The organism is Thioalkalivibrio sp. ALE11, from assembly GCF_000381205.1.
Lineage (GTDB): Bacteria > Pseudomonadota > Gammaproteobacteria > Ectothiorhodospirales > Ectothiorhodospiraceae > Thioalkalivibrio.
This window is the reverse complement of sequence record NZ_KB906165.1, coordinates 1-111,707: the sequence shown is the minus strand read 5'-3', so window position 1 is coordinate 111,707 and position 111,707 is coordinate 1. Positions and strand designations below refer to the sequence as shown.

The window sequence follows — 111,707 nt, the reverse complement described above, 5'->3', positions numbered from 1 at the left end:
ATCAGGTTCCACTGAGCCACGCCCGGCTGGCGGCCGAAGGCATAACGCCCCCCCTGGTCGGTGTGGTTGCAGATGTAATCGGGGTCGTAGGCGTCCATGAACGCAAACGGGCCGTAGTCGATGGTGAGCCCGGTCAGGCTCATGTTGTCGGTGTTCATCACCCCGTGGCTGAAGCCCACTGCCTGCCAGTCGGCCATCAGCTCGGCGGTGCGGGCGGTCACGGTCTCCAGCATCGCGCGCACCGGGTCCTCGGCCTCGCGGTGCTCGGGGAAGTCATGGTCCAGCGCGTAGTCGATCAGCTGGCGCAGCCGCTCCGGATAGCCGGCATAATGGAAGTATTCGAAATGCCCGAAACGCAGGAAACTGGGGGCCGCGCGCAACACCACCGCGCCACTCTCGATGCGCTCGCGGAACACCCGCAGCGAGGACCCGTAGAGGGCCACCGCCCGCGTGGTGGGGATGCCCAGCGCCGCCATGTGCTCGGAAACCAGGTATTCGCGGATCGACGAGCGCAGCACCGCGCGCCCGTCGGCATGACGCGAGAAAGCCGTCGGCCCGGAGCCCTTGCTCTGCAGTTCCCAGTGCTCGCCGGCGGGCGTGCGCACCTCGCCCAGCAACTTGGCCCGGCCATCGCCCAGCTGCGGCACGTAGACCCCGAACTGGTGACCCGCATACACGCTGGCGACCTGCGGCGTGCCCGCCACCGGCTCGCCGCGGGTGATCATGCCGAGCCACGGCTCGGCGGCGAGATCCTCGGGCGTCAGACCCAGACGCTCGCGCATCGCCGGGCTGCTGGCGAGCAGCCGGGCCCCGGGGAACGGGGCGGGCTCCGGGCGGTGATGGAAGGCATCCGGCAGCGCGGCGAAACGGTTGATCCATTCCAGCCCGGCACCCGACGGCGGTGTCTCCGGAGGACGTTCGCGGTTCGGCTCGGCGGCGGACATGGGGCGGCACCTCGGCAGCGGGAACATTGCGGGTTATCATGCGCCACATGTCGAGGGTACGTCCCATGGGCCCACTCGGCCCGGGACTACCGCCCGCCCGCAACCGAGGAGAACCGCCGTGTCCCAGGATGATGAAAACCGCAACCCCGAGACCGACAACGAGGATCCGGGTCGCCTGCGTACCCGTGAACGCCTGATGTGGCTGGGCCTGATGGCGTTCTTCGTCATCATCCTGGCGATCTACATCGCGCGCGCCGAAGGCCTGGAGCACGACGTCACCGAGGCCAACCGCGAGCTGCTGGAGGCCCAGATGCAGCTGGCCGAATACACCCGCGAGGAGGTGCCGCGCCCGGTGGAGATCGGCCTGCGCAATGCCGACATCCAGCAGCTGCAGCGCCTGGGGATGACCAACCCGGAGCGCCGGCTGTCCGAGGATCTGGTCGAGAATCCGCAACTGGTTCCCGAGGTGCTGCGCGACGGTGACACCGCCGAGTTCCGCGAAGACGGGATCTACGTACTCAACGCGCGCTGGGTGCTCGCCCATTTCGAGAGCGGCGACCGCTTCGGCCAGCTGCTACTGGAATACGAGGTGGTGCACGGCAACGTGATGTGGGACGTGGTCGACGGCTACGTCGAGGACTGATCCCCGGCTGCTGCCAGACGCGCGCGCGCGGCCGCGACCTGGCGCCGGACCTGTTCCGGCGCCGTCCCGCCGGTCACCCGGCGGGCGGCCACCGAACCCTCGGCGGTCAGCACCCCGTGGACATCCTCGCCCACCGCGGCACTCAGCTGCTGCAGTTCCTCCAGTGACAGCTGTGCCAGGTCCACACCCCGCTCCTGCGCCAGGCGCACCGCACGGCCCACCACCTCGTGGGCGTCGCGGAAGGCCACGCCCCGCTCCACCAGGTAGTCGGCGAGATCGGTGGCGGTGGCGAAACCGCGGGTAGTGGCCGCCAGGGTGTTCGCACGACGCACGGCCAGGTTGGGGACCATGTCGGCGAACGCCCGAAGGGAGCCCAGCAGGGTGTCCACGGTATCGAACAGCGGCTCCTTGTCCTCCTGGTTGTCCTTGTTGTAGGCCAGCGGCTGGCTCTTCATCAGGGTCAGGAGGCTGGTCAGATGGCCATACACCCGGCCGGTCTTGCCGCGCACCAGCTCGGGCACGTCCGGGTTCTTCTTCTGCGGCATGATGGAGGATCCGGTGCAGTAGCGATCCGGCAGCTCGATGAAGTCGAACTGGGCGCTGGTCCACAGCACCAGCTCCTCGGCCTGACGCGACAGATGCATCATCAGGGTCGAGGCCGCCGCGCTGAATTCGATCGCAAAATCGCGATCAGACACCGCATCCAGCGAGTTGCGCGTGACCCCGTCGAATCCGAGCTGTTCCGCCACGTATTCACGGTCCAGGGGGTACGGGGTACCCGCCAGGGCAGCGGCGCCCAGCGGCAGGATGTTCACCCGACGCCGGCAGTCGCGCAGCCGTTCGGCATCGCGCTCGAGCATCTCGTACCACGCCAGCATGTGGTGGCCGAAGGTCACCGGCTGGGCTGTCTGCAGATGGGTGAACCCGGGCATGATGGTGTCGGCCTCGCGCTCGGCCAGATCCACCAGGCCGCTCTGGTAGGAACGAATCAGTTCGAGGATCTCGTCGATCGCGGCGCGCAGCCACAGGCGAATGTCGGTGGCGATCTGGTCGTTGCGCGAGCGGCCGGTGTGCAGCTTCTTGCCGACATCGCCGATGCGCTCGATCAGGCGCGCCTCGATGTTCATGTGGACATCCTCGCGGCCCACCTGCCAGTCGAACTCGCCGGCGGCGATCTCCTCGCGGATGGCGTCCAGCCCGTCGACGATCCGGCGCGCCTCGTCCTCGCTCAGGACCCCCACCCTGGCCAGCATGTGCGCGTGGGCCTGCGAGCCCCGGATGTCCTCGCGGTAGAGGCGGCGGTCGAAGTCCACCGAGGCGGTAAATCGCTCCACGAAGGCATCGGTGGGCTCGGAGAAGCGGCCACCCCAGAGCTTGGCTTCGGCGGCCGGCTTGTCCTGCGGGGAATCCTGCGTCATGGTGCACTCTGAACGGGGTTTTGAACGACAGGGAAGTATACAGGGAGAGCGACTGCCATGCGCCCGGAACCGGGTTCGTCCAGCGGGAACACGCCGGCGCTCGAGGCCCGCGCGGAACGCGTCTCGCCACTGCCGGATTTCTGTGGCGCGGAGACCCTGCTGCGGGTGCTCATGCTGGCGGTGCTGCTGGCGCTGGCGATCACCCTGCTGCGACCGGGGACCGGCGACTGGGCGGGCACCCTGGCGCTGTATGCCCTGTTCATCTTCTGGGTCGCGCTCACCAGTCTGCTGATCCTGTGTCTGCTGCAGCGTCTGCTGCGGCGTGGCCCGCTGACCCTGCAGATCGTGCTGCCGCCGCTGGTCCCCATCGTCAATACCGCGCTGGTGCAGCGCGCCGCCGAGTCGGTGCAGCTGGCAGATCCCGAGCTGCGTCTGCCGGTGCTGGGCATCGCGGTGATCCTGAGCCTGGTCGCGATGCACTACCTGTATCTGCAGGCGGCCTGGCAGCGCGAGACCCGGGCCGTGGCGCAGGCGCGGGAACAGGCCATGCGGGCACGCCTGCGGCCGCATTTCCTCTACAACAGCATGAACACGATCGCCGGGCTGTGCCGGACGGATCCCTCGCGCGCGGAGCAGGTCACCCTGGACCTCGCGGATCTGTTTCGTGCCGCGTTCAATGGCGCCGACCGCCATTCGCTCCGCGAGGAGCTGGCCGTGGTCGAGGGCTATCTGCGGGTGGAGCAGACACGCCTGGGCGGGCAGTTCCGGATCGACCGGGAGTGGCCCGAGCAGGACCCGGCGCTGGAACAGCAGATCCCGTCCCTGGTGCTGCTGCCGCTGGTGGAGAACGCGATCCAGCACGGGATCGCTCCGGCCCGCGGACAGGGCCATCTGGGAATCCGGATCCACCCGGAACGGGATACGCTGACCGTCGAGATCCGCAACAGCCTGCCGGAGGTGGCTGCTCCGGCCGGTACCGGAACCGCCAGCGACGCGGTCCGGCTGCGCCTGCGCCACGCCTTCGGCGATCGCGCATCGCTTCAGGCGCAACGCGACGAAGACGAATTCCGGGTCCGGCTGCAGATACCCCGCACGCCGCAGGATCGACGAGGGAGACGCTGATCCATGGAATTGCTGATTGCGGATGACGAACCGGTCGCGCGCGAGCGGCTGCGCGACCTTGTGACCGAACTGGGCCACCGGGTGGTGGCGGAAGCCGCGGACGCCGGCCAGGTACGCACGGCTCTGCAGACCCACCGGCCGGGAGCGCTGCTGCTGGACATCGAGATGCCCGGCGAGCGCGGGATCGAGCTGGCGGGCGAACTCGCGCGGAGCCATCCCGAATTGGTCGTGATCCTGGTCACCGCACACGAGGCTTTCGGCCTGCAGGCCTTCGAAGCGGGGGTGCGCGACTACGTGCTCAAGCCCGTACGCCGGGAGCGACTGGAGCAGGCTCTGGAACGGGCCCGGCAGTCAACGGCCGGATCCGCACAACCGGACGATCCGCCGGCCATACGCCTGCGCATCGGCCGGCGCGAAGAGTCGGTGCAGCTGGATGCGATCGACTGTTTCGTCACCGAGGATGGCTGCGTAGTCGCACGCGGGCGGGACCTCGAGGGCTTCGTCGAGGCTCGGCTGCAGGATCTGGAGCAGGCCCTGGGGGACGAGGTGCTGCGCGTGCACCGCGGGGCCCTGGCGGTGGCCCGGAACGTCGCGGGCCTGGAGACCCGCAACGCCGGGGACCATCGTCTGCGGTTTCGTGACGGGCGCGAACCGGTACCGGTGAGCCGGCGGCAGCTGGCCCGGGTGCGCGAGTTTCTGCGGCGGCACACCCGGGTGTGATCCGGGCGGGCCTGATCCGCGCGGGTCCGGTCCGGCGGGACGTGGCTCGGGTCAGCTGCCCTCGCGTGCGGCGTTGATGCGCATGCGCACCTGACTGCGGTAGAGCTCCTCGTTGGGAATGCCCACCAGCGGGCGCCCGACCGGATTGCCCCCGGCGTCGAACGCCACCAGGGTGGGGGTCACGCGGGCCCCGTACCGGTTCCCCAGCTCGGAGCCACGCATGGTATTGCCATCGAAATCGCGGACTTCTTCGCCGTTCATCTCCACCATGAGGATATTGACGTCGGAATGGGCCTCGTCACGGCTCATCGGACCCAGATGGGCCTCCTTCGCGAGCTCGCAGTAGGGGCAATTCTCGGCGGTGAACATCACCACGGTGGGCTTGCGCTCGCCGTTGTCCTTGAGCGCCTGCAGGTCGGTCACCCGTTCCAGCTCCGCCTGAGCCGGACCGGCGAACAGCATGGCCGCGGCCAGGCCGAAGGCCGCGAGAATCCGGTTGCGTGTCATCATGAACTTGTCCATCGGTTTTTTCGGCTGCGGGTTGCGAGCCGTTATACTACGTCGTTTTTATGGACCCGGAACCAACGGCCGGGTTCCCCGAACGGGACACTGCATGAAACCGCTACGCATCGCCACCCGCAAGAGTCCGCTGGCCATGTGGCAGGCCGAACACGTCGCCGAGCGCCTGCGCGCGGCACACCCCGACCGGCCGGTCGAACTGGTGGGCATGACCACTCAGGGCGACCGCGTACTCGACTCGCCGCTGGCGAAAATCGGCGGCAAGGGTCTGTTCGTGAAGGAGCTGGAGAACGCGCTGCTGGAAGATCGCGCGGATATCGCGGTGCATTCGGTCAAGGATGTCCCGATGGAGCTTCCGGAAGGCCTGGCCCTGCCCGTTATCCTCGATCGCGAGGACCCGCTGGATGCGTTCGTGTCGAATCACTACGGGCACGTGGACGAGCTTCCGCAGGGCGCGCGGGTCGGCTCCTCCAGCCTGCGTCGCCAGTGCCAGCTGCGTGCCCGCCGGCCCGATCTGGAGGTCCATGACCTGCGCGGCAACGTGAACACGCGGCTGGGCAAGCTGGATGCCGGCGAATACGACGCGATCCTGCTGGCCGCGGCGGGACTCAAGCGCCTCGGCTTCGACGCGCGCATTCGCAACTGCCTGGAACCCGAGGTCAGCCTGCCCGCCGTCGGTCAGGGGGCCATCGCGATCGAATGCCGCGACGGGGATGACGAGGTGGAAGGACGGATCGCCAGCCTGAATGATCCGGATACCAGCGATCGCGTACGCGCGGAACGCGCGTTCAACCGCCGGCTCGAGGGGGGTTGTCAGGTACCGCTGGCCGCCCATGCGATCCTCGAGTCCGACGGTGGCCTGTGGCTGCGCGGGCTGGTGGGCGCGGTCGATGGCAGCCAGCTGCTGCAGCGCGAGGTACGCGGGCCCCGTGCCGAGGCCGAGGCACTGGGCATCCGCCTGGCGGACGAGCTGCTGGAACTGGGCGCCGGGGAACTCCTGCGCGCCGCAATGAACGATCACTGAGGACCGCATCATGGCCGATGCCGAAACCGCCGCCCGGAGCCGGGCCCCGACCCTCGCCGACCGGGGCATTCTGGTGACCCGGCCCGCCGCTCAGGCGGAACCGTTCTGTGAGGCGCTGGAGGGTGAAGGGGCCCGGGTGATCCGCTTCCCCGTGCTGGAGATCCTCGCACCCAGCGATCCCACCAATCTGCGCGCAGTGCTGGACGAGCTGGATCAGTTCGATATTGCGGTGTTCATCAGCCCCAACGCCGTTCAGCGCGTGATGAACCTGGCGCTGGCGGATCGTGAGTGGCCCGCCGGGACCGCCATCGCCGCGATCGGCAACCGGACGGCCCAGGAGTTGCGCAGTTTCGGCCACGCGCCCGACATCGCCCCGCCCCGCCGCTTTGACAGCGAGGCGCTGCTGGCGGAACCGGCCATGCAGGAGGTGGGCGGCAAGCGGGTGGTGATCTTCCGCGGGGACGGCGGGCGCGAGCTGCTGGGAGATACCCTGCGCAAACGCGGCGCCACGGTGACCTTCGCCGAGGCCTACCGGCGCGGGCGCCCGGAGGGGGACACCGGGGATCTGATGTATGCGTTCTCGCGCGGGCAGATCGACATCATCACCATCACCTCGGGCGAGGGCCTGCGCAATCTCTACGAGATGGTTGGCAAGCTGGGGCGCATGTGGCTGCGCAAGACCCCCCTGGTAGTGGGCAGCGAGCGCATCGCCGAAATCGCGCAGGAGCTCGGCTTCAAGGCCGCGGTGGAGACGGCCGAGGATCCCACCGACGCATCCATGCTGGCGGCCGCACGCCGTCTCGCAGCGCGCCTGGACGGCGGCGACGGCTGAGAAAGGGTCTGGCCCGCGCCCACGAAACCGGCAGGCGCCGGTTCGCAGGCGAACAGGGTCCCGTGCCCCCGGTCAGGAGCCACCCGCCGGCTCGAAACTGTCGTAGTACAGCTGTTCCGGGGGCAGGCCCGCTGCACGGAAGGCCTCGCGGGCCGCATGGACCATGGGTGGTGGCCCCGCCATGTAGACATCGAAGCCGGACAGATCCGGATATTCGGCCAGCACCGCCTCGTGGGGCAGTCCCGCCCGCGCGGCGAAGCCCGCCGCCTCGTCCTGCGGATGATCGGACAGCACCGGGGTAAAACGGAAGTGCTCCGGTTCCGCCGCCGCCATCGCCTGCAGCCACTCGGGGGCGTAGATACCCGCCGCCTCCCGCGCGCCCCAGAACAGGTGGTGCCGCCGGTCCAGCCCCTCGTTCGCCAGGTGGTCCAGCATCCCCTTCAGCGGACCGAAACCGGTCCCTCCGCCCACGAACAGGCGCGGGCGCGGGGATTCCTCATCCACGAAGAACTGCCCCAGGGGACCTTCGATACGCAGCAGGGCCTTGGGCTGCATCTCTTCGAACACATGGGCCGAGAAGCGTCCGCCCTCGACGTACTTCACGTGCAGAATCAGCTGTTCGTCGTCGTGCGGAGCGTTGGCCAGGGAATAGCTGCGGCGTTCGCCCCCTTTCAGCAGGACATCGAGGTACTGTCCGGCGAGGAACTGCAGGCGTTCCCGGGCGGGCAGCTGGATCCGGAGTTCCATCACGTCATCGGCCAGGCGGTTGAGGGCTGCCACGCGGCACGGCAGTGTCTTGACCTCGATGTCACGGGCCGCGCCGATCTCGCGCACCTCGATCTCCAGATCGTCCACCGGGACCGCCTGGCAGAACAACGCCAGGCCGTCGGCCAGCTCGGCCTCGGTAATGCCGGGCGGCAGTTTCGGTCCGTGATCCACCTCGCCCGAGAGCACCCGACCCTTGCACGAGCCGCAGGCGCCGTTGCGGCAGCCGTAGGGGAACGCGAATCCCTGGCGCAAGCCGGCCTCGAGGACGGTTTCATCGTCCTCGACTTCGAACTGGTGGCCGCTGGGCTGGATGGTGACGTCAAAGGCCATGGGGCATTCTCCATGCGGAAAAGGCGTTCATTGTGGGCAGAGAACCGGGGAACGCAAGCAACCGCAAGGACCGCCCGGCCCCCCGATTTGGAGGGTGCATGACGGGTGGGTTCTGGGGCAGACTTTGCGAGACCACAATGGGCAAAGGGGAGAAAGCCATGCAAAAGAAGCAATACCTGAGCGTGCTGGCCGCAACGGGCCTGCTGGCACTGAGTGGCTGTGCCGCGAACGAGACCCGGGATTCGGGCGGGGAGGCGCAGGCGGCGCCGGCGGTCAGTGATCCGGCCGTCACCATCGTGATGCCCGAGCGCTTCGCCTACAGCGATGATGCGGTGGTGACGCAGGCCATCCGCAATGAATGCGAGCTGGAAGAACGCTTTCCGGAGTTCGTGCGGGAGTTCGGTGCACGGCATGACATTCGCTTCGAGGAGCGCGGTGACGCGAATCCGGCGGACGGCGGCCAGGTCCTGATGGTGGAGATCACCCAGGCGCGCAACGACGGGAATGCCTGGTCCGGACACCGTGCCTTCAGCGAAGCCGAAGGGACCCTGTACGAGGACGGTGAAGCCGTCGCGGACTTCACTTCTCGTCGCATCTCCGGTGGCGGCGCCTTCGGCGGATTCAAGGGTACCTGTTCGGTAATGGGACGCACGATCCGCGCGATGGGCTCGGACATCGCGGCATGGTCGCGGGTACCGGAAGACGGCGCCCATCTGGGCGACTGAGTCCCGCAACCGGGGGGCGGGCCCGAATATCCCCGGGCTTGCCCCCCTTCCTGCGCCCCCCTTCCGGCGGAGGCATCGACCGTTGGCCGACGGGCAGCCCGGTAGGCGGGTTCAGAGCCCGAGTTCGTCCCAGATGGCGTCCACCCGTTCCTTCACGGCCGGATCCATGCTGATGGGTCGGCCCCATTCGCGGTCGGTCTCGCCGGGCCATTTGGATGTCGCATCCATCCCCATCTTGGATCCCAGACCGGATACCGGCGAGGCAAAATCCAGATAATCGATGGGTGTATTCTCGACCAGCGTGGTATCGCGGACCGGATCCATGCGGGTGGTGATCGCCCAGATCACGTCCTTCCAGTCGCGGGTGTTCACGTCTTCGTCGACCACGATGACGAACTTGGTGTACATGAACTGCCGCAGGAAACTCCAGACGCCCATCATCACACGCTTGGCATGGCCTGGATACTGCTTGCGCATGGAGACCACCGCCAGGCGGTAGGAGCAGCCTTCGGGCGGGAGGTAGAAATCGACGATCTCCGGAAACTGCTTCTGCAGGATGGGAACAAAGACCTCGTTGAGCGCGACCCCGAGGATCGCCGGCTCGTCGGGCGGGCGACCAGTGTAGGTCGAGTGATAGATCGGCCGTTCGCGGTGGGTAATCCGGTCGATGGTGAAGACCGGGAATTCGTCGACCTCGTTGTAGTATCCGGTGTGATCGCCGAAGGGACCTTCCGGCGCAGTATCGCCCGGATGGATATGCCCCTCGAGGACGAACTCCGCAGAAGCCGGGACCTGCAGATCGGATCCGATGCAGGTGGCCAGTTCGGTCCGGCGCCCGCGCAGCAGGCCGGCAAAGGCATACTCCGACAGGGTATCCGGCACCGGGGTGACCGCGCCCAGGATCGTTGCCGGGTCCGCACCCAGGGCGACGGCTACCGGAAACGGCTCGCCCGGGTGGGCCCGGCACCATTCCTGATAATCCAGCGCGCCACCCCGGTGTGACAGCCAGCGCATGATCACGCGATTGCGTCCGATGACCTGCTGGCGATAGATGCCCAGGTTCTGTCGGGTCTTCTCCGGGCCGCGGGTCACGACCAGGCCCCAGGTGATCAGGGGCCCGGCATCGCCCGGCCAGCAGGTCTGCACCGGCAGTCGGTTCAGGTCGACGTCGTCACCCTCGAGCACGTGTCGCTGGCAGTCCGGACTGCGCACCTTCTTCGGCGCCATGTCGAGGACCTTGCGGAACACCGGGAGCTGCTCCCAGGCCGCCTTCAGACCCCTGGGCGGATCCGGCTGCTTGAGAAAGGCGAGCAGGCGGCCGACCTCGCGCAACGCCTCCACCGAATCCTCGCCCATGCCGAGGGCTACCCGTTCCGGCGTACCGAACAGATTGGCCAGCACCGGGACGTCGGAACCGGTCGGGTTCTCGAACAGCAGGGCGGGACCGCCGGCGCGCAGTACGCGGTCGCTGATCTCGGTCATCTCCAGATCGGGGCTGACCTCGCGCTGGATGCGGCGGAGCTCTCCCCGCTGTTCCAGGCCGTCGATGAAATCGCGCAGATCCTTGTACTGCATGGGTCCTCCCGTGACGGGTGGTGGTACCGGTGGCGGCGGGTCCGTCGGGGTCAGTCGTCGGTGAATTCCGCCCATACCGGGGCATGGTCGGAGGGGCGTTCCCAGGCGCGGGGTTCGCGGTCGATACCGGCTCCCGCCAGCCGGCTGGCGAGGGCCGCCGACGCGAGGATCAGATCAATGCGCAGCCCGCGATTGCGGCGGAAGGACGCGGCACGGTAGTCGAACCAGGAGAATTCACCTTCGGGCTGATCGAACGCGCGGAACGTATCCTGCAGCCCCAGGGCCTGCAGGGACTGTAACGCTTCGCGTTCGGGTGCCGAACACAGGACCTTGCCCTCCCAGGCCTCCGGGTCGTGGACGTCGCGGTCGTCCGGCGCGATATTGAAATCCCCTAGGACCACGAGCCTCTCGTGGTGCCTGGCCTCTTCTTCCAGCCAGTTGCGGACCCGCGACAGCCAGTCGAGCTTGTAGGCGTATTTTTCCGAATCCACGGCCTCGCCATTGACGACATACAGGTTCACCACCCGCACGCCGGCGATGGTCGCGGCGAGGATGCGGCGCTGGGCGTCGTCGAGCCCGGGCGGATCGGTCACCACGTCGGTGGCCTCGGTTCGCGACAGGATGGCGACCCCGTTATAGGTTTTCTGGCCGGAATGGACCACCTGATAGCCGGCCTCGTGGATGGCGGCCACGGGGAAGGCTTCGTCGGTCAGTTTGGTCTCCTGCAGGGCGAGGATGTCGGTGTGCGACGTGCCGAGCCATGACAGGACCTGGGGCAGGCGCACCTTCAGGGAATTGACGTTCCAGCTGGCGATCTTCACGCGGCCTTCTCCTCCAGTCCACTGTGGCGCAGCAGCGCATCGATCTGCGGGTCGCGGCCGCGGAACGCGCGGAAGGAATCCGCGGCAGGGCGGGATGCCCCCGCCTCGAGGATCTCGTGCAGGTAATCGGCGCCGGCCTCGCGCGAGAACAGGCCCTCCTCCTCGAACCGGGCAAAGGCGTCCGCCGAGAGCACTTCGGCCCACTTGTAGGAGTAGTAACCCGCGGCGTAGCCCCCCGCGAAGATGTGGGCGAAACCGTGCTGAAAACGGTTATAGGACGGCGGAGTGAAGACCGCGACCTCCTGGCGTACCGCATCCAGCAGATCCTGGATCTCGGCGGGATCCGTCGGGGCCGGACGGTCGTGCAGGCGCATGTCGAACAGGGAGAACTCCACCTGGCGCAACAGCTGCAGGGCAGCATGAAAATGACGTGTCCCCTGCAGGCGTTCATACAGATCGTCGGGCATCGGCTCGTCGGTCGCGTGATGCCGGGCGAAGAGGTCCAGGGCTTCTCGCTCCCAGCACCAGTTTTCCATGAACTGGCTGGGCAGTTCGACCGCATCCCATTCCACCCCGTTGATGCCGGCGATCTCGGGCTCGTCGACCCGGGTCAGCATGTGGTGCAGACCGTGGCCGAATTCGTGGAATAGCGTGATCACTTCGTCGTGGGTGAACAGGGCGGGCTGGTCATCCACCGGCGGTGTGGAATTGCAGGTCATGTAGGCCACGGGCAGCTGCAACCCGTCAGCCCGCGCATAGCGCTGGCGGCAGACATCCATCCAGGCGCCTCCGCGCTTGTTGCGGCGAGCGTAGAGGTCCAGATAGAAGCCGGCGCGTTCATCGCCCTCGGGTCCGAAGATGCGGTAGAAGGTCACGTCGTCGTGCCAGGTCTCGATCTCCGGATCGGCCTCGAAGCGGACCCCGAACAGGCGTTCGACCAGACGGAACAGACCGTCCACGGCGCGGGTGGCAGGGAAATACGGTTTCAGCATCTCCTGCGACAGCCCCAGCCGGCGCTCGCGCATCTTCTCCGCGGCCCAGGCCACATCCCAGGACTGGAGTTCCTCGAGACCGAGTTCCTCGCGGGCGAAACGCTCCAGCTCGGCGCGGTCACGTTCGGCCTGCGGACGGGCGCGGCGGGCGAGATCGGCGAGAAACTGCTCCACCTGCTCCGGGGTCTCGGCCATCTTGGTCGCCAGCGAACGATGGGCGTAACGGGGAAAACCGGTGAGTTCGGCCTTTTCCTGGCGCAGCTGCAGGATTTCGACCATGTTGGCGGAGTTGTCGTAGGCAACGTCGTGCGGGCCGGTCTCCGAGGCTCGGGTGACGAAGGCGTGATACACGCGTTCGCGCAGCGCGCGATCGTCGGCGTGAGTGAGGACGGCGTGCACGCTGGGGAAGTCGAGGGTGGCGGCCCAGGGTGCGTCCAGTTCGTGGTCACGGGCGTTCCGGGCCAGCAGGGCGCGGTCGGAATCGGACAGGCCGGCGAGTTCGCCCTCCTCATGTAGCGGATGGGCCCAGGCCTGAGTGGCGTCCAGCACATTCTCTTCGAAGCTGGCGGTCAGCTCGGAGAGCCGCCCGTCGATTGCTCGCAGACGGTCGCGCGCCTCCGCGGGCAGATCGACACCGCTCAGATGAAAGTCACGCAGGGCATCGTCGATGACCTTGCGCCGCTGCGGCGAAATCCGCGGGTATTCATCGCCATCGGCCAGCGCGCGGAAGGCCTGGTACAGGCCCTGGTGCTGCGACAGCCAGGAACCGTAATCCGACAACCTGGGCAGGCAGGCATTGTAGGCCTCGCGCAGGGCCGGCGAATTCATCACCGAATTCAGATGGCTGACCGGTGACCACGCGGTCTCCAGGCGGTTTTCCAGGTCCTGGAGAGGAGCGACCAGATTGTCCCAGGTGGGGCGATCACCGGCGCGGGCGACGAGTTCATCGATCTCGCGGCGATTGTCGGCGAGCAACTGATCAATGGCCGGGATCACATGATCCGGCTCGATGGACCGGAACGCGGGCAGGGAATCCACGTTCAGCAACGGATTGGACACGACGGCTCCCGGGGTCGATGTTTGGGAACGGGATTATGCCACTGTCAGGGAAACACTGATCAATGTGCACGCTCGCGCTGGTGGGAGGGCTCCAGTGGGGCGTAGGAACCACGGGCGGTCAGGCGCGCGACCATTACGCCCGGAGGGGTTCGGCACAGCGAGCGATAGGCGCCAAGGGCCGCATTGTAGCGGCGAATGGCATCCGTGATCGCTGCATCCAGGGCCTCGATACGCCGGACGCCGGAGTGATCGCGGTTGGATTCGCCGAATTCCTCGACGAGCAGGTCCCAGTTCTTCCGCAGGTCTCGCTCGGCCGTCGCAAGTTGCGGAGGATCGCCGTGGCGGCGGGCGGATTCCTGTGCCGCCAGGACGGTGTCCAGGCCGGCGCGCCGGGCCGGCGGGACCGCGAGTTCGGTCAGAGCCTGCGGTAAAAGCGCATTACGCTGGCACACCAGGACATCGAACTGCTCCCAGGCACGGGTGACCTGGCGATGACAGTGGGCGAGACGGGCCGCCGTCCGCCCCAGCCAGACGAGTCCGATCGCGCCGACAAGGGTCAGCAGCAGGGCGAGCACGGGCGACGCGCGCGGGTCAGATGTCGACGTTTTCGGCGCTCAGCGCGCGGGTCTCGATGAAGTCGCGGCGCGGCTCGACCTGGTCGCCCATCAGGGTGGTGAAGATCTCGTCCGCGCGAATCGCATCCTCCACGCGGACCTGCAGGAGGCGCCGGGATTCGGGGTCCATGGTCGTCTCCCACAGCTGCTCGGCGTTCATTTCCCCGAGGCCCTTGTACCGCTGGACGGACAGCCCACGCCGGCCTTCGGCCAGCAGCCATTCCATGGCTTCGGAGAAACGGACGATTTCGTGGCGTCGCTCGCCGCGCTGGATGTAGGCCCCTTCGTCCAGCAGGCTCTGCAGGCGTTCGGAGAGATCGAGGATGGCCTGGAAATCGCGCGAGGCCAGGGTGTCGTCGGTGAGGTGCTGCGACAGCCGCGCGCCGTGCTCGAGACGATGGAGTGCGAGCCGGTCATGACCGTCGGGGTCGCGATCGGCCTCCAGTTCGTAGCGCGTGGCACCCGCCTTGTCACTCGACAGTCCGTCGAGAATCGCCTGGAACCACTGCTGAACCGCAGGTTCGGTCACCGAACGCGGGCGCGGCATGGGTGGCGCTTCGAGCATGCCCCACAGGACGCGAGGATCATACAGACGTCCCAGACGCCCGACCGCCGCGGCGGCCGCCTGGTAGGCGCGGATCAGGTCCTCGAACGCCTCGCCGGTGATCGCGGGGGCCTCGGCGGCGGGATGCAGCGCCGCCCCGTCCAGGGCCAGGGAGTGGATGATCTGCTGCATCTCCTGTTCGTCGCGGATGTACTGCTCGCGCTTGCCGCGCTTGATCTTGTACAGCGGCGGCTGAGCGATGTAGACGTGGCCGCGCTCGATCAGCTCCGGCATCTGACGGAAGAAGAAGGTCAGCAGCAGGGTGCGGATATGCGAGCCGTCGACATCCGCGTCGGTCATGATGATGATGCGGTGATAGCGCAGCTTGTCGGGGTCGTATTCGTCCTTGCCGATGCCGCAGCCCAGGGCGGTGATCAGCGTACCCACCTCGGCGGAACCGAGCATGCGGTCGAAACGCGCGCGCTCCACGTTGAGGATCTTGCCCTTGAGCGGAAGGATCGCCTGGAAATGGCGGTCGCGGCCCTGCTTGGCCGATCCGCCGGCCGAGTCCCCCTCCACCAGGTAGAGTTCCGAGCGGGACGGGTCCTTTTCCTGGCAGTCGGCGAGCTTGCCGGGCAGGCCGGCAACGTCCAGGGCACCCTTGCGACGGGTGACTTCACGTGCCTTGCGCGCGGCCTCGCGGGCGCGGGCGGCATCCAGCACCTTGTCGGTGATCGCCTTGGCCTCGGGCGGATTTTCCAGCAGGAAGGCGCCCAGCGCATCGGAGAGCACCGAATCGACGATCGGCTTCACCTCGGAGGAGACCAGCTTGTCCTTGGTCTGCGACGAGAATTTGGGGTCGGGAACCTTCACCGACAGGACCGCGGTCAGACCCTCCCGCATGTCATCGCCGGCCGTGGCGACCTTCGCCTTTTTGGTCAGACCCTCACGCTCGAGATACTGGTTGATCGTGCGGGTGAGCGCGGCGCGAAAACCGGCCATGTGGCTGCCACCGTCGCGCTGCGGAATGTTGTTGGTGTAGCAGAAGATATTCTCCTGATACGAATCATTCCACTGCAGGGCGATCTCTACTGCGTAATCATCCCGCATCTGGTCGGCGTAGATGACCGTGGGATGCAGGGCGGTCTTTTTCTGGTTCAGGTGTTCGACGAAGGCACGGATACCGCCTTCGAACACGAAGGTCTCTTCGCGGTTGTCACGCAGGTCTCGGAGCGTGATGCGCACCCCCGAGTTGAGGAACGAAAGCTCGCGCAGGCGTTTGGCGAGGATCTCGTAATGGAACTCGATGTCGGAGAAGATCTCGCTGCTGGGTCGGAACCAGATGCGGGTGCCGTGCCGTTCGGTCGCCCCCGCCACGGTCAGATCGGTCTCCGGTACGCCGAGGTGGTAGATCTGTTCGTGCCGCTGGCCGTCGCGATGGATCTCCAGGCGAAGTTCTTCCGACAGGGCGTTGACCACCGACACGCCGACCCCGTGGAGGCCACCCGAGACCTTGTAGGAATTGTTGTCGAACTTGCCGCCGGCGTGGAGGACGGTAAGGATGACTTCGGCCGCCGACTTGCCTTCTTCCTCGTGCACATCCGTGGGGATGCCGCGGCCGTTGTCGGCAACGCTGACGGCGTTGTCCTCGTGGATCACGACCTCGATGCTGTCACAGTGTCCGGCCAGGGCCTCGTCGATGGAGTTGTCCACCACCTCGAAGACCATGTGGTGCAGACCGGTGCCGTCATCGGTATCGCCGATGTACATCCCTGGACGCTTGCGCACCGCGTCCAGGCCCTTGAGGACACGGATCTGGCTGGAATCATAGGCGGCGGGATCGGCGGGGATTTCGTGGTCGGCCATGGATGCGCTTCCGGCAGGTGACAATCCCGTCATTGTACCGCAAAGCCGGCCGATTCTGGCGGTTGGCGCGTCGGCGGCTGAAAAGGAGGAGGAGGAATGTTCCACGTGGAACATCACTCGGGCGGAGCAGCCACCCGCCCGTGTTCCACGTGAAACATCCGGGGCTCCCGAACCCGGTCCCCGACCGCGCCGTGATCCACTGCGGTCAGCAGGACCTGCCAGCCCAGCATATCCAGCCCGCCGAGCAGCCCGGCCGTCACCCCTCGATCCAGTTCCGACAGAACGTCGTCCAGCAACAGCAGCGGCGAGCGCCCCGTACGCGCCTCCAGCATCAGACCCTGGCCCACCACCAGTGCCGTCACCAGCCGTTTCTGTTCCCCGCGCGATCCCTCCGTCGCGTCCCTTCCGGCCAGTTTGAGCACCAGGTCGGCCCGCTGCGGCCCGACCTGTGCAAACCCCCGTTCCGCATCCGTGCTCCGACTGCGGTCGACCGCTTCCGCCAGCGAACGTCGCTGTTCCCATCCCGGCCGCAGCCGCAGATCCAGTCCTTCCAGGTCCCCCTCGAATCCCAGCTTCCCCGCGGCTTCCAGCGTCCGTGCCCGCCACTCCCCGACATAATCTTCGCGCGCCCGGGTCACGCGTTCACCCGCCGCCACCAGCGGCCCCTCGAATTCGCGCGCCGCGCGACCCTGTCCCTGACGCAACGCCGCGTTGCGTTGCTCGTGGGCCCGCCGCCAGCGCTGCCATGCCTCGCGATACCCGGCAATTCCGTGAAAACACCCCCAGTCCAGCAGGCGTCGCCGTTCTTCCGGTCCTTCGCGCACCAGGTCGAAGCTGCCCGCGTGCAGCACCCGCGAGGGAAGCCATTCCGCCACGCGCGCATGCCCCCGCAGCCACTCCCCGTCCAGACGCGAGCGTCGGCTTCCCTGCCATTCCACACCGAGCCGGTGGCGTGTCCCGCTCACCGGATCCCGCACCGTGCCTCCCACGCCGAGGTAGTGTTCCCCCTCGCGGACCACCCGGCGCAGTTGCTGCGTACGAAACGACCGACCGACCGACAACAGGTGACAGGCCTCCAGCACCGATGTCTTGCCAGCACCGTTGGCCCCGGCGAACACGTTGAATCCGCCACTCAGCTGCAGCCGGGTTGCCTCCAGGTTGCGCACGCCCTGGATACGCAGTTCTTCCAGCACTCCGGGTCCGCAGCTACAGACGCATCGGCATGACCACGTAGCGCGCGCCGCCGGGCGGTTCCGCCTGGATCAGGATCGAGGAGTTCCCGTCCCGAAGGCCGATCCGCACTGAATCCGTTTCGATCACGTTGAGCACGTCCTGCAGGTACCCGAGGTTGAAGCCGATCTCCATTTCCGGCCCGTCGTAGGATGCTTCCACCGACTCCTGTGCTTCCTCGCGATCGGCGTTATGGGTCATCACCTGGCAGCCCGCCGGTCCCAGGACCATCCGCACCCCCCGGTACTTGTCACTCGCGACGATGGAGACCCGCGCCAGCGCCCTTTTGAGCACTTCCCGTTCAACCACCAGGGTCGCCGGGAGATCCGCAGGGATGACCCGTTCGTAGTCCGGGAAGCGCCCCTCGATCACCTTGGAACGCAACACCGCCGTTCCCAGCTCGAACACGATCTGGTCCTCGGCGAACCCGATGCGCACCGCCTGGTCTTCGTCGTTGAGGTTGCGCTTCAGCTCGGCCACCGCCTTGCGCGGCACGATCCGCTCGATGCGATTCTCCACCGGCTGGTCGAGTTCGATCTCCGCCAGGGCGAGGCGATGGCCATCGGTGGCGACCGCCCGCAGGGTGTGTCCGGTGGCCACGAGCAGCAGCCCCTGGAGGTAGTAACGCACATCCTGCTGCGCCATGGAGAACATGGTCGCCTCCAGCAACCGCCGCAGGCGGTTCTGTGGTACATCCACCGCGGCCAGGATTCCGCCGGCTTCCCAGTCGGGGAAATCCGCCCCGGGCAGGGTGGCGAGCGAAAACCGAGAACCGCCAAAACCGACACTCATGCGTTCGGCATCCAGGCTCGCCCGGATCTCGCTCTCGCCGGGTGCGGCTTTCACCACATCCAGCAGCTTGCGCACCGAGACCGTGGTGTCGCATTCCGCCGGGATGTTCCCGGATGCATGGGCACTCCAGGCCAGTTCCAGGTCCGTGGTCTCCAGCCGCATGCCCCCGGACTCGTCCGGCCGCACGCGGACATTCCCGAGGATCGGCATGGTCAGCCGTTTCTCGGCCGCACCCACGATCCGCTGCAGGGCCTCGGTCATCGCTTCCCGGTTGAATGAGAGTTCCATGGCGTGTCCTGTTGTAAGAGCTTTCTAAATGAATACTTGTAGTAATAACTGACGCGTCAGCCTGTGGGAAAAAGAATATTTCCCTTTGTAAAACAATTACTTATTACTAATTATCCGTCCCGTGAGCCCTTGGGGGTAACTGTGCGCGACCTGTGGACAGATTCCGCCTGCGCATTCGCCCACGGTTTATGCACCGTCACCCGGACAGCTTGTCCACCGTCTTGTCCACAGCCCGCGGCGCTCGTTCATCGACCCGGCTGTCAGCTGCTCAGTGTCCGCAGAAGATTGGAATAGTCCTCGTCCAGGCTCGCGTCCGATTCGCGCAGTTCCGCGATCTTGCGGCAGGCGTGCATGACCGTGGTGTGATCGCGCCCGCCAAAGGCCTGACCGATCTCCGGCAGGCTGTGCTGGGTCAGTTCCTTGGCCAGAGCCATCGCGACCTGACGCGGCCGCGCGATGGAGCGGCTGCGCCGCGTCGACAGCAGATCCGCGACCTTGATGCGGTAGTAATCGGCCACCGTCTTCTGGATGTTTTCCAGCGTAATCAGCTTGTTCTGCACCGCCAGCAGGTCGCGCAGTGCCTCCTTCGCGAAGTCCACCGTAATCGGCTTGCCGGTGAAGTGGGCGTTCGCCAGGACCCGGCGCAGCGAACCTTCCAGTTCGCGGATGTTCGAACGGATCCGCTTGCCCATGAAGAAGGCCACCTCGCTGGGCAGTTCGATCCCTGCCTGTTCCGCCTTGCGCTGCAGGATGGCGACACGGGTTTCCAGTTCCGGCGGTTCGATCGCGATGGTCAGTCCCCAGCCGAACCGGGACTTCAGGCGCTCCTCCAGCCCCTCGACTTCCTTGGGGTAACGGTCGGAGGTCAGGATGATCTGCTGCTGGCCTTCCAGGAGCGCGTTGAAGGTATGGAAGAACTCCTCCTGCGAGCGTTCCTTGCCGGCAAAGAACTGGATATCGTCGATCAGCAGCGCATCGGCACTGCGGTAGTGCTGCTTGAAGTCATCGATCGCGTTGTGCTGCAGCGCCTTGATCATGTCTGCAACGAAGCGCTCGGAATGCAGATAGATGATCCGTCCCTCCGGCTGGCGCGCCAGGATGCTGTTGCCGATCGCATGCATCAGATGGGTCTTGCCCAGGCCGACACCCCCGTAAATGAACAGCGGGTTGTAGCCGACCCCGGGATTTTCCGCGACCTGCAGACTGGCGGCCTTGGCCAGCTGGTTGGACTTCCCCTCGACGAAGGTCTCGAAGGTGAACGCCGGATTCAGGTTGCTGACCGGTCCGGATGCGCGAGGCGGCGTGCCGGTCCCTTCGGCCGGCCGCGTCCCGCTGGCGCCCGCCCCGTCGCCTGCCGCTGCCGGCGTCGGTTCCTCGCCGCCGATCCCGAGACGGACGGCCGGCGTGTCACCCCCGGAACCGGCGGGGGCGATCTCCACCACCGCCTCTTCGATCGTCCCGAGGAGATGGTCGCGCACATGCTCGAACACGAACTGGTTCGGGGCCAGAAGGCGCAGGGTGTCGCCACTTTCATCCGCATGCAGGGGGCGCAGCCAGGTATTGAGCTGCTGTTCGGAGACCTTGTCCTGCAGGCGGTCCAGGCAGGCCCTCCAAAGGCTGTCGGAAGCCACGCGATATTCTCCGATGAGGGATACGAAACAGGCGTGCAGTCTACGCCCGCCGCGCCCGGTCACGCCAGCCGCATCCCCCGGGGACGATTGACTTGTGGCGCTACACGGGGTAGGTTCACCGGCCTTTCATCCAGTCATTCCGGAATCATCATGAAGCGCACCTTCCAGCCCAGCCGTCTCGTCCGCGCGCGAACCCACGGATTCCGTGCCCGCATGGCCACCCGTGGCGGTCGCAAGGTCATCAATGCCCGTCGGGCCAAGGGCCGCAAGCGCCTGACGCCGTAACGCCCGGCCTCGGCCCGAGTGCCCGCGCAGTCCTCGCCGGCCGGCTTTCCGCGCGCCGCGCGCCTGCTGACCGGCGGTGACTACCGCTACGTCTTTCAGGACGCACGGCGGGTGCGCGGGCGCCACCTGACCCTGCTTTACCGCCCGCGGAGCGAGGACGGCCCCGCGCGGCTGGGCCTGGCGATCGGCAAGCGCCATGTCCGACGCGCGGTACGGCGCAACCGGATCAAGCGAATCGCCCGCGAGGCCTTTCGCCAGCGACGTACCGACCTGCCGCCGGTGGATATCATCATCCTTGCGCGCGGCGGGGCGGGTGACGTGGAAGCCGAAGCCCTGCGGCGCGAGATCGACCATTTGCTGGACCGCATCCGATGAGCCGTCTGCTGCGCAAGATCGCCCTGTTGCCCGTGCGGGCCTACCAGTACGGCATCTCGCCGTTCATGGCGCCGCATTGCCGCCATTTCCCGACGTGTTCCGCCTACACGGTGGAAGCCGTGGAGACCCACGGCGTGCTGCGCGGATTCTGGCTGGGCCTGCGCCGCATCCTGCGCTGTCATCCCTGGTCACCGGGCGGCTATGATCCGGTCCCGCCGCGGGATCCCGACTCCCAATCTCCTTCCCGGAAGTAATCGCGCCCATGGATAACATCCGTCCCCTGCTGTGGCTGACCCTGGCCTTCATCCTGTTCCTGATGTGGATGGCCTGGAACGATGACTACGGCACTCGACCGGCCACCGAGACCGCGGCCGAACGCGAGCTGGAAGAAGATCCGGATGCGCGGCCGGAGGATGTTCCGGATACCCCGGAGGCGGCGGCCGAGCCCGAGGCCGACCCGGCCACGGATGCCCCGGAACCCATCGCGGCCCCGGAGCGGCCTCAGATCCAGGTGGTGACCGACAAGCATGACCTGCTGATCGATACCCGCGGTGGCACGATCCTGCGGGCCGATCTGCTGCAGTTCCCGCAGGATCTGCGCGACGACCCCCTGGTGCCGGTGCGCCTGATGGATCACCGCATTCGCGGTTATGTCGCACAGAGCGGCCTGACCCACGACCGCGTTGAGGGTGTCGATCCTGAAGGACGCGCGCCCTCGCATCACGCCGACTTCGAGGTCGATCAGGATCGTTTCGAGCTGGGCGAAGGCCAGGATCAGCTGCGCGTGCCGATGCGCTGGACCTCGGAAGACGGCGAGATCGAGGTCGTGAAGACCTACGTCTTCAACCGCGGCACCCACCTGATCGAGGTGGAATACGAGGTCCACAACCACAGTGCCGATCCCTGGATCGGGCGCCAGTATCGCCAGCTGCGTCATGGCGAGACCCCCGACCGTGAATCCTGGTGGCTGTACACCTTTACCGGGGCGGCCTGGTACGACGGCAGCTACGAGCGCGAGCGTTTCGAGTCGCTGGCGGACGATCCGGTCGAGGATCGCATCGAGGGTGGCTGGGTCTCGATGATCGAGCACTATTTCGTGTCGGCCTGGATCCCGGGCGCCGAGGAACTCAACGCCCTTTATGCCCGGGGGGTCCCCGGGGAAGTGGGCGAGGAGTACCTGATCGGCCTGCATTCGGCCGAGCCGCTGCGCGTGGCCTCGGGCGACAGCGGCCAGTTCCATACCCGCCTGTGGGTCGGCCCCAAGACCCAGGCGGAGCTGGCCGAAATCGCGGACGGCCTGCAACTGACGGTCGATTACGGGGTGTTCACCTTCCTCTCCAGCCCGCTGTTCTGGCTGCTGGACAAGATCCACGCGGTCGTCGGCAACTGGGGCTGGTCCATCGTCATCCTGACCATCCTGATCAAGCTGGCCTTCTTCAAGCTCTCGGCGACCAGCTACCGCTCCATGGCGCGCATGCGCAAGGTCGCGCCCAAGCTGCAGGAGCTGAAGGAGCGCTACAAGGACGACAAGCAGCGCATGAACCAGGCGCTGATGGACCTGTACAAGAAGGAGAAGATCAATCCGCTGGGCGGCTGTCTCCCGATCCTGGTGCAGATACCGGTGTTCATCGCCCTGTACTGGGTGCTGCTGGAGAGTGTCGAACTGCGTCAGGCCCCCTGGTGGCTGTGGATCCAGGATCTGTCGTCACGCGATCCGTTCTTCATCCTGCCGATCCTGATGGGCGTGTCCATGTTCGTGCAGTACAAGCTGAACCCGCCGCCGATGGATCCGGTTCAGCAGAAGATCTTCATGGCGCTGCCGTTCGTGTTCACCGTGTTCTTCGCCTTCTTCCCGGCGGGCCTGGTGCTGTACTGGTTCACCAACAACCTGTTCTCCATCGCGCAGCAGTGGTACATCACGCGCAAGATCGAGACCGGCGCGGACCCCGACAAGCAGAAGGAGTGACCCTTCGTGGACGGTGACACCATCGTCGCGGTCGCGACCCCTCCGGGGTCCGGCGGCATCGGGGTGGTGCGCCTTTCCGGTCCCGAGTCCGCGGTAATGGCGCGGCGGATCGCCGGGCTTGATCCACGGCCGCGGCACGCCCATTACGTGCGCCTGCAGGATCCTGTCGATGATGCGCTGATCGACGACGGTCTGGTGCTGTTCTTCCCGGCCCCGCGTTCCTACACCGGCGAGGACGTGGTCGAATTCCACGGTCACGGGAGTCCCGTACTCCTGGAGCGGCTGGTCGCGGCCTGCGTGGCCCTGGGCGCGCGTCGTGCGCGCCCCGGCGAATACACCGAACGCGCATTCCTCAATGGCCGCATGGACCTGGCCCAGGCGGAGGCCGTCGCCGATCTCATCCACGCCCAGACCGAGCGCGCGGCGTGGCGCGCACGTTCCAGTCTGGACGGCGCCCTGGCGGCCGAGCTGCAGCCGGTCTCCCGCCGCATCCGCGACCTGCGGGTCCACATGGAGGCGGAACTGGACTTTGGCGAGACCGATCTCGAGTCGGATGTGGCCGGGACGCTGGCTCCGGCGGCGGCCGAACTCGCGGCGCAGATCCGCGCGCTGATCGAACGCCTGCGGCCCGGCCGCTACCTGGACCGCGGTCTGCGACTGGCGCTGCTCGGGCCACCCAACGCCGGCAAGTCCAGTCTGATGAACCGCCTTGCAGAGGATGAGGTTGCCATCGTCACCGACCGGCCCGGGACCACGCGCGACGTGCTGCGGGCACCGGTCGCGATCCATGGCATTCCCGTCGAGGTGGTGGATACGGCCGGCCTGCACGGGAGCGAGGATCCGGTGGAGCGGATCGGCATGGAACGGGCCCGCGAGGCCGGACGGACGGCCGATCTGGTGCTCGAGCTGCGTGACCTCACCGATCCCGACGCCGGGATACCACAGGACCTGCCGGCCGATCTGCCGCGCCTGGTAGTGTGGAACAAGAGCGATCTTGCCGATGACCGGCAGGGTTCTGTCTACGCCGACGCGCTCGTGATCTCCGCGCGCACCGGCGAGGGACTGGATGCGCTGCGCGACGCGATTGCCGCGCGCCTGGGCCTGGCGCCCGAGACGGACGGCGGCTTCAGCGTGCGTGCGCGCCACCTCGACGGGCTGGTGGCGGCCGCGAGTGCCCTGGAACGCATCGACCCGGCACTGCCCGGCGATCTCGCCGCCGAAGAACTGCGCAGCGCCGAACAGGCCCTGGACGCCCTCCTCGGACGCCAGGACCACGAGGCCCTGCTGGGCGAGATCTTCGCCGGGTTCTGCATCGGCAAATAATCCGAGTGCCGTTCTGCGGCTTTTGCATTCGCCGTGATCCCGCCGCAGGCTTGCCGAATCCCGAGCGAAGGAATGCGGCATGGCGACCGAACCGGAAGTCCCGACCGAGGAATCCTCCCCTGCCTCCCTGCGTGAACGCCTGATCCGGATGAATCTACCCGATCTCGTCCATGGTGGCGGTCACGCGCCCGACTTCCGGGAAACGCGAGCGGACTACATCCGCCGCCGGATCCGGCCGCTCGCGCTGTTGCTGGCCATCGGTCTGCCCCTGTGGCTGCCGCTCGAATTCTTCCTGCTGGATACCCCGGACGCCCTGCTCACGATGATCCTGCGGCTCACAGGGGCCGGCGCCGGACTGGTGCTGTGGTGGAGTTGCCGCCAGGATACCGGCTACCGCGGCACGCTGTGGCGCCTCGCCCTGCTGCTGGCGATTCCGATGACGCTCTATGCCATGGCGCGGTTCATCATCAATTCCGACCTCGAGTCGGCGCTCGCCTCGGGTTACGCCTTCTTTCCGGCGCTCACGGTCGCGGCCCTGGCCATCTTCCCGCTGACCCTGCGCGAAGGCGCGTTCGGTTCGGTTGTCATCCTCGCCGCCTACATGGCCATCGAGGCGGCCATGGGCAATCTGGGTCGCTGGGACACCCTGGGCAATCTCTGGCTGCTGGTGCTGGTGGCCGGGGTAGCCGTGTGGGCCGCTCTGAGTCAGCTGCACATGCTGCTGCGGCTCTACCGGCAGGCCACTCGCGATCCGCTGACCGGCCTGTTCAACCGCGGGGCCCTCGCGCGCCGGGTCCGGCGTCAGCTGGAAGTTGGCGGCGGGGCGGATGCCGGCCTGTGCGTGCTCCTGTTCGATCTCGACTGGTTCAAGCGGATCAACGACACCCATGGCCATCGTGCCGGCGATCGGGTGCTGGAACATTTCGCTGCCCTGCTGCAGGACGAGTTGTGCGACGGTGGCACCCCCGGCCGCTGGGGCGGTGAAGAATTCCTCGCGGTCCTGCCGCACGGCGACCTCGAGCGCGCGCGAGCGCTGGCGGAACGGATTCGCGAGCGCCTGGGGGCGGAACCCGTCGATCTGTTTCCGGCGGATTCGCTGACCGTAACCGCCTCGGTGGGCGTGGCGTGTCGCCAGGGTGACGAATCGCTGGACGCGCTGGTGCAGCGCGCCGATGACGCACTGTACGCCGCCAAGACCGCCGGCCGGGACTGCGTGCGCAGCGCCCCCGTCCCGACCTGATCGAGTTGAAAGCGATTCACGGTATGGTCACTTCGGGACCGGCAGCGCTCCTGCTACACTGATCGCTTGCAACGCAGTGGCCCGACCCCCGGGCCGGGAAGTTCTGGAGCATGGCGGAATCCTTCGATGTCATCGTAGTGGGCGGCGGGCATGCCGGTACCGAGGCAGCCCTGGCGGCCGCGCGTACCGGTGCGCAAACCCTGCTGCTGACGCACAACCTCGAGACCGTCGGGCAGATGAGCTGCAACCCGGCGATCGGCGGCATTGGCAAGGGGCATCTGGTCAGGGAGATCGATGCGCTGGGCGGGGTCATGGCGCGGGCCGCGGATGCCGCGGGTATCCATTTCCGCGTCCTGAACCGGCGCAAGGGGCCGGCGGTGCGCGCGACCCGCGCCCAGTCGGATCGCCAGCTCTATCGCCTGGCCGTGCGCCGCGCCGTCGACCAGTGCCCCAACCTGCGGGTCTTTCAGCAGGGCGTGGCTGATGTCGTGCTCGACGGTGACCGCGCTGCGGCGGTGGTGACCGACGGCGGGATCCGCTTCGAGGCCGGCTCGGTGGTGCTGACCGTGGGCACCTTCCTCAACGGCCGGATGCATACCGGCGAGCAGAACCAGGCCGGTGGCCGCGCCGGCGACCCGCCGAGCGAACGCCTGGCGGCGCGCCTGCGCGAGATGGCGTTCGATGTCGGCCGGCTGAAGACCGGTACCCCGCCACGCATCGACGGCCGCAGCGTCGACTTTTCCGTGCTGGAACGTCAGCCCGGCGACGATCCGCGACCGGTCTTCTCGTTCATCGGTTCGCGCGACGAGCATCCGCCGCAGCGTGCCTGTCACATCGCCCGGACCACCGAGCATACCCACGCGATCATCCGCGACAACCTCGAGCGCTCGCCGATGTATTCCGGGGCCATCGACAGCACCGGCCCGCGCTACTGTCCGTCGATCGAGGACAAGGTCGTGCGCTTCGCGGACAAGGACAGTCACCAGATCTTTGTGGAACCCGAAGGCCTGGATACCCACGAGCTGTATCCCAACGGCATCTCCACCAGCCTCCCCTGGGAGGTACAGGTTGACCTGGTCCGCAGCATCCCCGGCTTCGCGCACGCACACATCACCCGTCCGGGGTATGCGATCGAATACGATTTCTTCGACCCGCGCGGCCTGACCCCGGCGCTGGCCACCCGCGACGTCGGCAACCTGTTCCTCGCGGGCCAGATCAACGGTACGACCGGCTACGAGGAAGCGGCCGCCCAGGGGCTGGTGGCCGGCCTCAACGCCGCCCGCCACGTCGCCGGGCACGACCCGTGGGTCCCGCAGCGTTCCGAGGCCTACATCGGGGTGCTGATCGACGATCTGGTCACCCGCGGTACCCGCGAGCCCTACCGGATGTTCACCTCGCGCGCCGAACATCGCCTGCTGCTGCGCGAGGACAACGCCGACCTGCGCCTCACGCCGGCGGGCCGCGAAATGGGCCTGGTCGATGATGAACGCTGGACCGTGTTCGGTCGCCGTGCCGAACAGGTCGAGGCCGAACGCGCGCGCCTGGGTGCGACCCGACTGTCGCGCGAACAGCGCCGCAACGAGGCCCTGGTCGCCTATCTCGGCCAGACACCCGATCCCGAAGCGACCCTGGAAGACCTCCTGCGTCGCCCGAACGTGGATTATCCCGGCCTGATGGCCTGCCTGCCCGAGCTGGCTGCGACCCTGCCCGCCGACGTCTGCGAGCAGGTCGAGATCCAGACGAAATATGCCGGCTACATCGAACGTCAGCAGACCGAGGTCCGGCGTCAGGAGCGCGCGGAAAACACGCCGCTGCCGGAAAACCTGGACTACGACCGTGTGCATGGCCTGTCCGCCGAACTCCGGCAGAAGCTCGCCGAGTTTCGTCCCCACACCCTGGCCCAGGCGGGGCGCATTCCCGGCGTGACGCCGGCCGCGCTGTCCGCCCTCGCCGTGCATCTGAAGCAGCGCGCCAGTGGCGAATGAGGACACCTGGCGTGCGGAGCTTGCGCTCCACGCCCCCGCCGCGGGCCTGACGGAACCCGCGATCGACGCGCTCGTGACCTGGCTGAGTCAGCTCGAGCGCTGGAACCGGGTGCACAACCTGAGCGCGGTGCGCGACCCGCAGCAGATGGTGTCGCGGCATGTCTTCGACAGTCTCAGCCTGCGCCCGTGGCTGCACGGGCAGCGTATCCTGGATGTGGGAACCGGCGCCGGACTGCCGGGGCTGATCCTGGCCCTGGCCGATGCCTACGCCCCCGACGGCGATGTGGCCGCAAAGCGGCGGTACTGCCTGCTGGACAGTGCCGCCAAGCGTGTTCGTTTCCTGCGTCACGTGATCGGCCTGCTGCGGACGGAAAACGTCGAGGCCCGGCATCTGCGGATCGAGCAGTTCGCGCCGCAGGCCCCGTTCGATACCCTGGTCTCGCGCGCCTTCAAGGCCCCCGCCGAGACCCTGCAGCGCGCCGGCCATCTGGTCGCCCCGCAGGGGCGGGTACTGGCGATGCTGGGCCCCGCCGACCGTGCCCGCGAAGCGTTGCCGGCACCGTGGTCGTATCAAGCGGTCGAGCCGGTTACCATTCCCGGCGAGCACGCCCCCCGTCACATCGCCATCATCGAGAGAACTGCGCCGTGACCGAGACCCTTGCGATCACCAACCAGAAGGGCGGCGTCGGCAAGACGACCACCTGCGTCAACCTGGCCGCATCGCTCGCCCGTCTGGGTCGTTCGGTGCTGGTGGTCGACATGGACCCGCAGGGCAACGCGACCACGGGATCCGGCGAAGACAAGCATGCCGCCGTACGCACCACCTGCGACGTCCTGCTGGGTGATGCGCCCCTGGATGATGTCGTGCAACGCGTCGAGGCCGGCTTCGATCTGCTGCCGGCCAACGGTGACCTGACCGTGGCCGAGGTGCGCCTGATGGAGGAAGAGGGCCGCGAATATCGCCTGCAACAGGCCCTGGCGGATGCCCGTGGCCGCTGGGACTACGTGCTGGTCGACTGCCCCCCGTCGCTCAATCTGCTGACGGTCAACGGTCTGGTCGCCGCCGATGGCGTCGTCATCCCCATGCAGTGCGAGTACTACGCCCTCGAGGGCCTAACCGCGCTGATGCGCACCATTGAGAGCATCCAGCGCGGGCCCAATCCCCGCCTGCGCATCGCCGGACTGCTGCGCACCATGTTCGATGCCCGCAACCGTCTCGCCGGCGACGTCTCCGAGCAGCTGACCGGGTATTTCGGCGACCGGGTCTACAATACCGTGATCCCGCGCAACATCCGCCTGGCCGAAGCCCCCAGCTTCGGTCAGCCTGCTCTGTTGTATGATGCTTCATCGCGCGGCGCGGTCGCCTATCTCGCCCTGGCAGGCGAACTGCTGCGCCGCTGATTGCTCCTTTCGGCAGGATTCGACACATGGCCAGAAGAAACAGTGGACGACTCGGACGTGGTATCGACGCGCTGCTCAGCGGGGCCTCCGAAGAGCCCGGTGAAGAGGATCGCCTGGAGTCCGTGCCGGTCGAACGCATCCGCCGCGGCCGTTACCAGCCGCGCGGCCGGATATCCGAAGAAGCGCTGGCCGAACTGACCGAATCCATCCGCTCGCAGGGCATCGTTCAGCCGGTGGTCCTGCGGCCGGTGGACGAAGGCTACGAGCTGATCGCCGGCGAGCGACGCTGGCGCGCCGCCCAGCAGGCAGGCCTCGAAACGGTCCCCGCAGTGATCCGCGAGATCCCCGACCAGGCGGCCGCCGCGATGGCCCTGATCGAGAACATCCAGCGGGAGAACCTCAACCCGCTGGAGGAAGCCAGTGCCATCCACCGCCTGATCGGCGAATTCGAACTGACCCACCAGGACGCGGCCACCGCCGTCGGCCGCTCGCGCACCGCGGTGACCAACCTCCTGCGGCTGCTGGAGCTCCACGACGCGGTCAAGGTTCATGTCGACGAGGGCCGCCTCGAGATGGGCCACGCCCGCTGCATCCTCGCCCTGCCGGTCGACGATCAGCCCGAAGTCGCCGAGCGCATCGTCAAGCGTGGCCTCTCGGTACGCGCCACCGAGCAGCTGGTGCGCCGGACCCTCGAGCAGAAGGATGCCGAGCCGGTCGCGACCGAGCCCCCGCCCGAGATCCGGCAGCTGGAGAGCCGCCTTGCCGACACCCTGGGTGCTCCCGTCCAGGTGCGTTACAACCGTCAGGGCAAGGGCCGGCTGGTGATCGAATACAACTCCCTCGACGAGCTCGACGGAATCCTGTCACATATTCAGTAACCCGGTCGGCCCCCGCGGGTCGCGTTGACCTCCCTTAAGGGCCCACTTATACTGCGCGCAATTTTCCGGAGAGGGGTGGGTTGTGCCCATCCACCAGATGACACCGCGACGCTTCAGCCCTGCCATCCAGTCGCTCGGTCTGCAGCTCGCAGTCACCCTTCTCCTGACGGTGCTCTTGCTGGTGCTGTCGTTACCGTCGGCCGCCATCTCGATGGCGCTCGGCGGCGGGATTGCCGCCCTCGGAAACGCCGTGATGGTATTTGCGGTCTTCGGGGCGTATCGTGCGTCGGCTGCCCGGAACCTGGCCGGGCGCATGATGCTGGCTCAGGTATTCCGGCTGCTGCTCATCGCAGCCGCATTTGCGGCGGTGTTCGCGGGTTACGAGAACCCCGACCTGCCCGCCCTGTTCGGTGGCTTTCTCGCGGTGCATCTTCTGCCCGTGTGGTGGGTCCACCGGGCATCCGCCCAAGCAATGAAGAGATAGCGACATGGCTTCAGAAATGGACGACCATATCAATCACCATCTCACGAACCTGACCTTCGGGTATCACCCGGAGGACGGGCTCGGCTTCGCGATGAGCGCATCGGAGGCCGCCGAGATGGGTTTCTGGGCCATCCACGTCGATTCGATGATCTGGTCCATCGGGCTCGGCCTGCTGTTCATCCTCAGCTTCCGTTACGCGGCCAAGCGGGTCACCGCAGGTGTACCCGGTGGCTGGCAGAACTTCGTCGAATGGATCATGGAATTCGTCGACACCAACGTGCGCGGTTCGTTCAAGCACAAGAACGACCTCATCGCGCCGCTGGCACTGACCATCTTCATCTGGATCTTCCTGCTCAACCTGATGGACCTGGTGCCGGTGGATCTGATCCCGCACCTCGCCTATCTGCTGGGCATCCCGTACTTCAAGATCGTGCCCACGACCGACATCAACGTGACGATCGGCCTGGCGCTGGGCGTGTTCATTCTCATCATCTATTACTCGCTGAAGATCAAGGGTCCGGTGGGTTTCTTCAAGGAGCTGACCGGTGCGCCGTTCCAGACCTCCATCGCCCCGCTGAAGCCCCTGACCTGGGTGGCCAACTTCGTGCTGGAAGTCGTCGACCTCCTGGCCAAACCGGCTTCTCTCGCCCTGCGACTGTTCGGCAACCTGTACGCCGCCGAGATGATCTTTATCCTCATCGGCCTGATGTACTCCGCCGGACTGATGTTCGGGCTCGCCGGGGGCGTGCTGCACGTCGGCTGGGCGATCTTCCACATCCTCGTGGTGCCGCTGCAGGCCTTCATCTTCATGGTGCTGACCATCGTCTATCTGGACATGGCTCACTCGGAAGACCACTGATAACCCTTAACTTCAACCGACCGTCTCAACTTCACTGGAGATATTACGATGGAAATGGCTAACGCTCTGGTTATTATCGCCGCCGCTCTGATGATGGGCATGGCCGCTATCGGCGCCGCGATTGGTGTCGCCACCCTCGGGGGTCGCTTCCTCGAAGGCGCTGCCCGTCAGCCGGAACTGATCCCGATGCTGCGCACCAACTTCTTCATCGTTGTGGGTCTGACCGACGCCGTGCCGATGATCTCGGTGGGTATCGGCCTGTACGTCCTGTTCGTTCTCGGCTAAGGGCTGATCGAGTCACGAGGATCCCTCACCACTCGTCAACCTGAGGTAGCAGGATGAATATCAATCTCACCATCATCGGGCAGCTGCTGGCCTTCAGCGTTTTCGTATGGTTCACCATGCGATTCGTCTGGCCGCCGCTGACCCAGGCCCTGGAGGCACGGCGCAAGAAGATCGCCGACGGCCTCGCGGCCGCCGAACGCGGCGAGAAGGAACAGGAGCTGGCCCAGGAGCGTGCGACCGAGGTCATCAAGGAGGCCAAGCAGCAGGCCAACGACATCGTCGCCTCCGCTCAGAAGCGTGCCAACGAGCTCGTCGAGGAAGCCCGCACCAACGCCCGCGAGGAAGGGGAGCGAATCAAGGAATCGGCGCAGGCCGAAGCCGAGCAGGAGCTCAACCGCGCGAAGGAGGAACTGCGCAAGCAGGTCTCCGACCTGGCGGTGCAGGGTGCCGAGCAGATCCTGGCCAAGGAGATTGACGCCAAGGCCCACGGTGACCTTCTCAAGAAGCTCGCTGCCAAGCTGTAAGGAGAGGCTATGTCAGACCTGATTTCGGTAGCCCGACCCTACGCCCGCGCCGCTTTCGAGCGGGCACGCGAGGACCAGGACCTCGCCGGCTGGGCCGAGCAGCTGGAATTGCTGGCGGCGATCGCCGGCGATTCCCGGATGCACGATCTCCTCTCGAATCCCCGGGTGCCGCGGGACAAGCGTGCCCAGCTCGTGCTGGACATCGCCGAGGGCAAGCTCAACGACGGTGTGGCCAATCTGGTCCGCCTGCTGGGCGAGAACGGTCGCCTGCCGGCGTTGCCGGCCGTGAGCGAGGCCTTCAACGCGCTGAAGGCCGAAGCCGAAAGCCGCGTGGAGGCCGAGGTCATTGCGTTCCGCAAACTCACCCAGGCGCAGGAGAAAGAGATCCACAAGGCGCTGTCCGAACGTCTCGGCCGCGAAGTGGATCTGACCTCCTCGGTCGACAGCTCCCTTCTTGGAGGGGCCATCATCCGCGCCGGCGACCTGGTCATCGACGGCTCCGTGCGAGGCCAGCTGGACCGCCTGGCTGCCAATTTGAGTCGCTAAGAGGAAATTATCATGCAACTGAATCCCTCCGAGATCAGTGATCTGATCAAACAGCGCATCGACAAGTTCGATGCGGGCTCCGAGGCCTCGAACGAGGGCACCGTGGTCAGCCTGCAGGACGGCATCGCCCGCGTTCACGGCCTGGGCGACGTCATGCAGGGCGAAATGCTCGCCTTCCCCGGCGAAACCTACGGCATGGCGCTCAACCTCGAGCGCGACTCCGTGGGTGTGGTGATCCTCGGTGATTACAACCACCTGCGCGAAGGCGACACCGTCAAGTGCACCGGCCGCATCCTCGAGGTCCCGGTGGGCGACGAGCTGCTCGGCCGCGTGGTCGATTCGCTCGGGCAGCCGCTGGACGGCAAGGGCGCGATCGAGACCGGTCAGACCAGCCCGATCGAGCGCATGGCGCCCGGCGTCATCGAACGACAGGGCGTGGACCAGCCGCTGCAGAGCGGCATCAAGGCCATCGACGCCATGGTCCCCGTCGGCCGCGGTCAGCGCGAGCTGATCATCGGCGACCGCCAGACCGGCAAGACCGCCGTGGCCGTGGATGCGATCATCAACCAGAAGGATTCCGGCGTGAAGTGCATCTACGTCGCCGTTGGCCAGAAGGCCTCCTCGGTGGCGTCGGTGGTGAACAAGCTCGAGCAGGCCGGCGCGATGGATAACACCATCGTTGTCGCGGCCAACGCGTCCGAATCCGCCGCGATGCAGTTCATCGCCCCCTACGCCGGCTGCGCGATGGGCGAATACTTCCGTGACAAGGGCGAGGACGCCCTGATCGTCTACGACGACCTCACCAAGCAGGCCTGGGCGTATCGTCAGGTGTCGCTGCTGCTGCGCCGTCCGCCGGGCCGCGAAGCCTATCCGGGTGACGTGTTCTATCTGCATTCGCGTCTGCTGGAACGTGCGTCCCGCGTCAACGAGGAGTACGTCGAGCGTGCGACCAATGGCGAGGTCAAGGGTCAGACCGGATCGCTGACCGCCCTGCCGATCATCGAGACCCAGGCCGGCGACGTGTCCGCGTTCGTGCCGACCAACGTGATCTCGATCACCGACGGTCAGATCTTCCTCGAAACCGACCTGTTCAATTCGGGCATCCGCCCGGCGATCAACGCCGGTCTGTCCGTTTCCCGTGTCGGTGGCTCGGCCCAGACCAAGATCATCAAGAAGCTGGGCGGCAGCGTGCGTCTCGACCTCGCCCAGTACCGCGAACTGGCCGCGTTTTCGCAGTTCGCCTCCGATCTGGACGAAACCACGCGCAAGCAGCTGGATCGCGGGAAGCGCGTTACCGAGCTGATGAAGCAGGGCCAGTACCAGCCGATGTCCATCGGCGAGATGGCGTTCTCGCTGTACGCGGCCAATCAGGGCTACCTCGACGACGTCGAGGAAGACAAGGTCGTGGATTTCGAACGCGAACTCCAGGCCTGGCTGCGCTCGAACCAGAAGGCGCTGCTCGACGAGATCAACAGCAGCGGCGACTACAACGACTCCATCCAGGAACGCATGACCGCCGCCCTGGACGAGTTCAAGTCCAAGAACACCTGGTAACGGGAGCGCGCAATGGCGGGCACGAAGGAGATCCGGACGCAGATCAAGAGTATCCAGAATACTCAGAAGATCACCAAGGCCATGGAAATGGTGGCCGCGTCCAAGATGCGCAAGGCCCAGGACCGCATGCAGGAGTCCCGGCCGTACGCCGAAAAGATCCGCGACGTGATTGGTCACGTCGCGATGGCGAACGCCCAGTACCGTCACCCGTTCATGGTGGAGCGCGACGTCAAGCGCGTCGCCATGATCGTGGTGTCCACCGACCGCGGGCTGTGTGGCGGCCTGAACACCAACCTGTTCAAGCAGGCGGTCGCGGAAATGCGGCGCTACCGCGACGAAGGGGTCGAGGTGGATCTCTGCGTGTTCGGCAACAAGGCGCTGCAGTTCTTCCGGCGGCTGGGCGGCAACATCGTGGCGCAGGCCACGGATCTCGGTGACCGCCCGCACCTCTCCGATCTCATCGGAACCGTGAAGGTGTTGCTGGACGATTTCCGCGAGGAAAAGATCGATCGCGTCGTCCTGGTGGAAAACAAGTTCGTCAATACCATGACGCAGAAGCCGCAGGTCACGCAGCTGCTGCCGACCGCGCCGAGCGCGGACGAAGAACTGGAATACCACTGGGACTACATCTACGAGCCGGAGCCCTACGAGGTCCTGGATACCCTCGTCGAGCGCTACGTGGAATCCCTGATCTATCAGGCCGTGGTCGAGAACGTGGCCTGCGAGATGGCCGCGCGGATGGTGGCGATGAAGGCGGCATCCGACAACGCCGGCACGATGATCAAGGACCTCCAGCTGGTCTACAACAAGGCACGCCAGGCCGCGATCACGCAGGAGATTTCCGAGATCGTCAGCGGCGCCGCGGCGGTCTAGCGACCGCCTCCGGCAGGCCCGACGCGGCAAGAATTACGACTTAGAGGATTGAACGCATGAGCTCTGGAAAGATTGTCGAAATCATCGGCGCCGTCGTGGACGTGGAGTTCCCCCACGGCGAGGTGCCCAGGGTCTACGACGCCCTGACGCTGGAAAACGGCCTGACCCTCGAGGTCCAGCAGCAGCTGGGCGACGGGATCGTCCGGACCATCGCCATGGGCAGCACCGACGGCCTCAAGCGCCAGACCGCCGTGACCAATACCGGGGGCCCGATCTCCGTGCCGGTGGGCCAGGGCACCCTGGGCCGGGTGATGGACGTGCTGGGCCGCCCGGTGGACGAGGCCGGCGACGTGGAGACCGAAGAAAAATGGTCGATCCATCGCAAGGCCCCGAGTTTTGACGAACAGGCGGGATCCACGGACCTGCTGGAAACCGGGATCAAGGTCATCGACCTGCTCTGCCCCTTCGCAAAGGGCGGCAAGGTGGGCCTGTTCGGCGGCGCCGGCGTGGGCAAGACCGTCAACATGATGGAGCTCATCCGCAACATCGCCATCGAGCACAGTGGCTACTCGGTGTTTGCCGGCGTCGGGGAGCGTACGCGTGAAGGGAACGACTTCTATCACGAGATGAACGACTCCAACGTGCTCGACAAGGTGGCGCTGGTCTACGGCCAGATGAACGAGCCGCCGGGCAACCGTCTGCGCGTGGCGCTGACCGGCCTGACGATGGCGGAGTACTTCCGCGACGAAGGCCGTGACGTGCTGATGTTCATCGACAACATCTACCGTTACACCCTGGCCGGAACCGAAGTCTCGGCGCTGCTGGGCCGGATGCCTTCCGCCGTGGGTTACCAGCCCACGCTGGCGGAAGAAATGGGTGTGCTGCAGGAGCGCATCACCTCGACCAAGAAGGGCTCGATCACCTCGATCCAGGCCGTCTACGTGCCGGCGGACGACCTGACCGACCCGTCGCCCGCCACCACCTTTGCGCACCTGGACGCCACGGTCGTTCTGTCGCGCCAGATTGCCGAGCTGGGGATCTACCCCGCGGTGGACCCGCTGGACTCGACCTCGCGTCAGCTGGATCCGCAGATCATCGGGCAGCAGCACTACGACACCGCGCGTGCGGTGCAGGGTACGCTGCAGCGCTACAAGGAGCTGAAGGACATCATCGCGATCCTCGGCATGGACGAGCTGTCGGAAGACGACAAACTGGTCGTGGCCCGGGCGCGCAAGATCCAGCGCTTCCTGTCGCAGCCGTTCTTCGTTGCGGAAGTGTTCACCGGTGCCCCCGGCAAGTACGTGTCGCTCAAGGACACCATCCGTGCCTTCCAGGCCATCGTGGACGGTGAGTACGATCACCTGCCCGAGCAGGCGTTCTACATGGTGGGTACCATCGAGGAAGCCGTCGAGAAGGCCGACAAACTCGGCTAAGGAGCACCTGTCATGCCAATGACAATGCATGTGGACGTGGTCAGTGCCGAGGAATCGATCTACTCCGGCACGGCCGAGATGATCGCGGCCCCGGCCGAGGAAGGCGAGGTCGGCGTGTACGCCGGTCACCTGCAGATGCTCGTTCGTCTGAATCCGGGCGAACTGCGCATCCAGGAAAAGGAAGGGGCGGAGCCCCAGCCGGTGTTCGTCTCCGGGGGCGTGATGGAGGTGCAGCCGCGCCACGTCACGGTGCTCGCGGATACCGCGGTCCGTGCGAAGGACCTGGACGAGGCCGAGGCGATCGAAGCCAAGAAGCGCGCAGAGGAAGCCCTGGCCGACAAACAGGCCGACTTCGATTATGCCAAGGCGCAGGCCGAGCTCGCGGAAGCCGCGGCCCGGCTGCAGATGATCGAAAAGCTGCGTCGCCGCCGCTGATAGGGCGGCAGCCACGGCAGGGAAGGATCACAAGGCCGCCTCTCTCGGGCGGCCTTGTTGTTTGTGGTCCCGGCCGGGACTCGTTATGGAAGGATAATGGTGGAACCACTGCATCTGATCATACTCGCCGCCGGCAAGGGCACGCGGATGCGCTCGGCCCTGCCCAAGGTGCTGCAGCCGCTGGGTGGCCGGCCGATGCTGGCGCACGTGCTCGAGCGCGCGGACCGGCTGGATGCCAGTGCGGTCCATGTCGTGGTGAGCCACGGCCGGGAGGCGGTGCAGGCGGCCTTCTCGCAGCGTGAGGAGCTGCGCTGGGTGGATCAGGGGCACCCCGGGGGGACCGGCCATGCGGTGGCCCGCGCCCTGGAGGGGATCCCTGACGGTGCGCGGGTGCTGGTGCTGTATGGCGACGTGCCCCGTATCCCGTTGGCGGATCTGGAGGGGTGTGCCCGTACGCCGGAGACGCTCGCGGTGCTTGGTACCCGGGTGGCCGATCCTCGTGGCTACGGACGGCTGATCGAAGACGCGCGTGGCAATCTGGAGCGAATCGTCGAGGACAAGGAGACGGACGCTGCGGAGGCCGCCGTGAACCGCATCAATACCGGGGTCCTGGCCGGCGATGCCGTGGCCCTGAGACGCTGGCTGGGTGCGTGCGAGCCCCCGGCCGGTGCCGGGCGCGAGTGGTATCTGACGGATGTGGTGGCGGTGGCCCGCGGCGAGGGTCAGTCGGTGGCCCTGATCGACAGCCAGGACCCCGACGCGGTCCTTGGCGTGAACGACCGGGCCCAGCTTGCAGCGCAGGAGCGCCTGCTGCAGCGGGAAATCGCGGAGCGATCCATGCGCGAGGGCCTCGCGCTGGCGGACCCGGCCCGTTTCGATTGCCGCGGTACGCTGGAGTTCGGCCGCGACTGCCGGCTGGACGTGAATGTCGTGGTGGAGGGAACGGTGATCCTCGGCGATGATGTAGAAATCGGTGCGGGGTGCGTGCTGCGTGACTGTCGTATCGCTTCCGGCGCGCGGCTGCAGCCGTATACGGTGGTCGAGGGCGCCCGGCTCGGCGAGCGGGCCCAGGCCGGTCCGTTCGCGCGCCTGCGTCCGGGGGCCGATCTGGGGGAGGACGCCCGGGTCGGCAACTTTGTCGAGGTGAAAAACGCGCGCCTGGATTCCGGTGCCAAGGCCAACCATCTTGCCTACGTCGGGGATGCGCGGGTCGGTACCGGCGCCAACCTGGGGGCAGGCACCATCACCTGTAATTACGACGGGGCCAACAAGCATCACACCGAGATTGGCGCGGACGCGTTCATCGGCTCCAACACCGCGCTGGTCGCGCCGGTTTCCATCGGTGCGGGCGCGACCGTGGGCGCGGGCTCGACCATCAGCCGCGACGTGCCGGACGGCGCGCTGGCCCTGACGCGGGCGCCGGCACGGACCGTGGAAGGCTGGCAGCGTCCGGCGAAGAGACCGAAATCGGGCGAAACCGGCACCGAGGCAACGGAAGACGGGGACTGAACCATGTGCGGACTGGTTACCGGCATTGCCGAGCGCAACATCGTTCCGCTACTGATCGAGGGCCTGCACCGCCTGGAATACCGGGGCTATGACTCCGCCGGGGTCGCGGTCGCCCGCACGGCCGGCATTGACGTCGTTCGTACCGAGGGCAAGGTCGCCGCGCTGGAGGAGCGGGTCGCGCAGGCCGGGCTCCAGGGCCAGGCCGGTCTGGCTCACACCCGCTGGGCTACCCACGGGCGGCCCTCCGAGGCGAATGCGCATCCGCACCTGTCGCGCGATCGGCGCGTCGCCATTGCGCACAACGGCATCATCGAAAACCATGCGGCCCTGCGGGACGCCCTGGCGGCCGATGGCTGGAACTGTGCATCCGACACCGACAGCGAGGTCATCGCCCACCTGATCGAACAGGCGCTGGCTGCCGGGGACGAACCGGTGGCGGCCGTGCGCGGCGTCTGCGCCCGCCTCCAGGGGGCGTGGGCGCTGGCCGTCACCGTGGCCGATGCACCGGACCGGGTCATCGTCGCCCGTCACGGGTCGCCCCTGCTGATCGGTCTGGGGATCGGCGAGAACTTTGCGGCGTCCGACATGCAGGCACTGCTGCCGGTCACCCAGCGGTTCATCGATCTGGAAGAAGGCGACATCGCGGTCCTGCGACGCGATCGCGTCGAGATCGAGGATGCGCGTGGCAACACGGTCACTCGTGAGGCGCGCGAGACCCGCTGCGAGGTGACCATCGCCGATCGCGGCGACTACCGCCATTTCATGCTCAAGGAGATCCACGAGCAGCCGCGCGCGCTGGCCGAAACCCTGGCCGGACGGTTCGGTCATGACGGCGTGCTGCCGAATCTGCTCGGCCCGGACACCGACCGTCTGTTGTGCGACGTCACCTCGGTGCAGATCGTCGCCTGCGGCACCAGCTATCACGCGGGCATGGTGGCGCGGTACTGGATCGAGGATTATCTCGGCATGCCGGCACAGGTCGAGGTGGCGAGCGAGTACCGCTATCGCCGGCATGTGGTCGCTCCCGGGACCCTCCTGCTGGTGCTGTCGCAGTCCGGGGAAACCGCTGACACCCTGGCGGTGCTGCGCCAGGCGCGCGAAGAGCCCTTCGCCGCGCGGCTGGCCATCTGCAACGTACCCGAGAGCACCATGGCCCGGCTCGCGGACCTGGTATTGATGACCCAGGCCGGCCCCGAGATCGGCGTCGCCTCCACCAAGGCCTTCACCACCCAGCTCGCCGCGCTGGCCGTCCTGGTGCTCCTGCTCGGTGATACGGCGCGCACCGCGCGGCTCGGGGCCGCCGACCGCCAGGACGGCATCCGGGCGCTGCAGGCCCTGCCGGCGATGGCCGACGCCGCACTGCAGCTGGACGGGCGCCTCGCCCAGGTGGCGGAGCATCTGGTGGAGCGCCACCACGCGCTGTTCCTGGGGCGGGGGGTGCATTACCCGATTGCGCTGGAGGGCGCCCTGAAGCTGAAGGAGATCTCCTACATCCATGCGGAGGCTTACCCTTCGGGCGAGCTCAAGCATGGGCCCCTGGCACTCGTGGACGCCGAAATGCCGGTCATTGCGGTGGCACCGGATGACGCCCAGCTGGAGAAACTCGCGAGCAACCTGCAGGAGGTACGGGCCCGCGGCGGCGAGCTGATCGTGATCGGCGAGGAGGCGGCGGCACGCGCCCTGGGCCCGGATGACACCTGGGTCGGCATGCCCCACGACGGCCCGTTGAACTCGTGGATCGCTCCGGTTCTCTTCGCGATCCCGTTGCAGCTACTCGCGTATCACACCGCCGTGCTCAAGGGCACCGACGTGGACCAGCCGCGCAATCTGGCCAAATCCGTGACCGTGGAATAGTCCGCATGGCTTGTATTGCCACGCCGGCTTCGCTAGATTCCCCGGCGTCCTAAAAACCGTGACCGGAGTACCCCATGGATCAGCAACAGATCAATCAGCGCTGCGTCGAACTGTTCAACTCGCCGCGGGTGCAGACCAAGATGTGGAGTCCACGCATGTTCTGGGAGGTGGGGCGCCACCTGAACGTGACCTCCGACCAGCTGACCGATCCGAAGGTGGACGTCGCCGAACTGGAAGTGATGCTCTCGGCCGCGGCCTACGAGCCGTCGCAGTGCGCGGACGAGGTCAACCAGCGCGAAAGCGGCCGTGCGGACTTTATCCGCCGTGCCGTGCAGTCCGGACAGCGCCCGTTCCTGCGCCGCGCCGACTGAGGCGATTTCCGTGGTCGGCCTCCGCGTAGGAGGCGAGCCCCCTCGCCGACCCGGCGCAGGCGATTGGCCGAACGCAAAATCGGCCGGAGGGCCGGCCTCCTGCCGGGGCCAGGGTTCGACCTGCCCGTAGGAGGCGAGCCCCCTCGCCGACCCGGCGCAGGCGATTGACCGGACGCAAAATCGGCCGGAGGGCCGGCCTCCTGCCGGGGCCAGGGTTCGACCTCCTCCCTGTAGGAGGCGAGCCCCCTCGCCGACCCGGCGCAGGCGATTGGCCAGACGCAAGATCGGCCGGAGGGCCGGCCTCCTGCCGGAGCCAGGGTTCGACCTCCTCCCTGTAGGAGGCGAGCCCCCTCGCCGATTCGGCCACCGATTCGGCCCTCTCGCCGATCCGATATCCCGTCCGTTCCGGCGGCCCGCCTCAGGCCCGCAGGAGCGGACCCTCGACCGCCTCACGGGCCTCGCGGCCCGCCAGTTCCTCGATGACCGCCAGGGTGAAATCCATCGCCACGCCGGGCCCGCGCCCGGTGATCACGTTACCGTCGATTTCCACGGCCGCACCGCTCGACTCCACTCCGGTGCCGTCGAGGGCGCCGGTAAAGCAGGTCGCCCGGCGATCCTGCAGCAACCCGGCCTGCGCCAGCACCTTGGGGGCCGCACAGATGGCCGCCAGATGCCGGCCGGCTTCCGCCTGTTTCTGCAGCCGTGCGATCAGCCGCGGGTCATCGCGCAGGTGATTCGCGCCCGGCAGTCCCCCGGGAATGGCAATCAGATCGAAATCCCCGCCGACGGCCGTTTCGAGCTCACTGTCCGGCTGGATCACCGTAGCGCGCGAGCAGGTGACCGGCCCGGCCTCCTGACCGGCCACCGTGACCTCGAAGCCGGCCCGCCGGAACAGGTCGATCATGGTCACGGCCTCCAGCTCTTCCGAGCCGGAGGCCAGAGGTACGAGCACTCGCGTCATCGAGCTCCTCCCGCTAGCGTCCGTTGTAGAAGTTCAGGCCCTTGAGGAGATTGAGGGCCTCGTTCAGGCCAAAGTCGCGCTCGGCCAGGCTTTCTTCTTCCTCGTCATCGACATCGTCCGGCAGGTCGGGCCGCGCGGGCGAGTCGTCTTCCGAGCGCGACACCCGCAGGGTCTCGTCCAGCGCGATGTCCGGGGTGATCCCTTCGTCCTGGATGGACCGGCCGTCCGGGGTGAAGTAGCGTGCGGTGGTCAGCTTGATCCCGGTCTGCTCCGACAGCGGCAGGATGGTCTGCACCGATCCCTTGCCGAAGCTGTTCTGCCCCATGATGATCGCGCGACCGTGGTCCTGCAGAGCACCCGCGACGATCTCCGAAGCCGACGCCGAGCCGCGGTTGACCAGTACCACCATCGGCACGCCATCGAGGACGTCTCCCGGCGAGGCGTCATATTCGATCTGCGCCTCGTCCAGCCGGCCCTCGGTGTAGACGATCCGTCCTCCGTCCAGGAAGGCGTCGGACACGCCCACGGCGCCGTTGAGGATTCCGCCCGGGTTGTTGCGCAGGTCCAGGACCAGGCCCTTCAGGCCGTTGGCCTCCTTGAGCTCCTCGATCGCGCTGACCAGATCCCGCGCCGTGCGCGTCTGGAAGTTGCTGACGCGTACGTAGCCGTAGCCGTCTTCCAGCATCTCGGAGCGGACGGATTCCACCTGGATGATGTCGCGCGTGATGGTGATCTCCAGCGGCTGATCCTCGCCGTCGCGCACCACCGTCAGGGTGATGTCGGAACCCTGTTCGCCGCGCATCCGGCTGACGGCATCCGACAGGGTCATGCCGCGCACCGAGTCGCCGTCCAGACGCACGATGAGGTCACCCGCCTGGATGCCCGCACGATCCGCCGGCGTGTCGTCGATCGGAGCGATGACCTTCACGAAGCCGTCTTCCATCCCGACCTCGATCCCGAGGCCGCCGAACTCGCCCGAGGTTCCCGCTTCCATGTCACGGAAGTCGTCCTCGTCGAGGTAGGAAGAGTGCTCGTCGAGCCCCGTCAGCATGCCCTGAATGGCGTTGTCCAGCAGCTCGCTGTCGTCGACTTCCTCGACGTAATTGCGCTTGATGCGCATGTAGACGTCGGTGAAGCGCTGCAGGTCCTCGACCGGCAGTGCCGACAGACCGGCGGCATCGTCGCGCCCGGCGTACACGCCCACGGACACGCTCAGCATGATGCCCAGAACGAGGCCGGTGAGCAGGCCGTAGCCGGAGTGGAAAAGCTTGTTCATCAGAGTATCCCTTGTCCGAGGTCTTTCTGCGGATATGCGCCCAATTCTAGCATTCCGCCCTTACTGTGACGGCCACCATGCCTGCGGGTTCAATGTCTGCCCCTCCCGCCGTACTTCGAAGTACAGTCCCGGCGCGATGGCGGGACTGCCTTCCCCGGCGCGACCCACCGGCTCGCCTGCATCGGCCGATTCCCCCGGCCCGGCCAGGATGTCTTCGAGGTTGCCGTACAGCGTCAGATAACCGTCCCCGTGATCCAGGATCACCAGGAACCCGTAGCCCTGCATCCAGTCCGCATAGACCACACGACCCTGATGCACTGCCCGCACCGGCGCGCCGGAGGGCGCCTCCAGTACCACTCCGTTCCACTGGCTGCGCAGACTGCCGCGGCGTTCGCTGCCGAAATCGCGGATGACCGGCGCATCCACCGGTCGCGGCAACTCCCCTTCAAGATCCGCGAACGGGACGTCCGGATTGACTGCGCGGGACCGAGGGGGCGCCTCCTCGCCCGTTTGCTCTTCGGCGGTGGTGGCATGGCGTTGCTCTTCGATCTCCGTGATCACGCGATCCAGGGTCTCGGCGTTGCGTTCGAGGCGCTCCAGCTCGAGTGCCTCGTCTTCCATGGCCGCCTCGAGCTCCTCCAGTGCCGCGCGGCGGGCCGCTTCCTGGCGCTCCAGCTCGGCCATCGCTTCGCGGGTTTCGGTTTCGCGACGTGCCAGCCGTTCGCGCTCCTCGGTCAGATCGGCACGCGCCGCCCGCAGCTCCTCGATCCGTGCGTGCAGGTCTGCCAGGGCCCGTTCCCGCGCCTGCTGAATGGCGGACGCGTAAACGGGGTGGTGCCGCTGTCCGTCTTCCGTCGGTCGGTCACGCTGCCCGTGGCGCGCCTGCAGCCACTGGTCATGCACCAGTCGCGCGGCGTCGCGTCGCTGCTCGTGCAGCCGTTCCTCGCGCCGGGCCACGCGCGCCTCGTGCTCGGCAATCACCTCCTCCTGGGCCTCGCGGCGGCGTTCCAGCTCATCCAGTCGTTCGCGTTGTTCGCCCGCGCCCCGGGCGGACGCGGCGATCCGGTCTTCCAGATCGGCGACTGCCGCGCGTCGTTCCTCCAGCGAACGTTCGACGTCCCGGATGGCCTCCAGGGTCTTTTCCAGCTCCGCCTCGGGTTCCAGCGCCGTGGCCGGCACGGCAACCAGCAGGCCCGCCAGCAGCAGGCCAACCCATGAAAGCGACAGGGACAAGATTGCGTGAATCCGCATATCGGGGTACGTTTGCGTTCTAATATTCTCACCCAGTGGCAGGGGTCTTGCCCCTCCGAACGAGAGGCTGCCGTGAGCGACGAACCGTGCATCGAAGACGAACTGATGTCGCAGGACGAGGATATCGAGCGGGCCTCGCGCTCGCTGAAGGCCATGTCCCATCCGCTGCGGCTCAAGATCCTGTGCATTCTGGGCGACCGGGAGGTCAGCGTACAGGAAATCGTGGATCAGGTCGGGACCTCGCAGAGCAATATTTCCCAGCACCTCGGAATCCTGCGTGACAAGGGCATCCTGGCCACGCGCAAGGACGCCAATCGGGTCTATTACCGCGTGGGGGACTCCCGCACCCTGCGCCTGATCGGTATGATGCAGGACGTCTTCTGCCGTTCCTGAATCCCGACCGGTCTCCCGCATGCTTGAACGACTGCCCGAATTCCTCGCCAACAACCCGATTCTGACGGGCGCCCTGGTCGCGGTGCTTGCCCTGATCATCTACGCCGAGTTCCGGCGCCTGACACGCAAGTACCGCGAGCTGGCGCCCACCGAAGCGGTGCGCGTGATGAACCAGGATGATGCCCTCGTGCTGGACGTGCGCGAGCACAACGAGGTCTCCGGCGGCCGCATCGGTGGCGCGAAGCATATCCCCATCGGCGAACTGAAAAAGCGCATGCAGGACATCGAGGCGTGGAAATCCAGCCCCGTCGTGGTCTATTGCCGCAGCGGCAACCGGTCCTCCATGGCCGCGAACCAGCTGACGGCGGCCGGCTTCGAGGACGTGGTCAATCTCTCCGGTGGCATCCAGGCATGGGAAAATGCGGGCATGCCGCTGAAGAAGAAGTGACATGCGCTTCGAGGTCTACTCTACCGGGCATTGCCCGTTCTGCATCCTCGCCCGCCGCCTGCTGAACCAGCGCGACCTCGGCTTCGACGAATACCGCATCGACCGGGACTCCGGGCTGCGCCACGAGATGGAACAGCGGGCGGACGGACGCACCAGCGTCCCGCAGATCTTCCTGGGGGACACCCATATCGGCGGCTACGATGAACTCCAGGCCATGGAACGGTCCGGCGAGCTGGACCGCCTGATCGAGGCCTGCGGGGGCGTGGACGCCGGCGATTCCACGAACACCTGAAAGGATCCGAACGCACCATGGCTGAAGAAAACCAGACCGACGCGGCCGCACAGGGCGGCCAGGGCTCCGACGGCCCCGAATTCTCCATGCAGAAGGTCTTCATCAAGGACCTGTCCTTCGAGGCCCCCGGCGCCCCGGAGATCTTCCTCAAGGAATGGAAGGGCGAGACCGGCATCCAGCTCAACACCCAGGCGCGCCCGGTGGGCGAGCAGGAAGGGGTCTACGAGGTCGAGCTGGGCCTGACGGTCACCACCGAATCCAACGGCGAGACCGGCTACCTGGTCGAGATCAAGCAGGCCGGGGTGTTCATCGTGCGCGGTTTTTCCGAGGAGCAGCGCAATCAGCTGCTGGGCGCCTACTGCCCCAATGCGCTGTTCCCCTTCGCCCGCGAGACGGTTGCCGACCTGGTCCTGAAGGGCGGATTCCCGCAGCTGCTGCTGCAGCCGGTCAACTTCGACGCGCTGTATGCCAAGCACCTGAAGGAACAGCAGGAAGGTTCGGGTCAGGGCCAGGGAGGCAACGGCGCCGCCGTCACGGCCAGCGAAAACCCCTGAGCCGGCCCGGCGCATGCGCATCGCGGTACTGGGGGCCGGTTCCTGGGGGACCGCCCTGGCGGTGCATGCCGCACGCCTGCACGACGACGTGCGGCTGTGGGGGCGTTCGGCCGAGACCGCCGAGCGCCTCCAGCGCGAACGCGAGAATCCCCGCTATCTCCCGGGCCTGACCTTCCCGCGCAACCTGCGGGTGACCGCCGCGTCGGAGGTCGTCGACGGCGTCGACCTGGTGCTGGTGGTCGTGCCTTCGGGCGCCTTCCGCGAGACCCTGCGCTGGCTGCGGCCCCGGCTGGAACCGGGGCAGGTCGTGGCCTGGGCCACCAAGGGGCTGGAAACCGGGACCGGTGCCTGGCTGCACGAGGTGGCCGAGGCGGAACTCGGCCCCGGACAGCCGGCGGCCCTGATCTCCGGGCCTTCGTTCGCCGCCGAGGTCGCGCGCGGTCAGCCCACTGCCCTCACCGCCGCCTCGGCCGACCCGGAGCGCCGGCGACGTCTGGCGGATGCCTTCCACGGCGGTTCCATGCGCATCTACGGCAACCCCGACGTGATCGGCGTGGAGCTGGGCGGGGCGTTCAAGAACGTCCTCGCGGTGGCCTCCGGTATCGCCGACGGGGCCGGGTTCGGCGCCAACGCCCGCGCCGCGCTGCTGACCCGCGGGCTGGCCGAGTTACAGCGCCTGGGCGAGGCCCTGGGGGCGCGGCCGCAGACCCTGACCGGGCTGTCCGGCCTCGGCGATCTGCTGCTCACCTGCACCGACGACCAGTCGCGCAACCGCCGCGTCGGTCTTTTGCTGGGCCAGGGTTACGACCTGGCGACCGCGCGCGAGCGGGTGGGCCAGTCGGTGGAAGGGGTCGAGACCGCGCGCGTGGCAGTGGAACGCGCGCATGCCGCCGGCGTGGAGATGCCGATCTGCGAGGAGGTGCACGCGGTGCTCTACCGTGGCCGGCGGGTGCACGACGCGGTGCGGCGCCTGCTGGAGCGCGACCCGGTCGCCGAGAATATCTGACCCATCGGCTCATTCGCCGCCGGCGAAGTCCAGCTGGCGCCAGGCCTCGTAGATCACCGCCGCGACCGAATTGCCGAGATTGAGGCTGCGGCTGCCGGGCTGCATCGGCAGCCGCAGGTGTCGCTCCTCCGGGATCGCGTCCAGTTCCTGCTGCGGCAGGCCGCGGCTCTCGGGGCCGAACAGGAAGGCATCGCCGGCGGCGAACGCCGGGGTATCAAAGCGGCAGGTGCCGCGCGTGGTGATCGCGAACACCCGCCGCGGGGCCACGGATTCCCGCCAGGCGGCCAGGCTGTCATACTCGCGGACCCGGGCCCATTCCCGGTAATCCAGCCCCGCGCGGCGCAGCCGGCTCTCGTCGAGGCTGAAGCCCAGCGGGTGGATCAGATGCAGGGCCGCCCCGCTGTTGGCGGCCAGACGAATGACGTTCCCGGTGTTCGGCGGGATCTCGGGCTGATACAGGACGATGTGAAACATGAGCGAAGCGCGCGACGATTCGCGGCTCTCCCTGGAATTCTGCGGGCTGCATTTCAACACGCCTCTGGTGCTGCTGTCCGGCTGTGTCGGCTTCGGCGAGGAATATACCCGGGTGGCCGGCTTTTCCAACCGCGATGCCGGCGCGGTGTGCCTCAAGGGCACCACCGGGGCCGCACGGCCCGGCAACCCCCCGCACCGGGTGTACGAGACCCCGGAGGGCATGCTCAACGCCATCGGCCTGCAGAACCCCGGGGTCGAACAGGTGGTCGGCGGGATCCTGCCGGGGCTGGATTACGACGAGACGCGCTTCATCGCCAACGTCTCCGGCTCCACCATCGAGGAATACATCGCAGTCACCCGGGCCTTCGACGATTCCCCGGTGGACGCGATCGAGATCAACATCTCCTGCCCCAACGTGAAGGAAGGCGGGGTCGCCTTCGGCAATGACCCGGACATGTCCGCGCGGGTGGTCGAGGCCTGTCGCTCGGTCACGCAGAAGCCCCTGATCACCAAGCTCTCGCCCAACCAGACCGACATCGCCGAGAACGCCCGGCGCTGCATCGAGGCGGGTACCGACGGCTTTGCCGTGATCAACACCCTGATGGGCATGGCGGTGGACGCCGAGAGCGGCCGCGCGGTGATCGGCAACAACCAGGGCGGACTTTCGGGCCCGGCGATCAAGCCGGTGGCGCTGCTGAAGGTCCACCAGGTCCACCAGGTGGCCAGGGCCCATGGCATCCCGATCATCGGCCAGGGCGGGGTCACCCGCGCCGAGGATGCCCTGGAGTTCCTGCTCGCGGGGGCCAGCACCGTGGGCGTGGGCACCGGGCTGTTCTACGATCCGCTGTGCCTGCCGAAGATCCTCGCCGGCATCAACGACTACATGGACCGCCACGGGATCGGCCACGTGAGCGAGCTGACCGGGCGGCTGCAGCTGAACGAGGGGTTCTCCGGCTGCGGCGCCTGACGCGCCGGCAGCGCCCGGGCCCGCCGGTTACGGTCGCTCCTCGTTCATACCCAGCTCCTGGATCTTGCGCGTCAGCGTGTTGCGGCCCCAGCCCAGCAGGGCCGCGGCCTGCTGGCGGTGTCCGCCCGTGGCCCGCAGCGCCTCGCGGATCAGCGTGCGTTCCATCGCCGGCTGCAGGCTTCCCAGCACGTCCCGGTCACCGCGTTCCCAGTGCTCGCGGGCCACGCGCGCCAGTTCATCGGTCCACTCCCGGGGTTCGATCGGCACGGCCTGTGCCGGTCCCGGTCCCGGTTGCGGCGTGCCCGTGGACCGGGGCGCGTCATCGCGGCGCAGTTCCGCCGGCAGGTCGTCCAGGTGCACCTCACGTCCGGAGGCCATCACCGTCAGCCAGCGACAGGTGTTTTCCAGCTGGCGCACATTGCCCGGCCATGGCAGGCGCTGCATCTCCGCGACTACCTCGGGGCGCATCACCTTGGGCTCCACGCCCAGTTCGGTGGCCACCTCGCTCATGAAATGATTGACCAGCAGCGGGATATCTTCCGGCCGCTCGCGCAGCGACGGCACATGGATGCGGATCACGTTGAGGCGGTGGAACAGGTCCTCGCGGAACTGCCCCGCGCGCACCCGCTCTTCCAGGTCCTGGTGGGTCGCGGCGATGATGCGCACGTCGGTATGGATGGGGGTATGCCCGCCCACCCGGTAGAAAGTGCCGTCGGCCAGCACCCGCAGCAGGCGGGTCTGCAGGTCGAACGGCATGTCGCCGATCTCGTCGAGGAACAGGGTCCCGCCGTCGGCCTGCTCGAAGCGGCCCTTGCGCGTCTGGCTGGCGCCGGTAAAGGCCCCCCGCTCGTGGCCGAACAGCTCGCTCTCGAGCAGGTCCTTGGGGATGGCCGCGGTGTTCAGGGCGATCAGCGGCTGCCCCGCCCGCGGACTGTGCTGATGCAGCGCGCGTGCGACCAGCTCCTTGCCGGTGCCCGATTCGCCGTTGATCAGCACCGTGATGTTGGAGCGTGACAGGCGGCCGATGGCGCGGAACATCTCCTGCATCGCCGGCGCCTCGCCGATGATGGGGGTTTCCTCGGCGCTGCCCTCGTCGGGCGTTGCGGCCGCCAGGCTGTCACGGCGGGCCTCCAGGGCACGCTGCACCAGGGCCACCGCCTCGTCCACGTCGAACGGCTTGGGCAGGTATTCGAACGCTCCGGTCTGGTAGGCGCCCACCGCGCTCTCCAGATCGGAGAATGCGGTCATGATGATCACCGGCGGCGCGTCACCCCGGCTCTGCATGCGCGCCAGGAAATCGAGCCCGTTGAGCCCCGGCATGCGAATGTCGGCGACGATCGTGTCCGGGGTGTCTTCCGTCTCCAGGGCCGCCCATGCCGCGTCGGCGGACTCGAATCCGCGCACCGCGATATCGGATCGGCTCAGGGCGCGTTCCAGCACCCAGCGGATGGAATCGTCGTCGTCGATGATCCAGACCGTTGGATTCATGCGTCGGGGCTCTCGCTGGCGGGCGGTCCGGCCACGGGCAGGAGGATGTCGAAGCGCGTGGAGCCGGGCCGTGAATGGCATTCGATCAGGCCGTCATGCAGCTGGACCAGGCTCTGCGCGATCGGCAGGCCGAGGCCGGTGCCGCTGTCGCGGCCGGTGACCATGGGGAAGAAGATCCGCTCGCGGACCTCCTCGGGGATTCCCGGCCCGTTGTCGCGCACGCTCAGGCGCGCGACCAGCCGGTGGCGTTTGCCGGAAACGGTGTACTGGCGCAGGATGCGCGAGCTGAGCACGATCTCGCCCTCGTCGCCCAGCGCCTGCAGGGCGTTCTGCACCAGGTTGAGGAGCGCCTGCACCAGCATGTCGCGATCCGCTTCGATCTCCGGGATCGAAGGGTCGTAGTCGCCGCGGATCTTCACGCCCAGCGGCAGCTGGACGCTGATCAGGCCGCGCACATGCTCGAGGACCTCGTGCAGGTTAAGAGGGGCGCGCTGCGGCATGTTGTTGGGGCCGAGCATGCGGTCCACCAGCGAGCGCAGGCGGTCGGCCTCATGGATGATGATGCGCGTGTATTCGCGCAGGTCGGGATCGTCCAGTTCTCCGGCCAGCAGCTGCGCGGCGCCGCGCAGCCCGCCCAGCGGGTTCTTGATCTCGTGCGCCAGCCCGCGCGTGACCGCGCGCGAGATGGCCTGCTGCTTCTGCAGCTGTTCCTCGCGCGAGATGCGTTCGTGCCGGTCGATTGCGCTGAGTTCGAACAGCAGCCGTCCGGGTTCGTCACCCTCGCCGTGCAGCGGCGTGATCACCACGTCGGCCAGGAAGCTTTCCGCGCGCAGCGGTTCCAGGCGCCGCGCACGCAGGGTGATCGGCTGGTCCCGGGTCAGGGCGTTGCGCAGACGGGTGGTCAGGTTGCGGTCCAGATGCAGCCACTGGCCGAGCGGGTGACCGAGGATGCGCTCGCGGCTGAGGCCCAGCAGGACCTCGGCCGCGCCGTTCATCGCCTGCAGCCGCAGATCCCCGTCGGTGACCATCACGGCCGTGGACAGGTCGTCCCACCACGGGGGGGTGGGCAGCGAGGCGGGCGAAGGGGGCGTATGCGGGCTCATCACCCGGCTTCAAGCATGAAGTGCGCCAGAATGGCCACGAGGGCGTCGCAGCGCTTCGTCCGGGGGCGTTGTGCGGTGGCGCTCTGATGAGGTGCAGTCATTGCCCTATTGTAGGGCATTCTGTGCATCAAAGTGGTGCGATGCCCGTGGCTGGCTCAGAAATCCACCAGTTCCACGGGCACCGGGACGTCCTCGATCGAATATTCGTCTTCATCGTCGCTCTCTTCGTCCGCGGCCGCGTCTTCCTCCGGGGCGTCGTCCGTCGGGTCTTCTCCCGGCCGCCGTATCGGGCGTTCGAGGATCTCGCGGGCATTCTCCAGGGGGACGGCGCCCATCGGCTCCTGAACTTCGATGCGTTCGCTGCGCCCGTCGCCGGGTGCCTCGTCGGAGAAATGCACCACACCGTCTTCATCCACCCAGCGGTGGACCTCGGTGGAGGCCAGAACGCCGACGCCCGGCGCCCCGGCGATGGCCAGGGCCACAAGCCCCGCGAGGGAGGCCCGCGGGGTCATCAGGCGGCGGGCCTTACCCATACCGACTGCACCCGGGTGCCGGCGTCCTGCAGGCCGGCCAGGCGCGGATCGGGGCCCGCGGGCGCGTGGCCGGCCTCGATGCATTCCAGCCAGTCATCCAGCGCGGCCATGCGCAGGAGCGTCGGGGCGGCGCCGCGTTCGATCGCGCTCAGCGGGCGCTCGCGGTGATAGCCATCCAGCAGGGCGCGGTAGCGTTCGCGATCGAGCTCGCCCGTCTCGCTGACGGCCACCGCCAGCGCGATGCGCGCCAGCTGCCAGAACGCCGGCACGGGGGCCGGCGGGACCGTCAGATCCGCCAGTCCAGTGTGCTCGCCGTGCCGGCGGACCGAGCGCCAGAAGCTGCCGGCCACCGGCAGGTCCTCGAACCGGTACAGCCCCTGATGATGCAGCTCGCGGTTCAGTTGTTCGCGCGCCTGTTCATCCAGGGTGGCGCTCAGGTCTTCGGTGCGTTCGCGCAGCTGCTGCTGCAGTACCCCGCGGCGCCAGACGCCGTCCTGCGGCAGGGCCTCCGCCGGATGCCAGGCCTGCCAGCGGGCCGCGAGGCGGCCCAGCGCCTCCGGCGTGCCGGGACCGCTGGCGATCGCCCCGGGCTCCGCAGCGTTGCCGCGCTCCAGGACCCAGCGCGCGCGATCCCCGTCGAGCTGCGGGGCATCGCCGGCGGCGGGCAGCCCCACGGGCGCGCCGGCCGCCCGGGCGGCGGCAAAGGCTGCTTCCAGCGCCGCGGCACCCGCGACCGGCAGTTCCACGGTCGGCTGCGTGCTTACCATTCCAGGATCCTCCAGCGGGGCGGGGTGAAACCGGGGGCCAGGTCGTCGCGGCGTTCAAGATCGCCTTCCCCGGTGACGTCCACCAGATAATAGGTCGGGCCGGCGGCCGGGGTGACCTCGACGATCACCAGATCACCGTCCACGCGATATTCGCGTCGCCGCTCGCCATCGCGCTCCATGATGATGACGTCCGCCTCTTCCAGTTCCTGCAGCTGGCGGGCGCGCTCGTCCAGCACCGGCGGCGGCGCGGGCTCGTCGCCGGCGGCCTCGTCGGGCATGTCGGGCGGTGGCGGGGCGTCTTCGAAGTCCTGCGCCGCCAGCGGCCCGGCGGCGAGAACAAGGCCCAGCAGGGCAGCGGCCAGCGCCGTGGCGCGGGTGCTCGTCATCATCAGAGCTCCATCAGTCGTTGTTTCTCTTCCGCCGAGGGCTCGAAGCTGCGGGCCTCGTAGTACTCGAAGATCACGTCCACGACCTCCTCGGGGGTGTCCACCACCGAGTATAGATTGAGGTCCTCGGCATCGATGGTCCCATGGGTGACCAGCGCGTCCTCGAACCACTGCAGCAGGCCTTCCCAGAACTTGCTGCCCACCAGCACCACCGGGATGCGGCGGGTCTTGCCGGTCTGCACCAGGGTCAGGATCTCGGCCAGCTCGTCCAGGGTGCCGAAGCCGCCCGGCAGTACCACGTAGGCGGAGGCGTACTTGACGAACATCACCTTGCGCGAGAAGAAGTGCCGGAACCCCAGGCCAATGTCCTGGTAGGGGTTGGCGTGTTGTTCGTGCGGCAGCTGGATGTTGAGCCCGATGCTGGGGGAATGGCCGGCGAACGCGCCCTTGTTGGCGGCCTCCATGATGCCCGGCCCGCCGCCGCTGACCACCGCGAAGCCCGCGTCCGACAGCTGGCGCGAGATCTGTTCCGCAAGCAGGTAGTCCGGGTGATCGGACGGGATGCGCGCCGAGCCGAACACGCTGACCGAGGGCTTGATGTGCGCCAGGCGCTCGAAGCCCTCCACGAACTCCGCCATGATCTGGAAGATCTTCCAGCTCTCGCGGGTCAGCGAGGAATCGTCGATGGGCCGCAGCCCGGGGTGTTCGGCTCGATCGTGATCGTTCATGGGGGGCGCGTTCTTTGCACTCTGGGGCGCCTAGACTAACCGTGGCCCGACGGCCGCACAAATCGCGCCGGCGCTGCTCGGGCCGGGGCCCGCAGCCTGCTAGAATGCTTCCCTCGCAAGCCCAGCCGGATCCGCATGATGTCGCAAGCCCCGCTCGTCCTGGTCGACGGTTCCTCCTACCTGTTCCGGGCCTACCACGCCCTGCCCCCGCTGACCGCCCCCGACGGCCACCCCACCGGGGCGCTCTACGGCGTGGCCAACATGCTGCGCAAGCTGCGCGCGGACTATGCCCCCGAGCGCATGGGGGTGGTGTTCGACGCGAAGGGGCCCACCTTCCGCGACGAGATCTACCCCGAATACAAGGCCACCCGGCCGCCGATGCCGGAGGAGCTGGCGGCGCAGATCGAGCCGCTGCACGAGCTGGTGCAGCTGATGGGCTTCCCGCTGCTGTGCGTGGAAGGGGTGGAGGCGGATGACGTGATCGCCACCCTGGCCGATCGCGCCGCGGCTGCCGGGCAGGATGTGGTGATCTCCACCGGGGACAAGGACCTGGCCCAGCTGGTGGACGGCCACGTGACCCTGGTCAACACCATGAGCGGCACGGTGCTGGATCCCGCCGGCGTGCGCGAAAAGTTTGGCGTGGAGCCGGAGCAGATCGTCGACTACCTTGCGCTGATGGGCGACAGCGTGGACAACATCCCGGGGGTCGAGAAGGTCGGGCCCAAGACCGCGGCGAAATGGATCGCGAAGTACGGCGACCTCGACACCATCCTCGAGCGGGCCGACGAGATCGGCGGCAAGATCGGCGAGAACCTGCGCGCCGCGGCCGATCGCCTGCCGACCTCGCGCGAGCTGATCACCGTGCGCCGGGATGTCGATCTGCCGCTGGGCCCCGATGACCTCGAGCTGCGCGAGCCCGATTCGCAGCAGCTGCTGGAGCGGGTGCGCCACCACGGGTTCTCCCGCTGGCGGGCGGAGCTGGAAGGCGGCGACGCTGCCTCCGGTAACGACGGTGATGCCGATCCTGGGCAGGCGGCCGAATATCACACCGTGCGGGACGAGGCGGCATTCACGGAGCTGCTGGAACGCCTGCAGGGCGCCGCGCGGGTCGCGTTCGACACCGAGACCAGCAGCCTGGAGGCGATGCGGGCCGAGCTGATCGGCATGTCATTCGCGTTCGAGGCGGGTACCGCGTACTACCTGCCGCTGGCCCACAGCGGTCCGGACGCCGATCCGCAGCTCCCGCGCGAGGCGACCCTGGAGCGCTTGCGGCCGTGGCTGGAATCGGCCGAACACGGCAAGCTCGGCCATAACCTCAAGTACGACCGCAACGTGCTGGGTAACCACGGCATCGTACTGCACGGGATCGTCGACGACACCCTGCTGCAGTCGTTCTGTCTCGACGCCGGCGCCAACCGGCACGACCTGGATTCGCTGGCCGAACGCCATCTGGATCACCGCACCACGAAATACGAGGACGTGGCCGGCAAGGGGGCGAAACAGATCCCGTTCGCCGAGGTGGATGTCGGCATCGCCACCGATTATGCCGGCGAGGACGCGGACATCTGCCTGCGTCTGGACGCCCTGTTCCGGCCGCGCCTGAACGAGGCCGAGGGCCCGGCCTTCGTCTACCGCGAGATCGAGATGCCGCTGGTGCCGGTGCTCGCGGACATCGAACGCGCCGGCGTGAAGGTCGACCCGGACCTGCTGGGCGAGCAGAGCCAGGAGCTGGCCGCCGAGATGGAGCGCATCGAAAAACAGGCCTTCGACGAGGCCGGCACCGAGTTCAATCTCGGCTCGCCCAAGCAGATCCAGGAGATCCTGTTCGAGCGTCTGGGTCTGCCGGTGCTGCGGCGCACGCCCAAGGGCCAGCCCTCCACCGCCGAGGACGTGCTGGAGCAGATGGCGGACGACTACGCCCTGCCCCGGCTGATCCTGGAGCACCGTGGCCTGTCCAAGCTGCGCAGTACCTATACCGAGACCCTGCCGCGGCGTATCCACCCGGAGACCGGGCGGGTGCATACCTCGTATCACCAGGCCGGCGCGGCCACCGGGCGCCTGTCGTCTTCCGAGCCCAACCTGCAGAACATCCCGGTGCGCACCGAGGCCGGCCGGCGCATCCGCCGGGCGTTCATTGCCGCACCCGGCTATCGTCTGCTGGCGGCCGACTATTCGCAGATCGAGCTGCGGATCATGGCCCATCTGTCGCAGGACGCCGGCCTGCTGCAGGCCTTCGCCGACGGTCTGGACATCCACCGCGCCACCGCAGCGGAGGTCTTCGGGGTCGACCCGGACGCGGTCACCGGCGAGCAGCGCCGCGCGGCCAAGGCAATCAACTTCGGCCTGATCTACGGCATGTCGGCCTGGGGGCTGGCGCGCAACCTGGGGATCGAGCAGACCGAGGCGCGGGAGTACATCGACCGCTATTTCCACCGCTATCCCGGCGTGCACGACTACATGGAGCGGGCGCGTGAGCGCGGGCGCGAGCAGGGCTATGTGGAAACCCTGTTCGGGCGCCGGCTGTACCTGCCCGAGATCAACAGCCGCAACGGGGCCCGCCGGCAGCAGGCCGAACGCGTGGCGATCAACGCCCCGATGCAGGGCACCGCGGCCGACATCATCAAGCGTGCGATGGTGCGCATGGCGCAGGACCTGGACGGCAACGGGCTCGATGCCCGCATGATCATGCAGGTGCACGACGAACTGGTGTTCGAGGTTGCCGACGATGCAGTGGTGGCCCTGGGCGAGCGGGCCCGCCGTGCGATGGGCGGGGCGGCCGAGCTGGATGTCGAGCTGCTGGTGGACATCGGCGTCGGAGATAACTGGGATGATGCCCACTGAGGTCCCTGTCGGAACCGGAGGCTGATCATGGCGGATCTCGAATCACTGGCCCGTGGGTTCAACCGCGCGGCCCCGTGGCTGGTCGCAGGCCTGCTGCTGGCGGCCGGCTGGGTGGCGGCGGACCGCTACCTGGCCGGTGGTGGCGGCGGCGACGATGTCGTGGTGGTGACCCCGGAGATCTGCGATCTCAATGAAGGGGCCTGTACCGCGCAGCACCCGGAGGGCGGCGAGATGACCCTCGAGATCACCCCGCGGCCGGTGCCCATGCTGCGGGAGCTGGAGCTGCATCTGCGGCATGTCGGCCGCGACGGCCGCGAGCCCGAGTGGATCGAGCTGGATTTCGCGGGGGTGGAGATGTACATGGGCTTCCAGCGCCCGCGCCTGGAACGCGTGGGCCCGGGTGAATACGCCGGCACCACCACCCTGCCGGTCTGTACCACCGAGGCGATGACCTGGGCGGCGACCGTGCTGCCGGAAGGCGACGGCGACGCCGCGCGGGTACAGTATCGTTTCGTCACCGCCCGCGACCACTGACGTACGGGCTTCCACCGAGGATTGCGCACGATGTCCCGACTTCCCCTGACCACCCTCCTGTGGGCCCTGGCCGCGGTCGCCGCGGCCGCGCTGCTGCTGTATGTATGGCTGGTGCCCGGGCAGCCCCCCGCGGGCGAGGCCGCCACTCACGAAGACATCCCGGTGGCCGACCGGGTGACCGGCGGCCCGTTCCAGCTGCCGGTCTCCACCGAGGGGGAGGCCTTCGATCTGCGTGATCTGGAGGGGCAGTATGTGTGGCTCTACTTCGGCTATACCTCCTGTCCGGATGCCTGCCCGGTCAGTCTCGGATGGATCCGGATGGCGCTGGAGCAGCTCCCCGAGTCGCTGGAGGACCGCGTCAGTGCGGTGTTCGTCAGCGTGGATCCCGAGCGTGACGACGGCGAGCACCTGGCGGACTACACCGACCATTTCCATCCCCGGATCCAGGCGGCCACCGGCCCGCACGATGCGCTGGAGCCGGCGGTGGAGCAGTACGGGGTGTTCTACGAGAAGACCGACAGCCAGTCCGCGATGGGCTACGTGATCGATCACAGCTCGTCCACCTACCTGGTGGGGCCGGAGGGCGATCTGCTGGAAATCCATCCGCACGGCACTTCGGCGGATGAACTGGTGGCGACCCTGCAGGCCCATGCGGAACGCGAGTGAGGGCCGCGGTTGCGCGCGCTTTCCCGGGTTGTGACGCATTCCCGTCCGACAGTAGAAGGACCGGGAACTTCACGGTCGGTGAAGCGTCATAATGAGTGAGCGCCATGGCCCGGCGCTCCCCGCTTCTCTCCCTGAGCGGGAAGACCTCGCATCCCCCTGTCGAGGTCGCTGTTGCCCCGATCCTCCTCCCCGGGATCGGGGCACTTTTTTATGGGCCCTGTTCGGCCCCGCCGTCCTCGTCCCCGTCCCTGTCCTCCGCGGCGGTTTCTTCCTCCAGCCATTCCGCAAGGAGCCCGCGCAGGTCGTCGACGCCCTGGTTCTTCAGCGCGGAGAAGGTCTGCAGCGAAGCCTCGATTCCGGCCTCTTCCAGACGCGCGTGGGTGGCGTGCAGCTGGCGCTCGGCTTCCTGTCGCGAGATCTTGTCGGCCTTGGTCAGTACGCAGTGCAGCCGCCGGTTCGCGCCGGTCCATTCGAGCATCTGCCAGTCCAGGTCGGTCAGCGGGCGGCGGATGTCCATGATCAGGACCAGCCCCGCCAGGCACTGGCGTCGGCGCAGATACCCGCCCAGCAGCCGGTCCCAGTGTTCGCGCTGTTTCGCGGAGACCTTCGCGTAGCCGTAGCCGGGCAGGTCGATCAGGCGCCAGTCCTCCGCCGGCGGAAGGGTGAAGACGTTGATCTCCTGAGTGCGGCCCGGCGTGCGCCCGACCCGGGCCAGGGCCTTGCGCCCGCACAGGCCGTTGAGGGCGCTGGACTTGCCGGCGTTGGAACGCCCGGCGAAAGCGATCTCGACCCCCTGGTCCGCGGGGAGCTGGTCGAGGCGGGAGACACCCCGGGAAAAGGCGGTTTCACGAAAACGAGGTTGCATGATCGAAATCATCCTGAGCTGAGCGGGACAGTGGGAAACTTTTGTGGGTTCCCTGGCGTTGTGCTATAAACTGCGCCCCAGATTTTGATCGCCCTTCTACACGGGGCACAAGGAACGGGTCGAGGCCCGGCACGCATATACAAGCAGGAGATTCTCCACCATGAACCACAAGCTTTCCGCTCTCTTTGCTGCCCTGTCCGTCTCCCTGATGCTCCCGCTCTCGGCGGCCCAGGCGGGCGATCCCCAGCGCGGTCAGGAACTCTCGCAGTCCTGCGCCGCCTGCCACCAGGCCGACGGCAACAGCACCAATCCCGAGTGGCCCAAGCTGGCCGGGCAGCACCCGAAGTACACGGCCAAGCAGCTGCGCGACTTCCAGGATGGCGAGCTCCGCCACGATAACCTGATGGCCGGAGAGGTCGCCGACCTCAGCGAGCAGGACATGAAGGACCTGGCGGCCTATTACGCCGAGCAGAGCATCACGACCGAGACCGCAGACGAGGACGTGGTCGCGCGCGGCGAGCAGATCTATCGTGGTGGCATCCCGTCGGAAGGCGTGGCCGCCTGCATCGCCTGCCACGGCGCCCAGGGCCAGGGCAATCCGGAGGCCATGTTCCCCAAGGTCGCCGGTCAGCACGCGACCTACAGCCTGGACCAGCTGCAGCAGTTCCGTGACGGCGAACGTCGCAACGACAACGGCCAGATGATGCGCGGCATCGTCGGCAACATGTCGGATGAAGACATGGAATCCGTGGCCCAGTACATGGCCGGCCTGCAGCCGAACTGAGCACGGTACGTACGGCCCGGGTGCGCAGCGGTGCTCCGGGTTCGTCCGGTTTACGAGGGGGCGGCTGTGGCCGCCCCCTCGTTGTTTCGGGTTCCGGAAAATGCACGGGCGGGAACCCGGATACCGGAATGAAGTCGGAAGGCGGGGCGTCTGTTCCCGCGCCCTCCACGCAGCGCCGGAACCCAGCGTCCGTGCGGAATGTCGTGGAAATTGAATTTCCGACCGCGTCCCGACACATTCGGGGCGATTAACGCAGGTTTGAACATGGCAGAATCCCATCAGCCCGCAGGGGCGTCCGAACGCAGCAACCGGACGGGCTCCGAGTCCTCGTCCGGCCGCCAGGCCCGGACCCCGCGCCGCAGCCGGATCATCGTCGAATTCCTGGGGTCGATGAACCTCGCGATCACCCTGCTGGTGGCCCTGGCCATCGCCTCGGTGATCGGCACCGTGCTGGTGCAGAACGAGCCCTACACCGAATACCTGATCCAGTTCGGGCCCTTCTGGCACGAGATCTTCGCCGGGATGGGGCTCTACCAGGTCTATTCGGCAACCTGGTTCCTGCTGGTGGTGGCCTTCCTGGTGGTTTCCACCGCCTTCTGTGTCTATCGCCAGACGCCGGGTATCCTCAAGGACCTGCGCCGCTACAACCTGCAGGTGAAGGAAAAGTCCCTGCGTTCCTTCCCGGCCAGCTCCACCGGCGATCTGGGGCAGTCGCAGGAGGATTTCCTCGCCCATGCCCGCCGGGTACTGAAGGCCCAGGGGTTCCGGGCGCGCGAAAAGACGCGAGACGGCGAGACGGTGGTCGCCGCGATGAAGGGGCGCTGGAACCGCCTCGGCTACATGCTGACGCACGTGGGGATCGTGGTGATCTGCGTGGGCGCGCTGCTCGACGGCCAGTTCCTGCTCAAGGTCAACGAGTGGATGGGCAACGTCGAGATCGAGACCCGCTCCATCCCCGAGTCGCAGGTGCCCGAGATCTCGCGCGTCCCGGTCAGCAACCCGTCGTTCCGCGGCAGCGTGGAAATCCCCGAGGGGGCCTCGGCCAACGTGGTCTTCCTGCCGGTACGCGAGGGGTATCTGGTGCAGGATCTGCCGTTCCGGGTCGAGCTGGAGGAATTCCGGATCGAACGCTTCTCCACCGGCGCGGAACAGTCCTACGAGAGCGACCTGGTCATCCATGATCCGGAGCGCGACGAACCCTTGCGCGCCACCATCAGCGTAAACGACCCGCTGATCTACAATGGCTATGCGATCTACCAGTCCAGCTTCGCCGACGGCGGTACGCGTCTCGAAATGGAGGCCATCCCGCTCGGCGCAGGCGCCCTGCGCGGCGTGGATTTTCCGGGCCGGATCTTTGACGAGATGGATATCCCGGCCCCCGGCGGCGAGGAGCTGACGATCGAGTTCATCGACTTTTCCGTGGTGAACACCCAGGCGCTGCTCAACGAGGAGGGCGAGGAAGAAAACGTGTTCCTCGGCCCGCGCGTGGATTTCCGCCTGGTGGACCGCACCGGCGCGGGACTCTATTACCGCAATTATCAGAATCCGATCCCGCAGGAAGGGGCGAAATATTTCCTCAGCGGTGTCCGCGAGAGTCCGGCCGAGGAATTTTCCTACCTGTTCATCCCGGCGGACGCGGATGACTCCCTGGATCGCTTCCGCACCTATCTGACCATGCTTCACGATGACGAGGTCCGCATGGCCGTCGCGCAGCAGGCCGCGCGGGGTTCGGAGGACATGATGGGCGGAGAAGAGGGTCGCCAGGCGATCGCGCGCACCGTCAGCATGCTCATGCAGACCTTCGCCGAAGGCGGTTACCCCGCGGTGGATGCCGAGATCGAGCAGCGCATCCCCGAAGGCCAGCGCGAGCAGCTCGGCAACCTGCTGTTCCAGGTCCTGAACTCCGGGCTCCAGGGCCTGTACATGGAGGTCCTGGAGGAAGAAGGCGTGGTGGCGATCACCGAGGCGGAACAGCGCTGGCTGGAAGATGCCGTTTCGGCCATCAATGCCCTCAACTTCTACGGCTCGCCGTATTTCTTCCGCCTGGACGATTTCGACCATCGCGAGGCCTCGGGCCTGCAGATCGCGAAGGCACCGGGCGAAAGCACGGTGTACACCGGCAGCGTCATGCTGATCATCGGGATCTTCCTGATGTTCTACGTGTCCTATCAGCGTCTGTGGATCGTGGCCCGTCCGAACGAGGACGGCAGCGGCACCCACGTGGTGTTGGCGGGCACCAGCAACCGCCACCGGGTGGAATTCGAGAAGCGCTTCGCGCATCTTAAACGGTGGATCATCGAGCAGAAGAACGTTGGCGACGATGAATCGCCGGATTCTGCAACCAACAAGAACGACTAAGTCGCACGCAGTCGGAGGAGAGCGCCCCATGTCTGTACCCCACGAGGCCCTGGATTTCGAACGGCCCGGATTCTTCCGGCAGCTGCTTCTGCGGGACTGGGCCTACATGGCCTTGGTCCTGGCAGTGGCGGTCACGGCCTATGCCATGTACGGCCACATGATGGACCGCTACGACACCGGGGGCCTGATCCTCGCGGCGGGCATGAGTGCCTGGCTGGGGTGGTTCTGGCGACCCTGGCAGCTGTTCTCCATCATCGTCGCGGCGCTGTCGCTGTTCGGCGTCTGGCTGTACGGGGATGACCTGGCGCGCGGCGAGAGTGTGTTCTGGCTCAACTACATCGGATCCGGCCAGGCCGGGGTGATGTGGATGAGCGTGATGGTCTACCTGTCCACGGTCGCCTATGCGGTGGGCCTGTTCTCGCGTTCCGACTTCCCCTATCGCGTCGGTGCGGCGTTCGCCTGGATCGCGGCGGGCGCGGGCCTGATGGCCCTGATGGTGCGCTGGCGCGAGATCTATCTGCACGATCCGAGCTGGGGTTACATCCCGGTCGCCAACCTCTACGAGGTCTTCGTGCTGATGGTGGCCATGATCGCGCTGATGTACCTGTACTACGAACAGCGTACCGGCCAGCGGGGCATGGGCGCCTTCGTGATGCTGGTGGTCGCGGCCTCCACCACCTTCCTGCTGTGGTACATGTTCGATCGTGATGCCCACATGGTCGAACCGCTGGTGCCTGCACTCGACAGCTGGTGGATGAAGATCCACGTGCCGACCAACTTCGTCGGTTACGGCGGATTCGCGATCGCGGCGATGCTGGGCGTGGCCTATCTGGTGCGCCACCGCATGGAACGCACCCGTCCGGACTCCCGTGTGCTGGCCCGCATCCCGAGCAAGGATGCGCTGGACGGGGTGATGTACAAGGCGATCGCCATCGGCTTCGCGTTCTTCACCATCGCCACCGTGCTGGGCGCCATGTGGGCGGCCGAGGCCTGGGGCGGCTACTGGACCTGGGACCCGAAGGAGACCTGGAGCCTGATCCTTTGGCTGACCTACGCGGCCTGGCTGCACATGCGCTTCACCAAGGGCTGGCGCGGTCCGGGCATGGCCTGGTGGGCAGTCATCGGTCTGTTCGTCACCACCTTTACCTTCCTGGGCGTGAACATGTTCCTGTCCGGTCTGCATTCCTACGGAGAACTGTAAATGAAGCGTCGTCAGTTTCTTGGAACCCTGGCCGGTACGGGCGCCCTGCTGGCGTCCGGCCGTCTGCTGGCCGACTTCGCCGAGGGGCGCAACTTCATGCGCCTGGACTCGCCCGTCGATTACGGTCTGGACGAAGGACGGATCAAGGTCGTCGAGGCCTTCTGGTACGGCTGCCCGCACTGCTACTCGTTCGAGCCGCTGGTACAGGAGTGGAAAGCCGAACTGTCCGATGACATCGAATTCGAGTACATGCCGGCCCCGCTGAACGATGTCTGGGCATTGCATGCGCGCGTGTACTACGCCGCCGAGCAGCTCGACATCGTCGAGGCCATTCACCAGCCGTTCTACACCGCGATTCACGAGCAAGGGCGGCAGATGCGCTCGGAGAGCGCGATCCTGCGGTTCGTCAACCAGATGGATCAGGATGCCGACGCCTTCCGCGAGGCCATGCGTTCCGACGAAGTGGCGCGCAAGGTCGGCCGGTCCGCCGAGCGCGTCCGCGAGTACCGTCTGGAAGGCGTCCCGTCGATGGTGGTCAACGGCGAATCCGTGGTTTCGGCCAGCATGACCACCAGTCACGAGCAGATGCTGGAGATCGTCGATCACCTGATCGCCGAGGCCCGGGGCTGAGCGCCCCGGCCCGACCCTCGAGGGAACGCATGTCCGATCCGTCGCCGACCACCGCACGGCGCCTGGTACAGTGTCTGGAGCAGGAAGGGGTCGAACGGGTCTTCGGCCTGCCCGGCGAGGAGAACATGGCGGTCCTCGATGCCCTCGAGGACTCGCCGATCGAGTTCGTCACCACCCGCCACGAGCAGGGCGCGGCCTTCATGGCCGATGTCCACGGCCGCCTGTCCGGCCGGGCCGGGGTCTGCATGGCGACCCTGGGGCCCGGTGCGACCAACCTGATCACCGGTGTGGCGGATGCCAACATGGACCACGCGCCGCTGGTGGCCATCGCCGGCCAGGCCAGCACCCATCGGCTGCACAAGGAATCCCACCAGGTCCTGGACCTCAAGGGGCTGTTCGGTCCGGTCACCAAATACGCCTCCAGTGTGGTGGAGCCCGAGATCCTGCCCGAGGTCCTGCGCAAGGCGTTCAAGTGGGCCGAGGGCGGCAAGCCGGGGGCCAGTTTCATCGAGCTGCCGGAAAACGTGGCATCCCAGCCCTGCCCGGTGGCGCCGCTGCCGGTCCACTCGGGGGCGCCGGCGGTGCCCGCAGAGGCGTCCCTGGCGGCCGCTGCACGGTTGCTGGAGCAAGCCCGGCATCCCCTGATCCTGGCCGGTAACGGTGTGATCCGCTCGGGCGCCAGCGAGGCCCTGGCGCATTTCGCCGGGACCCTCAATATCCCGGTGGCCAACACCTTCATGGCCAAGGGCGTGCTGCCGTTTCGCCATCCGCTGGCGCTGGGCAGCGTGGGCCTGCAGAGCCGCGACTACGTGCACTTCGGCTTCGACAAGGCGGATGTGGTCCTGTGTATCGGCTACGACCTGGTCGAATACCCGCCGTCACTGTGGCACCCGGAGGGTGACTGCACCCTGATCCACGTGGATGCCTCCCCGGCGGAGATCGACGGCCACTACGACATCCAGGCCGAGGTAATCGGCGATCTGGATACCTGTCTGCGGGATCTCGCGGAGCGGGTCAGCCCGCGCGAGGAGACCGTGCTGCGGCCCCTGCGCCAGTTGCTGATCGACGACATGAACGAGCACCGGGATGACACTGGTGTCCCGATGAAGCCGCAGAAGATCATCTGGGATCTGCGCACCGCCGCCGCACTGGATGCCGTCGTGACCACCGACGTGGGTGCCCACAAGCTGTGGATGGCCCGCATGTTCCGCTGCGAGCAGCCCAACACCTGTCTGATCTCCAACGGGTTCGCGAGCATGGGCATCGCCGTGCCGGGGGCAGTGGCCGCGGCCGCGCTGGACCCCGGCCGCCAGGTCGTGGCGGTCACCGGAGACGCCGGCTTCCTGATGAACGTGCAGGAACTGGAGACCGCCGTGCGCCTGGGCCAGAATTTCGTGGTGCTGGTGTGGAATGACAGCGCCTACGGCCTGATCGAATGGAAGCAGGTACGCGAATATGGCCGCAAGGCCTCGGTGGACTTCGGCAACCCCGACTTCGTTGCCCTCGCCCGCTCGTTCGGGGCCGAAGGGGTGCGCATCGAGCCCGGCGACAGTCTGGAACAGGCCCTGCGTTCCGCCCTGGCGCGCCCCGGAGTCACCGTCATCGACTGTCCGGTCGACTATTCTGAAAATCTCAAGCTCACGGAACGCCTGGGGGATCTCGTCTGTCCCTTCTGAACAGGAGTCCCGTGAGGGATGACGGGCAGGAAGGATGACACCATGACGGAAAACGGCGTGTCCGCGGAGACCGACGAACCCGCCCGTGGTCTGGTCTGGCAGCCGGAGGCTGCGGGCCACCGACTGCGTCTGCTGAGTTTCAATGCCCAGGTGGGCATCCACTCATCGCGTCTGCATCATTACGTCACCAACAGCTGGAAGCACGTGCTGCCCTACGGCGGGCGCATGACCAACCTGGAGCGTGTCGCCCGCTTCATCCGTGACTTCGACATCGTCGGCGTGCAGGAGCTGGACGGCGGCAGTCTGCGCTCGCGCTTCGTCGATCTGTCCAGCTGGCTGTCCGACCGTGCCGACTTCCCCCACAAGTATACCCGCATCAACCGTGATCTGGGCCAGATCGCCAAGCATTCACTGGCGCTGTTCTCACGGATCGAGCCGGTGCATGTGCAGATGCACAGCCTGCCCGGGCCGCTGCCCGGACGCGGGGCGGTGGAGGCGCGGTATGCAATGGGGAATGGCGAGGAGCTGGTGCTGTTCCTGCTGCACCTCGCGCTGAGTCGGCGCGCCCGCCGCCAGCAGCTGGACTATGTTGCCGAACGCATCGCGGATCAGCCGCACGCGGTGGTGATGGGCGATCTCAACTGCCAGCAGGACAGCCCCGAGATCCGCCGTCTGGTCGCGCGTACCGGGCTGATGGAACCCATGGCCTGCCCCGCCACCTATCCCGCCTGGGACCCGCAGCGGGTGTTCGATCACATCCTGCTGACCCCGGACCTGCACGTGTCCGACATGCGGGTCTACAACGTTGCGCTGTCCGATCATCTGCCCGTGGGTGTCGAGATCCAGCTCCCCGCGAGCGAACGTCTGGCCGCCGGGACCGCTCCCGCCTGACCGGTCCGCGCGCCGCATTTCCGGGGTTCGGCGGTGGCATTCAGGTCGCCCATCAGCTGTAATGGGCGCCCGTACAGGGGAGAGCCATGGCCGACAACGACCTGCGCAAGAACGTCATCGAACTGGAGTCGGCGCTCAATGCCGAGCGCGAGCGCATGCGTTCGCTCCGGCGCGTGGCCCTGCGCGCCCTGGCCGTCCTGTCGGCCCGCGAGCCTGATCTCGAGGGCGCGGTGCATGACCTGACGCGCACCATCGAAGACAACCCCGAGGATACCCGGGCCCTTGATCGCATGAGTGCCCGGCTGGCGGACACCATCCGCCAGCAGGACCAGCGCGAGGACCTGGAAGCCGGTTTGCTGGCCGCGCTGGAGAGCGGGTTGCAGGGCTTCACGTTTCTGGCCGAAGACCTCGCAAATGTCCATCAGGCCGCCGAACGCGGAGACGCGGACCTGACGCGCCGAAGTCTCGCGCGGGTGTTCTCCGCGTTGCAGGAGAACTGCGGCCAGGCGCTGGCCGAGCGCGAGCAGCTCTCGGAGGTGATGGGCGAGATCCGTTCGCGCCTGAATGACGTGGATTCGGCCCTGTCGGCCGACCACGACCACTCGGAACGCACGCGGACGTCCATCCGCGAGCTGCACGAGAACATCTCCGGGGATGTCAGCAGCATCAAGGGCCGCGTGGTCGACATCACCGACATCGACACCATGCGCCGCGAGGTCGTTGAGGGCCTCGACCGGGTCGCCGACCGGGTCCGCGATTTCCGCGATACCCGGGAGGCCGAACTGCTGGCAGCCCTGGAGCGCAACCGGGCCCTGCGTGCGCGCAGCCAGGAGCTGGAGAACCAGGTCGCCGGGCTGCATGACCGACTGTCCCGGGCGCGGGACGAGGCCACCCGCGACAAGCTGACGGGGCTCCTCAACCGGCACGCCTTCGACCAGCGGATGGCCGCCTTCCCGGCCGATGCCGGGCCGGCCTCTCTGATCGTCTGGGACATCGATCATTTCAAGCGTATCAACGACGAATACGGTCATACCTCGGGCGACCGCATCCTCAAGGCCGTCGCCGAGGTGCTGGCCGAACGCGTCAGTGAGCCCGACTTCGTCGCCCGTTACGGCGGCGAGGAGTTCGTGATGGTGATCCATCAGCCGCTGGAGGCCGCCCGCGAACAGGCCGACCAGCTGCGTCGCGAAGTGGCCGCCATCGTGGTCAGGGCCGGCAGCAAGCGCCTCAAGGTCACCATCTCCGGGGGCCTTACGGAGCTGCGTGCCGACGCGCCCGAGGGCACCGCCTTCGAGCTGGCCGACAAGGCGCTGCTGGCCGCGAAACGCCAGGGCCGTGACCGTATCGTGGCCGTTGCGCCGGACTGACCGGAGGGTTCGAGAATGCCGGAAGTATCCGACGTGATCTTTGGTGAAGTCCTGTTCGACCGTTTTCCGGACGGCCGTGAAGTCCTGGGCGGAGCCCCGTTCAACGTCGCCTGGAACCTGCACCAGCTGGGGGAACCCGTGCTGTTCGTCGGTGGTGTGGGAAACGACGCCGCCGGGGGACGCGTGCGCGAGGCCATGCGCGAGGTCGGCCTGGCGGAAGACGCACTGTATACGCACCCACAGGCCCCCACCGGCGCGGTGCAGGTGACGGTGGAGGACGGCGAACCCGCCTATCACATCCTGCCCGACCAGGCCTATGACGACCTGCCCGCGACGGTCGACCCCGCGGTGCCCGCCCGCATCCCGCTGCTCTATCACGGTACGCTGGCCCTGCGCAGCGGCAACCGCGAGCTGCTGGCGGCCCTGCGCCGGCGCTGCGAACGCCGCTTCGTCGACGCCAACCTGCGCGAGCCCTGGTACGACCCGCAGGACGTGCGCGACCTGCTCCGGGGTGCCGATGTGGTCAAGCTGAACGCCGACGAGCTGGCCACGCTGTTCCCGGACACCCCGGGGGCGGAGCGCGCCGATCACTGCCTGCAGGCCTGCGACATCCAGTCCGCGCTGATCGTCACCCTGGGCGCCGACGGCGCCGAGATCCATCCGCGCGCCGGTCAGCCCGTGCGCGCCCGCGCCCCGGTGGTAGAGGGCATGCAGGACGCGGTAGGCGCTGGCGACGCCTTCGCCAGCGTCGCCATCCTGGGCCTGCGCCGCGGCTGGGGCTGGGAAGGCACCCTGCACCGTGCCCTCGAATTCGCCGCCCGCGTGTGCACCCTGCAGGGGGCCACCACCACCGACCCCGGGTTCTACCGCAGCGCGGTGGCGGCCTGGACTTAGTCCATGGTGGGACGCGTGCCGAGGATGGCCCCGAGGCCGCGATAATGCGTCAGCAGCTCGCGACCGCTGGCCGTCAGCTCGGGGGTGGCCTCGAGTCCGAAGTCGCCGGCCACGCGCCGGATCTGTTCGTGGCCCGCTGCCGGCTCTTCGATGATGCGCCACAGCAGACGCGCGCCCAGTGGGTTCAGCTCGGCGAAGCGGATGCGATCATCCGGCGCGCGACAGGCGAGCAGCAGGGTGGGTGAATCGCCCGGCGCCTGCGGGCGAAACTCCGGCCCGATGCGATGGACCGGGAAGCCGTAGGCCAGCAGGCGGGCCGCGGGCGAGAACACCGGGATGTCGGCCAGCACGTCGCCTTCGGGGTCGCAGGCTTCGGCCGGCCCCTCGTCGGCGTAGAACAGCTCGGTCTCCACGCGCTCGTAGTGGGCCAGCTCCGCGAGGAACGGCGGGTCGCCGGCGGCAGCCGGGCGTCCGTCGGTCAGATAGCTCACGAATTCGTTGCCCAGCTGCGGAAAATACGGCGTATGGCACCCGTGGTCGCGATAGAAATCGCGCACCAGCGCCAGCCACGGGTCTTCCGTCAGCGTCCTGCGCAGCACCGGAAAGCCGCGCCCCAGCAGGCCCGCGACATTGTTGATGAACAGTCGGCGGTAGATCGCCAGTCGGCGATCCTCCAGCCCCTCCGGCGGCGGGTATCGTTCCGGATCGCGCAGGTGGCGGGCGAAGGCCTCCTGGAGCGCCCGGGCGTCCGTGTCAGGCATGTTCCACCCCGGAAAGCCGGTCCTGCCGCGGCACCGCTTGTTGCAACCGCCGGATGGCCTCGACTTCCGCCAGCAGTTCCTCCAGCGGCGGCAGGTTGAAATCCCGCTCCAGCAGGGTCGGTACCGGTCCCAGGCGGTCGAAGGCACGTGCCAGCAGGGCCCAGGCTTCCTCTCCCACCGCCTGGCCGTGGGTGTCGACCTTGAGGTCCGGGGCTTCGTCGTCGTGCCCGGCGATGTGGATGTAGCGCACCCGCTCCAGCGGCAGCGAATCGAGGAAGGTCGCGGCGTCATAGCCGTGGTTCACGCTGTTGACCACGATGTTGTTCACATCCAGCAGGAGATCGCAGTCGGCCTCCTCCAGCACGGCGCGGATGAACGTCGCTTCGTCGAGGTCGGTCCACAGGGGCGTGTAGTAGGACACGTTCTCCAGGGCCATACGCCGACCGAGCACATCCTGAACCGTCCGCACGCGGTCCGCCACGTGGTGCACGGCCTCTTCGGTGAACGGCAGTGGCATCAGGTCGTAGAGATGGCCCGAGCCGTCGCCGCAGGCCGACAGGTGTTCGCTGTAGTCGTCGATGCCATGAGTGTCGAGGAAGCGCCGCAGTGCTGCCAGGAATTCCCGGTCGAGGGGGCGCGGTCCGCCAATGTCCAGGGACAGGCCGTGACAGGCGAACGGGTGTGCTTCGGTATATTCGCGGAAGATCCGGCCCAGACGCCCGCTCAGGTGCATCCAGTTTTCCGGCGCGGCCTCGAAGAATCCCGGGGAATCGCTCGCTTCCGGCGCTTCGGCCAGCGGGGCCAGGAGGCCCCGCCGCAGGCCGAGCCCGGCGCCGCTGACGCGGGCCGGGCAGACCGGGGCGATCCGTTCAGCCGCCACAGGTCCCCTCCCCGCAGGCGCCTTCCGAATCCTTGTCGTCAGGTTCGCCCGAACCGCCGCAGGTCCCTTCGCCGCAGGCGCCTTCGCTGTCCTTGTCGCCGTCGTCGCTGGCCCCGCAGGTGCCTTCCCCGCAGGCCCCCTCGGCGAGCTGGGTGTACCCGCCGGCCTGCTGATAGCCGTGATCCAGATCGGCCGAGGCGAACGCGGGCGTGGTGGACATGGCCAGACCGACTGCGGCGGCACCGGCCGCGCCGGCCAGGGATTTCATGGAGAACAGTTCGTCTTTCATGGTGGTTTCCTCTCGATGGCGGGTCAGGGACCCTCGATGGTTATAGCCGCTTGCGGCGGCTTTCGCTCTCATCCGCGGTGCATGAACCGCCGGCGGATGTAGTGGTCAAGACTCAGATAGCGGCCGGCTCCGATGAAAAACAGCGCCAGCAGCATTACGAAATACGTCGCGGCCATCTCGATGCCGTTGTTGACGATCGCGAAGTTGCCGGCCTCGGTGAGCCAGTCGTAGTTGCCGTGTTCCTGCAGGATCGACTTCGCGCGGTCCAGGCGCTGCTGTGCCTCGGCGATCCCGTCGCAGTTGAACAGGCACATCATCGGGTCGGAGATGCGCTGCCAGCCGTGCTCCAGATGGGCGGTGACGGCCGCCACCACCATCGTGATCATCAGCGGGATGGTGGCCCAGCGGGTGGCCAGGCCCAGCAGCAGGGCGATCGCCCCGAGGATCTCGGCGTAGGCGGACAGCAGGACCATCAGGTACGGGAACGGCATCCCCAGCCCCCAGTCCGGGTTGCCGAACCACATCACCACCTGTTCCGAGGGCAGCAGGCCGTCCAGCTTGTTGGTCCCGGCCATCCAGAAGACGGGCGCCAGATAGAGCCGCAGAAGCAACGGGGCCAGGAAATCGGCCCCGCGGGTGGTGTCCAGTGCCCGCTGGGCACCGATGGCCAGGGTCCGTATCGTTTCCATGTGGTTCTCTCCCTGCGTTGATCCGTTGCCTGCAGTCTGGATCGCTGCAGTGGAAACCGGGAGATCCACGGAGCCGGGGTTTATGCTCGATCGTCCGGAACCGGTATCCGTGGTTCCCCTGACGGTTTCTGTGCGACCGGCGGGTTAGGCTGGATCCGTGTGCCGCGACTCCGGAGCAACCCGCCATGGACCCGATGCCCGTCGACGACGTGCTTTCCACCGTGCTGGCCGCCTATAACCTGCGGGCGCGGATCGACACCAACCCCCGCCTGTGCGGCGAGTGGCAGCTGGGCACCTCGGGGACGGGGAACGCAAGCTTCCATCTGGTGGGCGAAGGCGGGTGTTACCTGCACATGGTGGATGCACCGGTGCGGCGTCTGGAGGCCGGGGATCTGCTGTTGCTGCCCCACGATGACTGGCACCTGCTGTCCAGCCGCGATTCCTGGGAGGACCCCGCCAGCCACCTGAACCTGGTGACCGGCGAGGACCCGGAGCATGCCGCGGTCACGCAGCTGTTGTGCGGCCATTTCGAATTCGATTCCGGGCGTCGCAACCCGGTGCTGTCCGGGTTGCCGGGCTGCATCATTATCCGCCACGCCGAGGCGGGGGAACGCCTCGGGCACCTGGCGCGGCTGATGTTCATCGAACTGATGGAGCGCCCGCCCGGCTATCGCCCCGTGCTGGACCGACTCGCAGACACCCTGTTCGTGATGGCGGTTCGGCACCACGTCTGTCGGGCCGGGGAGCCCCCGGCCGGGTCCCTGATGGCGGCCCTGGCCGACGAGCGGATCCGGCGTGCGCTGGATGCGCTGCACGCCCGCCCCGAGGCGGCCTGGACGCTGGAGGGTCTGGCCGGCGAGGCCGCGATGTCACGCAGCAGTTTTGCCGAGCGCTTTCACGTGCTGGTGGGCCAGTCCCCCATCGAGTACCTGACCCAGTGGCGGATGGTGCTCGCCGAACGCCTGCTGCGGGATGGTCGGGAATCCGTCGCCGGGGTCATGGAGCAGGTGGGGTATGCCTCCGAGCCTGCGTTTCGCAAGGCGTTCAAGCGGGTCCACGGCTTCGGCCCCGGTCGCCTGCGCCAGTGGATGCGCCGTTTCGGGAGAAACTGACGGATCTGCGTGCTCGCGTTTTCTTCGCCACCGTTTGCTCCGGACATGCAGAAATTCGGAAATTTTGTTTTTGGGGTTTGTGTTCCGGTCCCGGATATGTAAAATTATTCCCGTGTTCCGAGCAGAGGTCCCGATGATGGGTTGTTGTAGTCGATACTTGCATGATCGCCGGGTCGGTGACCGGAGCGAGCATGCATATCGTTGCCATCGGAGTCTCCCCGCCCGTTGATCGGGCCACGACGGCCCCCGGTGTCAGCGATATGTGTGACTCCGGGGACGGTCGAAATCCTCTGTCCCCTCCCTGAAGCCCCTCCGGGCTCTCTCTTCCCGAACCGGCCTTCCGCGTCACGAGCGGCTCCTGCGTATGCGAGCCCGTGTGGCCAGTGCCGTGTCGTCCCAGCCCCCTTCGGACCGTTGCCGATGTCGGCGCGTGCGTATGCGCGTGGCTGTTTCGGCCGCCTGTCCGGGAATTGCGTTCACAGTCAAAAACAGGAGGCCTGTATGCCACAGGACGATGACGACGACCCCGGGTCTCGACTTTTGATTCTGTCGCGGGGCAGTAATGTAAAAGAAAAAAGTTTCACATCGCTGAAGGGGGTCCGGTAAAGGGGCCGCCGTCGGCGGTCACGGGAATGTTTTGTCTTTTGCAATGCCCCGCGTGACTTTTACTTTACAAGTACGAGGATCATTGCAATGAACGACACCATTCTTGAAATGATCAATGCGGGCGAGCTGGAGCGCGCCCGGGCCGAACTGATGCACCCGGTGCGGGCGATCACGGCCGAACGCCTTGCCGAGCTGGACCCGCGTACCCGCTGGACCCTGCTGGAAGGCGTGGACGCCGCCGAGCGCCGCGCCGTCTTCCTCGCGATGGACGATGAAGAGCAGGCGATCCTGCTGGAGAACATGCCGCAGAGCGAGGCGCGTGAACTGGTGCAGCGCCTGCCGGCCTACACCCTCGCGCGTGCCCTGAACCTGGCCAGCAAGTCCCTGTCCTCCGATCTCCTGAACGCCTTTCCGGCGCCGAAGCGCGACAAGGTCCACGCCCTGTGGCGCCAGGACGAGGACACCGTGGCCCGGGTCATGCGGCGGCCGCTGTTCTGGGTGACCCCGGAGGAGACCGTCGGCGAGGTCACCGCGCGCCTGCGCGAGGACCGCCGGATGCCCGAGGATGTCGGGGCGGCGCTGCTGATCACCGACCGCGAACACCACTACCGCGGGCTCGTACGCCTGGGTCGGGTGTTCCGTGCCGAACCGGAACAGCCGGTGGGCGAACTTCTCGAGATGGAGGATTTCTATACCACGCCGGATGGCGACAAAGTAGAGGCCGCGCGCCTGCTGCAGCGTACCGACCTGCCCTGGCTGCCGGTGCTGGATGCCGATGGCGTGCTGGTGGGCGTGCTGCGCATCGACGATGCGATGGACGTGCTCGAGGAAGATACCTCGGAGGACTTCTACAAGAAGGCAGGCATCGGTGACCTGCTGCACCACAAGGATGTCGTGCGCTCGGAGAAGCTCACCTCCGGGGGGATCGGCTACGCGGTCAAGGTGCGCATGGCCTTCCTGATGGTGACGCTGGCAGGCGGTCTGGCCGTGGGCGGGGTGATCGATTTCTTCGAGGACACCCTGGCGGCGGTGGTCGCGCTGGCGATCTTCATCCCCTTGGTGATGGACATGGGCGGCAACGTCGGCACGCAGTCGACCACGATCTTTGCCCGCGGCCTGGCCCTGGGCCATATCAACCTGAACCGCTTCTTCCGCAACCATCTGCTGCGCGAAGGGGGTGTGGGCCTGGCCATGGGGCTCATCATGGCCGTGCTCGCCGGGATCATCGCCCACTTCTGGCAGGGGGTACCCAACGACATCCCGGAGCTGGGTTTCGTGGTCGGCACCGCACTGTTCTTCTCCGTGTTTACCGCCTCGCTCCTCGGATTCCTGCTGCCGTGGGTGCTGCTGAAGATCGGGGTGGACCACGCGCCCGGTGCCGACCCGTTCATCACTACCATCAAGGACTTCACCGGTCTGGCGGTCTACTTCGGCATGGCGGCCTGGCTGCTGAGCGCGCACGTGCCGGTGTAATCCGGCACGATCCGGACGATCTAAGCAAAACAAGAGAGACATCGACATGACGCAGCATCGCAACTTCCCGAGCGGCCTGCTGGCTGCCGCCATCACCGGCGCCCTGGTCTTCGGGACCCCGGCGGCCCAGGCCGTTGAGCCCGAGTTCCACGTCGGCGTGTTCACCGACTATCTCGATGATGGCGCCAGCAAGTCCGACAACGATCCGGTAGTGCAGGGCGGTCTCGAGCTGGGGTTCGCCACCGGCGTGTTCACCGGTGTGGAGGCTTCCACCCTCGGCAGCGGCAATGGCACCGAGGTCACGCCGTTCGTCGGCTATGGCTTTGATGCCGGCCCGGTGGGGATCGAATTCGGCTATGAATACGCCCATTACACCAGCCTGGACGATGCCGACGAGGGCGAGGTGTTCCTGGGCGCCGACTGGCAGATGCTGTCGGCCGAGGTGGCCTACGTCGCCCATGCCGATGACCGCGACGCCGAGGGCAGCCGGGTCTGGTCGCTGGGGGCCGAGCACGAGGTCGCTCCGCGCACCGAGCTCTTCGGCACCCTAGGCTACGACGACCCGGCCGACGACAATGGCGCCACGTTCTGGGAGCTGGGCGCCGCGCATGCCACCGATTTCGGCACCTTCTCGCTGACCTACGCCTCGCGCGACGAGAGCGGCGCGCAGAACCTTCTGGTCGGGGGCTATCGCTACGCCTTTTGATCCTCGTCGGCCCCGCGCGACTCCTGTGGCGCGGGGCCCGTCAGCTGGCGGAGGGTGGCGGGCAGCTGTTCGGCCGGGACCGGTCGGGAGAACGGGAAGCCCCGGGCCGAGGTGCAGCCGAAGCCGCGCAGGGTGTCGGCGGCTCCGGTGTCTTCGCTCACGGTGTTCCTTCGGGCGTTCCGGCCCCCCTTAGGGGGTCAGGCGCTCCAGCCGAATTCGCGGGCCTTCTGCGCCGCCAGCGCCGGGATGTCGGTGGCCACGAACTGCTCGTGCAGCACCTGCACGCCGATCATGTGGTTGATCACCGCGTCCAGCTGCACCTGGGTCGCCGCCGGGGTCTCCTCCGACTCGTGGATCTCGAACACCTGGCGCACGCCTTCGGGGTCCAGCAGCCCGGCCTCGGCGACCTTGTCCTCCGACAGGTAGCGATCCGCCAGCGCCTTCATCGCCGCCCATTTGGTCGGGTCGGTGTGGGCCGGCGGTGCCATGAACGGGAATTTCTCGCGCTCGTACAGCACCTTGGGCAGCAGGCCCTTCATCGATTCGCGCAGCACGTATTTTTCGTTGCGGCCCTTGATGCGCATGGTCGGCGGCAGCTGCGCGGCGAACTCGGCCAGGTGGTGGTCGAGGAACGGCGGGCGCGCCTCCATGGAGTTGGCCATGTCCATGCGGTCGCCGCCCCAGGTGAGGATCTGGCCCTCCAGCATGGTCTTGATCCACACGTACTGGGCCTTGTCCAGTGGGTGGCGGCCTTCCAGCATGTCGTCGTCCAGGGCGTCGGCGATGGCCTTGCCCGGCTTGTAGTCCTTCATGCGCTTGCGCCGCTTCGGATGCAGCAGACCGGGCACGTGCTCGGCGGCCGCCAGCCAGGGCTGCAGGCAGGACGGGGTAAAGCCCATCATGCGGTTGAAGTCGGGGTCGGAGACCTCGTCCTCGGCCAGCATCGCCCCGGAGACCAGTTCGTTGGACTCGTTGAGCATCTGCTGCCAGGCCTGACGGTCGGCCTCCGGCAGGGTGTCCAGCCCGTGCATGAACATGTCGCGGCGAAACGCCGGGTAGCCGCCGAACAGCTCGTCCGAGCCCTCTCCGGTCACCACCACCTTGTAGCCGGCGCGGTTCACGTGCCGGCTCATCAGCAGCTTGGCCACCGCCAGGGTGTTGTAGATGGTGCGCTCGGCGTGCCAGAGCGCCTCCTCGAAGTTGTCATACAGGTGGTCCGCGTCCAGCGACATGACGTCCTGGTCGGCGCCCACGCTCTCGGCCATCTCGCGGGCGATGGCGGTCTCGTCGTAGTCGTCGTTGTCGAAGCCGATGGTGAAGGCCTTGACCGGCGCCTGCTGGCTGGCCGAGGCCAGGCCCAGGGTGATGCAGGAGTCGATCCCCCCGGAGAGGTAGCAGGCCACCGGCACGTCGGCCTCCAGACGCAGCTGGGTGGCCTCCATCAGCTTGTCGCGGACCCCCTCGATCCAGTACTCCTCGTCGGTCTCGCTCTCCGGCGGGCGCTCGGAGGCCAGCGGGAAATCCATGTCCCAGTATTTCTCCTGGCGGATCTTCAGCTTGCCGTGGGCGCGCTCGACGATGACCACGTGGCCGGGTTTGACCTGGTGGATGCCCTCGAAGGCGGTGGTGCCCGGCACCATGGTCTGCATCAGCTGGTGGTACAGGCCGTCGTCGGAGAAGCGGCGCTGCACGTCGGGGTTGGCGAACAGCACCTTCAGCTCGGAGCCGAACACGAAGCTGCCGCTGGCGGTCTCGGTGAAGTACAGCGGCTTGATACCGAAGCGGTCGCGTGCCAGCACCAGGCGGTCGTGCTTGCGGTCATACAGCGAGATCGCGAACTCGCCGCGGAAGTATTTCAGCGCATCCTCCAGCCCCTCGCGCTGGTACAGGTGCATCACCATCTCGGAGTCGCTCTTGGTGCGGAACTTCACCCCGCGCGAGGTCAGATCGGTACGGATGCGCTTGTAGTCGTACAGCTCGCCGTTGACCGCGGTCATGATCTCGCCGTTGCTCATGGTGAACGGCTGGCGCCCGCGGTTCTCGTCGAGGTCGATGATCGACAGCCGCGCGTGGCTGAAGCCCACGCCGCGATCATCCTGCGTCTTGTAGCCGAAGCCGTCGGGGCCGCGGTGGTACTGGATCGCGGCCATGTTGACCAGGGTTTGCGGGTCGACCCGACGGTTCGGGTCGGCGTGGAAGATTCCGGCAATGCCACACATGGCATGTCTCCTTGGTTATCCGTTCGGGGCGAGCGGGGCGCGGCCCGGGACACTCCGGCGCGCCACGCCGCTCGCGGTTCTAGTGAAAAGGTGGTGTGTCAGCCCTCCGGGGTGTCCATCACCGCGCTGATCCGGCGCACCACCGTGGTCAGCAGGGCCATGCGCACGAACACCGCCCCGCGCGCCTGGGCGAAGTACCAGTTGTGCGGGGTGTCGTCGAGATCGGTCGACAGTTCCGCGCCGCGCGCCAGCGGATGCATGATGATGGCACCCTCCTTCAGCGGCGACTGGCGGTTCAGGTTCAGGCCCTCGCCCATGGACTCGAAGGTGTCGCCGACCCAGGCGATGGCGTTGATGTAGACGACGTCCAGTTCCGGCAGCACCGGGTCCAGGTCGTTCACCACGCGCAGCTTCAGGCCCGCGCCCTCCAGCAGCTCGCGCTGCTCGGGGTCGAAGTTCTCCTCCTCGCGCGAAATCACCACGATCTCGTCGATCGCCTCGGGGAACAGGCTCAGCATGCTCAGCAGGCTGCGCACCGTGCGCATGCGCGAGGGCACGCCCACGATCCCCACCTTGATGTGCTTTTCCGGCGGGCAGTCGGGCAGGAACACTTCCGGGCGCCACTTGGCCAGGGTGTACACGTCCGCCAGCGCCTGGGTCGGGTGCTCGTCGATCCCGTTGCCGGCGTTGACCAGCGGGATGCGCAGATTTTCCAGCATGTTGTGCACGGCCTCGCCGTCGGAGGAGCGCAGCACCAGCACGTCGCCGTAGTTGTTGAACATCTCGGCGATGTCGGCCAGCGATTCGCCCTTGGCGATGCCGGTGCTCTTCGGGTCGGTGATCGACATCACCGATCCCCCGAGCCGGTGCCAGGCGCTCTCGAACGACAGCCGCGTGCGGGTGGACGGCTCGTAGAACGCGCTGATCAGGATCTTGCCGGCCAGCGGCAGATGGACCAGTGCCGGCGTGGTCTCGTACTGCGCGGCCAGACGGAACAGCTGCAGCAGCTCCTCGCGCGTGAACTGCCGGCTGGAGACCACGTGCGAGGCGGCCAGCTTGAGCAGCGGGTCGGGGTTTTCCTCCACCGCCTCCAGCAGGGCGCGCGGGCGATCGGTGCCGGCGGCACCGTCCCGTGGCTTGAGGGTATTCAGCGGGTCATCGGGATTCACCAGAGGCATCCTCTCTTCCAGTCACGGATGAACAGGGCGATCAGCAGGATCGGGGTCAGGGTCGCGACCGTGGTCGCGATGATCACGATGGTCGCCAGTGCGGTTACCGGGATCGTCATGTCGCCACCTCCGGGGTGTCGCGGCCGGCGGGCGCGTCGTGGTCATCCTGCGCGAGCCGGTCCCAGTCGAAAGGCCGCGGGAACAGCCAGGTGCCGGCGACCATGACCACCAGCGAGACCGCCGCGCCCACCAGTGCGGCCACGTACCAGCCGATCATGAAGTAGCTGGCCAGGCCCAGCCCGGAGCCCAGCAGCATCGCCCAGGCGGCCGCCTGCGGGTTGGCGCGGCGCCAGTACAGCCCGGCCACGATGGGCCAGATCGCGCTGGCCACGAAGGCCCCGGTGAAATACAGCAGGGCCGCGAGCGAGCCGACCACCGGAACCTCGCCGCGGTAGCTGGCGGCCAGCCAGGTCAGCAGCCCCAGCAGCACCACGATCACCTTCGTCGCCCGCAGCTGAGTCTGTTGCGAGGCGCGCGGATGGATGTGCCCGCGGTAGATGTCACGGGTGACCAGGTCGGAGGTGGCCGCCAGCAGCGAGTCGAGGCTGGAGGCCAGTGCGGCGAACACCACGATGAACACCACGATCGCCCCGGTCAGGCCGAGCACCTCGGCGGCCACCAGCGGGCCGACCATGTCCGCCGCCGGCACGTTGATGCCCAGCGCCGGGGTGGCCAGCGCCACGAAGCCGGCCACAATCGGGATCGGCAGCCACAGCAGCCCGCCCAGCAGGTAGGCACGGAAGCCCACGTTGCGGCCGAAGGCGAAGGCGCGCGACCACCACACGTTGGAATGGAAGATCTCGCCCACGCCGAACAGCAGGTTGTTGAACAGGAACATGATCGCCGCCGGGAACAGCAGGCTCAGCAGTTCCGGGCGTTCTTCCATCAGGTCGAAATGGATCGCCTCGAAACCCACCCGGTCGATGGTCATCCAGGCGAGGAAGGCGGCGCCGCCGATGATGATCACGGTCTGGATGAAGTCGGTGCCGATCACCGCGCGCAGCCCGCCCAGCAGGGTGTAGATCACGCACACCGTCAGGATCACGGTCATGCCCACGCGGTAGTCGATCCCGGCCAGGGCGTTGATCAGCACGCCGCCGGCCATCGCCATGGAGATCAGCCAGCCGAAGGCGTAGATCAGGGATACACCGAGGAACACCCGCCAGGTGAAGGTCCCGTAGCGCAGGCGGATGAAGTCCCCGGAGGTAAAGCCGTGCGGCATCAGTTCGCGGATGCGCCGGGCCAGCGGGGCGAACAGGATCAGCCCCAGCGCGCCCAGCGAGTAGCCCAGCATGCCCCACACGCCCAGCTCCAGTGCGAGCTGCGGGGCGGTCATGGTGGTGTTGGCGGTGACCCAGGTGGCCATCGCGGTGGCGCTGGCCAGCGCCAGCCCCACGTTGCGCCCGGCCAGCATGTGGTCGGCGGCGGTGTAGTTGCGGCGTCCCAGCCAGGCGCCCAGCGCGACCCACAGGACGCTGAAGGCCGCCAGCAGCCCCCAGGCGACGGAAGTCGGGAGGATGGGCTCCTCGAGGGCGGTCACGACGCCTCCTGCACCCTCGTGATCTCGCGGATCGCCTCGTCCGTGGTCATCACGCGGGCGTAGCGGTCCTTGATGGTGGTGATGGTGGCGCGTTGCATCTCGGGGGTCACCGTCGCACAGCAGTCCTCGATGAGCGTCACGTAGAAGCCCAGGTCACAGGCGTCGCGCACCGCGGTGGAGACGCATTCGTTGCTGTACACGCCAACGATGAACAGGGAGGAGATCTCCAGGTTCCGCAGGATGTAGTGCAGATTGGTCGAGTTGAACACGCCGCTCGCGGTCTTGTCGAGGACGATCTCGTCGCCCTGCGGCGCGACCTCGTGGACGAATTCGGCATCCTTGCTGTCGGGGGCCGCATGCAGTCCGAGACGCTTGTGGCCCGGGCTGCGGTCGCGCCCGTCGCGGGTCAGCGAACGGATGCGGGTGTGGATGACCTCCATCTCCTCGGCGCGGAAGGCATCCTGCAGGCGGCGCACGTTGGGCAGGACGGTCTCCTCCAGGCGATGGAAATAGTACTCCTGGGCCTCCAGCGGGATGCCGGATTCGGCCGAATCCGCGAACACCCCGTGGCCGCGCGCGGCGTCCAGGTACTGCAGGTCGATGCACAGCAGGGCGACATGGTGCTCGCGCAGCTCGCGCCGCAGTACCGGCTTGCTGATCAGGCTCTCCTGGTACTGCTCGCGCAGCGGATCCAGGGAGTCGTAGTCGGTCAGGCGGGAAACGTTGTCGTCGGCCATGCCGCGGGCTCCTTGATCGGTTGGGGTGGCGCTACTGCGGGGCCGCCAGTGCCAGCGCACTGTGCAGGGCCAGGTTGGCGCCGGTCTCGATGTCCTCCCAGTTTGTCCATTCCGCGGCCGAATGGGAACGCCCCTGCAGGCTGGGCACGAAGATCATCCCGGTGCGGGTGATCGCACTCATGCTCTGGGTGTCGTGCGCCGCGCCGCTGGGCATGGTGATGTATTCCAGTCCCATGCGTTCGGCCTGGCCCTCGATGGTCTGCACGATCCCGGTGTCGCAGCGCACCGGGTCGATCTCCGAGAGCACGTCGAACTCGAACATCAGGTCGCGCCGCCGGGCCAGGCTGGAGAGCGTGCGCCGCGCCGCATGCGCCAGGGCGGTCAGGACCTTCTCGTCGGTGTCGCGCACCTCGAACGAAAAGGTCGCCGTGCCGGGAACGGTGTTCGGCGCCCCCGGCGACAGCTCCACGCGGCCGATGGTCGCGCGCGAGTTGGGGCTGCCGTGTTCCTCCAGCAGGCGATCGATCTCGCCGCCGAACTCGGCCAGTCCCTGGAAGGCATCCGCGCGCATGTCCATGGGCGTGGTGCCCGCGTGGTTGGGCTGGCCCTTCAGGCGCACCTCCCACTTGAACAGCCCGGTGATGGCCTCCACCACCCCCACGCTCAGGCCGTGCCGGTCCAGCACCGGCCCCTGTTCGATGTGGGTCTCGATAAAGGCGTGCAGGGTGTTCGGGTCGCGCCGCGCGGCCAGCGCGTCGTCGGCGTTCAGGCCCCAGGCCGCCATCGCGTCCACCAGCGTCACGCCCTCCAGGTCGCGCGCATGGCTGATGCTCTCCGGGGTCAGTTTGCCGGCCATCGCCTGGGAGCCGAACATCCCGCCGAAGCGGCCCTCCTCGTCGGTGAAGTCAATCACCTCCAGCGGGTACTGCAGCTCGATCCCCTGCTCCTGCGTGGTGCGCAGCACCTCGAGCCCGATCAGCACGCCCAGCGCGCCGTCCAGCGGACCGCCGCCGGGCACCGTGTCGAGATGCGAGCCCATCGCCACCACCGGCCGCCGGCCGTCGTACTGCAGGCGACCGTGCAGATTGGCGGCCCCGTCCTGCCAGACATCCAGACCGGCCGCCTCCAGGCGGTGGCGGAACCACTCGCGCCCGGCGCGGTCGCCGTCGGAGAATGCGCGGCGGTGCAGGCCGCGGTCGGCATCGCGACCGATCTGCGCGAGGTCGTTGATGTCCTGCTGCAGGCGCGGCATGTTGATGGTGAAATCGGGCATGAAGGTCTCCGGTTGGCCGGGCCAATGGCCCGGGGCATGAGGGGGTCAGCCGCGCGGGCGGCCCCGCAGCAGCACGACGATCAGCAACAGGAACACCGCTCCGCCGACGGCGAAGAAACCAAACGCGCGGGCGAGACTGTGATGCTCGACCTCGACCGTGATGCGGTCGCTCCAGTCGTCCTGGTCGGCGTCGGCCGCGCGCAGCCGGAAACGATATTCGCCGTCCGGCAGGCCGCTGATCACACTGCTGGTGTCGCCGCCTTCGTAGATCACGCGGGCATCGTCGAAATCCGGGCCGCTGGCGCGTTCCAGCACCACCGCTCCGGGGGCCTCCCAGTGCAGGGTGAACCCGCCGTCAGCGGAGTGCTCGGGGGGATCGTCGAAGCGGGGTTCGGCCAGGACCGGGCCGGCCAGCAGGACGAGCGCCAGCGCCAGCGCCAGCACCGCGAGGCGGCCGAAGCTGGCGGCGAGGCGGAGCATCCCGTTCAGGCCCCGCCCTCGAACGGCTTGAGCCCGGCGCGCTGCTCGGTGGACTGCATGGTTTCCACCAGTATCGCCAGGTTCTGGTCCAGATCGGCCAGTTCCTCGGGGGGCATCGCCTCCAGCGCCCGGTTGAGCTCGCCCTGGGGGGCCGCCGGGGCGCGTTCCAGCAGTTCCTGCCCGGTCTCGGTGACGTACAGGCGAACGATGCGCTGGTCGCGCTCCGGGCGGCGACGTTCGACCAGGCCCTGCTGCTCCAGCTTGTCCAGCAGGTTGGAGGTGGTGGAGGCATGCACCGACAGCCGCCGCGACAGGTCGCTCACGTTCAGGCCCGGCGTGCGCTGGAGTTCCCACAGCGCCCACAGCTGCGAGGCACTGATCCCGCAGGCCCGCTCCACCGCGCGCGAATGCCCCTGCAGCGCCCGGATGATCACCCGCAGCTGGCGGATGACCGAGCGTGCGGGGTCCTCGCCCCCGGACGGGGCTGCGGACGTTTGCGTGGCGGCGCTGGCGGATGACATGCGATTCTCGGCAGTGATGGTCAACGAACATTATTTTTGCGCAAAAATACCTCCGGCGCAAACCGTGTCACGAAAACACGGCCCGGTGGCCTTCACCCCGTGCGACCGCGCCATGCCGCCGTGCGTTCGGCGGAACTTCGGGACCCGCAGGCGGTCTTTCCGCTTGTGGCGCACAACAGACACACCGGATACATGCGTGTGGGCCCTTTACAACGAATTAGACTTCGTTTATATACCCGTACTGGTGTGCAGTGGAATGGATCGTCCGCGATGTTCCGCGCGCAGCTGTTGCAAAAGCCGCACACCGACCGGACGGCGGAGCCGGTTCCGGATATCCCGAAAAAATTCAATTGAGCGCGAGGACAGGAAGATGATGAACAGGAAGATGCTTGCCGCGGCCGTGGCCGCGACCCTGGCCGCCCCCGGCATGGCCATGGCCCAGGAAGAAGGCGCCGGTCCGATCGACTGGGATTTCTACGGCTCCCTGCGGCTCCAGTACGAAGCCGCCGATCCGGCTGAAGAGGATAGCTACGACGGCTTCCGCGATGCCTACTCGCGTGTGGGCTTCACCGGCAGCCTGCCGCTCAACGAAGGACTGAACGCCTTCGCCCAGCTGGAGATGCCGCTGGATCTGGCCAATGGCAAGGTGCAGGATCCGTTCAATACGGCCGATGAAGACATTCGCATCGGCAAGATCGGCCTCGAGTCCGATGTGGCCGGCACGTTTGCCTACGGCCGTGACTGGATGCCGTACTACAACGCGATCGCGTTCCCGGTCGACATGTTCAGCTCCTTCCAGTCGGGCTTCGCGACCTATACCACGTTCCGCGAAAGCGACAGCGTGATGTACTACTCCCCCGACTTCAACGGCTTCTCCTTCGGGGCGGCCTACAGCGCCAACTCGGGATATGCCGACAGCTCCGGTTCTCCGGACGACCGTTACCAGCTGACCGGTTCCTACTCGTTCCAGGACACCACGCTCTCGCTGGGCGTTGACGACGTCGATGGCGCTCAGAACACCCGTATCTGGGGCTTCTCCGCGATGCACAGCATGGGTGACCTGTCCCTGTCCGCCAAGGTCGAATACATCGACAGCGATCAGGACGCGGACGTATTCGGTGATGACGGAGACATCGCCGCCAACGTGTACGCCGCCTACGACTGGGGTCAGCATACCTTCAAGGGCATGCTTGCCAACGTCGATAACTACGGCGAGGACGTCGTGCATCTGGGTTACGACTTCAACGTAAACGATGCCCTGAAGTTCTTCGCCGAGTACTATTACGAGGAAGAGCCGACCGGTGCGATTCCGGCCGAGCGTGCGCGTGATACCGGCACGGATCCGATCCCGTTCCCCGAAGACGGCTCCAACAAGGTCTTCATGGTCGGCATGCACTACAGCTTCTGATCGCGCACCGCGCGAGTTTCAGCGAGCGGCTGTAACGGGAAGGCCCGCATCGCGAGATGCGGGCCTTCTTTCGTTGGGATGGGTGTCCTCGGCGCTGTGGGCCGCGAAACTTGTCAGTGACCGGCGTCGAACAGTTCGCCGGCATCCGGAAGGGGTACGTTGAGGTGCAGCGAGGCGGCCATCATCCGCACGAGTTCGCGCTGTTCCGCGGTGGGGTCGCCGCGTTGCTGCACGGTGTCGTCCATGGCCTGCAGCAGTCGCTGGCGGTCGTGGCGCGGCATGCGCGCCAGGCGCCCCAGCGCGCGGTCGAGGATCCGTGCCCAGGCCGCGGACTGGCTGGCTTGACGCAGTTCCTCGGGGATGGGAGCGCTGAACGGCAGGCTGCCGGTGAAGCGGCCCAGGCCGGCGATCAGCGCGGCCTCCGCCGCCTCGGGGTCGTCGGGGTGGCCATGCAGCGCGAGGGTCGCCAGCAGGTAGCGTGCGGCGTTTTCGCGGTGCCGGGCGTTCTTCCCGGCGGGATCCTTGCCCCCGTGCGTCGTTTTGCCCCCGTGCCCGTGACGCCGGTCGAGGTGTTCGATCAACATGCGGCCGAGGGCGTATTCGGTGGCGGACAGACGGCCATCGGCATGGATCAGGCGTTCCACGAGTCCGGCCAGGGCCCGTTGTTCATCGCGGCTCAGCCGAGCCAGCGCAGGGAAAGCCATCTCGGTCAGCGGAAGGCGGTGTTCGGCCGCGGGTTCGGGGACCATCGCACGGAGCTGGCGCACGCGTTCTTCGCTGTCCGGGCCGCGGGTCTCCAGGATCATGTGGAGCTGCTGTTCGCGGATCTCCGGATCCGGATGCAGGATCAGGTAGAGCACCAGATCCGCGACCCAGTGCGGATTGCGGGCGGAGCGGGCCAGTTCGCCCGGCAGTGCGGCCAGCAGGGCGGCGGCCAGCGAGCCGGGCACGGCCCCGAAGGCCTCGCCCAGCGGCCCGTTCTCCTCCTCTTCCCGCTGCTGCTCGGCGGCAGCCTCCTGCTCGCGGCGCCGGCGTTCGCGTTCGGTCACCGCACGGCGCACCCGGTCGGTGGCCTCGCGGCCCAGGCGTTCCAGGCCTTCCTCGTCCAGTGGCTGGCCCAGCCGCTCCAGGCGTTTCTCCAGCGGCGGATGGGTATCGAGCAGCTGGTCAATGGCGCCGTTGGCGAACAGCATGTGTCCGACCATTGCCGGACTGGCGTTGAGCCCGGCGTAGCGCGCGGCTACCTTGCGCAGGGCGCCGGCCATGCCGTCCCCATTGCGGGTGAACTGCACCGCGTGGGCATCCGCGCGGTACTCCTGTTCGCGCGCGATGGCTGCGCGGATCAGGCGCCCGCCGATCAGGCCGATCCCACCGGCGGCCACCAGCGCGAAGTTGAACCACACCGGCCCCCGCATCTCTCCCGGGTCGCTGCGCGCGCGCCGTCCGGGCAGCATGCCCAGGCCCAGCAGCGCGATCATCTCGATGCCGAACAGGATGCCGACCAGCTGCGTGTTCAGGCGCATGTCGCCGGCACGGATATGGCCGAACTCGTGGGCGACCACCGCCTTCAGTTCCTGGCGGTTGAGGCTCTCGATCGCCCCGCGCGTCACCGCGATGGCCGCGTCATGCGGGGTGAAGCCGGCGGCGAAGGCGTTGATGCCCAGCTCGCGTTCCAGCACGAAGATCGCCGGCACCGGCAGCCCGGCGGCGATCGCCATCTCCTCGACGATGTTGCGCAGCCGCCGGTTCTTCGGGTCCTCGGGCTCGGCATCCACCGGATCGCCGCCCATCTCGCGGGCGATGCCGCGCCCGCCGCCGGCACGCCGCAGCTGGTACAGGCGCCACAGGCTGGCCCCGGCGATGACCGCGATCGCCAGTCCGGTGGTCCACAGCAGAAAGCCACGGTGCTCCGCGAGCATCTCGGCGGTGGGCATGAGCTGCCGGAGCTCCTGCCAGGGCTCGACCAGGGTATACAGCAGCAGGATATTGAGCAGTGCCACCATCAGCACCACCACCAGCACGAACAGGCCCAGCAGCAGCGTCAGCCGCCGGCGTGCCCGGTCCTGGTATTCAAAGAAGCGCATTCCTTCGCCGTCCCCGATTGTCTCCCCGATCCCCCGTATACAACCGGGTTTGGTGCGCGGGGGCAAGGCCGCTGTCCGCAACGGGTGCCGGCACGCTTCCATGGATGGGAGGATGCGCACAGGACAGAGGGAGCCTGCAAGCAGGCTCCCACGGTCAGTTGGTCCGTTCGGCGGCCTCTTCGCGCCCGGGCTGGGGTAAGCGGTCGGGGTTGGCGACGCGCGCGATCCACAGTGCCAGCAGGACCGCGGGGATGCCGATCGCGGCCGAGCTGACAAAGAACCAGAACCAGCCCATGAACTCCGCCATCACTCCGGTGAAGCCGGCGAGGAACTGCCCGGGCAGGGTCATCAGCGAACTGAACAGCGCGTACTGGGTGGCGGTGTAGGCGCTGTTGGTGAGGCTGGAGAGGTAGGCGATGAACACCGAGATCGCCATGCCCCCGGTAATGTTGTCGGCCATGATGGCGAATACCAGCCCGTAGAGCTCCGGACCCAGCAGGGCCAGCCAGGAGAAGGTCAGGTTGGTGATCGGCGCCAGCAGCGCGGTGGCGATCAGCATGCGCATGATGCCGAAGCGCGCGACCAGCAGCCCGCCCACGGCGGCCCCGCCCAGGGTCATCGCAAGGCCGAAGGCCGCGGCGATATTGGCGATCTGATCCTTGCTGAAGCCCAGATCGAGGTAGAACGGGTTGGCCATCACCCCCATGAAGATGTCGCTGATGCGGAAGATCGCGATGAACGCGATGAGCAGCAGGGCGATCTTGCCGAAGCGCTTCCAGAACTCCACGAACGGGCAGACGAAGGCGCCGATGAACCAGGCCTTGAAGGCGCGCCAGTAGCCGGTGTCCGAGGTGTTGTTGATGTAGTCGAGCACGCGCTGCTCGATCTGCGCGGTCCTGCGGTCGCGCTCGGCCACCTCGGGCTCGCGCACGATCAGGGTGCAGATCACGCCCACCAGCATGAGCGCGGCCATGGTGCCGTAGGCCAGGCCCCAGGTCCCCACCGCGGCGATGTGCAGTGCCCCGGCCCCGGCGGTCAGCAGGGCCACGCGGTAGCCGGTCACGTAGGCCGCGGCCATCGCCCCCTGGCGTTCCTTGCTCACCGCCTCGATGCGGTAGGCATCGATGGCGATGTCCTGGGTTGCCGCCGCGAACGCCGTGATCACCGCCCACACCGCGACCAGCCACAGCTGCTCGGTGGGGTCGGTGAGCGCGATGCCGGTGAGCGAGATGATGATCAGGGCCTGCGCCAGCAGCATCCACGCGCGGCGCCGGCCGAACAGCCGCGTCAGCACCGGCAGCGCCAGGCGGTCCACGATCGGCGCCCACAGCACCTTGATGCTGTAGGCCATGCCCACCCAGCTGAGGAAGCCGATCGACGACAGCTCCACCCCGAGGTCGCGCAGCCAGGCGGTGAACGTGCCGCCGGTCAGCAGCAGCGGCAGCCCGGCGGCAAAGCCGAGGAACAGCATGCCGATGACACGCGGATGGCGGTACACCGCCAGTGCCGCGCGCCAGTCACGGCGCGGTGCGGCCTGCGCGTCGTCGGCGGCGCTCATCGACGGGGCATGTGCCGCGCGGCGAGCCCGGTGCGGCTGTCAGGGCGCGTAGTCATAGTCGATCCAGAACGGCGCGTGATCGGAGAAGCGCTGCTCGGTATAGATGAACGGGTCGCGCGCGGTGGCGGCGATGCCCGGCGTGGCGATCTGGTAGTCGATGCGCCAGCCCACGTTCTTCGCCCAGGCCTGACCGCGGTTGGACCACCAGGTGTACTGCCCGGGGCGGTCGTCCAGCCGGCGGAAGACATCCACCATGCCGATCTCGTCGAACAGGTGGTCCAGCCACGCCCGTTCCTCGGGCAGAAAGCCCGAGTTCTTGCGGTTGGAACGGTAGTTGGTCAGGTCGATTTCCTTGTGCGCGATGTTCCAGTCGCCGCAGATCACCCATTCGCGCCCGTCCTGCATGCGCTCGGCCAGCCACGGGCGGAAGAATTCGAGGAAGCGCCATTTCGAGTCCTGACGGTGGTCGCCGGATGAGCCCGACGGCAGGTACAGCGACACCACCGACAGGTTGCCGAAGCGCATCTCCACGTAGCGCCCCTCGTTGTCCGCCTCCTCGAAGCCCAGCCGGGTGATGACCTCGTCCGGCTGCATCCGGCTGTACATGGCCACCCCGCTGTAGCCGGGTTTCACCGCGTCCACGTAGGCGCTGTGATAACCGGGCGGATGGAAGGGCTCGCCCTGGATCTGGTGGATCTGGGCCTTGGTCTCCTGGATGCAGACCACGTCGGCTTCGGTGGCGGGCAGCCAGTCGAAGAAGCCCTTGCGGGCGGCGGCACGGATGCCGTTGGCGTTCATGGACATTATGCGCATGGCGCGCAACGATACCCGCGCGCGCGGCCGGCGAAAAGACCCGCCCGGACGCTGTGTCAGAATAGGGGCCGTTTCCCCTCGCAATCGACCATGGAGCCGTCATGACCGCCCACGCCTTCCTCGAATACGCCCTGCAGCGCGACGTCCTGCGTTTCGGCGAGTTTACGCTGAAATCGGGCCGCACCAGCCCCTATTTCTTTAACGCCGGGCTGTTCAACCGCGGCTCCGACCTGGCCCGTCTGGGCGAGTTCTATGCGCAGGCGATCGTGGATTCCGGGATCGACTTCGACCTGATCTTCGGCCCGGCCTACAAGGGCATCCCGCTGGCGGCGGCCGTGGCCGAAGCCCTGTACCGCGACCACGACATGGACCGCCCCTGGGCCTTCAACCGCAAGGAGGCCAAGGACCACGGCGAGGGCGGCAACATCGTGGGCGCCCCGCTGGAGGGTCGTGTGCTGATCGTGGACGACGTGATCACCGCCGGCACCGCCATCCGCGAATCGGTGGACATCATCCGCGCCGCCGGCGCCGCGCCGGTGGGCGTGGCCATCGCCCTGGACCGCGAGGAGCGCGGCGCGGGCGAGCGCTCGGCCATCCAGGAAGTGGAGAGTGACCTGGGCATGCAGGTGGTGCGCGTGGCGCGGCTGACCGACCTGGTCACCCTGCTGGAGCAGACCGGCCGCGCGCCGGAGCACCTGGACGCCCTGCGCGCCTACCGCGCCGAATACGGCGTCTGAGCCGGGTCAGGCCAGCACGTCCAGCTTGGCGAAGCCGACCACCAGCCACTTGGCGCCGGCGTCGGCGAAGTTGACCTGTACCCGGGCCGAGGATCCCGAGCCCTCGAAGGCCGTGACCAGCCCCTCGCCGAAGCGCGCGTGGTGCACCCGGGTGCCGATCGCCAGGCCCTCCTCGCGGGCCGATTCCGCCTGCGCGTCCATGCTGCTGGTCCGCTGGCGCGCGGCGGCGAAGCGCCCGGCGGCGTAGGGCGAGGACTGCGGGCGCAGAACCTCGAGCATGTCTTCCGGGATCTCGTTGAGGAAGCGCGAGGCCGGGTTGGAGGCCTCGCGACCGTACAGCCGGCGGGTCTCGGCGTGGGTCAGGTACAGCTGGCGTTCCGCGCGGGTCATGCCCACGTAGGCCAGGCGGCGCTCTTCCTCCAGGCGGCCGGGCTCGTCCACCGAGCGGGCATTGGGAAACAGTCCGTCCTCCAGCCCGGTCAGGAACACCAGCGGGAACTCCAGGCCCTTGGCCGAGTGCAGGGTCATCATCTGGATCGCGTCCTCGTCGGGGTCCGCCGACCCCTCGCCCGATTCCAGCGCGGCGTGCGACAGGAAATCGGTCAGGCGGTCACCGGTGGTTTCCTCCTCGCGGATCTCCTCCATGTCGAAGGCCCTTGCCGCACCCACCAGCTCGTCGAGGTTCTCCAGACGGGCCTCGCCGCGTTCGCCCTTCTCCTTCGCGTAGTGCTCGCGCAGCCCGGACAGGGCGATGGCCTGCTCGACCTGTTCCCCCAGCGGGCGCCCGGACAGGGCGTCGCGGATCTGTTCGATCAGCTGCAGGAATCCCGCCACCGCGTTGCGCGCGCGTCCGGACAGCGCGTTCGCCTGCACCGCCCGCTGCGCCGCGCGCAGCAACGAGATGTCCTGTTCCGCGGCCACCGCGCGCAGGTCGTCGAGGGTCTTTTCGCCGATCCCGCGCGGCGGCTGGTTGACCGCGCGCAGGAAGGCCGGGTCATCGTCGCTGTTGCCGGCCAGGCGCAGGTAGGCCAGCGCGTCGCGGATCTCCTGGCGCTCGAAGAAGCGCAGCCCGCCGTACACCCGGTACGGCAGGCGCCGCGCGATGAAGGTCTCTTCCAGCACGCGCGACTGCGCGTTGGAACGGTACAGCACCGCACATTCGCGGTGCTGGCCGCCGTCCTCGATGTGCCGGGCGATGGTCTCGGCGATGAAGCGCGCTTCCTCCTGCTCGTTCAGCGCGGTGTACAGCCGCACCGGCGCGCCCTCGAGGTCCTCGGTCCACAGCTCCTTGCCCAGACGGCCGCTGTTGTGGCGGATCAGCGCGTTGGCGGCGTTGAGGATGCTGGCGGTGGAGCGGTAGTTCTGTTCCAGCCGCACGACCCGTGTGCCGGGGTAGTCCTTCTGGAAGTGCTGGATGTTCTCGATCTTCGCCCCGCGCCAGCCGTAGATCGACTGGTCGTCGTCGCCCACCGCGAACACCGGGCTGCCGCCGGCGATCAGCCGCAGCCAGGCGTACTGGATGTCGTTGGTGTCCTGGAACTCGTCCACCAGCACGTGGCGAAAGCGCGTGCGGTAGTGTTCCAGCAGCCCCGGATTGTCGCGCAGCAGTTCCAGCGAGCGCAGCAGCAGCTCGGCGAAGTCCACCACCCCGGCGCGCTCGCAGGCCTGCTGATACGCGGTGTAGATGCGCACCCACTGCCGCGCGATCGGGTCGCCGGTGTCCGGGAGGTGTTCCGGGCGCGAGCCCTCGTCCTTGCGCGCGTTGATGTAGCCCTGCGCCTGCTTCGGCGGCCAGTGGGACTCCTCCAGCTCCAGCCCGCGCAGCACGCGCTTGACCATGCGCAGCTGGTCGTCGGAATCCAGGATCTGGAAGCTCTGCGGCAGCGCGGCCTCCTGCCAGTGCTGGCGCAGCAGGCGGTGGGCCAGACCGTGGAAGGTCCCCACCCACAGCCCGCTGGCCGGATAGTCCAGCAGTTCCTCGATGCGCCCGCGCATCTCGCTGGCGGCCTTGTTCGTGAAGGTCACCGCCAGCAGTCCGTGCGGGGCGATGTTCTCCACGCCGATCAGCCACGCGATGCGGTGGACCAGCACGCGGGTCTTGCCGGAGCCGGCACCGGCCAGCACCAGAACGGGTTGCGACGGCGCGGCCACGGCCTCGCGCTGCGCCGGATTGAGGCCTTCAAGAAGGGGAGAAACGTCCATGCGCGCATGGTAGCAAACGCGGTACAGTCGAGGTCTGCAGAACTTCGCGCGCACGCCCGACGTCACAGGACCACCATGAACGACATGTCATCCCGCCATCGGCTGGATCAACCGGTTTCCGGACAGGACCCCCACCCGGACAATCTGGCGTTTGCCGAGACGCTGCTGGAGCGTTTCCGCGAGGATCCGTCTTCGGTCCCGGCGGCCTGGGCCGACTATTTCCGGGCCCTGGAGGATGCGGCACCGCAGGCGCGTGCGCCGGCGCGGGGCGAGGAGCGCCGCCGGCATACCGATCGCCCCGACCTGGAGCACGAGCGCCTGCAGATCCGCGTGCTGCAGTTCATCAACGCCTATCGTTACCTCGGGCATTTCGGCGCGCGTCTGGACCCGCTGGAGCGCGAGGCCCCGGTGGCACCGCGCGAGCTGAGCCGCGAATACCACGGGCTGGAAGGCGTGAGCCCGGACATGACCTTCGACCCCGGCTCGCTGTTCCTTGACGGTCCGGCACCGCTGGACACCATCGAACAGGTCCTGCGCGAGACCTACTGCGCCAGCATCGGCGCGGAATACATGCACATCACGGCCACCGACGAGAAGCGCTGGCTGCAGGAGCGCCTGGAGTCGGCGCACGGGCGCTTCGGTTTCGGCGACGATACCCGCCTGGCGATCCTCGAGCGCCTCACTGCCGCCGAGGGCCTGGAGCGCTACCTGCACAAGCGCTACGTGGGCCAGAAGCGCTTCTCGCTGGAGGGCGCGGAGAGCCTGATCCCGCTGCTCAATGCCCTGGTCCAGCGCGGTGGCGCACGCGGCCTGACCGAGCTCGTGCTGGGCATGGCGCATCGTGGCCGTCTCAACGTGCTGGTGAACCTGCTGGGCAAATCGCCGGGCGAACTCGCCGACGAGTTCGAAGGGCGTCCGCGCGATGATCGGGGCACCGGTGACGTCAAGTACCACATGGGGTTCTCGTCCGATGTGGAGACCCCCGGTGGACCGGTGCATCTGGCGCTGGCCTTCAACCCGTCGCATCTGGAGATCGTGACGCCGGTGGTCGAGGGTTCGGTGCGCGCGCGCCAGGTGCGTCTGGGCGACCGGCAGGGCAACCGGGTGATGCCGGTGGTGATCCACGGCGATGCGGCCTTCGCCGGCCAGGGCGTGGTGATGGAAACCCTCAACATGTCGCAGACCCGCGGGTTCTCCACCAAGGGCACCGTGCACGTGGTCGTGAACAATCAGATCGGGTTCACTACCAGCACGCTGAAGGATGCACGTTCGACGCATTACGCGACCGATGTCGCCAAGATGGTGAATGCGCCCATCCTGCACGTGAACGGCGACGACCCCGAGGCGGTGGTCTTCGTCACCCAGATCGCGCTGGATTACCGCATGCGTTTCGGCAAGGACGTGGTCATCGACCTGGTCTGCTATCGCCGTCAGGGGCACAACGAGGCCGACGAACCCGCCGCGACCCAGCCGCGCATGTACCACCGCATCCGCGACCTGCCGACCACCCGCGAGCGCTATGCCCGTCAGCTGACCGAGGAAGGCCTGACCGACGCGCAGCAGCAGGAGCAGATCCTCGACGCCTACCGCGACCGGCTGGATGCCGGCGAGGCGGTGGCCGACTCGCTGCTGCGCGATCGCACCCGCGAGACCCGTGCGGGCGGCACCAACTGGGGCCCGTACCTGCATCAGGCCTGGGATCAGGCCGTGGCCACGGGCGTCGACCGCGAGCGCCTGGCGACCGCGCTGGAACACCTGTCGACCCCGCCGGAGGGCTTCGAGCCCCACCCGCGGGTGCACAAGATCCTCGAGGCGCGGCGCCAGATGGCGCGCGGCGAACAGCCGCTGGACTGGGGTGCGGCGGAGACCCTGGCCTACGGCAGCCTGATCCAGGACGGCTATCGCGTGCGCCTGTCCGGACAGGACTCCGGGCGCGGGACCTTCTTCCATCGTCACAGCGTGCTGCACGAACGCAACACCGGCGACACCTACGTCCCGCTGCGCCGCCTGGACCCGGACCATCCGCGCTTTCTGGTCATCGATTCGCTGCTGTCCGAGGAGGCCGTGCTCGCGTTCGAATACGGTTACGCCACCGCGGCCCCCGAGGCGCTGGTGATCTGGGAGGCGCAGTTCGGCGACTTCGTCAACGGCGCCCAGGTGGTGATCGACCAGTTCATCTCCTCCGGTGAGCAGAAATGGGGGCGGCTGTGTGGCCTGACCCTGTTCCTGCCGCACGGCTACGAGGGCCAGGGACCGGAGCATTCCTCCGCGCGCCCCGAGCGCTTCCTGCAGCTGGCGGCGCAGGAGAACATGCAGGTCTGCGTGCCGACCACGCCGGCGCAGATCTTCCATTTGCTGCGCCGGCAGATGGTGCGACCCTACCGCAAGCCGCTGGTGGTCATGACCCCCAAGAGCCTGCTGCGGCACCGTCAGGCCGTTTCCTCGCTGGAGGACCTCGCCGAAGGACGGTTCGAGACCGTGCTGGACGACCCGGAGGTGACCGATCCGCAGCGGGTCCGTCGGGTCCTGCTGACCAGCGGCCGGATCCACTACGATCTGGTCTCCACCCGCCAGACCGACGAACGCGAGGATGTCGCCGTGGTGCGCCTGGAGCAGTGTTACCCGTTCCCCTGCGACCGCATGCGCGAGGTGCTGGAGCGTTATCCGCAGGCCGAGGAATTCGTCTGGATCCAGGACGAGCCGGAAAACCAGGGCTATCTCGGCTTCGTGTATCCGCGCCTGGCCCCGCTGCTGGCCGAGCGCGGTCATGCCCTGCACGCGGTTGCGCGCCCGCCGGCGGCGGCTCCGGCGGTGGGCTATCCCGAGGTCCACCGGTCGCAGCACGAGGAGCTCCTCGAGCGCGCCTTCGGCCCGCTGGGCAGCCGTGACCTGCCGCACCCGACACCCTGAGTCCGACCCGCAAAACCGCCGAACAAGGAAGCCCGATGTCCGCCGAGCAGACCCCGATCAAGGTTCCGCAACTCCCCGAATCCGTGGCCGATGCCACCGTGGTCGCCCTGCACGGGAAGCCTGGCGATGCCGTGCGTCGCGACGAACTGATCGCCGAGCTGGAGACCGACAAGGTCGTGCTGGAGGTCAACGCCCCCGCCGACGGAACCCTGGTCGACCTGGCCGTGGCCGAAGGCGATACCGTGCACGCCGATGACGTGCTCGGCCATCTGGGCCCGGCCTCGGCACAGGCCGCCGACGAGGCCCCGGCGGCCGGGGAGCACGTCGAGCCCGAACCCGACCCCGCCTCGGCCGAGGCCGACGAAGCGGACGAAGGCCCCGAGCCCGAACCGGCCGCGGATGCCGGCTCGCCGCCCCCGCCGAGCCCGGCAGTCCGCCGCCTGCTGCAGGAGGCCGGCCTGCGCGAGGATCAGGTGCGCGGCACCGGGCCCGATGGCCGTATCCAGCGCGAGGACGTGGAACGCGCGCAACAGGCGGCGGCCGGTTCCGGAGCCGGGGGGCAGGGCGCTGACGCGCCCCGTCGCCCGGAGGCCGGCGACGCCGGACGCGACAGCGCGCCGGCTGGCGCCGGCGCGGAAGCCTCCACCGGCGGCCCGCGTGCGGCCGGCGAGCGCGGCACCGAGCGGGTGCCCATGAGCCGGCTGCGGGCGCGCATCGCCGAGCGCCTGCTGGAGGCGAAGCAGTCCACCGCGATGCTGACCACCTTCAACGAGATCGACATGTCGCAGGCCATGGCCCTGCGCGGGCGCTACAAGGATACCTTCGAGCAGACCCACGGCATCAAGCTCGGCTTCATGGGGCTGTTCGTGGCGGCCGCGACCCGGGCCCTGCAGCGCTTCCCGGTGATCAATGCCGCGCTGGACGGGGAGGAGATCGTCTACCACCACTTCACCGATATCGGCATCGCGGTGTCGTCACCGCGCGGACTGGTGGTGCCGGTGCTGCGCGATACCGGCAACGCTTCCATTGCCGACATCGAACGCCGCATCCGCGACTTCGCCGAGCGCGCCGGCAACGGCAAGCTGGATATCGACGAGCTGCGCGGCGGCACCTTCACCATCACCAACGGCGGCGTGTTCGGCTCGCTGTTCTCCACGCCCATCGTCAACCCGCCGCAGAGCGCCATCCTCGGCATGCACGCGATCAAGGAACGCCCGGTGGCGGTGGACGGCGAGGTGGTGATCCGGCCGATGATGTACGTCGCGCTGTCCTACGATCACCGCCTGGTCGACGGCGCCGACGCGGTGCAGTTCCTGGTGGCGATCAAGGAGGCCATCGAGGACCCGGCGCGCCTGGTGCTGGACGTCTGAGCCCGAGCGCGGTTCAGCCCCGGGGCCGGGCCTGCAGCCAGAAGGTGACCGGGCCGTCGTTGGTCAGGCTCACCTGCATGTCGGCGCCGAAACGCCCGGCGGCCACCGGCGTGTGGCGCCGCTGCGCCCGCTGCAGCAGATGCCCGAACAGGGCCTCGCCGCGTTCCGGTGAAGCGGCCGTCGTGAAACTGGGGCGCATCCCCTTGCCGGTATCCGCGGCCAGGGTGAACTGCGGCACCAGCAACAGCCCGCCGCCGGTTTCGCCCAGCGAGCGGTTCATGCGCCCTTCCTCGTCCGGAAACACGCGATAACCCAGCAGGCGGTCGAGCATGCGTTCGGCCGCCGATTCGTCGTCGTCCGGTTCCACCCCCACCAGTGCCAGCAGCCCGGTGTCGATCTCGCCGATGATCTCCCCGGCGACCTCCACCCGCGCCCGGCTGACCCGCTGGATCAGGCTGATCATGTCCGCGCCCTGCCGCTGCCCGGCTCCAGCCCGCCCGCCAGATGGGTCAGGCGATCGGTGGCGGCGACCAGCGCCCGCGCGATCCCCGGTTCGGCGGCCGAGTGCCCGGCATCCGGGATGATCTGCAGATCCGCCTCGGGCCAGACCTCGGCGAGCGCCACCGCCTGCTCCACCGGGCACACCACGTCGTAGCGCCCGTGGACGATGAAGCCCGGGATGTCGCGCAGGCGTCCGGCATCGCGCAGCAGCTGGTCGGGTTCCAGGAAGGTGTCGTGGCTGAAGTAGTGGCACTCGATGCGCGCCAGGCTCAGGGCCACCTCCGGGTCCTCGAAGTGGCCGATTACGTCGTCGTTGGGGATCAGGCAGGAGGCATGGCCCTCCCAGGCCGACCACGCCTGCGCGGCCGCCTCGCGCACCGCCGGGTCCGGGTCGGTCAGGCGCCGATGATAGGCCGCCACCAGGTCGTCGCGTTCCTCCGCGGGGATGTGGTCGCGATAGGCCGCCCAGGCCTCGGGGAACAGGCGGTCGGCCCCCGACTGGTAGAACCACTGGATGTCGCGCGGCCGGCACAGGAAGATCCCGCGCAGTACCAGGCCCAGCACCCGGCCGGGCTGGGTCTGTGCATAGGCCAGCCCCAGGGTGGAGCCCCAGGACCCGCCGAACACCACCCAGCGCTCGATCCCCAGTTCCTCCCGCAGCCTTTCGATGTCGGCCACCGCGTGCCAGGTGGTGTTCGCCTCCAGGCTGGCGTGCGGGGTGGAGCGGCCGCAGCCGCGCTGGTCGAACAGCACGATGCGATAGCGCGCCGGATCAAAGAACCGCCGGTGCCACGGTTCGCAGCCGGAGCCGGGGCCGCCGTGCAGGAACACCGCGGGGATGCCCTCCGGGTTGCCGCATTCCTCGTAGTACAGGCGGTGGCCGTCGCCGACCTCCAGGGTGCCGGTGGTATGGGGTTCGGTCGGGGGGTAGAACGCGTCCATGGCGGGCCTCGAATAACACCAGCCCCAAGTCTGGCCAAAAACGGCGCGGCTGTCAGTCGTCGTCGATCACCTTCCCGCGATAGACCCGGCGACCCTTCTTCTTCGCGGGTTCGGCGGCATCGGTTGTACCCGGGGTGTCCGGTGTCTCCCCCGGCTCCGCGGCCGAACCTTCTTCCCGCGCGTTGTCGGCGTCCGCATCGGCCTCGGATCGGGATGCCGCCGGGGCGCTCAGATGCCCCCGCAGGGTCATCGCCGCCGCCTGCACCATGCTCGATCGGCTGCGGCCGGCATAATCCAGCAGCACCTCCATGAAATCCGGGTCGGCGAACGAGAGGCGACCCACCGCCGGGAACTCGCTGCGCAGGGCGCGCTTGAGCTCGCCGGCGAGGGTCAGGGTCTTGCGGTCGTACATGTCGAAGTTCCGCGCGGTGTCCGTCCCGGTCCCCATGCAACCCCGGTGCCACGGGGGGGTCGCCCCGTCTTTCCCGTCCGGGGCGCCCGGGTGCCGGACCCCGATCGCGCGGGTGAACCGGGCTGGTGCAGACGCCCGCGCGCTCAAGGGCAGCCGCACCGCCCCGGTGCATCCCCTCGCGGTCGGCGCCGGGGCTTGCGCGGGCCGCGCCCCGTCCCTATGTTGCGGGGATGGAAACACCGTCCGTACCCCGCTCCATCCGCCGGCTGGCCGGCCAGGCGATCCGCGAGTTCGACATGATCCGCGACGGCGACCGCGTGCTGGTCGGTCTGTCCGGTGGCAAGGACTCGCTGACCCTGCTGTGGCTGCTGTACGAGCTGGCGCGTCGCGCGCCGGTGCACTTCGAGGTGGGCGCGGTGACCATCGACCCGGAGATCGACGGTTTCGACCCGGAGCGCCTGCAGGACTACCTCGGCGGATACGGGATCCCGTATCACTTCGTCTCCGAGCCGATCGCCGAGCTGGCCGGCGAGCACATGGACAACGACTCGTTCTGTTCCTTCTGCTCGCGCATGAAGCGCGGCCTGATGTACCGCACCGCGCGCGAGCACGGTTATAACGTGCTGGCGCTGGGCCAGCATCTGGACGACCTCGCCGAGAGCTTCCTGATGAGCGCGTTCCATGGCGGTCAGCTGCGCACCATGAAGGCCCATTACCGCATCGACGCCGGCGACCTGCGCGTGATCCGGCCGCTGGTCTACGTGCGCGAACGCCAGACCCGCGACTTTGCCGAGGCCGCCGGACTGCCGGTGATCCTCGACAACTGCCCGGCCTGCTTCTCCATGCCCACCCGGCGCGAGCACATGAAGGCGCTGCTGGCGCGCGAGGAGGGCGAGTTCGGCGAACTGTTCCGCAACCTGCGCACCACCCTGCGCCCGCTGATGACCGAGGGCGGGATTCCGGGGCCGGACGAGGCCCCGGCCGCTTCAAACGGGTCGCGGTCCGCGGAATCGGTGCCCCGCGGGGAGTCGGCCGATGGCTGAGCGGCGCCAGCTGCGCGACCGACTGATCGGCATCGTCCTGCGGGTGCTGGGACACCTGCCGCTGCGGGTCAACCACGCGCTGGGCGGGCTGCTCGGCACCCTGGTCTGGCTGCTGCCCACGCGTTCGGCGCGGCTCACGCGCATCAATCTGGCGCTGTGTTTCCCGGACATGGACCCGGCCTGGCACCGCCGCACCGCGCGGCGTTCGCTGCAGGCCATGGCGCGTTCGCTGACCGAATCGCCCTGGCTGTGGCGGGCCTCGCCCGAGCGCCTGGCGGCGCTGGCCGAGGCCCCGCCGCATTACGCCCGGCTGCAGCAGCGCGAGCCCGGGCGGGCCCTGTTCCTGGCCACGCCGCATCTGGGATCCTGGGAATTCGCCGGCCTGCAGGCGGCCACCCACGGCCCCATGGCCACGCTGTACAGCCCGTTGCCGACCCCCGAGATCGACCGCTGGGTGCGCGAGGCGCGCGCCGCCACCGGGGCGAAGCTGGCGCCGGCCGACCGTTCCGGTCTGCGCATCCTGCAGAAGGCACGCGATGCCGGCGAGATCATCGGCGTGCTGCCCGACCAGAGCCCGAAAGGGGCCTCGGGCGTGCACGCGCCGTTCTTTGGCCGCCAGGCCCTGACCATGACCCTGCTGCCGCGCCTGCTGCGCGGGCGCGACGACCACGTGGTCTTCCTGTTCGCCGAACGCCTGCCGCGCGGGCGCGGCTTTCGCTACCACGAGATCGAGGCCGGGCCCGAGGTGCGGGACCCGGATCCCGCGCGTGCCGCCGCGGCGGTCAACCGCATCGTCGAGGACCTGGTGCGGCGCTGCCCGGAGCAGTACAACTGGGCCTACAAGCGTTTCCACCCACCGCCGCCGGGACAGCCGTCGGTGTACGCCCGCCGCTGAAGCGTGATGTCGTTCCCCGATTCCTTGGCCCGTATGGCCGCCCGCACCCCGTTGCCCCGCTGGCTGGCGCCGGGCTGGGCGCGGCGCCTGGCGGCCTCGCTGTCGGTGCCGGGGCTGTTGCTGGGCACGCTGTTCTTCGCCGCTTCGCTGTCGCCCAGCCTGATCCCGCGCACCTGGGAGATGCAGGGCATCCTGTCCGGGATCTCCCTGTCGGCGGGTTATCTGCTCGGGGTCTTCCTGCACTGGCTGTGGGCCTACCTCGAGCTGCCGGAGGCCGGCGAGCGGGTGCACCGGATCATGGTCAGCGTCGCCGCCGTGCTGTGCGCGATCATCGCGGTCGCGTTCCTGATGCAGGCGGCCCAGTGGCAGAACTCGATCCGCGAGCTGATGGAGCTGGACCCGGTGGACAGCGCGCATCCGTTCCGTACCGGGATGATCGGCCTGGCGGTGTTTGCGGCAGCGCTGGCGGTGGGGCGGCTGTTCCTGCTCAGTTTCCGCTTCGTGGCCGTGCGTCTGCGCCGTTTCATTCCGCGGCGGCTGGCCAACGTGACCGGCGTCATCGTCGCGCTGTCGCTGTTCTGGGCGGTGATCGACGGGGTGCTGCTGGAATACGGTCTGCGCACGGCCGACCGGACCTTTCAGCAGTTCGACGTGCGCATGGAAGCGGACGTGGAGCACCCGGGCGACCCGCTGCTGTCGGGCAGCGAGGCATCGCTGATCGGCTGGGAGGACCTCGGCCAGCACGGGCGGCGCTACGTGGGCTTCACCCCCACCCGCGGCGAGATGAGCGAATTCTTCGGCCAGCCGACCCCGGCACCGCTGCGGGTCTATGTCGGATTGAACGCGGCGGAGACCATCGAGGAGCGTGCTCGCCTGGCGCTGGACGAACTCCGGCGCACCGATGCCTTCGACCGCTCGGTGCTGGTGCTGGCCACGCCCACCGGGCGCGGCTGGGTGGATCGCGACGCGATGCAGGCGGTGGAATATCTGCACCGCGGCGACGTGGCCTCCGTGGCGGTACAGTACTCCTACCTGCCCAGCTGGCTGTCGCTGATGTCGGAGTCATCCTACGGGCTGGAGACCGCGCAGGCGGTGTTCGCCGAGATCTATGGCTACTGGCGCGAACTGCCCGCCGACGAGCGCCCCGAGCTGTACCTCCACGGCCTCAGCCTCGGCGCGCTGAACTCCGAACTTGCGGCGGACCTGTACGACATCGTCGGTGACCCGTTCTCCGGCGCGCTGTGGAGCGGGCCGCCGTTCCGGTCCGAGGCCTGGCGCGAGATCACCGCGCAGCGCGAGCCCGACTCGCCCGCGTGGCTGCCGCGCTTTCGCGACAGTTCGATCGTGCGCTTCACCAATCAGGATCCGCATCTGGAGATCTCCGGTGCCGAATGGGGGGCCATGCGCATCGTGTACCTGCAGTACGCCAGCGACCCCGTCACCTTCTTCGAGCCCGAGGCCTTCTACCGCCAGCCGGAGTGGATGGAAGAACCGCGCGGCCCGGACGTGTCCGACAAGCTGCAGTGGTATCCGGTAGTGACCATGCTGCAGCTGGCGATCGACATCGCCGCCGGCGACGATGCCCCGGTGGGGTACGGCCATGTGTATGCCCCCGAGCACTACGTCTATGCCTGGCGCCACGTGACCGATCCCGAAAACTGGTCGGAGGACGAGCTCCAGCGGCTCAAGGAGCACCTGCGCGGCAATCGGTAGTGGCCGTCAGCCGACCTGGCCGTAACGGGTCGCGTCTCCCAGCCAGCGCTCGATCAGCGCGCCGCCGCGTGGCGGATCCTGCAGCAGCCCCTCGGCGATGCGGGTAGCGCGCGGCAGCAGGTCCTGGTCACGCGACCAGTCGGCCACGCGGAAGCTGCGGTCGCCGGTCTGGCGGGTGCCCAGCAGTTCGCCCGGCCCGCGCAGCCGCAGGTCGACCTCGGCGATCTCGAAGCCGTCGTCGGTGCGTCGCATCGCCTCCAGGCGCTCGCGCGCGGTGTCGCCCAGCGGCGGGCGGTACAGCAGCACGCAGGCACTGGCGGCGTTGCCGCGCCCCACGCGCCCGCGCAGCTGGTGCAGCTGCGACAGGCCCATGCGCTCGGCATTCTCGATGATCATCAGGCTGGCGTTGGGCACGTCCACGCCGACCTCGATCACCGTGGTCGCCACCAGCAGATCGACTTCACCGCGACGGAACCCCTCCATCACCTGATCGCGCTCGCCGCCCTTCATGCGGCCGTGCGCCAGCCCGATGCGCAGCCCCGGCAGGGCCTCGGCCAGGCGCTCGCGGGTGGCCTCGGCGGATTCGGCCTCGAGCTGCTCCGAGTCCTCCACCAGCGGGCACACCCAGTAGGCCTGGGTGCCGCTGCCGCAGGCCACGCGGATGCGTTCGATCACCTCGTCGCGGCGTTCGTGGCTGATCAGCGCCGTGCGCACCGGCGTGCGCCCCGGCGGGCGTTCATCGATGATCGAGGTCTCCAGCCCGGCGTACAGGGTCATCGCGAGGGTGCGCGGGATGGGCGTGGCGGTCATGATCAACTGGTGCGGGGTGTGGCCGTTGCCCTTCTCGCGCAGCGCCATGCGCTGATGCACGCCGAAGCGGTGCTGCTCGTCCACCACCGCCAGCCCGAGGCGATGGAAATGCACGTCCTCCTGGAACAGCGCATGGGTGCCCACGGCCACCGGCCGCGCCCCGCTGGCCAGTTCGTTCAGCAGCTGGCCGCGTTCGCTGCGCCCCTGGCGTCCTCCCAGCCAGGCGACGGGGATCCCCATGGGCTCCAGCCAGGCGGCCAGGTTGCGTGCGTGCTGGCGGGCCAGCAGCTCGGTGGGGGCCATGAACGCAACCTGGTAGCCGGCCTCCACCGCGGCCAGCGCCGCGGCCACCGCCACCAGGGTCTTGCCCGAGCCCACGTCGCCCTGCAGCAGACGGTTCATCGGCTGCTGGCGGGCGAGATCCGCGCGGATCTCGCCGATCACGCGCTGCTGGGCCCCGGTCAGCGGGAACGGCAGTCCGGCATGCAGGCGTTCCCACAGATCGCCGGGCGGATCCAGCGCCGGGGCGTATTCGTCGGGTTCGCTGCGGGCATGCTGCAGGCGGGCGAGCTGGTGCGCGACCAGTTCCTCCAGCGCAAGCCGGGTCTGCGCGGCCGAGCGTCCGTCGATGCCAGGCTCGAGCGTCGCGGTCTGCGCGTCGGGTGGCGGCTGGTGGAGGTCCTGCACGGCCTGCTGCAGCGGCGGCAGGCCGTCACGCTCCAGTTCCGGCAACAGATCGGGCAGCTGCCGGATACCGGGCAGGGCCTGGCGCACCAGCTTGCGCAGCAGCGGCTGCGACACGCCGTCGGTGACCGGATAGACCGGGGTCAGGCGCTGTTCCAGCGCCGGCGGGGCGTCCGGATCGACGATCTCGGTCTCCGGGTGCACGCATTCCAGCGCCCCGGGCACGCCCCGTGGTTCGCCGAAGGCGCGGACCCGGGTCCCGGTCGCCAGGCGTTTCTGCTGCGCGTTGCCGAAGTGAAAGAAGCGCAGGGTAATGAGGCCCTGACCGTCCCCCAGGGTGACCACCAGCATGCGCCGGCGGCGGATCACCACCTCGCTGCGCTCGACCACGCCTTCGAACAGGGCGGCGCGGCCCGGGCGCAGACGGTCCAGCGGGGTGATGCGGGTGCGGTCCTCGAAGCGCAGCGGCAGGTGGAACAGCAGGTCGCCGCAGACATGCAGGCCCAGCCGCGCCAGGCGCTCGGCCTGGCGCGGTCCCACGCCGGTGAGTTCGGTCAGCGGGGCCTGCAGGTCCATCTGCAGTGCTCCGGGGCGCGGGGCCTCAGCCCCGCGGGCACCAGGCGATGGCGTCCATCTCCACCTGGGCACCCTTGGGCAGGGCGGCCACGCCGATGGCCGCGCGCGCCGGGTAGGGCTCGCCGAAGTATTCGCTCATCAGCTCGTTGACCAGCGGGAAATGGGTCAGATCGGTGAGGTAGATGTTGAGCTTGGCGATGTCGCCCAGCCCGGCGCCGGCGGCTTCCAGCACCGCGGCGAGGTTGTCGAACACCCGGCGGATCTGGGCCTCGATGCTTCCGTCCACCAGTTCCATGGTGGCCGGGTCCAGCGGGATCTGGCCCGACAGGTACAGGGTGTCGCCGGTACGCACCGCCTGCGAGTAGGGGCCGATGGCGGCCGGGGCGGTTTCGGTCTGGATCACTTCGCGGGACATGAGGTCTCCTGATTGCTGTGCGCCATAACTGTGCGACCGGCACCTTACCGCATCAGCCTCGCGGGCGGGAGATCTTCAGGACGTCGGGCAGGCGCCGCAGCATGCGCATGATCTGCGCCAGGTGCCGGCGGTCGCGCACCGTGAGCAGGAAGGTCATCGCGGTGGAATGCCCGTCCTGCTCGTTGAAGGAGATGTGCTCGATGTTCGAGCCCTGATCGGCGATGTTCGCGGCCATCTCCGCCAGCGCCCCGCGACGGTTCGCGGTGCGGGTGCGGATCGCGGCGGTGAACTGCAGGCCCGGTTCGTGCGACCACTGGAGGTCGATGGTGCGGTCGGGGCGCTCGCGGCCTTCGTGCAGGTTGCGGCAGTTCTCGCGATGGATCACCAGCCCGCGTCCGGCACTCAGCTGGCCCACGATCGGGTCGCCCGGGATGGGATAGCAGCAGCGCCCGTAATTCAGGACCATGCCCTCGGTCCCGCGGATGGCCAGGGTCGGAGTCTCGTCGCCGCTGGTCTCGCCCTCGACTTCCGCGGTTTCCGCGGTCTCCAGGCCCGTCAGCTGGCGGGCCACCAGGCCGGCCATGCGGTTGCCGAGGCCGATCTCGGTCAGCAGGGCATCCAGGTCCCGCAGCTGCATGGCGTCCAGCAGCTGGTCCAGCTGCGCCGGGGAAACCCGCGCCAGGCTGGAGTCCAGCGCGGACAGGGCCTTTTCCAGCAGTCGCCGCCCAAGGGCGCGGGCCTCGTCGGTCTGCATCGACTTCAGGCAGTGGCGGATGCCGCTGCGGGCCTTGCCGGTGACCACGAAGGACAGCCAGGCGGGGTTGGGCCGGGCGCCCTCCGCCGTGACGATCTCCACCGTCTGGCCGCTTTGCAGGCGACTGGACAGCGGCGCCAGCTGACGGTCGATCTTGGCCGCCACGCAGCGGTTGCCCACGTCCGAATGCACCGCGTAGGCGAAATCTATGGGCGTGGCATTGCGCGGCAGTACCAGGATGTCGCCATTCGGGGTGAAGGTGTAGACCTCGTCGGGGAACAGGTCGACCTTGACGTTCTCCAGGAACTCGATGGAGTTGCCCACGCTGTTCTGGATCTCGAGGACGTCCTTGAGCCATTCGCGCGCGCGGCTCTGCGCGGTCTGCGCCAGTTCGCCGCCGGCCTTGTACTGCCAGTGCGCGGCGATGCCGCTCTCCGCCACGCGGTCCATCTCGGTGGTGCGGATCTGCACTTCGATGGGGATGCCCTGCGGACCGAACAGCACGGTGTGCAGCGACTGATAGCCGTTGGACTTGGGGATCGCGATGTAGTCCTTGAAGCGCCCCGGCACCGGCTTGTACAGGTTGTGCACGACCCCCAGCGAGCGATAGCAGGTGTCCATGCTGTCGACCACGATGCGGATCGCGAAGACGTCGAAGACGTCCTCGAAGGTGTTGCGCTTCGACCGCATCTTGCGGTAGATGCTGTAGAGCGATTTCTCGCGCCCGGTGATGCGGCCCTCGATGCCCGCGGCCTCCATGCGCGAGCAGATCGCCTGCTCGATGTTGCGCATCGGCTCGCGGCGGTTGCCGCGGGCTTCGCGCATGGCCTTCTCCAGCACCGCCGCGCGCCACGGATGCTTGGCGGTGAACCCGAGGTGCTCCAGCTCGCGGCGCATCGCGTTCATCCCCAGGCGCTGGGCGATGGGGGCGTAGATCTCCAGGGTCTCGTTGGCGATGCGGCGTTTCTTGTCCGGGCGCATCACGCCCAGGGTCCGCATGTTGTGCAGGCGGTCGGCCAGCTTGACCAGGATCACCCGGATGTCGCGGGTGATCGCCAGCATCATCTTGCGGAAGTTCTCCGCCTGCGCCTCGGCCTTCGACTGGAACTGCAGGTGGGTCAGCTTGGAGACCCCGTCGACCAGCTCCGCGACCTCCTCGCCGAACTCGGCGTGGATGCGGTCCTTGCTGGTGGGGGTGTCCTCCATCACGTCGTGGAGGATGGCCGCGCAGATCGCGCGGTGGTCCATGCGCATCTCGGCCATGGTGCGGGCCACGGCCAGGGGGTGGTAGATGTACGGTTCGCCGGTCTTGCGGGTCTGGCCGTCGTGGGCCTCGGCGCCGAACAGGTAAGCGCGATAGACCTCCTCGACCTGCTCCGGCTCCAGATACGCCTCGAGCTCAGCGCACAGGTCGCTGATCAGGAAACGTGCGGAGCCCGAGGGAGCCGAGGAGACGGCCCCGGGCGCGGACAGCCCAGCGGCCATGGGCTCCACCTACCGTTCGTCGGCTTCGAGCTGTTCCAGGTGCCGGATCGTGGAGAAATCCAGCATCTGGTTCTGCGGCCGCTCGTCGTGTTCGTCGAACACCTCGGCCCCGACCTCGCCGGCGGCGATCTCGCGCAGGGCGATGACCGTCGGCTTGTCGTTGTTCTCGGGAACCCGGGGTTCCTTGCCGTGGGCGATGTGCCGGGCGCGACGGGCGGCCATCATTACCAGCTCGAACCGGTTGTCGACTTTTTCGAGGCAGTCCTCGACAGTTATGCGGGCCATGGGCTAGCTCCGGATGTTGCGTGCAAAAAGGTTGAACGGTTCAGGCCGGCGCACGGGCACTGGCCAGCAGGTTGTGCAGGGTCTCCGCCGAGCGGATCTCCTGCTCCACCGTACGCAGCCGGTTGGAGCGGAAGATGCTGGCGAGATCCCGCAGGGCCTGATCGAACTCCGCGTTGACCACGGTGTAGTCGTATTCGCGGTAATGCGTGCAGTCCGACTCGGCATCACGCAGGCGGCGTTCGATCACCTCCTCACTATCCTGACCACGGCCGCGCAGCCGACGTTCCAGTTCGGTGCGCGAAGGCGGCAGGATGAAGATCGAGCGGCAGTCCGGCACCGCGGCGCGGACCTGCCGGGCGCCCTGCCAGTCGATCTCCAGAATCACGTCGAAACCGGCGTCCAGGCGTTCGTTCACGCTGGCCAGCGCGGTCCCGTAGAAGTTGTCGAATACCTTGGCGTGCTCCAGCAGCTTGCCGTCCTCGATCATGCCGAGGAAGGTCTCCGCCGAGACGAAGTGGTAGTCGATGCCGTCGACCTCGCCCGGGCGCGGCTGACGCGTGGTATGCGAGACCGAGACCTCGACGTCCTCGACGCTGTCCAGCAGTGCGCCGACCAGGCTGGTCTTGCCGGCACCGGAGGGTGCGGAAACGATGTACAGCGTGCCACGTGCGGGCCGGGAAGAAACGGTCATGCTGGCGTCCGCCGAAGGAGGACCGGGCGGTGCCGGATGCACCGCCCGACCGGAGAAATCGGGAAATGGTCGGAGTGAAAGGATTCGAACCTTCGACCCCTGCCTCCCGAAGGCAGTGCTCTACCAAGCTGAGCTACACTCCGACGCTGAGCTGAGTATTGTGCCGTGTTGATCCGGAGTTGTCCATGCCCCGGGTGAACGCGGTGTCAGTGATCGCGGCCCACGGCGAAGCGGGCGATGTCCGCCAGCGCGCGGCGGTGGGGGTTGTCCGGCAGCCCGGCGATGGCGTCGATGGCCGCGTCGGTCTCGGCTTCCGCGCGCGCCCGGGCGTAATCCAGAGCGCCGGTGGAGTGCATCGCCGCGATCACCGCGTCGGTTTCCTCGCGCCCGCCCTGTTCGATTGCCCGGCGCACCACGGCCTTTTCGGCGTCGTTGCCCTCGCGCAGCACGTGGATCAGTGGCAGGGTCGGCTTGCCTTCGGCGAGATCGTCGCCCAGCTGCTTGCCGGTCACCTCGGGGTCGGCCGAATAGTCGAGCACGTCGTCGATCAGCTGGAACGCGGTGCCCAGGTGCATGCCGTAGCGCGCCAGCGCGGCCTCGTCGGCGGCGTCGCGTTGCGCCAGGATCCCGCCGATCTGGCAGGCCGCCTCGAACAGCTTGGCGGTCTTCGACTGGATCACGTCCATGTAGCGCGCCTCGTCGACATCCGCGTCGTGGCAGTTCATCAGCTGCATCACTTCGCCTTCCGCGATCACGTTGGTCGCACGCGACAGGATCTCCATCACCCGCATCGAGTCGATCTCGACCATCATCTCGAAGGCGCGGGTGTAGAGAAAGTCGCCCACCAGCACGGCGGCCTCGTTGCCGAAGATGTGGTTCGCGGTCTCGTTGCCGCGGCGCATCTCCGAGGCATCCACCACGTCGTCGTGCAGCAGGGTCGCGGTGTGGATGAACTCCACCAGCGCCGCCAGGGTGACGTGCTTGTCGCCCTCGTAACCGCAGGCCCGGGCCGACAGGGTCGCCAGCAACGGCCGCAGTCGCTTGCCGCCACTGTGGATGATGTAGTGTCCGAGCTGGTTGATCAGCACCACGGGGGAGCTGAGCCGGTCGCGGATACAGGCGTCGACTGCCTGCATGTCGTCGGCAGCGAGCTCTCGGATGGCGTCTATGGACATGCGGTTCGGCAGGCCGGTGAGGGTGGGGGGTCGATTTCGGCAGGCCCGCACGCGCGCGCCGCCTCCAGCAAATGAAGAGCCCGGCATGCTAGAAAGGGGGTGGCGGGGTGTCAAGCAATACGGGTGGCGGAAACGTTGACCCCCGGCGGGGGTGCTGCTAGCATTGCCGCCCTTTCGCGAGACCAGTCATCAGCACCTGGTCCATACAGGTCATCGCAACGGAGTCCCAGGGAAATGTACGCGATCATCGCAACAGGTGGTAAACAGTACCGCGTCGCCGAAGGTGACGTGATCCGCATCGAAAAGCTCGACGCCGAAGTCGGTTCCGAGGTCGATTTCGACCAGGTGCTGATGGTGGGTGCGGGTGACGATGTCCGCGTCGGGGCCCCGGTGGTCGATGGCGGCAAGGTCACCGCCAAAGTCGAGGACCACGGCCGCGGCGACAAGGTCCGCATCATCAAATTCCGGCGCCGCAAGCACAGCATGAAGCAGGCGGGCCACCGGCAGCACTACACCACCGTGCGCATCACCGGCATCGCCGGCTGAGCTGCGGCACGACAGTACTCGGGAGAACGAGAACATGGCACACAAGAAGGCAGGCGGCAGTTCCAAGAACGGGCGCGATTCCGAGAGTAAACGCCTTGGCGTCAAGCGGTTTGGCGGCCAGACCGTGAGCGCCGGGAACATCCTCGTCCGTCAGCGTGGTACGCAGTATCATCCCGGCGAGAACGTGGGTTGCGGCAAGGACCACACGCTGTTCGCCAAGGTGGATGGCGAGGTCGTGTTCAAGAAGGGCGGTCGTTTCAACCGCCGTTTCGTGACGGTCCAGCCGCAGCAGTAATCCGGCCGTCCGCAGTCCGGACCGCCGTAAAGCCCCGTTCTGCGGGGCTTTTTTTGTTTCTATCCCCTCCGGAGGCGAAGGATGCAGTTCATCGACGAGGCGAACATCGTGGTCAGGGCCGGCGATGGCGGTAATGGCTGCGTGAGCTTCCGCCGCGAGAAGTACATCCCCTTCGGCGGGCCGGATGGCGGCGACGGCGGGGACGGGGGTTCGGTGTGGCTGGTCGGGACCGAGCGCCTGAACACCCTGGCCGACTTCCGCTACCAGAAGCGTTTCGACGCCCCGCGCGGGAAAAACGGCATGGGACAGAACCGCACCGGCGCGTCCGGCGAAGATCTCGAGATCGCGGTGCCGGTGGGCACCGTGGTGCGTGATGCGGAGACCGACGAGCTGCTGGGGGACATTATTGCCGACGGCCAGCGTCTGCTGGTCGCCCAGGGCGGCTATCACGGCCTCGGCAACACCCGCTACAAGAGCTCCACCAACCAGGCCCCGCGCCAGAGCAAGCCGGGCACGCCGGGCGAGCAGCGGCGCCTGCAGCTGGAGCTGCGGGTGCTGGCCGACGTGGGGCTGCTGGGGCTGCCGAATGCCGGCAAGTCGACCCTGCTGTCGCGCGCGTCGGCCGCGCGTCCGCGGGTGGCCGACTACCCGTTCACCACGCTTTATCCGCAACTGGGCGTGGTCAGCGTGGGGCCCGAGCAGAGCTTCGTGATGGCCGATATACCGGGACTGATCGAGGGCGCGGCCGAGGGCGCCGGGCTGGGCACCCGCTTCCTCAAGCACCTGGGGCGCACCGAGCTGCTGCTGCACCTGGTGGATGTGGCCCCGCCGGATCCCGAGGCGGACCCGGTTGCCGACATGCAGACCGCGCTCACCGAGCTGCAGCGGCACAGCGAAGAACTGGCGGCGCGTCCGCGCTGGCTGGTGCTCAACAAGTGCGAGCTGCTGGACGCGGAGGCGCTGGACGCGCTGGGCGAGCGCATGCAGGCGGCGCCCGGCGGTGACGTGCCGCAGTACCGCATCTCCGCCGCCACCGGCGACGGCGTGGACGGTCTGCTGCAGGCCGTGATGCGCGAAGTCGAGCGCCGGCGTCTCGACCCGGCGGAGGGCGAGCCGGAGGGCGAAGCATGAGCCGCGCCCTGCCGCAGGCGCGGCGCGTGGTGGTGAAGATCGGCAGCGCGCTGATCACCGCCGATGGCACCGGCCTCGACCGCCCGGCCCTGCAGGCCTGGGCCCGGCAGATGGCCGAACTGCGGGAGCAGGGGCTGGAGGTGATCCTGGTGTCCAGCGGGGCGGTGGCCGAAGGCATGTATCGCCTGGGCATGACCGAGCGGCCGCACCAGCTGCATCAGCTGCAGGCCTCGGCCGCGGTCGGTCAGATGGGGCTGGTGCAGGCCTACGAGCAGGAATTCGCGGCGCACGGGCTGCACGCCGCCCAGGTCCTGCTGACGCACGACGACCTGGCCGACCGCGAGCGCTACCTGAATGCGCGTTCGACCATGCAGGCCCTGCTGACCCTCGGCACCATCCCGGTGGTCAACGAGAACGACACCGTGGCCTACGAGGAGATCCGGCTGGGCGACAACGACACCCTGGCGGCGCTGGTGGCCAACCTGGTGGTGGCCGATCTGTTGCTGATCCTGACCGATCAGGAGGGCCTGTTCGACGCCGATCCGCGGCGTGACCCGCAGGCCCGGCGGATCGCCGAAGGCCGCGCCTCGGATGTGACGCTGCAGCAGTTCGTGGCCCCGGAGTTCGGGCGGCTGGGACGCGGCGGCATGGCCACCAAGCTGTACGCCGCGGAGCGTGCCGCGCGTTCCGGTACCCATACCGTGATCGCCTCGGGGCGTGAGGAGCGCGTGATGGCGCGGGTCCTGGCCGGCGAAGACGTGGGGACCTGGCTGCAGCCGGACCGCGAGCCGCTGGCCGCGCGCAAGCGCTGGATCGCCGACCAGCTGCATTCGCGCGGTGTGCTGCATCTGGACGAGGGTGCCGCGCGGGTGCTGCGCGAATCCGGCCGCAGCCTGCTGGCGGTGGGCGTGGCGCGGGTCGAGGGGGAATTCCGCCGCGGCGAGGTGGTGACCTGCGTGGCCCCGGATGGCTCCGGGGTTGCGCGTGGACTGGTCAACTACTCGGCGGCCGAAGTGGAGCGCATCCGCGGTCTGCGCGCCGATCAGATCGAGGCGGAGCTGGGCTATCAGTTCGAGCCGGAGCTGGTGCACCGCGACAACATGGTCCTGCTGTAGCGACACGCGCACGACATGCGCACGCAAACGGGCCCGCCCCTGTGCACAGGGGCGGGCCCGTTCGGTCTTCAGGCTGCCGGCCGGGCCCGCAGGCCCGAGGGTCTTACGCCTGCAGGGCGCGGATCCGCTGGTTCAGGCGGCTCTTGTGCCGGGCCGCCTTGTTCTTGTGGATCAGGCCCTTGTTCGCGGTCTTGTCGATGATCGGGACCGCCTGGCGATACGCCTCGCGGGCAGCCTCGACGTCTCCCTGACGCAGCGGCTTGAGGACCGCCTTCATGTACGTACGGAAACGCGACCGCAGCGCCATGTTGTGGGCGCGGTTCTTCATGGACTGACGGGCCCGTTTACGGGCAGAAGCAATATTCGCCAAAACTCTATCCCTCGCGTGATTCGCCGGGTTCTCTGAAAGGCGACAAAGCATACTCGGGACCCCGGTCAGGGTCAAGCTCGTCTTCGCCTGCAAGCAGGCTCCTGATATGGATTGACCTGTCAACGGTTGGCTGTAGCGTTCGATCGAAACCTCCTGTTTTCCATGCCTTCGAGGCAGGGCACGAGAAGCGGATTGCGACGGTGGATCACTCTGATATACGCGGGTTGGTTACCGACCGGACTTCACTTCGTCGCGGAGCTGCCCTTCTCTACGGGCGAGGGTCAGCCCTTCCGGGGAAGGG

109 protein-coding genes and 1 tRNA gene (1 of these 110 running past the window's edge) are annotated in these 111,707 nt (G+C 67.8%); 59 read left to right on the top strand and 51 right to left on the bottom strand.

Annotated elements, in window-relative coordinates:
• A protein-coding gene (locus tag F620_RS0102640) for a YdiU family protein (RefSeq protein ID WP_019569349.1) crosses the window boundary here: on the bottom strand, positions 1-944 show its 5' portion. 580 nt of this gene lie to the left of the window's left edge; only the first 944 of its 1,524 coding nucleotides appear in the window; its start codon is at positions 942-944; the stop codon falls past the left edge of the window.
• 118 nt (positions 945-1,062) lie between these two features.
• Between F620_RS0102640 and F620_RS0102635 the strand changes: the two genes are divergently transcribed.
• Positions 1,063-1,587, top strand: a complete 525-nt coding sequence (locus F620_RS0102635) for a hypothetical protein (RefSeq protein WP_019569348.1) — start codon at positions 1,063-1,065, stop codon at positions 1,585-1,587.
• Here the strand turns inward: F620_RS0102635 and argH are convergent.
• Positions 1,572-3,005, bottom strand: coding sequence for an argininosuccinate lyase (gene argH, locus F620_RS0102630; RefSeq protein ID WP_019569347.1), 1,434 nt, complete (start codon positions 3,003-3,005; stop codon positions 1,572-1,574). The genes F620_RS0102635 and argH overlap by 16 nt on opposite strands.
• A 57-nt stretch (positions 3,006-3,062) precedes the next feature.
• On the opposite strand from argH, the gene F620_RS0102625 reads away from it, so the two are divergent.
• Entirely contained in the window at positions 3,063-4,127 is a 1,065-nt protein-coding gene (locus tag F620_RS0102625; RefSeq protein ID WP_019569346.1) for a sensor histidine kinase, read from the top strand.
• Between the two features lie 3 nt (positions 4,128-4,130).
• On the top strand, positions 4,131-4,847 hold the full coding sequence (locus F620_RS0102620) for a LytTR family DNA-binding domain-containing protein (protein WP_019569345.1): 717 nt from the start codon (positions 4,131-4,133) through the stop codon (positions 4,845-4,847).
• Between the two features lie 51 nt (positions 4,848-4,898).
• On the opposite strand, the gene F620_RS0102615 is transcribed toward F620_RS0102620, so the two are convergent.
• Complete coding sequence (locus F620_RS0102615; RefSeq protein WP_019569344.1) at positions 4,899-5,369, bottom strand: thioredoxin fold domain-containing protein; 471 nt, start codon at positions 5,367-5,369, stop codon at positions 4,899-4,901.
• 91 nt (positions 5,370-5,460) lie between these two features.
• Between F620_RS0102615 and hemC the strand changes: the two genes are divergently transcribed.
• Together hemC and F620_RS0102605 are read left to right on the top strand one after the other, a co-directional pair.
• On the top strand, positions 5,461-6,390 hold the full coding sequence (gene hemC / locus F620_RS0102610) for a hydroxymethylbilane synthase (protein ID WP_019569343.1): 930 nt from the start codon (positions 5,461-5,463) through the stop codon (positions 6,388-6,390).
• Positions 6,391-6,400: 10 nt separating this feature from the next.
• The gene (locus F620_RS0102605; RefSeq protein WP_019569342.1) at positions 6,401-7,222 is read left to right on the top strand and encodes a uroporphyrinogen-III synthase; all 822 of its coding nucleotides are present in this window, start codon (positions 6,401-6,403) and stop codon (positions 7,220-7,222) included.
• 72 nt (positions 7,223-7,294) lie between these two features.
• Here the strand turns inward: F620_RS0102605 and F620_RS0102600 are convergent, their stop codons facing one another.
• Positions 7,295-8,320 carry a CDP-6-deoxy-delta-3,4-glucoseen reductase gene (locus tag F620_RS0102600; protein ID WP_019569341.1) on the bottom strand — a complete coding sequence of 342 codons (1,026 nt, stop codon included), beginning with the start codon at positions 8,318-8,320 and terminating at the stop codon, positions 7,295-7,297.
• Positions 8,321-8,478: 158 nt separating this feature from the next.
• Between F620_RS0102600 and F620_RS0102595 the strand changes: the two genes are divergently transcribed.
• Positions 8,479-9,045 (top strand): hypothetical protein, encoded by a 567-nt coding sequence (locus tag F620_RS0102595; RefSeq protein ID WP_019569340.1) that lies wholly within the window; start codon positions 8,479-8,481, stop codon positions 9,043-9,045.
• 111 nt (positions 9,046-9,156) lie between these two features.
• On the opposite strand, the gene ubiD is transcribed toward F620_RS0102595, so the two are convergent.
• The 8 genes from ubiD to dnaA all read right to left on the bottom strand — a co-directional run bounded on the left by ubiD (position 9,157) and on the right by dnaA (position 20,457).
• Positions 9,157-10,620, bottom strand: coding sequence for a 4-hydroxy-3-polyprenylbenzoate decarboxylase (ubiD, locus tag F620_RS0102590; RefSeq protein ID WP_019569339.1), 1,464 nt, complete (start codon positions 10,618-10,620; stop codon positions 9,157-9,159).
• A gap of 50 nt (positions 10,621-10,670) precedes the next feature.
• On the bottom strand, positions 10,671-11,441 hold the full coding sequence (gene xth / locus F620_RS0102585) for an exodeoxyribonuclease III (protein ID WP_019569338.1): 771 nt from the start codon (positions 11,439-11,441) through the stop codon (positions 10,671-10,673).
• Positions 11,438-13,492: a M3 family metallopeptidase gene (locus F620_RS0102580; RefSeq protein WP_019569337.1), complete on the bottom strand. Its 2,055-nt coding sequence runs from the start codon at positions 13,490-13,492 to the stop codon at positions 11,438-11,440. Before F620_RS0102580 ends, xth begins: the two co-directional genes overlap by 4 nt.
• Before the next feature lie 59 nt (positions 13,493-13,551).
• The gene (locus F620_RS0102575) at positions 13,552-14,067 is read right to left on the bottom strand and encodes a hypothetical protein (RefSeq protein ID WP_019569336.1); all 516 of its coding nucleotides are present in this window, start codon (positions 14,065-14,067) and stop codon (positions 13,552-13,554) included.
• Positions 14,068-14,083: 16 nt separating this feature from the next.
• Complete coding sequence (gyrB, locus tag F620_RS0102570) at positions 14,084-16,516, bottom strand: DNA topoisomerase (ATP-hydrolyzing) subunit B (protein ID WP_019569335.1); 2,433 nt, start codon at positions 16,514-16,516, stop codon at positions 14,084-14,086.
• 113 nt (positions 16,517-16,629) lie between these two features.
• A complete protein-coding gene (locus F620_RS0102565) occupies positions 16,630-17,709 on the bottom strand; it encodes a DNA replication/repair protein RecF (protein WP_019569334.1) in 1,080 nt (359 codons plus the stop codon).
• A 13-nt stretch (positions 17,710-17,722) separates the two neighbouring features.
• Positions 17,723-18,826, bottom strand: a complete 1,104-nt coding sequence (gene dnaN / locus F620_RS0102560; protein WP_019569333.1) for a DNA polymerase III subunit beta — start codon at positions 18,824-18,826, stop codon at positions 17,723-17,725.
• A 260-nt stretch (positions 18,827-19,086) separates the two neighbouring features.
• Positions 19,087-20,457, bottom strand: coding sequence for a chromosomal replication initiator protein DnaA (dnaA, locus tag F620_RS0102555; protein ID WP_018868889.1), 1,371 nt, complete (start codon positions 20,455-20,457; stop codon positions 19,087-19,089).
• 150 nt (positions 20,458-20,607) lie between these two features.
• Here dnaA and rpmH point away from each other — a divergent pair, with 150 nt between their 5' ends.
• From rpmH to F620_RS0102445, 22 genes are all read left to right on the top strand, one after another.
• On the top strand, positions 20,608-20,742 hold the full coding sequence (gene rpmH, locus F620_RS0102550; protein WP_018868890.1) for a 50S ribosomal protein L34: 135 nt from the start codon (positions 20,608-20,610) through the stop codon (positions 20,740-20,742).
• A gap of 18 nt (positions 20,743-20,760) precedes the next feature.
• Entirely contained in the window at positions 20,761-21,117 is a 357-nt protein-coding gene (rnpA, locus tag F620_RS0102545; RefSeq protein ID WP_018868891.1) for a ribonuclease P protein component, read from the top strand.
• A complete protein-coding gene (yidD, locus tag F620_RS0102540; RefSeq protein ID WP_018868892.1) occupies positions 21,114-21,371 on the top strand; it encodes a membrane protein insertion efficiency factor YidD in 258 nt (85 codons plus the stop codon). Before rnpA ends, yidD begins: the two co-directional genes overlap by 4 nt.
• Positions 21,372-21,379: 8 nt before the next feature.
• Entirely contained in the window at positions 21,380-23,083 is a 1,704-nt protein-coding gene (yidC, locus tag F620_RS0102535) for a membrane protein insertase YidC (RefSeq protein ID WP_019569332.1), read from the top strand.
• Between the two features lie 6 nt (positions 23,084-23,089).
• Positions 23,090-24,406, top strand: a complete 1,317-nt coding sequence (mnmE, locus tag F620_RS0102530) for a tRNA uridine-5-carboxymethylaminomethyl(34) synthesis GTPase MnmE (RefSeq protein WP_019569331.1) — start codon at positions 23,090-23,092, stop codon at positions 24,404-24,406.
• A 79-nt stretch (positions 24,407-24,485) separates the two neighbouring features.
• Positions 24,486-25,646, top strand: a complete 1,161-nt coding sequence (locus tag F620_RS0102525) for a diguanylate cyclase (RefSeq protein ID WP_019569330.1) — start codon at positions 24,486-24,488, stop codon at positions 25,644-25,646.
• 110 nt (positions 25,647-25,756) lie between these two features.
• Positions 25,757-27,631, top strand: coding sequence for a tRNA uridine-5-carboxymethylaminomethyl(34) synthesis enzyme MnmG (gene mnmG / locus F620_RS0102520; protein WP_019569329.1), 1,875 nt, complete (start codon positions 25,757-25,759; stop codon positions 27,629-27,631).
• Positions 27,621-28,280 (top strand): 16S rRNA (guanine(527)-N(7))-methyltransferase RsmG, encoded by a 660-nt coding sequence (gene rsmG / locus F620_RS0102515; RefSeq protein ID WP_019569328.1) that lies wholly within the window; start codon positions 27,621-27,623, stop codon positions 28,278-28,280. Before mnmG ends, rsmG begins: the two co-directional genes overlap by 11 nt.
• Entirely contained in the window at positions 28,277-29,032 is a 756-nt protein-coding gene (locus F620_RS0102510; protein WP_019569327.1) for a ParA family protein, read from the top strand. Before rsmG ends, F620_RS0102510 begins: the two co-directional genes overlap by 4 nt.
• A gap of 26 nt (positions 29,033-29,058) precedes the next feature.
• The gene (locus F620_RS0102505) at positions 29,059-29,910 is read left to right on the top strand and encodes a ParB/RepB/Spo0J family partition protein (protein WP_019569326.1); all 852 of its coding nucleotides are present in this window, start codon (positions 29,059-29,061) and stop codon (positions 29,908-29,910) included.
• 82 nt (positions 29,911-29,992) lie between these two features.
• Entirely contained in the window at positions 29,993-30,394 is a 402-nt protein-coding gene (locus F620_RS0102500) for an ATP synthase subunit I (protein WP_018868900.1), read from the top strand.
• Positions 30,395-30,410: 16 nt separating this feature from the next.
• On the top strand, positions 30,411-31,253 hold the full coding sequence (gene atpB, locus F620_RS0102495; protein WP_019569325.1) for a F0F1 ATP synthase subunit A: 843 nt from the start codon (positions 30,411-30,413) through the stop codon (positions 31,251-31,253).
• Between the two features lie 48 nt (positions 31,254-31,301).
• Complete coding sequence (gene atpE / locus F620_RS0102490) at positions 31,302-31,538, top strand: F0F1 ATP synthase subunit C (RefSeq protein ID WP_018868902.1); 237 nt, start codon at positions 31,302-31,304, stop codon at positions 31,536-31,538.
• A gap of 53 nt (positions 31,539-31,591) precedes the next feature.
• A complete protein-coding gene (locus F620_RS0102485) occupies positions 31,592-32,062 on the top strand; it encodes a F0F1 ATP synthase subunit B (RefSeq protein WP_018868903.1) in 471 nt (156 codons plus the stop codon).
• 9 nt (positions 32,063-32,071) lie between these two features.
• A complete protein-coding gene (locus tag F620_RS0102480; RefSeq protein WP_018868904.1) occupies positions 32,072-32,608 on the top strand; it encodes a F0F1 ATP synthase subunit delta in 537 nt (178 codons plus the stop codon).
• 12 nt (positions 32,609-32,620) lie between these two features.
• On the top strand, positions 32,621-34,162 hold the full coding sequence (atpA, locus tag F620_RS0102475; protein ID WP_018868905.1) for a F0F1 ATP synthase subunit alpha: 1,542 nt from the start codon (positions 32,621-32,623) through the stop codon (positions 34,160-34,162).
• 12 nt (positions 34,163-34,174) lie between these two features.
• Positions 34,175-35,035, top strand: coding sequence for a F0F1 ATP synthase subunit gamma (gene atpG, locus F620_RS0102470; protein ID WP_019569324.1), 861 nt, complete (start codon positions 34,175-34,177; stop codon positions 35,033-35,035).
• Positions 35,036-35,091: 56 nt separating this feature from the next.
• On the top strand, positions 35,092-36,468 hold the full coding sequence (gene atpD / locus F620_RS0102465) for a F0F1 ATP synthase subunit beta (RefSeq protein ID WP_018868907.1): 1,377 nt from the start codon (positions 35,092-35,094) through the stop codon (positions 36,466-36,468).
• A gap of 12 nt (positions 36,469-36,480) precedes the next feature.
• Positions 36,481-36,903 (top strand): F0F1 ATP synthase subunit epsilon, encoded by a 423-nt coding sequence (locus F620_RS0102460; RefSeq protein WP_026331288.1) that lies wholly within the window; start codon positions 36,481-36,483, stop codon positions 36,901-36,903.
• A gap of 99 nt (positions 36,904-37,002) precedes the next feature.
• Entirely contained in the window at positions 37,003-38,412 is a 1,410-nt protein-coding gene (gene glmU / locus F620_RS0102455) for a bifunctional UDP-N-acetylglucosamine diphosphorylase/glucosamine-1-phosphate N-acetyltransferase GlmU (RefSeq protein WP_026331287.1), read from the top strand.
• A gap of 3 nt (positions 38,413-38,415) precedes the next feature.
• The gene (glmS, locus tag F620_RS0102450) at positions 38,416-40,266 is read left to right on the top strand and encodes a glutamine--fructose-6-phosphate transaminase (isomerizing) (protein ID WP_019569321.1); all 1,851 of its coding nucleotides are present in this window, start codon (positions 38,416-38,418) and stop codon (positions 40,264-40,266) included.
• A gap of 74 nt (positions 40,267-40,340) precedes the next feature.
• Complete coding sequence (locus F620_RS0102445) at positions 40,341-40,637, top strand: hypothetical protein (RefSeq protein WP_019569320.1); 297 nt, start codon at positions 40,341-40,343, stop codon at positions 40,635-40,637.
• A gap of 418 nt (positions 40,638-41,055) precedes the next feature.
• Here the strand turns inward: F620_RS0102445 and F620_RS0102440 are convergent, their stop codons facing one another.
• From F620_RS0102440 to F620_RS0102430, 3 genes are read right to left on the bottom strand one after another with little or no spacing between them, the layout of a single operon-like run.
• The gene (locus F620_RS0102440; RefSeq protein ID WP_019569319.1) at positions 41,056-41,598 is read right to left on the bottom strand and encodes a DJ-1 family glyoxalase III; all 543 of its coding nucleotides are present in this window, start codon (positions 41,596-41,598) and stop codon (positions 41,056-41,058) included.
• Positions 41,599-41,611: 13 nt separating this feature from the next.
• On the bottom strand, positions 41,612-42,874 hold the full coding sequence (locus tag F620_RS0102435) for a S41 family peptidase (protein ID WP_019569318.1): 1,263 nt from the start codon (positions 42,872-42,874) through the stop codon (positions 41,612-41,614).
• A 60-nt stretch (positions 42,875-42,934) separates the two neighbouring features.
• Entirely contained in the window at positions 42,935-44,125 is a 1,191-nt protein-coding gene (locus F620_RS0102430) for a murein hydrolase activator EnvC (protein WP_026331286.1), read from the bottom strand.
• A gap of 105 nt (positions 44,126-44,230) precedes the next feature.
• Here F620_RS0102430 and F620_RS0102425 point away from each other — a divergent pair, with 105 nt between their 5' ends.
• From F620_RS0102425 to F620_RS0102405, 5 genes are read left to right on the top strand one after another with little or no spacing between them, the layout of a single operon-like run.
• Positions 44,231-44,518, top strand: coding sequence for a helix-turn-helix transcriptional regulator (locus tag F620_RS0102425; protein WP_051073636.1), 288 nt, complete (start codon positions 44,231-44,233; stop codon positions 44,516-44,518).
• 19 nt (positions 44,519-44,537) lie between these two features.
• The gene (locus F620_RS0102420; protein WP_019022531.1) at positions 44,538-44,966 is read left to right on the top strand and encodes a rhodanese-like domain-containing protein; all 429 of its coding nucleotides are present in this window, start codon (positions 44,538-44,540) and stop codon (positions 44,964-44,966) included.
• Between the two features lies 1 nt (position 44,967).
• A complete protein-coding gene (gene grxC, locus F620_RS0102415; protein WP_018868917.1) occupies positions 44,968-45,258 on the top strand; it encodes a glutaredoxin 3 in 291 nt (96 codons plus the stop codon).
• A gap of 17 nt (positions 45,259-45,275) precedes the next feature.
• Complete coding sequence (gene secB, locus F620_RS0102410) at positions 45,276-45,812, top strand: protein-export chaperone SecB (RefSeq protein ID WP_018868918.1); 537 nt, start codon at positions 45,276-45,278, stop codon at positions 45,810-45,812.
• Between the two features lie 13 nt (positions 45,813-45,825).
• Positions 45,826-46,818, top strand: coding sequence for an NAD(P)H-dependent glycerol-3-phosphate dehydrogenase (locus F620_RS0102405; RefSeq protein ID WP_019022530.1), 993 nt, complete (start codon positions 45,826-45,828; stop codon positions 46,816-46,818).
• 9 nt (positions 46,819-46,827) lie between these two features.
• Here F620_RS0102405 and F620_RS0102400 read toward each other — a convergent pair whose 3' ends face one another.
• Positions 46,828-47,292 (bottom strand): tRNA (cytidine(34)-2'-O)-methyltransferase, encoded by a 465-nt coding sequence (locus tag F620_RS0102400; RefSeq protein WP_019022529.1) that lies wholly within the window; start codon positions 47,290-47,292, stop codon positions 46,828-46,830.
• Between F620_RS0102400 and F620_RS0102395 the strand changes: the two genes are divergently transcribed.
• Complete coding sequence (locus F620_RS0102395; RefSeq protein ID WP_018947230.1) at positions 47,291-48,259, top strand: dihydroorotate dehydrogenase; 969 nt, start codon at positions 47,291-47,293, stop codon at positions 48,257-48,259. The two genes, F620_RS0102400 and F620_RS0102395, sit on opposite strands and share 2 nt — an antisense overlap.
• Positions 48,260-48,286: 27 nt before the next feature.
• Here the strand turns inward: F620_RS0102395 and ntrC are convergent, their stop codons facing one another.
• From ntrC to F620_RS0102365, 6 genes are all read right to left on the bottom strand, one after another.
• Complete coding sequence (gene ntrC, locus F620_RS0102390) at positions 48,287-49,747, bottom strand: nitrogen regulation protein NR(I) (protein WP_019569316.1); 1,461 nt, start codon at positions 49,745-49,747, stop codon at positions 48,287-48,289.
• Positions 49,744-50,850, bottom strand: a complete 1,107-nt coding sequence (glnL, locus tag F620_RS0102385; protein ID WP_019022526.1) for a nitrogen regulation protein NR(II) — start codon at positions 50,848-50,850, stop codon at positions 49,744-49,746. Before glnL ends, ntrC begins: the two co-directional genes overlap by 4 nt.
• 155 nt (positions 50,851-51,005) lie before the next feature.
• Positions 51,006-51,383, bottom strand: coding sequence for a DUF4124 domain-containing protein (locus F620_RS0102380; protein ID WP_026331302.1), 378 nt, complete (start codon positions 51,381-51,383; stop codon positions 51,006-51,008).
• Positions 51,362-52,150: a hypothetical protein gene (locus F620_RS0102375; protein ID WP_019569314.1), complete on the bottom strand. Its 789-nt coding sequence runs from the start codon at positions 52,148-52,150 to the stop codon at positions 51,362-51,364. The genes F620_RS0102380 and F620_RS0102375 overlap by 22 nt, the downstream gene beginning before the upstream one ends.
• Entirely contained in the window at positions 52,144-52,539 is a 396-nt protein-coding gene (locus tag F620_RS0102370; RefSeq protein WP_019022523.1) for a DUF2782 domain-containing protein, read from the bottom strand. Before F620_RS0102370 ends, F620_RS0102375 begins: the two co-directional genes overlap by 7 nt.
• Entirely contained in the window at positions 52,539-53,264 is a 726-nt protein-coding gene (locus F620_RS0102365) for a TIGR00730 family Rossman fold protein (protein ID WP_018868927.1), read from the bottom strand. The genes F620_RS0102370 and F620_RS0102365 overlap by 1 nt, the downstream gene beginning before the upstream one ends.
• Before the next feature lie 138 nt (positions 53,265-53,402).
• On the opposite strand from F620_RS0102365, the gene polA reads away from it, so the two are divergent.
• The 3 genes from polA to F620_RS0102350 are packed head-to-tail and all read left to right on the top strand — an operon-like array spanning position 53,403 to position 57,305.
• Positions 53,403-56,105 carry a DNA polymerase I gene (polA, locus tag F620_RS0102360; protein WP_019569313.1) on the top strand — a complete coding sequence of 901 codons (2,703 nt, stop codon included), beginning with the start codon at positions 53,403-53,405 and terminating at the stop codon, positions 56,103-56,105.
• A 27-nt stretch (positions 56,106-56,132) separates the two neighbouring features.
• Positions 56,133-56,639 (top strand): hypothetical protein, encoded by a 507-nt coding sequence (locus tag F620_RS0102355; protein WP_019569312.1) that lies wholly within the window; start codon positions 56,133-56,135, stop codon positions 56,637-56,639.
• Between the two features lie 30 nt (positions 56,640-56,669).
• Positions 56,670-57,305 (top strand): SCO family protein, encoded by a 636-nt coding sequence (locus tag F620_RS0102350; RefSeq protein WP_019569311.1) that lies wholly within the window; start codon positions 56,670-56,672, stop codon positions 57,303-57,305.
• Positions 57,306-57,513: 208 nt separating this feature from the next.
• Here the strand turns inward: F620_RS0102350 and yihA are convergent, their stop codons facing one another.
• Positions 57,514-58,170, bottom strand: a complete 657-nt coding sequence (gene yihA / locus F620_RS0102345; RefSeq protein WP_019588894.1) for a ribosome biogenesis GTP-binding protein YihA/YsxC — start codon at positions 58,168-58,170, stop codon at positions 57,514-57,516.
• A gap of 160 nt (positions 58,171-58,330) precedes the next feature.
• On the opposite strand from yihA, the gene F620_RS0102340 reads away from it, so the two are divergent.
• The 8 genes from F620_RS0102340 to F620_RS0102305 all read left to right on the top strand — a co-directional run bounded on the left by F620_RS0102340 (position 58,331) and on the right by F620_RS0102305 (position 67,971).
• A complete protein-coding gene (locus F620_RS0102340; RefSeq protein ID WP_019569309.1) occupies positions 58,331-58,954 on the top strand; it encodes a cytochrome c in 624 nt (207 codons plus the stop codon).
• 264 nt (positions 58,955-59,218) lie between these two features.
• Positions 59,219-61,312 (top strand): cytochrome c biogenesis protein ResB, encoded by a 2,094-nt coding sequence (locus tag F620_RS0102335; protein WP_019569308.1) that lies wholly within the window; start codon positions 59,219-59,221, stop codon positions 61,310-61,312.
• A 28-nt stretch (positions 61,313-61,340) separates the two neighbouring features.
• A complete protein-coding gene (gene ccsB, locus F620_RS0102330) occupies positions 61,341-62,513 on the top strand; it encodes a c-type cytochrome biogenesis protein CcsB (RefSeq protein ID WP_019569307.1) in 1,173 nt (390 codons plus the stop codon).
• Positions 62,514-63,143, top strand: coding sequence for a thiol:disulfide interchange protein DsbA/DsbL (locus tag F620_RS0102325; protein WP_019569306.1), 630 nt, complete (start codon positions 62,514-62,516; stop codon positions 63,141-63,143).
• A gap of 29 nt (positions 63,144-63,172) precedes the next feature.
• The gene (locus tag F620_RS0102320) at positions 63,173-64,819 is read left to right on the top strand and encodes an acetolactate synthase large subunit (RefSeq protein WP_019569305.1); all 1,647 of its coding nucleotides are present in this window, start codon (positions 63,173-63,175) and stop codon (positions 64,817-64,819) included.
• A 42-nt stretch (positions 64,820-64,861) separates the two neighbouring features.
• Positions 64,862-65,710 carry an endonuclease/exonuclease/phosphatase family protein gene (locus F620_RS0102315; protein WP_019569304.1) on the top strand — a complete coding sequence of 283 codons (849 nt, stop codon included), beginning with the start codon at positions 64,862-64,864 and terminating at the stop codon, positions 65,708-65,710.
• Between the two features lie 86 nt (positions 65,711-65,796).
• The gene (locus tag F620_RS0102310) at positions 65,797-67,077 is read left to right on the top strand and encodes a GGDEF domain-containing protein (RefSeq protein WP_019569303.1); all 1,281 of its coding nucleotides are present in this window, start codon (positions 65,797-65,799) and stop codon (positions 67,075-67,077) included.
• Between the two features lie 15 nt (positions 67,078-67,092).
• The gene (locus F620_RS0102305) at positions 67,093-67,971 is read left to right on the top strand and encodes a PfkB family carbohydrate kinase (protein ID WP_019569302.1); all 879 of its coding nucleotides are present in this window, start codon (positions 67,093-67,095) and stop codon (positions 67,969-67,971) included.
• Here the strand turns inward: F620_RS0102305 and F620_RS0102300 are convergent.
• The 4 genes from F620_RS0102300 to F620_RS0102285 all read right to left on the bottom strand — a co-directional run bounded on the left by F620_RS0102300 (position 67,968) and on the right by F620_RS0102285 (position 70,590).
• The gene (locus F620_RS0102300; RefSeq protein WP_018868940.1) at positions 67,968-68,732 is read right to left on the bottom strand and encodes a DUF2063 domain-containing protein; all 765 of its coding nucleotides are present in this window, start codon (positions 68,730-68,732) and stop codon (positions 67,968-67,970) included. The two genes, F620_RS0102305 and F620_RS0102300, sit on opposite strands and share 4 nt — an antisense overlap.
• The gene (locus F620_RS0102295) at positions 68,725-69,612 is read right to left on the bottom strand and encodes a DUF692 domain-containing protein (RefSeq protein WP_018868941.1); all 888 of its coding nucleotides are present in this window, start codon (positions 69,610-69,612) and stop codon (positions 68,725-68,727) included. The genes F620_RS0102300 and F620_RS0102295 overlap by 8 nt, the downstream gene beginning before the upstream one ends.
• Positions 69,602-69,901 (bottom strand): hypothetical protein, encoded by a 300-nt coding sequence (locus F620_RS0102290; RefSeq protein ID WP_018868942.1) that lies wholly within the window; start codon positions 69,899-69,901, stop codon positions 69,602-69,604. The genes F620_RS0102295 and F620_RS0102290 overlap by 11 nt, the downstream gene beginning before the upstream one ends.
• Positions 69,902-69,969: 68 nt before the next feature.
• Complete coding sequence (locus tag F620_RS0102285) at positions 69,970-70,590, bottom strand: DoxX family protein (protein WP_019569301.1); 621 nt, start codon at positions 70,588-70,590, stop codon at positions 69,970-69,972.
• A 185-nt stretch (positions 70,591-70,775) separates the two neighbouring features.
• On the opposite strand from F620_RS0102285, the gene F620_RS0102280 reads away from it, so the two are divergent.
• The 3 genes from F620_RS0102280 to F620_RS0102270 all read left to right on the top strand — a co-directional run bounded on the left by F620_RS0102280 (position 70,776) and on the right by F620_RS0102270 (position 74,487).
• A complete protein-coding gene (locus F620_RS0102280; RefSeq protein ID WP_019569300.1) occupies positions 70,776-71,702 on the top strand; it encodes an AraC family transcriptional regulator in 927 nt (308 codons plus the stop codon).
• A 693-nt stretch (positions 71,703-72,395) separates the two neighbouring features.
• Positions 72,396-73,781, top strand: a complete 1,386-nt coding sequence (gene mgtE, locus F620_RS0102275) for a magnesium transporter (RefSeq protein WP_019569299.1) — start codon at positions 72,396-72,398, stop codon at positions 73,779-73,781.
• A gap of 46 nt (positions 73,782-73,827) precedes the next feature.
• Positions 73,828-74,487, top strand: coding sequence for a TorF family putative porin (locus F620_RS0102270; protein WP_019569298.1), 660 nt, complete (start codon positions 73,828-73,830; stop codon positions 74,485-74,487).
• Here F620_RS0102270 and F620_RS15095 read toward each other — a convergent pair.
• From F620_RS15095 to F620_RS0102225, 9 genes are all read right to left on the bottom strand, one after another.
• Positions 74,475-74,648, bottom strand: coding sequence for a hypothetical protein (locus F620_RS15095; protein WP_019569297.1), 174 nt, complete (start codon positions 74,646-74,648; stop codon positions 74,475-74,477). The two genes, F620_RS0102270 and F620_RS15095, sit on opposite strands and share 13 nt — an antisense overlap.
• Positions 74,649-74,684: 36 nt before the next feature.
• The gene (asnB, locus tag F620_RS0102260; RefSeq protein WP_019569296.1) at positions 74,685-76,706 is read right to left on the bottom strand and encodes an asparagine synthase (glutamine-hydrolyzing); all 2,022 of its coding nucleotides are present in this window, start codon (positions 76,704-76,706) and stop codon (positions 74,685-74,687) included.
• A gap of 98 nt (positions 76,707-76,804) precedes the next feature.
• Positions 76,805-77,884 carry an aspartate carbamoyltransferase gene (locus F620_RS0102255; protein WP_018868947.1) on the bottom strand — a complete coding sequence of 360 codons (1,080 nt, stop codon included), beginning with the start codon at positions 77,882-77,884 and terminating at the stop codon, positions 76,805-76,807.
• Complete coding sequence (locus F620_RS15620; RefSeq protein WP_018868948.1) at positions 77,872-77,994, bottom strand: hypothetical protein; 123 nt, start codon at positions 77,992-77,994, stop codon at positions 77,872-77,874. The genes F620_RS0102255 and F620_RS15620 overlap by 13 nt, the downstream gene beginning before the upstream one ends.
• On the bottom strand, positions 77,991-79,475 hold the full coding sequence (locus tag F620_RS0102245; protein ID WP_018868949.1) for a sodium:solute symporter family protein: 1,485 nt from the start codon (positions 79,473-79,475) through the stop codon (positions 77,991-77,993). The genes F620_RS15620 and F620_RS0102245 overlap by 4 nt, the downstream gene beginning before the upstream one ends.
• The gene (locus F620_RS0102240; protein WP_018868950.1) at positions 79,472-80,212 is read right to left on the bottom strand and encodes a cysteine hydrolase family protein; all 741 of its coding nucleotides are present in this window, start codon (positions 80,210-80,212) and stop codon (positions 79,472-79,474) included. Before F620_RS0102240 ends, F620_RS0102245 begins: the two co-directional genes overlap by 4 nt.
• 31 nt (positions 80,213-80,243) lie before the next feature.
• The gene (locus F620_RS0102235; protein ID WP_019569295.1) at positions 80,244-81,485 is read right to left on the bottom strand and encodes a Zn-dependent hydrolase; all 1,242 of its coding nucleotides are present in this window, start codon (positions 81,483-81,485) and stop codon (positions 80,244-80,246) included.
• Between the two features lie 45 nt (positions 81,486-81,530).
• Entirely contained in the window at positions 81,531-81,965 is a 435-nt protein-coding gene (locus tag F620_RS0102230; RefSeq protein WP_019569294.1) for a fibronectin type III domain-containing protein, read from the bottom strand.
• 5 nt (positions 81,966-81,970) lie between these two features.
• Positions 81,971-82,486: a MarR family winged helix-turn-helix transcriptional regulator gene (locus tag F620_RS0102225; RefSeq protein WP_019569293.1), complete on the bottom strand. Its 516-nt coding sequence runs from the start codon at positions 82,484-82,486 to the stop codon at positions 81,971-81,973.
• 370 nt (positions 82,487-82,856) lie between these two features.
• Here F620_RS0102225 and F620_RS0102220 point away from each other — a divergent pair, with 370 nt between their 5' ends.
• Positions 82,857-83,894: a porin gene (locus F620_RS0102220; RefSeq protein ID WP_019569292.1), complete on the top strand. Its 1,038-nt coding sequence runs from the start codon at positions 82,857-82,859 to the stop codon at positions 83,892-83,894.
• Positions 83,895-84,007: 113 nt separating this feature from the next.
• Here the strand turns inward: F620_RS0102220 and F620_RS0102215 are convergent, their stop codons facing one another.
• The 3 genes from F620_RS0102215 to F620_RS0102205 all read right to left on the bottom strand — a co-directional run bounded on the left by F620_RS0102215 (position 84,008) and on the right by F620_RS0102205 (position 88,349).
• A complete protein-coding gene (locus F620_RS0102215) occupies positions 84,008-85,978 on the bottom strand; it encodes a M48 family metalloprotease (RefSeq protein WP_019569291.1) in 1,971 nt (656 codons plus the stop codon).
• 154 nt (positions 85,979-86,132) lie between these two features.
• Positions 86,133-87,536 (bottom strand): AmpG family muropeptide MFS transporter, encoded by a 1,404-nt coding sequence (locus F620_RS0102210; RefSeq protein ID WP_019569290.1) that lies wholly within the window; start codon positions 87,534-87,536, stop codon positions 86,133-86,135.
• Between the two features lie 39 nt (positions 87,537-87,575).
• Entirely contained in the window at positions 87,576-88,349 is a 774-nt protein-coding gene (locus F620_RS0102205; RefSeq protein WP_255349476.1) for an exodeoxyribonuclease III, read from the bottom strand.
• A 101-nt stretch (positions 88,350-88,450) separates the two neighbouring features.
• Between F620_RS0102205 and pyrE the strand changes: the two genes are divergently transcribed.
• Positions 88,451-89,086: an orotate phosphoribosyltransferase gene (pyrE, locus tag F620_RS0102200; RefSeq protein ID WP_019569288.1), complete on the top strand. Its 636-nt coding sequence runs from the start codon at positions 88,451-88,453 to the stop codon at positions 89,084-89,086.
• A 6-nt stretch (positions 89,087-89,092) separates the two neighbouring features.
• Here the strand turns inward: pyrE and uvrD are convergent, their stop codons facing one another.
• Positions 89,093-91,288 (bottom strand): DNA helicase II, encoded by a 2,196-nt coding sequence (uvrD, locus tag F620_RS0102195; RefSeq protein WP_019569287.1) that lies wholly within the window; start codon positions 91,286-91,288, stop codon positions 89,093-89,095.
• 75 nt (positions 91,289-91,363) lie between these two features.
• Here uvrD and F620_RS0102190 point away from each other — a divergent pair, with 75 nt between their 5' ends.
• A complete protein-coding gene (locus F620_RS0102190) occupies positions 91,364-94,198 on the top strand; it encodes a 2-oxoglutarate dehydrogenase E1 component (protein WP_019569286.1) in 2,835 nt (944 codons plus the stop codon).
• A gap of 35 nt (positions 94,199-94,233) precedes the next feature.
• The gene (gene odhB / locus F620_RS0102185; RefSeq protein WP_019569285.1) at positions 94,234-95,568 is read left to right on the top strand and encodes a 2-oxoglutarate dehydrogenase complex dihydrolipoyllysine-residue succinyltransferase; all 1,335 of its coding nucleotides are present in this window, start codon (positions 94,234-94,236) and stop codon (positions 95,566-95,568) included.
• Positions 95,569-95,581: 13 nt separating this feature from the next.
• On the opposite strand, the gene dtd is transcribed toward odhB, so the two are convergent.
• The 3 genes from dtd to F620_RS0102170 are packed head-to-tail and all read right to left on the bottom strand — an operon-like array spanning position 95,582 to position 97,423.
• Positions 95,582-96,031: a D-aminoacyl-tRNA deacylase gene (gene dtd / locus F620_RS0102180; RefSeq protein ID WP_019569284.1), complete on the bottom strand. Its 450-nt coding sequence runs from the start codon at positions 96,029-96,031 to the stop codon at positions 95,582-95,584.
• A complete protein-coding gene (gene pip / locus F620_RS0102175; RefSeq protein WP_019569283.1) occupies positions 96,028-97,011 on the bottom strand; it encodes a prolyl aminopeptidase in 984 nt (327 codons plus the stop codon). Before pip ends, dtd begins: the two co-directional genes overlap by 4 nt.
• A 52-nt stretch (positions 97,012-97,063) precedes the next feature.
• A complete protein-coding gene (locus tag F620_RS0102170; protein WP_026279414.1) occupies positions 97,064-97,423 on the bottom strand; it encodes a hypothetical protein in 360 nt (119 codons plus the stop codon).
• A 230-nt stretch (positions 97,424-97,653) separates the two neighbouring features.
• Here F620_RS0102170 and F620_RS0102165 point away from each other — a divergent pair, with 230 nt between their 5' ends.
• From F620_RS0102165 to F620_RS0102155, 3 genes are read left to right on the top strand one after another with little or no spacing between them, the layout of a single operon-like run.
• Positions 97,654-98,466 carry a tRNA 2-thiocytidine(32) synthetase TtcA gene (locus F620_RS0102165; protein ID WP_019569282.1) on the top strand — a complete coding sequence of 271 codons (813 nt, stop codon included), beginning with the start codon at positions 97,654-97,656 and terminating at the stop codon, positions 98,464-98,466.
• A complete protein-coding gene (locus tag F620_RS0102160) occupies positions 98,459-99,361 on the top strand; it encodes a lysophospholipid acyltransferase family protein (protein ID WP_019569281.1) in 903 nt (300 codons plus the stop codon). Before F620_RS0102165 ends, F620_RS0102160 begins: the two co-directional genes overlap by 8 nt.
• A gap of 6 nt (positions 99,362-99,367) precedes the next feature.
• The gene (locus F620_RS0102155; protein WP_026331284.1) at positions 99,368-101,074 is read left to right on the top strand and encodes an alpha/beta-hydrolase family protein; all 1,707 of its coding nucleotides are present in this window, start codon (positions 99,368-99,370) and stop codon (positions 101,072-101,074) included.
• 6 nt (positions 101,075-101,080) lie between these two features.
• On the opposite strand, the gene recG is transcribed toward F620_RS0102155, so the two are convergent.
• The 7 genes from recG to ispB form a co-directional block, all read right to left on the bottom strand.
• Positions 101,081-103,144 carry an ATP-dependent DNA helicase RecG gene (gene recG, locus F620_RS0102150; protein ID WP_019569279.1) on the bottom strand — a complete coding sequence of 688 codons (2,064 nt, stop codon included), beginning with the start codon at positions 103,142-103,144 and terminating at the stop codon, positions 101,081-101,083.
• 25 nt (positions 103,145-103,169) lie between these two features.
• Positions 103,170-103,559 carry a RidA family protein gene (locus tag F620_RS0102145; protein ID WP_018868971.1) on the bottom strand — a complete coding sequence of 130 codons (390 nt, stop codon included), beginning with the start codon at positions 103,557-103,559 and terminating at the stop codon, positions 103,170-103,172.
• 52 nt (positions 103,560-103,611) lie between these two features.
• Positions 103,612-105,798: a bifunctional GTP diphosphokinase/guanosine-3',5'-bis pyrophosphate 3'-pyrophosphohydrolase gene (gene spoT, locus F620_RS0102140; protein WP_019569278.1), complete on the bottom strand. Its 2,187-nt coding sequence runs from the start codon at positions 105,796-105,798 to the stop codon at positions 103,612-103,614.
• Between the two features lie 9 nt (positions 105,799-105,807).
• The gene (rpoZ, locus tag F620_RS0102135) at positions 105,808-106,083 is read right to left on the bottom strand and encodes a DNA-directed RNA polymerase subunit omega (RefSeq protein ID WP_019569277.1); all 276 of its coding nucleotides are present in this window, start codon (positions 106,081-106,083) and stop codon (positions 105,808-105,810) included.
• 40 nt (positions 106,084-106,123) lie between these two features.
• A complete protein-coding gene (gene gmk, locus F620_RS0102130) occupies positions 106,124-106,774 on the bottom strand; it encodes a guanylate kinase (RefSeq protein ID WP_026331283.1) in 651 nt (216 codons plus the stop codon).
• Positions 106,775-106,840: 66 nt separating this feature from the next.
• Positions 106,841-106,917: transfer RNA gene (locus tag F620_RS0102125), tRNA-Pro, on the bottom strand.
• Between the two features lie 63 nt (positions 106,918-106,980).
• Positions 106,981-107,949: an octaprenyl diphosphate synthase gene (ispB, locus tag F620_RS0102120; RefSeq protein ID WP_026279416.1), complete on the bottom strand. Its 969-nt coding sequence runs from the start codon at positions 107,947-107,949 to the stop codon at positions 106,981-106,983.
• Positions 107,950-108,183: 234 nt separating this feature from the next.
• On the opposite strand from ispB, the gene rplU reads away from it, so the two are divergent.
• The 4 genes from rplU to proB all read left to right on the top strand — a co-directional run bounded on the left by rplU (position 108,184) and on the right by proB (position 111,036).
• Complete coding sequence (rplU, locus tag F620_RS0102115; RefSeq protein ID WP_018936343.1) at positions 108,184-108,495, top strand: 50S ribosomal protein L21; 312 nt, start codon at positions 108,184-108,186, stop codon at positions 108,493-108,495.
• Positions 108,496-108,529: 34 nt separating this feature from the next.
• Positions 108,530-108,790 (top strand): 50S ribosomal protein L27, encoded by a 261-nt coding sequence (rpmA, locus tag F620_RS0102110; protein WP_019569275.1) that lies wholly within the window; start codon positions 108,530-108,532, stop codon positions 108,788-108,790.
• An 81-nt stretch (positions 108,791-108,871) separates the two neighbouring features.
• On the top strand, positions 108,872-109,921 hold the full coding sequence (gene cgtA, locus F620_RS0102105) for an Obg family GTPase CgtA (protein WP_019569274.1): 1,050 nt from the start codon (positions 108,872-108,874) through the stop codon (positions 109,919-109,921).
• Positions 109,918-111,036: a glutamate 5-kinase gene (proB, locus tag F620_RS0102100; protein WP_018947182.1), complete on the top strand. Its 1,119-nt coding sequence runs from the start codon at positions 109,918-109,920 to the stop codon at positions 111,034-111,036. Before cgtA ends, proB begins: the two co-directional genes overlap by 4 nt.
• 103 nt (positions 111,037-111,139) lie before the next feature.
• Here the strand turns inward: proB and rpsT are convergent, their stop codons facing one another.
• Positions 111,140-111,406, bottom strand: a complete 267-nt coding sequence (gene rpsT / locus F620_RS0102095) for a 30S ribosomal protein S20 (RefSeq protein WP_026279417.1) — start codon at positions 111,404-111,406, stop codon at positions 111,140-111,142.
• Between the last annotated feature and the right edge of the window lie 301 nt (positions 111,407-111,707).

What these genes read in the sequence shown, in the direction of transcription:
- argH (WP_019569347.1), bottom strand. Translation starts at nt 3,005, where the DNA reads ATGACGCAGGATTCCCCGCAGGACAAGCCGGCCGCCGAAGCCAAGCTC.
- F620_RS0102625 (WP_019569346.1), top strand. Translation starts at nt 3,063, where the DNA reads ATGCGCCCGGAACCGGGTTCGTCCAGCGGGAACACGCCGGCGCTCGAG.
- F620_RS0102620 (WP_019569345.1), top strand. Translation starts at nt 4,131, where the DNA reads ATGGAATTGCTGATTGCGGATGACGAACCGGTCGCGCGCGAGCGGCTG.
- F620_RS0102615 (WP_019569344.1), bottom strand. Translation starts at nt 5,369, where the DNA reads ATGGACAAGTTCATGATGACACGCAACCGGATTCTCGCGGCCTTCGGC.
- hemC (WP_019569343.1), top strand. Translation starts at nt 5,461, where the DNA reads ATGAAACCGCTACGCATCGCCACCCGCAAGAGTCCGCTGGCCATGTGG.
- F620_RS0102605 (WP_019569342.1), top strand. Translation starts at nt 6,401, where the DNA reads ATGGCCGATGCCGAAACCGCCGCCCGGAGCCGGGCCCCGACCCTCGCC.
- F620_RS0102600 (WP_019569341.1), bottom strand. Translation starts at nt 8,320, where the DNA reads ATGGCCTTTGACGTCACCATCCAGCCCAGCGGCCACCAGTTCGAAGTC.
- F620_RS0102595 (WP_019569340.1), top strand. Translation starts at nt 8,479, where the DNA reads ATGCAAAAGAAGCAATACCTGAGCGTGCTGGCCGCAACGGGCCTGCTG.
- ubiD (WP_019569339.1), bottom strand. Translation starts at nt 10,620, where the DNA reads ATGCAGTACAAGGATCTGCGCGATTTCATCGACGGCCTGGAACAGCGG.
- gyrB (WP_019569335.1), bottom strand. Translation starts at nt 16,516, where the DNA reads ATGGCCGACCACGAAATCCCCGCCGATCCCGCCGCCTATGATTCCAGC.
- dnaN (WP_019569333.1), bottom strand. Translation starts at nt 18,826, where the DNA reads ATGGAACTCTCATTCAACCGGGAAGCGATGACCGAGGCCCTGCAGCGG.
- rpmH (WP_018868890.1), top strand. Translation starts at nt 20,608, where the DNA reads ATGAAGCGCACCTTCCAGCCCAGCCGTCTCGTCCGCGCGCGAACCCAC.
- yidD (WP_018868892.1), top strand. Translation starts at nt 21,114, where the DNA reads ATGAGCCGTCTGCTGCGCAAGATCGCCCTGTTGCCCGTGCGGGCCTAC.
- yidC (WP_019569332.1), top strand. Translation starts at nt 21,380, where the DNA reads ATGGATAACATCCGTCCCCTGCTGTGGCTGACCCTGGCCTTCATCCTG.
- F620_RS0102525 (WP_019569330.1), top strand. Translation starts at nt 24,486, where the DNA reads ATGGCGACCGAACCGGAAGTCCCGACCGAGGAATCCTCCCCTGCCTCC.
- mnmG (WP_019569329.1), top strand. Translation starts at nt 25,757, where the DNA reads ATGGCGGAATCCTTCGATGTCATCGTAGTGGGCGGCGGGCATGCCGGT.
- F620_RS0102505 (WP_019569326.1), top strand. Translation starts at nt 29,059, where the DNA reads ATGGCCAGAAGAAACAGTGGACGACTCGGACGTGGTATCGACGCGCTG.
- atpB (WP_019569325.1), top strand. Translation starts at nt 30,411, where the DNA reads ATGGACGACCATATCAATCACCATCTCACGAACCTGACCTTCGGGTAT.
- atpE (WP_018868902.1), top strand. Translation starts at nt 31,302, where the DNA reads ATGGAAATGGCTAACGCTCTGGTTATTATCGCCGCCGCTCTGATGATG.
- F620_RS0102485 (WP_018868903.1), top strand. Translation starts at nt 31,592, where the DNA reads ATGAATATCAATCTCACCATCATCGGGCAGCTGCTGGCCTTCAGCGTT.
- F620_RS0102480 (WP_018868904.1), top strand. Translation starts at nt 32,072, where the DNA reads ATGTCAGACCTGATTTCGGTAGCCCGACCCTACGCCCGCGCCGCTTTC.
- atpA (WP_018868905.1), top strand. Translation starts at nt 32,621, where the DNA reads ATGCAACTGAATCCCTCCGAGATCAGTGATCTGATCAAACAGCGCATC.
- atpG (WP_019569324.1), top strand. Translation starts at nt 34,175, where the DNA reads ATGGCGGGCACGAAGGAGATCCGGACGCAGATCAAGAGTATCCAGAAT.
- atpD (WP_018868907.1), top strand. Translation starts at nt 35,092, where the DNA reads ATGAGCTCTGGAAAGATTGTCGAAATCATCGGCGCCGTCGTGGACGTG.
- F620_RS0102460 (WP_026331288.1), top strand. Translation starts at nt 36,481, where the DNA reads ATGCCAATGACAATGCATGTGGACGTGGTCAGTGCCGAGGAATCGATC.
- glmS (WP_019569321.1), top strand. Translation starts at nt 38,416, where the DNA reads ATGTGCGGACTGGTTACCGGCATTGCCGAGCGCAACATCGTTCCGCTA.
- F620_RS0102445 (WP_019569320.1), top strand. Translation starts at nt 40,341, where the DNA reads ATGGATCAGCAACAGATCAATCAGCGCTGCGTCGAACTGTTCAACTCG.
- F620_RS0102440 (WP_019569319.1), bottom strand. Translation starts at nt 41,598, where the DNA reads ATGACGCGAGTGCTCGTACCTCTGGCCTCCGGCTCGGAAGAGCTGGAG.
- F620_RS0102435 (WP_019569318.1), bottom strand. Translation starts at nt 42,874, where the DNA reads ATGAACAAGCTTTTCCACTCCGGCTACGGCCTGCTCACCGGCCTCGTT.
- F620_RS0102430 (WP_026331286.1), bottom strand. Translation starts at nt 44,125, where the DNA reads ATGCGGATTCACGCAATCTTGTCCCTGTCGCTTTCATGGGTTGGCCTG.
- F620_RS0102425 (WP_051073636.1), top strand. Translation starts at nt 44,231, where the DNA reads ATGTCGCAGGACGAGGATATCGAGCGGGCCTCGCGCTCGCTGAAGGCC.
- F620_RS0102420 (WP_019022531.1), top strand. Translation starts at nt 44,538, where the DNA reads ATGCTTGAACGACTGCCCGAATTCCTCGCCAACAACCCGATTCTGACG.
- grxC (WP_018868917.1), top strand. Translation starts at nt 44,968, where the DNA reads ATGCGCTTCGAGGTCTACTCTACCGGGCATTGCCCGTTCTGCATCCTC.
- secB (WP_018868918.1), top strand. Translation starts at nt 45,276, where the DNA reads ATGGCTGAAGAAAACCAGACCGACGCGGCCGCACAGGGCGGCCAGGGC.
- F620_RS0102405 (WP_019022530.1), top strand. Translation starts at nt 45,826, where the DNA reads ATGCGCATCGCGGTACTGGGGGCCGGTTCCTGGGGGACCGCCCTGGCG.
- F620_RS0102395 (WP_018947230.1), top strand. Translation starts at nt 47,291, where the DNA reads ATGAGCGAAGCGCGCGACGATTCGCGGCTCTCCCTGGAATTCTGCGGG.
- F620_RS0102400 (WP_019022529.1), bottom strand. Translation starts at nt 47,292, where the DNA reads ATGTTTCACATCGTCCTGTATCAGCCCGAGATCCCGCCGAACACCGGG.
- ntrC (WP_019569316.1), bottom strand. Translation starts at nt 49,747, where the DNA reads ATGAATCCAACGGTCTGGATCATCGACGACGACGATTCCATCCGCTGG.
- glnL (WP_019022526.1), bottom strand. Translation starts at nt 50,850, where the DNA reads ATGAGCCCGCATACGCCCCCTTCGCCCGCCTCGCTGCCCACCCCCCCG.
- F620_RS0102380 (WP_026331302.1), bottom strand. Translation starts at nt 51,383, where the DNA reads ATGGGTAAGGCCCGCCGCCTGATGACCCCGCGGGCCTCCCTCGCGGGG.
- F620_RS0102375 (WP_019569314.1), bottom strand. Translation starts at nt 52,150, where the DNA reads ATGGTAAGCACGCAGCCGACCGTGGAACTGCCGGTCGCGGGTGCCGCG.
- F620_RS0102370 (WP_019022523.1), bottom strand. Translation starts at nt 52,539, where the DNA reads ATGATGACGAGCACCCGCGCCACGGCGCTGGCCGCTGCCCTGCTGGGC.
- F620_RS0102365 (WP_018868927.1), bottom strand. Translation starts at nt 53,264, where the DNA reads ATGAACGATCACGATCGAGCCGAACACCCCGGGCTGCGGCCCATCGAC.
- polA (WP_019569313.1), top strand. Translation starts at nt 53,403, where the DNA reads ATGTCGCAAGCCCCGCTCGTCCTGGTCGACGGTTCCTCCTACCTGTTC.
- F620_RS0102355 (WP_019569312.1), top strand. Translation starts at nt 56,133, where the DNA reads ATGGCGGATCTCGAATCACTGGCCCGTGGGTTCAACCGCGCGGCCCCG.
- F620_RS0102350 (WP_019569311.1), top strand. Translation starts at nt 56,670, where the DNA reads ATGTCCCGACTTCCCCTGACCACCCTCCTGTGGGCCCTGGCCGCGGTC.
- yihA (WP_019588894.1), bottom strand. Translation starts at nt 58,170, where the DNA reads ATGCAACCTCGTTTTCGTGAAACCGCCTTTTCCCGGGGTGTCTCCCGC.
- F620_RS0102340 (WP_019569309.1), top strand. Translation starts at nt 58,331, where the DNA reads ATGAACCACAAGCTTTCCGCTCTCTTTGCTGCCCTGTCCGTCTCCCTG.
- F620_RS0102335 (WP_019569308.1), top strand. Translation starts at nt 59,219, where the DNA reads ATGGCAGAATCCCATCAGCCCGCAGGGGCGTCCGAACGCAGCAACCGG.
- ccsB (WP_019569307.1), top strand. Translation starts at nt 61,341, where the DNA reads ATGTCTGTACCCCACGAGGCCCTGGATTTCGAACGGCCCGGATTCTTC.
- F620_RS0102325 (WP_019569306.1), top strand. Translation starts at nt 62,514, where the DNA reads ATGAAGCGTCGTCAGTTTCTTGGAACCCTGGCCGGTACGGGCGCCCTG.
- F620_RS0102320 (WP_019569305.1), top strand. Translation starts at nt 63,173, where the DNA reads ATGTCCGATCCGTCGCCGACCACCGCACGGCGCCTGGTACAGTGTCTG.
- F620_RS0102315 (WP_019569304.1), top strand. Translation starts at nt 64,862, where the DNA reads ATGACGGAAAACGGCGTGTCCGCGGAGACCGACGAACCCGCCCGTGGT.
- F620_RS0102310 (WP_019569303.1), top strand. Translation starts at nt 65,797, where the DNA reads ATGGCCGACAACGACCTGCGCAAGAACGTCATCGAACTGGAGTCGGCG.
- F620_RS0102305 (WP_019569302.1), top strand. Translation starts at nt 67,093, where the DNA reads ATGCCGGAAGTATCCGACGTGATCTTTGGTGAAGTCCTGTTCGACCGT.
- F620_RS0102300 (WP_018868940.1), bottom strand. Translation starts at nt 68,732, where the DNA reads ATGCCTGACACGGACGCCCGGGCGCTCCAGGAGGCCTTCGCCCGCCAC.
- F620_RS0102290 (WP_018868942.1), bottom strand. Translation starts at nt 69,901, where the DNA reads ATGAAAGACGAACTGTTCTCCATGAAATCCCTGGCCGGCGCGGCCGGT.
- F620_RS0102285 (WP_019569301.1), bottom strand. Translation starts at nt 70,590, where the DNA reads ATGGAAACGATACGGACCCTGGCCATCGGTGCCCAGCGGGCACTGGAC.
- F620_RS0102280 (WP_019569300.1), top strand. Translation starts at nt 70,776, where the DNA reads ATGGACCCGATGCCCGTCGACGACGTGCTTTCCACCGTGCTGGCCGCC.
- mgtE (WP_019569299.1), top strand. Translation starts at nt 72,396, where the DNA reads ATGAACGACACCATTCTTGAAATGATCAATGCGGGCGAGCTGGAGCGC.
- F620_RS0102270 (WP_019569298.1), top strand. Translation starts at nt 73,828, where the DNA reads ATGACGCAGCATCGCAACTTCCCGAGCGGCCTGCTGGCTGCCGCCATC.
- asnB (WP_019569296.1), bottom strand. Translation starts at nt 76,706, where the DNA reads ATGTGTGGCATTGCCGGAATCTTCCACGCCGACCCGAACCGTCGGGTC.
- F620_RS0102255 (WP_018868947.1), bottom strand. Translation starts at nt 77,884, where the DNA reads ATGCCTCTGGTGAATCCCGATGACCCGCTGAATACCCTCAAGCCACGG.
- F620_RS15620 (WP_018868948.1), bottom strand. Translation starts at nt 77,994, where the DNA reads ATGACGATCCCGGTAACCGCACTGGCGACCATCGTGATCATCGCGACC.
- F620_RS0102240 (WP_018868950.1), bottom strand. Translation starts at nt 80,212, where the DNA reads ATGGCCGACGACAACGTTTCCCGCCTGACCGACTACGACTCCCTGGAT.
- F620_RS0102235 (WP_019569295.1), bottom strand. Translation starts at nt 81,485, where the DNA reads ATGCCCGATTTCACCATCAACATGCCGCGCCTGCAGCAGGACATCAAC.
- F620_RS0102230 (WP_019569294.1), bottom strand. Translation starts at nt 81,965, where the DNA reads ATGCTCCGCCTCGCCGCCAGCTTCGGCCGCCTCGCGGTGCTGGCGCTG.
- F620_RS0102225 (WP_019569293.1), bottom strand. Translation starts at nt 82,486, where the DNA reads ATGTCATCCGCCAGCGCCGCCACGCAAACGTCCGCAGCCCCGTCCGGG.
- F620_RS0102220 (WP_019569292.1), top strand. Translation starts at nt 82,857, where the DNA reads ATGATGAACAGGAAGATGCTTGCCGCGGCCGTGGCCGCGACCCTGGCC.
- F620_RS0102215 (WP_019569291.1), bottom strand. Translation starts at nt 85,978, where the DNA reads ATGCGCTTCTTTGAATACCAGGACCGGGCACGCCGGCGGCTGACGCTG.
- F620_RS0102210 (WP_019569290.1), bottom strand. Translation starts at nt 87,536, where the DNA reads ATGAGCGCCGCCGACGACGCGCAGGCCGCACCGCGCCGTGACTGGCGC.
- F620_RS0102205 (WP_255349476.1), bottom strand. Translation starts at nt 88,349, where the DNA reads ATGCGCATAATGTCCATGAACGCCAACGGCATCCGTGCCGCCGCCCGC.
- pyrE (WP_019569288.1), top strand. Translation starts at nt 88,451, where the DNA reads ATGACCGCCCACGCCTTCCTCGAATACGCCCTGCAGCGCGACGTCCTG.
- uvrD (WP_019569287.1), bottom strand. Translation starts at nt 91,288, where the DNA reads ATGGACGTTTCTCCCCTTCTTGAAGGCCTCAATCCGGCGCAGCGCGAG.
- F620_RS0102190 (WP_019569286.1), top strand. Translation starts at nt 91,364, where the DNA reads ATGAACGACATGTCATCCCGCCATCGGCTGGATCAACCGGTTTCCGGA.
- odhB (WP_019569285.1), top strand. Translation starts at nt 94,234, where the DNA reads ATGTCCGCCGAGCAGACCCCGATCAAGGTTCCGCAACTCCCCGAATCC.
- dtd (WP_019569284.1), bottom strand. Translation starts at nt 96,031, where the DNA reads ATGATCAGCCTGATCCAGCGGGTCAGCCGGGCGCGGGTGGAGGTCGCC.
- pip (WP_019569283.1), bottom strand. Translation starts at nt 97,011, where the DNA reads ATGGACGCGTTCTACCCCCCGACCGAACCCCATACCACCGGCACCCTG.
- F620_RS0102170 (WP_026279414.1), bottom strand. Translation starts at nt 97,423, where the DNA reads ATGTACGACCGCAAGACCCTGACCCTCGCCGGCGAGCTCAAGCGCGCC.
- F620_RS0102165 (WP_019569282.1), top strand. Translation starts at nt 97,654, where the DNA reads ATGGAAACACCGTCCGTACCCCGCTCCATCCGCCGGCTGGCCGGCCAG.
- F620_RS0102160 (WP_019569281.1), top strand. Translation starts at nt 98,459, where the DNA reads ATGGCTGAGCGGCGCCAGCTGCGCGACCGACTGATCGGCATCGTCCTG.
- F620_RS0102155 (WP_026331284.1), top strand. Translation starts at nt 99,368, where the DNA reads ATGTCGTTCCCCGATTCCTTGGCCCGTATGGCCGCCCGCACCCCGTTG.
- recG (WP_019569279.1), bottom strand. Translation starts at nt 103,144, where the DNA reads ATGGACCTGCAGGCCCCGCTGACCGAACTCACCGGCGTGGGACCGCGC.
- F620_RS0102145 (WP_018868971.1), bottom strand. Translation starts at nt 103,559, where the DNA reads ATGTCCCGCGAAGTGATCCAGACCGAAACCGCCCCGGCCGCCATCGGC.
- spoT (WP_019569278.1), bottom strand. Translation starts at nt 105,798, where the DNA reads ATGGCCGCTGGGCTGTCCGCGCCCGGGGCCGTCTCCTCGGCTCCCTCG.
- rpoZ (WP_019569277.1), bottom strand. Translation starts at nt 106,083, where the DNA reads ATGGCCCGCATAACTGTCGAGGACTGCCTCGAAAAAGTCGACAACCGG.
- gmk (WP_026331283.1), bottom strand. Translation starts at nt 106,774, where the DNA reads ATGACCGTTTCTTCCCGGCCCGCACGTGGCACGCTGTACATCGTTTCC.
- ispB (WP_026279416.1), bottom strand. Translation starts at nt 107,949, where the DNA reads ATGTCCATAGACGCCATCCGAGAGCTCGCTGCCGACGACATGCAGGCA.
- rplU (WP_018936343.1), top strand. Translation starts at nt 108,184, where the DNA reads ATGTACGCGATCATCGCAACAGGTGGTAAACAGTACCGCGTCGCCGAA.
- rpmA (WP_019569275.1), top strand. Translation starts at nt 108,530, where the DNA reads ATGGCACACAAGAAGGCAGGCGGCAGTTCCAAGAACGGGCGCGATTCC.
- cgtA (WP_019569274.1), top strand. Translation starts at nt 108,872, where the DNA reads ATGCAGTTCATCGACGAGGCGAACATCGTGGTCAGGGCCGGCGATGGC.
- proB (WP_018947182.1), top strand. Translation starts at nt 109,918, where the DNA reads ATGAGCCGCGCCCTGCCGCAGGCGCGGCGCGTGGTGGTGAAGATCGGC.